76 protein-coding genes, 2 tRNA genes, 1 other RNA gene and 3 pseudogenes are annotated in these 85722 nt (G+C 52.0%); 40 read left to right on the plus strand and 42 right to left on the minus strand.

From position 1 onward, the window contains the following. Positions 1-295, minus strand: a pseudogene (locus tag OGX92_RS18910) (IS1-like element IS1A family transposase); the annotation flags it as partial. A 54-nt stretch (positions 296-349) separates the two neighbouring features. Here OGX92_RS18910 and OGX92_RS18915 point away from each other — a divergent pair. Then, a pseudogene (locus OGX92_RS18915) lies at positions 350-877 on the plus strand (EAL domain-containing protein); the annotation flags it as partial. Positions 878-938: 61 nt separating this feature from the next. Next, positions 939-2381 (plus strand): protein adenylyltransferase SelO, encoded by a 1443-nt coding sequence (gene selO / locus OGX92_RS18920; RefSeq protein WP_286586958.1) that lies wholly within the window; start codon positions 939-941, stop codon positions 2379-2381. On the opposite strand, the gene OGX92_RS18925 is transcribed toward selO, so the two are convergent. From OGX92_RS18925 to ppsR, 8 genes are all read right to left on the minus strand, one after another. Beyond that, complete coding sequence (locus OGX92_RS18925) at positions 2378-3157, minus strand: heme ABC transporter ATP-binding protein (protein ID WP_126956219.1); 780 nt, start codon at positions 3155-3157, stop codon at positions 2378-2380. The two genes, selO and OGX92_RS18925, sit on opposite strands and share 4 nt — an antisense overlap. Beyond that, positions 3150-4142, minus strand: a complete 993-nt coding sequence (locus OGX92_RS18930) for a FecCD family ABC transporter permease (protein ID WP_286586959.1) — start codon at positions 4140-4142, stop codon at positions 3150-3152. Before OGX92_RS18930 ends, OGX92_RS18925 begins: the two co-directional genes overlap by 8 nt. Beyond that, positions 4142-4963, minus strand: coding sequence for a heme/hemin ABC transporter substrate-binding protein (locus tag OGX92_RS18935; RefSeq protein WP_197385032.1), 822 nt, complete (start codon positions 4961-4963; stop codon positions 4142-4144). The genes OGX92_RS18930 and OGX92_RS18935 overlap by 1 nt, the downstream gene beginning before the upstream one ends. Further along, positions 4960-5991, minus strand: coding sequence for a hematinate-forming heme oxygenase ChuS (chuS, locus tag OGX92_RS18940; RefSeq protein ID WP_003832597.1), 1032 nt, complete (start codon positions 5989-5991; stop codon positions 4960-4962). The genes OGX92_RS18935 and chuS overlap by 4 nt, the downstream gene beginning before the upstream one ends. 47 nt (positions 5992-6038) lie before the next feature. Next, on the minus strand, positions 6039-8021 hold the full coding sequence (locus OGX92_RS18945) for a TonB-dependent hemoglobin/transferrin/lactoferrin family receptor (RefSeq protein ID WP_003832598.1): 1983 nt from the start codon (positions 8019-8021) through the stop codon (positions 6039-6041). A gap of 74 nt (positions 8022-8095) precedes the next feature. Next, positions 8096-8284, minus strand: a complete 189-nt coding sequence (gene hemP, locus OGX92_RS18950) for a hemin uptake protein HemP (protein ID WP_003832599.1) — start codon at positions 8282-8284, stop codon at positions 8096-8098. Positions 8285-8453: 169 nt separating this feature from the next. After that, the gene (aroH, locus tag OGX92_RS18955; protein WP_003832600.1) at positions 8454-9500 is read right to left on the minus strand and encodes a 3-deoxy-7-phosphoheptulonate synthase AroH; all 1047 of its coding nucleotides are present in this window, start codon (positions 9498-9500) and stop codon (positions 8454-8456) included. A gap of 126 nt (positions 9501-9626) precedes the next feature. Next, complete coding sequence (gene ppsR, locus OGX92_RS18960) at positions 9627-10460, minus strand: posphoenolpyruvate synthetase regulatory kinase/phosphorylase PpsR (RefSeq protein WP_003030553.1); 834 nt, start codon at positions 10458-10460, stop codon at positions 9627-9629. Between the two features lie 328 nt (positions 10461-10788). Between ppsR and ppsA the strand changes: the two genes are divergently transcribed. Next, positions 10789-13167 (plus strand): phosphoenolpyruvate synthase, encoded by a 2379-nt coding sequence (gene ppsA, locus OGX92_RS18965; protein WP_003832604.1) that lies wholly within the window; start codon positions 10789-10791, stop codon positions 13165-13167. Positions 13168-13234: 67 nt separating this feature from the next. Here the strand turns inward: ppsA and fadK are convergent. From fadK to OGX92_RS18990, 5 genes and pseudogenes are all read right to left on the minus strand, one after another. Next, a pseudogene (fadK, locus tag OGX92_RS18970) lies at positions 13235-14872 on the minus strand (medium-chain fatty-acid--CoA ligase). Between the two features lie 82 nt (positions 14873-14954). Further along, positions 14955-15248 (minus strand): ferredoxin family protein, encoded by a 294-nt coding sequence (locus tag OGX92_RS18975; RefSeq protein ID WP_003832609.1) that lies wholly within the window; start codon positions 15246-15248, stop codon positions 14955-14957. Beyond that, a complete protein-coding gene (locus OGX92_RS18980) occupies positions 15245-16534 on the minus strand; it encodes an FAD-dependent oxidoreductase (RefSeq protein ID WP_003832610.1) in 1290 nt (429 codons plus the stop codon). Before OGX92_RS18980 ends, OGX92_RS18975 begins: the two co-directional genes overlap by 4 nt. A gap of 56 nt (positions 16535-16590) precedes the next feature. Further along, entirely contained in the window at positions 16591-17526 is a 936-nt protein-coding gene (locus OGX92_RS18985) for an electron transfer flavoprotein subunit alpha (RefSeq protein ID WP_063941506.1), read from the minus strand. 21 nt (positions 17527-17547) lie between these two features. After that, the gene (locus OGX92_RS18990; RefSeq protein WP_003832614.1) at positions 17548-18312 is read right to left on the minus strand and encodes an electron transfer flavoprotein; all 765 of its coding nucleotides are present in this window, start codon (positions 18310-18312) and stop codon (positions 17548-17550) included. A 506-nt stretch (positions 18313-18818) separates the two neighbouring features. Between OGX92_RS18990 and OGX92_RS18995 the strand changes: the two genes are divergently transcribed. Continuing rightward, positions 18819-19709, plus strand: a complete 891-nt coding sequence (locus OGX92_RS18995) for an AraC family transcriptional regulator (RefSeq protein ID WP_286586960.1) — start codon at positions 18819-18821, stop codon at positions 19707-19709. Between the two features lie 54 nt (positions 19710-19763). Here OGX92_RS18995 and OGX92_RS19000 read toward each other — a convergent pair whose 3' ends face one another. From OGX92_RS19000 to ydiK, 9 genes are all read right to left on the minus strand, one after another. Then, positions 19764-20915, minus strand: a complete 1152-nt coding sequence (locus OGX92_RS19000; RefSeq protein ID WP_003832619.1) for an acyl-CoA dehydrogenase — start codon at positions 20913-20915, stop codon at positions 19764-19766. Between the two features lie 13 nt (positions 20916-20928). Next, complete coding sequence (locus OGX92_RS19005) at positions 20929-22524, minus strand: acyl CoA:acetate/3-ketoacid CoA transferase (RefSeq protein WP_126318305.1); 1596 nt, start codon at positions 22522-22524, stop codon at positions 20929-20931. Between the two features lie 155 nt (positions 22525-22679). Then, entirely contained in the window at positions 22680-23438 is a 759-nt protein-coding gene (gene aroD, locus OGX92_RS19010) for a type I 3-dehydroquinate dehydratase (protein WP_286586961.1), read from the minus strand. A 36-nt stretch (positions 23439-23474) separates the two neighbouring features. Then, positions 23475-24341, minus strand: coding sequence for a quinate/shikimate dehydrogenase (gene ydiB / locus OGX92_RS19015; RefSeq protein ID WP_063941508.1), 867 nt, complete (start codon positions 24339-24341; stop codon positions 23475-23477). Between the two features lie 21 nt (positions 24342-24362). Continuing rightward, positions 24363-25598, minus strand: a complete 1236-nt coding sequence (locus OGX92_RS19020) for an MFS transporter (protein ID WP_003832627.1) — start codon at positions 25596-25598, stop codon at positions 24363-24365. A 240-nt stretch (positions 25599-25838) separates the two neighbouring features. After that, complete coding sequence (locus OGX92_RS19025) at positions 25839-27059, minus strand: MFS transporter (RefSeq protein ID WP_286586962.1); 1221 nt, start codon at positions 27057-27059, stop codon at positions 25839-25841. Between the two features lie 48 nt (positions 27060-27107). Continuing rightward, positions 27108-27464 carry a YdiL family protein gene (locus tag OGX92_RS19030; protein WP_126956230.1) on the minus strand — a complete coding sequence of 119 codons (357 nt, stop codon included), beginning with the start codon at positions 27462-27464 and terminating at the stop codon, positions 27108-27110. A 157-nt stretch (positions 27465-27621) separates the two neighbouring features. Further along, positions 27622-27729: antisense sRNA RprA (rprA, locus tag OGX92_RS19035), an RNA gene on the minus strand. 183 nt (positions 27730-27912) lie between these two features. Beyond that, positions 27913-29022, minus strand: a complete 1110-nt coding sequence (ydiK, locus tag OGX92_RS19040; RefSeq protein WP_003832632.1) for an AI-2E family transporter YdiK — start codon at positions 29020-29022, stop codon at positions 27913-27915. A 213-nt stretch (positions 29023-29235) separates the two neighbouring features. On the opposite strand from ydiK, the gene ydiJ reads away from it, so the two are divergent. The 3 genes from ydiJ to OGX92_RS19055 all read left to right on the plus strand — a co-directional run bounded on the left by ydiJ (position 29236) and on the right by OGX92_RS19055 (position 32965). Continuing rightward, positions 29236-32292, plus strand: a complete 3057-nt coding sequence (gene ydiJ / locus OGX92_RS19045) for a D-2-hydroxyglutarate dehydrogenase YdiJ (protein ID WP_063941510.1) — start codon at positions 29236-29238, stop codon at positions 32290-32292. Then, entirely contained in the window at positions 32289-32699 is a 411-nt protein-coding gene (gene menI / locus OGX92_RS19050) for a 1,4-dihydroxy-2-naphthoyl-CoA hydrolase (protein WP_003030541.1), read from the plus strand. Before ydiJ ends, menI begins: the two co-directional genes overlap by 4 nt. A gap of 77 nt (positions 32700-32776) precedes the next feature. Then, a complete protein-coding gene (locus OGX92_RS19055; protein WP_003030540.1) occupies positions 32777-32965 on the plus strand; it encodes a YdiH family protein in 189 nt (62 codons plus the stop codon). Between the two features lie 67 nt (positions 32966-33032). Here the strand turns inward: OGX92_RS19055 and OGX92_RS19060 are convergent, their stop codons facing one another. Further along, positions 33033-33884 (minus strand): Vmh family MBL fold metallo-hydrolase, encoded by an 852-nt coding sequence (locus OGX92_RS19060; protein WP_149335772.1) that lies wholly within the window; start codon positions 33882-33884, stop codon positions 33033-33035. Positions 33885-34006: 122 nt separating this feature from the next. On the opposite strand from OGX92_RS19060, the gene OGX92_RS19065 reads away from it, so the two are divergent. The 8 genes from OGX92_RS19065 to ldtE all read left to right on the plus strand — a co-directional run bounded on the left by OGX92_RS19065 (position 34007) and on the right by ldtE (position 42018). Beyond that, positions 34007-34882 (plus strand): LysR family transcriptional regulator, encoded by an 876-nt coding sequence (locus OGX92_RS19065; protein ID WP_149335771.1) that lies wholly within the window; start codon positions 34007-34009, stop codon positions 34880-34882. Positions 34883-35370: 488 nt separating this feature from the next. Beyond that, a complete protein-coding gene (sufA, locus tag OGX92_RS19070; protein WP_003832645.1) occupies positions 35371-35739 on the plus strand; it encodes a Fe-S cluster assembly scaffold SufA in 369 nt (122 codons plus the stop codon). Between the two features lie 8 nt (positions 35740-35747). Continuing rightward, positions 35748-37235 (plus strand): Fe-S cluster assembly protein SufB, encoded by a 1488-nt coding sequence (gene sufB, locus OGX92_RS19075; RefSeq protein WP_003832647.1) that lies wholly within the window; start codon positions 35748-35750, stop codon positions 37233-37235. A gap of 16 nt (positions 37236-37251) precedes the next feature. After that, positions 37252-37998, plus strand: a complete 747-nt coding sequence (sufC, locus tag OGX92_RS19080) for a Fe-S cluster assembly ATPase SufC (RefSeq protein WP_003832649.1) — start codon at positions 37252-37254, stop codon at positions 37996-37998. Continuing rightward, the gene (gene sufD, locus OGX92_RS19085; protein WP_286586963.1) at positions 37973-39244 is read left to right on the plus strand and encodes a Fe-S cluster assembly protein SufD; all 1272 of its coding nucleotides are present in this window, start codon (positions 37973-37975) and stop codon (positions 39242-39244) included. The genes sufC and sufD overlap by 26 nt, the downstream gene beginning before the upstream one ends. Further along, on the plus strand, positions 39241-40461 hold the full coding sequence (sufS, locus tag OGX92_RS19090) for a cysteine desulfurase SufS (RefSeq protein ID WP_008784609.1): 1221 nt from the start codon (positions 39241-39243) through the stop codon (positions 40459-40461). Before sufD ends, sufS begins: the two co-directional genes overlap by 4 nt. A gap of 12 nt (positions 40462-40473) precedes the next feature. Beyond that, complete coding sequence (sufE, locus tag OGX92_RS19095) at positions 40474-40890, plus strand: cysteine desulfuration protein SufE (RefSeq protein ID WP_191221551.1); 417 nt, start codon at positions 40474-40476, stop codon at positions 40888-40890. A gap of 123 nt (positions 40891-41013) precedes the next feature. Continuing rightward, complete coding sequence (gene ldtE, locus OGX92_RS19100) at positions 41014-42018, plus strand: L,D-transpeptidase LdtE (RefSeq protein WP_003832656.1); 1005 nt, start codon at positions 41014-41016, stop codon at positions 42016-42018. A 68-nt stretch (positions 42019-42086) separates the two neighbouring features. Here ldtE and lpp read toward each other — a convergent pair whose 3' ends face one another. The 3 genes from lpp to ynhH form a co-directional block, all read right to left on the minus strand. Further along, complete coding sequence (gene lpp, locus OGX92_RS19105; RefSeq protein ID WP_003029373.1) at positions 42087-42323, minus strand: murein lipoprotein Lpp; 237 nt, start codon at positions 42321-42323, stop codon at positions 42087-42089. 309 nt (positions 42324-42632) lie between these two features. Further along, the gene (gene pykF / locus OGX92_RS19110; RefSeq protein WP_003029366.1) at positions 42633-44045 is read right to left on the minus strand and encodes a pyruvate kinase PykF; all 1413 of its coding nucleotides are present in this window, start codon (positions 44043-44045) and stop codon (positions 42633-42635) included. Positions 44046-44052: 7 nt separating this feature from the next. After that, a complete protein-coding gene (gene ynhH, locus OGX92_RS19115) occupies positions 44053-44247 on the minus strand; it encodes a protein YnhH (RefSeq protein WP_242637968.1) in 195 nt (64 codons plus the stop codon). A 372-nt stretch (positions 44248-44619) separates the two neighbouring features. On the opposite strand from ynhH, the gene OGX92_RS19120 reads away from it, so the two are divergent. The 3 genes from OGX92_RS19120 to OGX92_RS19130 are packed head-to-tail and all read left to right on the plus strand — an operon-like array spanning position 44620 to position 47137. Next, positions 44620-45642, plus strand: a complete 1023-nt coding sequence (locus tag OGX92_RS19120; protein WP_286586964.1) for a methionine ABC transporter ATP-binding protein — start codon at positions 44620-44622, stop codon at positions 45640-45642. Next, a complete protein-coding gene (locus tag OGX92_RS19125; protein WP_048214308.1) occupies positions 45635-46303 on the plus strand; it encodes a methionine ABC transporter permease in 669 nt (222 codons plus the stop codon). Before OGX92_RS19120 ends, OGX92_RS19125 begins: the two co-directional genes overlap by 8 nt. A gap of 21 nt (positions 46304-46324) precedes the next feature. Beyond that, on the plus strand, positions 46325-47137 hold the full coding sequence (locus OGX92_RS19130; RefSeq protein ID WP_003029358.1) for a MetQ/NlpA family ABC transporter substrate-binding protein: 813 nt from the start codon (positions 46325-46327) through the stop codon (positions 47135-47137). A gap of 94 nt (positions 47138-47231) precedes the next feature. On the opposite strand, the gene ttrA is transcribed toward OGX92_RS19130, so the two are convergent. From ttrA to ttrB, 3 genes are read right to left on the minus strand one after another with little or no spacing between them, the layout of a single operon-like run. Further along, positions 47232-50297, minus strand: coding sequence for a tetrathionate reductase subunit TtrA (ttrA, locus tag OGX92_RS19135; RefSeq protein ID WP_286586965.1), 3066 nt, complete (start codon positions 50295-50297; stop codon positions 47232-47234). Then, positions 50290-51312, minus strand: coding sequence for a tetrathionate reductase subunit TtrC (gene ttrC / locus OGX92_RS19140; RefSeq protein ID WP_001016644.1), 1023 nt, complete (start codon positions 51310-51312; stop codon positions 50290-50292). The genes ttrA and ttrC overlap by 8 nt, the downstream gene beginning before the upstream one ends. Next, on the minus strand, positions 51313-52047 hold the full coding sequence (gene ttrB, locus OGX92_RS19145) for a tetrathionate reductase subunit TtrB (RefSeq protein ID WP_226804182.1): 735 nt from the start codon (positions 52045-52047) through the stop codon (positions 51313-51315). Positions 52048-52226: 179 nt separating this feature from the next. Between ttrB and ttrS the strand changes: the two genes are divergently transcribed. From ttrS to ydhT, 9 genes are all read left to right on the plus strand, one after another. After that, positions 52227-54008, plus strand: a complete 1782-nt coding sequence (ttrS, locus tag OGX92_RS19150; protein WP_286586966.1) for a tetrathionate respiration histidine kinase TtrS — start codon at positions 52227-52229, stop codon at positions 54006-54008. Beyond that, positions 53983-54567, plus strand: a complete 585-nt coding sequence (gene ttrR / locus OGX92_RS19155) for a tetrathionate respiration response regulator TtrR (RefSeq protein WP_003832672.1) — start codon at positions 53983-53985, stop codon at positions 54565-54567. The genes ttrS and ttrR overlap by 26 nt, the downstream gene beginning before the upstream one ends. 92 nt (positions 54568-54659) lie before the next feature. Next, positions 54660-54869: a fumarate hydratase FumD gene (gene fumD, locus OGX92_RS19160; protein ID WP_003029345.1), complete on the plus strand. Its 210-nt coding sequence runs from the start codon at positions 54660-54662 to the stop codon at positions 54867-54869. 494 nt (positions 54870-55363) lie between these two features. Next, positions 55364-55990, plus strand: a complete 627-nt coding sequence (locus OGX92_RS19165) for a ferredoxin-like protein (RefSeq protein ID WP_003029338.1) — start codon at positions 55364-55366, stop codon at positions 55988-55990. Between the two features lie 120 nt (positions 55991-56110). Then, on the plus strand, positions 56111-58213 hold the full coding sequence (locus tag OGX92_RS19170; protein ID WP_003832676.1) for an aldehyde ferredoxin oxidoreductase: 2103 nt from the start codon (positions 56111-56113) through the stop codon (positions 58211-58213). A 10-nt stretch (positions 58214-58223) separates the two neighbouring features. Beyond that, entirely contained in the window at positions 58224-58889 is a 666-nt protein-coding gene (locus tag OGX92_RS19175; protein ID WP_286586967.1) for a YdhW family putative oxidoreductase system protein, read from the plus strand. Positions 58890-58953: 64 nt separating this feature from the next. Beyond that, positions 58954-59622 (plus strand): 4Fe-4S dicluster domain-containing protein, encoded by a 669-nt coding sequence (locus OGX92_RS19180; RefSeq protein WP_063941522.1) that lies wholly within the window; start codon positions 58954-58956, stop codon positions 59620-59622. Continuing rightward, a complete protein-coding gene (gene phsC / locus OGX92_RS19185; protein ID WP_003832682.1) occupies positions 59619-60404 on the plus strand; it encodes a thiosulfate reductase cytochrome B subunit in 786 nt (261 codons plus the stop codon). Before OGX92_RS19180 ends, phsC begins: the two co-directional genes overlap by 4 nt. Positions 60405-60455: 51 nt before the next feature. Continuing rightward, entirely contained in the window at positions 60456-61220 is a 765-nt protein-coding gene (gene ydhT / locus OGX92_RS19190) for a protein YdhT (protein WP_482889749.1), read from the plus strand. A gap of 9 nt (positions 61221-61229) precedes the next feature. Here ydhT and OGX92_RS19195 read toward each other — a convergent pair whose 3' ends face one another. Genes OGX92_RS19195 through OGX92_RS19210 form a run of 4 tightly spaced genes read right to left on the minus strand, consistent with a single transcriptional unit; the run spans position 61230 to position 64335 of the window. Beyond that, positions 61230-61907 (minus strand): amino acid ABC transporter permease, encoded by a 678-nt coding sequence (locus tag OGX92_RS19195; protein ID WP_003832686.1) that lies wholly within the window; start codon positions 61905-61907, stop codon positions 61230-61232. Next, on the minus strand, positions 61897-62682 hold the full coding sequence (locus OGX92_RS19200; RefSeq protein WP_286586969.1) for an amino acid ABC transporter permease: 786 nt from the start codon (positions 62680-62682) through the stop codon (positions 61897-61899). The genes OGX92_RS19195 and OGX92_RS19200 overlap by 11 nt, the downstream gene beginning before the upstream one ends. Continuing rightward, positions 62682-63500 (minus strand): amino acid ABC transporter ATP-binding protein, encoded by an 819-nt coding sequence (locus OGX92_RS19205; RefSeq protein ID WP_003832690.1) that lies wholly within the window; start codon positions 63498-63500, stop codon positions 62682-62684. Before OGX92_RS19205 ends, OGX92_RS19200 begins: the two co-directional genes overlap by 1 nt. Position 63501: 1 nt before the next feature. Next, positions 63502-64335 (minus strand): ABC transporter substrate-binding protein, encoded by an 834-nt coding sequence (locus OGX92_RS19210; RefSeq protein ID WP_126956253.1) that lies wholly within the window; start codon positions 64333-64335, stop codon positions 63502-63504. 305 nt (positions 64336-64640) lie between these two features. Here OGX92_RS19210 and OGX92_RS19215 point away from each other — a divergent pair, with 305 nt between their 5' ends. After that, positions 64641-65534 (plus strand): LysR family transcriptional regulator, encoded by an 894-nt coding sequence (locus tag OGX92_RS19215; protein ID WP_003832693.1) that lies wholly within the window; start codon positions 64641-64643, stop codon positions 65532-65534. A gap of 51 nt (positions 65535-65585) precedes the next feature. On the opposite strand, the gene OGX92_RS19220 is transcribed toward OGX92_RS19215, so the two are convergent. After that, positions 65586-65726: a hypothetical protein gene (locus OGX92_RS19220; protein WP_003832695.1), complete on the minus strand. Its 141-nt coding sequence runs from the start codon at positions 65724-65726 to the stop codon at positions 65586-65588. A gap of 332 nt (positions 65727-66058) precedes the next feature. On the opposite strand from OGX92_RS19220, the gene OGX92_RS19225 reads away from it, so the two are divergent. Continuing rightward, positions 66059-67540 (plus strand): APC family permease, encoded by a 1482-nt coding sequence (locus OGX92_RS19225; RefSeq protein ID WP_003832697.1) that lies wholly within the window; start codon positions 66059-66061, stop codon positions 67538-67540. A gap of 21 nt (positions 67541-67561) precedes the next feature. Here OGX92_RS19225 and OGX92_RS19230 read toward each other — a convergent pair whose 3' ends face one another. Both OGX92_RS19230 and OGX92_RS19235 read right to left on the minus strand, forming a co-directional pair. After that, positions 67562-68260, minus strand: a complete 699-nt coding sequence (locus OGX92_RS19230; protein WP_003832700.1) for a cache domain-containing protein — start codon at positions 68258-68260, stop codon at positions 67562-67564. Between the two features lie 24 nt (positions 68261-68284). After that, complete coding sequence (locus tag OGX92_RS19235; protein ID WP_003832701.1) at positions 68285-69010, minus strand: FadR/GntR family transcriptional regulator; 726 nt, start codon at positions 69008-69010, stop codon at positions 68285-68287. Between the two features lie 315 nt (positions 69011-69325). On the opposite strand from OGX92_RS19235, the gene OGX92_RS19240 reads away from it, so the two are divergent. The 4 genes from OGX92_RS19240 (at position 69326) to OGX92_RS19255 (ending at position 74431) form a co-directional block, all read left to right on the plus strand. Continuing rightward, positions 69326-70753 (plus strand): gamma-aminobutyraldehyde dehydrogenase, encoded by a 1428-nt coding sequence (locus OGX92_RS19240; RefSeq protein WP_003832703.1) that lies wholly within the window; start codon positions 69326-69328, stop codon positions 70751-70753. Between the two features lie 11 nt (positions 70754-70764). Next, positions 70765-71238, plus strand: coding sequence for an ester cyclase (locus tag OGX92_RS19245; RefSeq protein WP_003832704.1), 474 nt, complete (start codon positions 70765-70767; stop codon positions 71236-71238). Between the two features lie 88 nt (positions 71239-71326). Further along, entirely contained in the window at positions 71327-73219 is a 1893-nt protein-coding gene (locus OGX92_RS19250) for an NAD(P)-binding protein (RefSeq protein ID WP_063941525.1), read from the plus strand. 3 nt (positions 73220-73222) lie between these two features. Beyond that, the gene (locus OGX92_RS19255) at positions 73223-74431 is read left to right on the plus strand and encodes a c-type cytochrome (RefSeq protein ID WP_197385025.1); all 1209 of its coding nucleotides are present in this window, start codon (positions 73223-73225) and stop codon (positions 74429-74431) included. 43 nt (positions 74432-74474) lie between these two features. Here OGX92_RS19255 and pdxR read toward each other — a convergent pair whose 3' ends face one another. Continuing rightward, positions 74475-75950: a MocR-like pyridoxine biosynthesis transcription factor PdxR gene (pdxR, locus tag OGX92_RS19260; protein ID WP_003832710.1), complete on the minus strand. Its 1476-nt coding sequence runs from the start codon at positions 75948-75950 to the stop codon at positions 74475-74477. A 106-nt stretch (positions 75951-76056) separates the two neighbouring features. Between pdxR and puuE the strand changes: the two genes are divergently transcribed. The 6 genes from puuE (at position 76057) to OGX92_RS19290 (ending at position 83638) form a co-directional block, all read left to right on the plus strand. Next, complete coding sequence (puuE, locus tag OGX92_RS19265) at positions 76057-77319, plus strand: 4-aminobutyrate transaminase (RefSeq protein ID WP_003832711.1); 1263 nt, start codon at positions 76057-76059, stop codon at positions 77317-77319. Between the two features lie 213 nt (positions 77320-77532). After that, the gene (locus tag OGX92_RS19270; protein WP_197385022.1) at positions 77533-79665 is read left to right on the plus strand and encodes a TonB-dependent receptor; all 2133 of its coding nucleotides are present in this window, start codon (positions 77533-77535) and stop codon (positions 79663-79665) included. 9 nt (positions 79666-79674) lie between these two features. Continuing rightward, entirely contained in the window at positions 79675-80685 is a 1011-nt protein-coding gene (locus OGX92_RS19275) for an ABC transporter substrate-binding protein (RefSeq protein ID WP_003832713.1), read from the plus strand. 157 nt (positions 80686-80842) lie between these two features. Continuing rightward, positions 80843-81898, plus strand: coding sequence for an ABC transporter substrate-binding protein (locus OGX92_RS19280; protein WP_148362033.1), 1056 nt, complete (start codon positions 80843-80845; stop codon positions 81896-81898). Beyond that, on the plus strand, positions 81885-82889 hold the full coding sequence (locus OGX92_RS19285) for a FecCD family ABC transporter permease (protein WP_200920465.1): 1005 nt from the start codon (positions 81885-81887) through the stop codon (positions 82887-82889). The genes OGX92_RS19280 and OGX92_RS19285 overlap by 14 nt, the downstream gene beginning before the upstream one ends. Beyond that, entirely contained in the window at positions 82886-83638 is a 753-nt protein-coding gene (locus OGX92_RS19290) for an ABC transporter ATP-binding protein (protein ID WP_267440492.1), read from the plus strand. Before OGX92_RS19285 ends, OGX92_RS19290 begins: the two co-directional genes overlap by 4 nt. On the opposite strand, the gene OGX92_RS19295 is transcribed toward OGX92_RS19290, so the two are convergent. The 4 genes from OGX92_RS19295 to OGX92_RS19310 all read right to left on the minus strand — a co-directional run bounded on the left by OGX92_RS19295 (position 83625) and on the right by OGX92_RS19310 (position 85373). Beyond that, positions 83625-84347: a substrate-binding domain-containing protein gene (locus OGX92_RS19295; protein WP_267440493.1), complete on the minus strand. Its 723-nt coding sequence runs from the start codon at positions 84345-84347 to the stop codon at positions 83625-83627. The genes OGX92_RS19290 and OGX92_RS19295 overlap by 14 nt on opposite strands. A 186-nt stretch (positions 84348-84533) precedes the next feature. Next, positions 84534-84610, minus strand: a tRNA-Val gene (locus OGX92_RS19300). Between the two features lie 4 nt (positions 84611-84614). After that, positions 84615-84691 (minus strand) — tRNA-Val (locus OGX92_RS19305). Positions 84692-84890: 199 nt separating this feature from the next. Beyond that, positions 84891-85373: a glutathione peroxidase gene (locus OGX92_RS19310; RefSeq protein ID WP_003832718.1), complete on the minus strand. Its 483-nt coding sequence runs from the start codon at positions 85371-85373 to the stop codon at positions 84891-84893. 143 nt (positions 85374-85516) lie between these two features. Here OGX92_RS19310 and OGX92_RS19315 point away from each other — a divergent pair. Next, the coding region (locus OGX92_RS19315; RefSeq protein WP_000179203.1) for an IS1 family transposase at positions 85517-85722 on the plus strand (206 nt) is incomplete at its 3' end.

Below are 85722 nucleotides of genomic sequence, written 5' to 3' on the forward strand. Positions count from 1 at the left end.
CCCGGCTGTATGCGCGAGGTTACCGACTGCGGCCTGAGTTTTTTAAGTGACGTAAAATCGTGTTGAGGCCAACGCCCATAATGCGGGCAGTTGCCCGGCATCCAACGCCATTCATGGCCATATCAATGATTTTCTGGTGCGTACCGGGTTGAGAAGCGGTGTAAGTGAACTGCAGTTGCCATGTTTTACGGCAGTGAGAGCAGAGATAGCGCTGATGTCCGGCAGTGCTTTTGCCGTTACGCACCACCCCGTCAGTAGCTGAACAGGAGGGACAGCTGATAGAAACAGAAGCCACTGGAGCACCTCAAAAACACCATCATACACTAAATCAGTAAGTTGGCAGCATCACCAAAAACTAGAATTAATCGAAACGTGCCAACATTTCTTTATTCAGCGAAAAGTATCCGCCTGGATTAATTTAACGCCAGCAGTTGCTAATACTTTATTATCAGATACTGAACTTGCTTCACAAGTTGAACGATTTTCATTTCTGGAGCTGACTATTAATGAAAGCTATCCGGAGTTAAACAAAGGTAAAGATAATCCAATATTGGCCGCACTTGCTGCGCGATTTCCATTAGTCCTGACAAACTATGGTTCTGGTGGTATATCAACCCGGGCAATTTTTGACGGCCTGTTCAAACGCGTCGTGCTGGATAAAAACTTTGTTCAACAAAGGATTGCACATATTTCGTTTGAACCGTTTATGCGGGCTATTCTGGCGCAACTATCGCCCAGCTGTGAGTCAATAATCATTAGCGGAATTGATACACAAGAGATGCTGGAGCGCGTCTTGCCTGTGGGATTCAGTGCCATGCAGGGAGGATTGTGGCCTGCGGTGCCTCCTGCGCAGATAATTTCGCTCGCTAAGATATAACCCTTTTATTTGCTGGTGTTTAACAGGCTATTAACAGTCTACACTAGAGGCAGGAGGCCCTATGACCCTGTCTTTTACCACTCGCTGGCGTGATGAACTACCAGCAACCTATACCGCGCTTTCACCCACCCCTCTGAAAAACGCGCGCCTTATCTGGCATAACGATGCGCTGGCGGAGCAATTAGCAATTCCTGCGGCGCTATTTGATATTCCGACTGGTGCAGGCGTTTGGGGAGGCGAATCGTTGCTTCCCGGGATGTCGCCTTTAGCCCAGGTTTATAGTGGGCATCAGTTCGGCGTCTGGGCTGGTCAGCTTGGCGACGGACGTGGGATCCTGCTGGGCGAACAACAGCTCGCGGATGGTTCAACGTTTGACTGGCACCTGAAAGGCGCCGGACTTACGCCGTATTCCCGCATGGGTGATGGGCGTGCCGTGCTGCGCTCGACCATTCGTGAAAGCCTGGTCAGTGAAGCGATGCATTACCTGGGAATACCGACCACGCGGGCATTGTCGATTGTCACCAGCGACACGCCGGTTTATCGCGAAACGGTCGAAGCGGGGGCAATGCTCATTCGCGTGGCGCAAAGCCATATGCGGTTTGGCCATTTTGAGCATTTTTACTATCGCCGAGAGCCGGAAAAAGTGCGCCAGTTGGCTGACTTTGCGATTCGCCATTACTGGCCGCAATGGCAGGAAGAAGCCGATAAGTATCAGCTGTGGTTTAACGATGTTGTCACGCGTACTGCGACGTTAATCGCTGACTGGCAGGCGGTAGGTTTTGCACATGGTGTTATGAACACGGACAACATGTCGATTCTGGGTCTGACGATGGATTACGGTCCATTCGGTTTTCTTGATGATTACGTGCCCGATTATATCTGCAACCACTCTGACAACCAGGGGCGATACAGTTTCGATAATCAACCGGCCGCCGCGTTGTGGAACCTGCAACGTCTGGCGCAAACCCTGTCGCCATTTATCCCGGTCGAGGCGCTCAATGATGCGCTGGACAGTTACCAGCTGGCGCTGTTAACTCGCTACGGTCAGCGGATGCGGCAAAAGCTCGGCTTCTTTAGCGAGCAGAAAGACGATAACGAACTGCTTAGCGAACTGTTTAGCCTGATGGCGCGAGAAAGAAGCGACTATACGCGAACGTTTCGCATGCTCAGCGAAACGGAGCAGCACAGTGCGCAATCTCCGTTGCGCGATGAGTTTATCGACCGCGCAGCATTTGACGACTGGTTCACGCGGTATCGCTCGCGCCTTCAGCAAGACAATATTGCCGATGCAGTCAGACAAACACAGATGAAGGCGGCAAATCCGGCGATGGTATTACGTAACTGGCTGGCGCAACGGGCGATTAGTCAGGCAGAGCAGGGGAATTCCGCCGAACTGCATCGGTTGCACCAGGCGTTGCGTACCCCGTTTGCCGATCGTGATGATGACTATGCCAGCCGTCCACCTGACTGGGGCAAACGGCTGGAAGTGAGTTGTTCAAGCTAAGGGGCCAGAAATACCTGCGGGGAGGCGTTGGCCGGATGCTGGCCAACGTGTACCTGAGCACCGTACCAGCGCTTCAGATCATCGGCCTGTAACACAGTTTCCGGTGTTCCCTGCGACACCAGCCTGCCGTTGTGCAGCAGCACTATTCTGTCTGCCCACAGTGCGGCGAGGTTCAGATCGTGAAGCACAATGCACACATGCAGCCCACCCGAAGCGGTTAGCGTTTTTAGCATGCGCAACAAATGCTGCTGGTGGTAAAGATCCAGCGCGGAGGTCGGTTCATCAAGGAATAACCAACCGCGAGGCGCGCCATCGCACCAGAGTTGCGCCAGTGCACGGGCTAACTGCACTCGCTGTTGCTCGCCGCCGGAAAGCGCGGCGTATTGCCGGCCTGCCAGAGGCGTACATCCGGTCATCTCCATTACCTGTGCAATAAGCCCAGGTTCCGGTCGTTGGCTCCAGGGCGCGCGCCCCATCGCGATGACGGCCTCTACCGGCCAGTCAAACCCCAACTGTGTTTGCTGACGCATCACCGCCCGGTGTCGTGACAGCTTCTGGGTAGGCCACTCCTCCAGCGGTTTGCCCGACAGCACGCAGCGCCCGGTAGCCGGTTTCAGAAAACCGGTCAGCAGTCGCAGTAGAGTGGATTTCCCCGCACCGTTCGGACCGATGAGCGCCACCAGTTCACCTTTTGTAAGGGCGAGCGATACGTCGTCAATCACTGGTCTGCCAGCTACGTGATAGTGAAGCCCTTCAGCGATGAAATGTTCAGCCATGCGCTCCTCGCTGACGAAAAATAAGCCATAAAAACCACGGTGCGCCGAGAAGACTGGTCAACAGACCGACCGGCATCTCCGCAGGCGCAACCGCCGTACGGGCCAGTGTGTCGGCAATCAGCAATAAAAACGCGCCCGCCAGCACGGAACCCGGAATAACGGCCCGATGGTCTGAGCCGAGCCACATACGTATTAAATGTGGGATGACCAACCCGATAAAGCCAATCACGCCGCTTACCGCCACGGCTGAGGCAACCAGTAGTGCGCTACAAAGCAGCAAAATACGCTGGATTGTACGCACATCAACGCCGAGATAATGCGCCTCTTCCTCACCCAGTTGCAGAAGATTCAGCGCCGGAGCAATTCGCCAGATGATCAGCACTGTCGGGATTGTCAGTGAAGTGACAGCCAACAGTGTGGACCACTGCGCGGCCCCCAGACTTCCCATTCCCCATAGCGACAGCTGGCGCAGTTGCGCATCATTACTGACCCACGACAAAACGCCAACCGCCGCCCCACAGAGCGCGTTAATGGCAATGCCGACCAGCAGCAGGCGTGAGAGTGAACCGTCGCGCTGTTGGCTAAGGATAAAAATCACTACGGTTGCCGCCAGCGCGCCGAAAAAAGCGGCCAGCATTGGAGCATACAACATCAGCAGCGCGGGCAAGGAGACAGGCAGCACCACCCACAGGGCCACAGCGCAGGCGGCACCACTGCTTATTCCCAGTAATCCAGGGTCTGCAAGTGGATTGCGAAACAGCCCCTGCATCACGCAGCCAGCGAGCGCCAGAGAGCCGCCAATCACCAGCGCAAGCAGGACGCGGGGCAGACGAATCGTGAGCCAGATTTGACGCAGTGCCTCATCGCCATCACGCCAGAGCAGACTTACCGGCAGGCGCAACGCGCCAAAACCGGTAGCCAGAACCGTCATTACAACCAGCATCAATGCCAACATCCACAACGAACAGGTGATCCGCCGGGACATCAGGGCAATTGCTCCGCTTTAGCTCGAAGCTGCAAAATAGCCTGTGGCGTGCGAACGCTGAAGCCCAACAGCGCCATATCGTCAACCTCCAATACCTGTTTATTCCTGCCGGCAGGTGTTTGCGCAAGTCCCGGTAGCGCCCACAGGTTTGCCTCGCCACCCATCGCCTTAACACCTTCTTGTGAAATCACTACCAGATCGGGCTGGCTGGCAATGACGCCTTCTTGTGACAGCTGCTGATAGCGATTAACGCCCTGCATCGCGTTGCGTAGACCTGCGGCACGAATCGCCGCATCGGCTCCGGTTTGCTGGCCCGCCGCCATCGCTGTCATCCCGCCATGATTGAGAATAAACAGCACACGTTTATTAAGTTCAGATGACGGGAGCGTCGCCAGTTCCTGACGTAACGTTGCGCGCAGCGTTTCGCCGTCGGCCTCCCGATGAGTAGCCTCGGCGATAACCCGAACTTTTTCATCAATCGCGTTAAGATCGTTGCTTGCCGGGATCGTGACAACCCTGACATTGCTCTGCTCGATCTGTTTTAACACCAGAGAAGGCTGCGCCTGCGCGCTGGCAAGGACCAGCGTAGGGCGTGTGGCAAGGATCCCTTCGGCGTTGAGCTGGCGCAAATAACCAACATCAGGTAACGCGGTTGCCGCAGCAGGCCACTGGCTGGTGCTGTCTCTCGCCACAAGGGAGGGTTGTGCTCCCAGTGCGTATACGATCTCGGTGACATCGCCACCGAGGGCAACAACTCGCTCCTCAGGTGCAGCAAGTGCGGCGAAGGGCAGCAGCGCGATCAGGGCCAGCAGTTTTTTCATGCGGCCAGTCCTTTTGGCGTTAGCGCGTCAATCTGTGTGCGCCATTGCGTCTGTTCCGGCTCGCCTTCCGTACGTTGACCATACAGTTGTGCGATTTGCGTACCGTCGGCAGCAAACAGTTCCAGACTGGTGACGTGACCATCGGCGGTCGGTTTGCGCGTCACCCACGTTTCGGCCACGCTCTCTTCCAGCAGATGCAGGGTAAAGGTTGGGTTGAAGATGTTCAGCCAGCCTTTCATCGGTACCAGTTTTTCAATCACACCGGTAAAAATCTGTACACAGCCGCGATTACCCACAAAAACCATAATTTCGTTGCCATCCTGACGCGCGGTGTCGAGTAACTGCGCCAGTGCACTATTAGAAACCTTACAGGCCAGATCGTCGCCCACCAGATTAAATGCCTGTTGGCGGGTGAGTTCATGGCGTTTCAGCAGACCGAAGAACTGGTGGACATCGGTCATCGCTCGCCACTCTTGATCAACGGTCTGTGCATCGACCGTGACGGCGGCAGGCGCAGAATTGTTGGCGGGTTGCAGCACCAGCGGCGGATTTTCTGCAAAGATGAAACGGGTCAGCAACGCCGCCCATTCCTCAACGAGGGTATTTTGCGTGGTATAGACCTTCAGCAGCGCATCTCCCTGATGGTCGAAGAACTGAATGCTCTGACGCTCACCATGGGCGGTTGTTTCGCTGATATGAAAGGTGCTGGCCCACTGATTCAGGAACAGACGCAGATCGAGGGCGCGCGGATTGAGAACCAGCCCAGCATGGCCGTTGAGGTGCTGATTGGTAAAAGCACCTACCTGCTCATGTACTGCGTATTCATTGCGGCAAATACATTTGGTTTCGCCCACTGTTTCCAGTGCGCTGAGAATTTCACGCACTTCGCCACGTAAGCGCCAGGCGTCGTGACCGACACGTGCAAAGGTCAGTTCGGCTTCGCTAATATTCATCAACCCCGCAATATCACGTGCGTATTTGCCAGGATTTTCTTTCTTCAGTTCCAGCCAGCGTGTGTAATGATTCATTGTCTCTTCCTTCCAGATTGCGGCCCCGGCGAACCGGGGAAAAGTGATTACCACTGATAACTCACGAAAATTTTGCCATTACGACCATCCTGCGGAATGCCTTGCGGCGACCAGTACTCTTTGTCGAAGGCGTTGCCCAGTACCAGCGTGGTGGTCATGCCTTTCAGCGCTTGTTGGCCCTGATAGCTCACGTAGAAATCGTTTACCGCATAGCCAGGCTGTTTAGTGTAGCTGTTGCTGATATGCGTGGAACGGTCAGCAAATGTCCCTATCCAGCCGACAGAGAAACCGCTGTGCGCAACCGGCACATTCAGTTTGCTGGTGACGGTATCCGGGTTAATGCTGGAAATGTATTCACCTGTGTCAGTATCTTTTCCGCGTGTGCGGTTATAGGCCATGTCGAGGCTGAACAGGTCGGTGGAATATTTCGCCATCACGTCCCACCCCCAGATTTTGGCGTTGGGTACGTTATAGGACGTGGTTGTCGCAGCGGCGAAATCGACGCTGGTGGAGATGTAATCTTTCGCTTTGGTGTCGAAATAGCTGGCTTTAAATTCGAGCGCGTCGCTCGCCATCAGCAGATCGTCAAAGCGCAGGCCAAATCCGTATTCCTGTGTTTCGTTGGTTTCCGGGCGCAGGTTAGGGTTAGGTACCCAGTAGTTGGTGTAAAAACGACCAATCGAGAAGTGTTTCGCATCGTTATACATCTCGCCCATAGTCGGGGCACGGAAAGCCTGAGCGTATGAACCGAACAGCATCAGCCAGTCAGTTGGCGCAACTGTTAATCCGGCGCGGGATGACCATTTGTCGGCATCGACATCTTCATAGCCGTCGCTGCTGCCGCGATAAGAGTCATAACGGGTACCGCCCAGCAGCGTAATCGGCAGGTCGCGCAGGGTGATTTCATCCTGTAGCCAGCCGGAGCTGAAATCGATCTTTGCCTCCGGGAAGCCAGTTGTTGCTCCTCCAGGCTGTTGTTCCTGACGATAGTATTCACCGCCGTAGGTCAACAGGTGAGATGCAAAAGAGTCGGTAAACAGGCGGCTGCGGTTGTCGATCTTCCCGCCTTTGGTGGTTTGCTTGCGAAATTCGCTAGTGTTATCTGCATTCTGAGCATTAATGCGCGCTTCGGACCAGTAGATACGGGCGTCAGCGTTCAGCCAGTCATTGTCCGCCGGAGCGAGCGAGTAGGTCAGTTGCGCATCACGCTGGATCGTTGAACGGTTGGTCATCGGGTTGCTGGCATCCGCCGTGCTGGTCTGCGGGTTTTTAGGTTCCCGGGCGTCATTGTTGTAGTAACGCAGCGAACCGGCCAGCGTCTGGGCGCTGTTAATTTTCCAGCTACCTTTCGCCAGCATATTGTTAATTGCTTCGTCATTCGGCGCAGTAGTACCGTCACTCTGGCGTAAATCACCGCGATCGCGGCTGGACCAGGCAAGCAGTCCGTCCAGCGTATCGGTACGGCCATACGTGCTGGCGCCCATGCCGAGACTGTGATCGCCGGTCGCCGCGGTACCGAACACGCGATAACCGCTGTTTTGCCCGACTTCCAGTAGATCTTTGGCATCTGCAGTGTCATAGGCGATCACGCCGCCTAACGCGCCGCTACCGTACAGTAGTGCGGAAGGACCACGCACGACTTCGATGCGTTTGATAAGCGCCGGGTCGAGGAAGGTACTGTTCAGGTGTCCGGTGTCGGTTCCCTGGCGAACGCCGTCAACCAGCACCAGAACGCCGCGTCGATCGTACCCGCGCAGATTCACGTCCTGGCCGTTGGTACGGCCCGTACCGTCAAGGGTCAGGCCTGGAACCCTACGTAACAGGTCGGCAGCTGAGCTGGCGGTTTGGTTTTCTGGGGCGGTGGCGTCAATGACACTGACCATCATCGGTGCTTCAAAGGCGCTACGGGCATTGCCGGTGGCGGTAACGGTCATATCCTCGGCCGCCGCATAGGCGACGGCGGGCAGGTTACTGACAATCGCCAGCGCCAACAGCGATGGGCGCAGGGAAGCGGTGTGCAGGTAAGGCATAGCAACTCTCCATTAGGAAATCGAAAAGCGCTGGCTGCCTGGGTATGACCTGGGTGGCTGGCGAAATGTGTTGTTTATTTAGTCAGAATGAGTTTTCCGGCTTGGGTCTGGCGCAGCAGGTAGTGCTGACCATCATGTTCTATGATCACGCGTCCTTCGTTACCCAGCAGGGTTTTACTGTCAATTCGTCGGTCGTTTGGCGCGACGGAAGGCGGTGTTTTGTCTTTTGCAGGCGTTGCCGTTGTGTTATCCATACGTGACATAGTGTTTAAAAATAACAATCAATGTAACAATGATAATCATTATCATCAAACTGCAAATTTGCGGCAAGCGTTTTTGTGAAATAATTGTGACGAGAACGTTTTTTGCACAACAATCAAGGGAAAACAAGGGATTAGCGCCGGGCAAAGTGATATTGCCCGGCGAACAGCATTAAAAACGGCTATCAACTGCAGAGGCGAGTTTTTCAACCAACAGTTCAGTATCTTCCCAGTTCAGGCATGGGTCGGTAATGGACTGACCGTAAACCAGCGGCTGGCCGCTAACGATTTTTTGCGTACCTTCACGCAGGAAACTCTCCGCCATGATCCCGGCTATTGCCGTTGAACCGTTACGAATTTGCTGGCACACGTCATCACAAACCTCCAACTGACGGCGATGCTGCTTCTGGCAATTACCGTGGCTAAAATCGACCACCAGATGCTCAGGCAGAGAAAATTCGTGCAGGGTATCGCAGGCGGCAGCAATATCTTCAGCATAATAATTCGGCTTTTTACCGCCACGCATGATGATATGCCCGTAAGGGTTACCGCTGGTCTGATAAATGGTCATCTGACCGGTTTTATCCGGCGAGAGGAACATGTGACTGGCGCGGGAGGCGCGAATCGCATCGACGGCGATGCGCGTGTTGCCATCCGTTCCGTTCTTAAAGCCGACCGGACAGGAGAGCGCGGAGGCCATTTCACGATGGATCTGACTTTCGGTGGTGCGCGCGCCAATAGCTCCCCAACTGATTAAATCGGCAATAAACTGGCCGGTCACCATGTCGAGGAATTCAGTCGCCGTGGGGACGCCCAGTTCGTTGACCTGCAACAGCAGTTTTCGCGCCAGTTCAATACCGTGGTTTACACGATAACTGCCGTTCAAATCCGGGTCGGAAATCAGGCCTTTCCAGCCTACGACGGTGCGTGGTTTTTCAAAATAGGTACGCATCACGATTTCCAGACGCGCCTGGTGCTTAGTGCGCAGCGCCTGTAATCGTGTCGCGTATTCCATCGCAGCATCAAGATCGTGAATCGAGCAGGGACCTACGATCACCAGTAAACGGGGGTCTTCACCATTTAAAATTTTTTCTATCCGACGTCGGGAGTCCGTAACATGACGGGCGACGGAGGACGAAACAGGATGCCGTTGCGCAAGCTCTGCTGGAGTGACCAGGTTGTCAATACGCGCAGTACGGAGTTCATCGGTTCTGTTCATTACTTGTCTCAGAAATTTGTTGCTTCAACGGCAGGACTACCGGGAAGTGATGTACATCACAATATCACACTCATCCTGCCTGGTGGCGAGCATAATAACAAAAAATCGAACCAATGCACTAGCATTCTAGTACATGCGGCGATTCAGTCCCATGATATCGAGGATCTTGGTAGCAATCTCTTCTACCGAATAATTGGTACTGTTCAGCCAGGGGATCTGGTTTTTCCGATAAAGCGCTTCCACCTCAGCAACTTCCATACGGCACTGACGCAGCGAGGCATAACGGCTGTTCTCACGACGCTCTTCGCGGATGGCTGCCAGGCGCTCAGGGTCGATGGTCAGGCCGAATAATTTATGCTGCAACGGCTTAAGGGATGCTGGCAGCACCAGATTATCCATATCATCGGCAATAAAGGGGTAGTTGGCGGCACGAATACCAAACTGCATAGCCAGATACAAACTGGTCGGCGTTTTGCCGCAACGGGAAACGCCAAGCAGGATCACCTGCGCCTGATCGAGGTTGCGCAACGAAATACCGTCGTCGTGGGCGAGGGTGTAGTCAATGGCAGCAATGCGCGCGTCGTACTTGTTGAGGTTACCGGGATTCAGACCGTGCGTGCGATGGGCGATAGGCGTAGGGTCGAGTTTCATCTCGTGTTGCAGTGGGGCAACCAGCGCCTGCACGATATCCTGACAAAATCCTTCGCTTTGCAGAATGATCGAGCGAATTTCCGGCAGGACGATGGAGTAAAACACCAAAGGGCGCACACCAGTTTGTTGATAGATCGCGTCAATCTGGTCTTTAACCGCGCGCGCACGACTCTCATTTTCCACAAACGGCAGCGTAATACTGCTGATCGTGACAGGAAATTGCGACATCACCGCGTGACCCAATACCTCGGCGGTGATGGCCGTACCATCAGAAATATAAAATACGTGACGATCAACAGCATTATCCATTTTGCTCATCCTGGGGCAGATATAATTCTCTGAAAGCATAAATTAAAATTTGCCAGAAGCGAATATTGCTGCATCTATTTTATAAAATGAAACGGTATTTTTATATTTACTGAAAAGTACATTTCATTTTTCGGAACAAATGTTTATACCGGTCGTTTTTGTGGTGATCCCGTGTGGTTCGCGGGTTTGCGCAAATGCGGAAACAATCTGAAAAAATAAAAAATAAAGTTGCTTGAACGATTCACCGTTTTTTTCGACGGAGTAAATATGCCAAGATAATTACGCAAAATTGAGTTTCCTAACCTCGTTCATATATAAGGATTGTTCGATGTCCAACAATGGCTCGTCACCGCTGGTGCTTTGGTATAACCAACTCGGCATGAATGATGTAGACAGAGTTGGAGGCAAAAATGCCTCCCTGGGTGAAATGATTACTAACCTTTCAGGTATGGGTGTTTCCGTACCGAATGGTTTTGCAACGACCGCCGATGCGTTTAACCAGTTTCTGGACCAGAGCGGTGTAAACCAGCGCATTTATGAGCTGCTGGATAAAACGGATATCGACGATGTCACCGAGCTTGCGAAAGCCGGGGCGCAGATCCGCCAGTGGATTATCGACACTCCTTTCCAGCCAGAGCTGGAAAATGCCGTCCGCGATGCCTACGCGCAGCTGTCAGCGGACGATGCCAATGCCTCTTTTGCCGTGCGTTCTTCCGCTACCGCAGAAGATATGCCAGATGCGTCATTTGCCGGTCAGCAGGAAACCTTCCTCAACGTCCAGGGATTTGATGCCGTACTGGTTGCCATCAAACACGTATTTGCCTCGCTGTTTAACGACCGCGCGATCTCTTATCGTGTTCACCAGGGCTATGACCACCGTGGCGTAGCGCTCTCTGCTGGCGTTCAGCGGATGGTGCGTTCTGACCTCGCATCCTCAGGCGTAATGTTCTCCATCGATACCGAATCCGGTTTCGACCAGGTCGTCTTTATTACGTCTGCCTGGGGTCTGGGCGAAATGGTCGTGCAGGGCGCCGTTAACCCGGATGAATTCTACGTGCACAAACCGACCCTGGCGGCTAACCGTCCGGCGATCGTCCGTCGCACAATGGGTTCGAAAAAAATCCGCATGATTTACGCGCCGACCCAGGAACACGGTAAGCAGGTGACCATTGAAGATGTCCCGCAGGAACAACGTGACATTTTCTCCCTGACTAACGAAGAAGTGCAGGAACTGGCGAAGCAGGCGGTACAAATCGAGAAGCACTACGGTCGTCCAATGGACATCGAATGGGCGAAAGACGGTCATACCGGCAAGCTGTTCATTGTTCAGGCGCGTCCAGAAACCGTGCGTTCTCGCGGCCAGGTGATGGAGCGTTATACGCTGCATGCTCAGGGTAAAATTATTGCTGAAGGTCGCGCCATCGGCCACCGCATTGGCGCGGGTCCGGTCAAAGTCATTCATGACATCAGCGAAATGAACCGTATCGAACCAGGTGACGTACTGGTTACCGACATGACCGACCCGGACTGGGAACCGATCATGAAGAAAGCAGCAGCAATTGTCACTAACCGTGGCGGCCGTACCTGTCACGCGGCGATTATTGCCCGTGAACTGGGGATCCCGGCCGTGGTGGGCTGTGGTGATGCGACCGAGCGCATGAAAGACGGTGAGAAGGTAACCGTCTCCTGTGCCGAAGGTGACACCGGTTATGTCTACGCTGACATGCTCGACTTTAGCGTGAAGAGTTCCAGCGTGGAGACCATGCCGGATCTGCCGTTGAAGGTGATGATGAACGTCGGTAACCCGGATCGGGCTTTCGACTTCGCCTGTCTGCCAAACGAAGGCGTCGGCCTGGCGCGTCTGGAATTTATCATCAACCGTATGATTGGCGTGCACCCGCGTGCGTTGCTGGAGTTTGATGACCAAACGCCTGAGCTGCAAAATGAAATCCGCGCCATGATGAAAGGTTTCGATTCTCCGCGTGAATTCTACGTAGGTCGTCTGACGGAAGGGATCGCGACGCTGGGTGCGGCGTTTTATCCAAAACGCGTCATCGTGCGTATGTCGGACTTTAAGTCCAACGAATATGCCAACCTGGTCGGCGGTGAGCGTTATGAACCGCATGAAGAGAACCCGATGCTGGGCTTCCGTGGGGCGGGCCGTTATGTTGCCGATAGCTTCCGCGACTGCTTTGCGCTGGAATGCGACGCAGTAAAACGTGTCCGTAACGACATGGGCCTGACTAACGTTGAAGTGATGGTACCGTTTGTACGTACCGTTGCTCAGGCGAAAGCGGTGGTGGAAGAGCTGGCACGCCAGGGGCTGAAACGCGGCGAGAACGGACTGAAGATCATCATGATGTGTGAGATCCCGTCTAACGCCTTGCTGGCCGAGCAGTTCCTCGAGTACTTCGACGGCTTCTCCATCGGCTCAAACGACATGACGCAGTTGGCGCTGGGTCTGGATCGTGACTCTGGTGTGGTTTCTGAACTGTTTGATGAGCGTAACGACGCGGTGAAAGCACTGCTGTCGATGGCGATTCGTGCAGCCAAGAAACAGGGCAAATACGTGGGTATTTGCGGCCAGGGTCCATCTGACCATGAAGACTTCGCGGCCTGGCTGATGGAAGAGGGGATCGACAGCCTGTCGCTGAACCCGGACACCGTCGTACAAACCTGGCTGAGTCTGGCTGAACTGAACAAGTAATATCATGCCTTATCCGGCCTATTCAACGTAGGCCGGATAAGATGCGTTAGCATCGCCATCCGGCGCTTTATACTGTAATACTCTCCACGCTCAAACGCTGAATAATATCCTGACGAAGCTGGTATTTTTGTACTTTACCGGACGCCGTGCGCGGTAATTTATCCACGATCACAATGTGCTCAGGGTATTTGTACTTTGCCACCCGCTTGCGGCTAAAAAAGGCCACCACTGATTCCAGCGACAACGAATGATGCGGAGGTTTTAGGACCACGTAAGCACACGACCTTTCACCTAAGCGTTCGTCCGGCATCGCGACAACACAAGCATCGTGAATGCGAGGATGCTGCAATAAAATATCCTCAACTTCGCGGCTGCTGATGTTTTCTCCACCACGGACAATGATATCTTTTTTCCGCCCGGTGATTTTGATGTACCCCGCATCGTCCATTCGGCATAAGTCGCCGCTGTAATACCAGCCGTCTTGATCCAGCGCGCGGGCGGTGAGTTCGGGTTCATCGAGGTAGCCCATAAACACATTGGGACCACGCGAAGCTTCTTCACCTTCTACCCCCGCGGGCAACGTATTGCGCGCTTCATCGACGACTTTAATTTCAACGCCTGCAGCGGCATATCCGTCCGTATTCATCATGCGAGAAAGCGAATCGTCGAGATTGACCAGCGCATGTGGTGAACTCTCAGTCGAGCCATAAATGCTTAATAATTTTATGCCGAGCTGCTGGCAGTCATGGGCAATCTTCTGGGGAATGGTTGTGCCCCCACATAAGAAAAAGCGTAGTGATGAGATATCGCTTGACCGCTTTTCCATGCTACACAACATGTCGTAGACGAAGGGTGTTGCGCCGAGCACACAGGTACAGCGCTGTTGCTCCAGCAGATCAAGACAGGCGGTTGGGGTGAAAATATCTAACAATACGCTGCGTGCGCCGATTAAAAACGGTGCGGTAACGCCATGCAGAAAACCGGTAGCATGTCCCAGTGGTGCGGGCATCAAAAACACATCCTGCTAGGTGAGATTGAGGCGGGCACAGTAGGCACGCTCGCTGGCAAGGATGTTGTTGTGGGTCAGCATTACGCCTTTTGGCATTCCCTCGGTACCGGAGGTAAACAACACCGCCGCCAATTCATCGGCGTGAACATTAATCGTCTGGGTTAAAGGCGGAGCTAAAAGCAGTTGACTGAGCGCCAGCGAGGTAGTTGCCGGAGCCAGTTTATCCACGGCAACGATCTGTTGCAGATGCGGCAACTGGTTTTGTAAGGGGAGGATCAGATCGACCGGTCGGGTCTGTTTAAACAGTGTCGGTGCGAAAAAAATCTTCGCTTTACACTTATTCAGCACCCATACCAGCTCTGCTTCACGCCACGCTGGCAGCAGCGGTACGGAAACGGCCCCGGTTTTCAGGCAGGCCAGGTAGATAATCGTAAACTCGCACCAGCCCGGTAACTGGAAGGCAATGCGATCGCCGGGTTGAATACCGCAGGCTAAAAACCAGGTTGCCAGACTGCTGGCCGCGCTGTCGAGTGCAGCATAGGTGTATGAAGCGCCATGGTTATCAACCACGGCGATTTTATCTGGCATGGCTCTGGCAGTTTGGTTCCAGTAATCGCCAAGCGAAGCATCTCCCCATAAACCCTGTTGCCGCCAGACTTCGCGACGTTCGGCGTTAAACGTTAGTGTGATACTCATGAAGTTATTCCCAGGATGATTTCGGCATACATCTGACCGGATGGCCGGCGTGGCCGATCCGGTGTACTACAGGCAAAATCCATTAGCCGTAGCGAAAATCAACGCCAAATGTTCCGACCGGATATTCCCATTGGTCGAGGATCGTGTCGCCGCACAGTACTCGACACGTTCCGCACTCCAGGCAACCAGCAGAATCAAAATGAATGTTTCCACTCTCATCCTGCTTATACAGCCCGGCGGGGCAGGCTTTCAGCAGCTTGCGAAATTCATTAAGGTCTGGATGTTCGGCCAGGATAATGTGCGGGTGGCCTTCATCGACATTGAATTTATTGACGCCCAGTTTGACGTCAACGTTAACGGTATTGTCCTGATTCATAGTGCAGTTGCCCCCTTGATACCGTCTTTCAGTAAGTTCATCAGCCCGATTTGTTTTGCGTGGGACATAATCATCTTGCGAACCGGTTGATTTGGACGTCCGTCAACGGTGAACATATCGCTCATGATGTCGGCCACCATACGCGGATACTGGGTGAACAGCCGTGGGTTTTCCATTAGCGCCGGGATCTTGCGAAAATGCTGTAAATCACGCATTACACAGCCCTGTTCGAGCGCGCGCTTGTAGTCCATCAGGCTGTTGGCAGAGAAATCCTGGCGTTCTTTTGCTGCAATGGCTGTTTGGGCCGCGGCTTCTGCGGAAGCGATGGCCAAATCCATACCTCGCACCGTGAAACCCAGGTTCAAACAGAAACCGGCGGCATCGCCCACGATCATCACACCGTCATCGACCAGCTTTGGAACCATTGCCAGACCGCCTTCCGGAACCATATGCGCGGAATATTCCAGTAGTTCTCCACCGGCAATCAATGGCCGAATAGTTGGATGTTGCTTAAAGTCTTCCAGCATTTGTGGAATACTTTTTGTGGCATGAGCAATATCCCCCAGACCACACACCAGACCCAGAGAGATGGAGTCCTGGTTAGTATACAAAAATCCGCCTCCCATCAACCCATCAGACGGTGAGCCTGCAAACAGCCAGGCCGCGCCTTCATTACCTGAAAGATTGAAGCGATCTGCAATGACCGCTGGAGGTAAGCCGATCAGCTCTTTTACGCCAACGGCATAGTGATGTGCAGAAGAGGGCGGAACCATCCCCAGGGAACGCCCCAGCATAGAGTTGACACCATCGGCAAGGATGACAATATTGGCTTCCAGGATATCGTCGCCGGCCTGAACTCCGGTAACCTTATTTCCTTCGCGGATCAGGGCATCGACGCGCACGCCGGGAATGAACTGCACGCCAGCTTGTTCCGCTTTTTCCATTAGCCATGGGTCAAGTCTGTTGCGCAAAACGGTATACGAATCCTGCGTTGGTGCGTCAGCCTTTTCACGATGAAAGTCGAGAGTGACGGCGCTTTCTTCGGTCAGAAAGGAGATTTTTTCGCGGGTGACTTTACGCTCGAGCGGCGCTTCCTGCGCGAACCCCGGCATGATGCGCTCAAGACTATGTGCATAGAGTCTTCCGCCGGTCATATTTTTACTACCTGCACTGTTTCCGCGCTCGATGACCAGCACGTCCAGTCCGGCCTGAGCCATCACGTAGCCTGCAACCGTACCCGCCACGCCAGCACCGACCACAATGGCATCAAATTTTTCATCTGACATGCTTTATGCTCCCTTCCCGCTGCGAGGGCAGCGGGATATGTGCGTTAAAAGTGGGGTTAGCGGCTGAGATGCTCGATAAGAGCCGGAACGACTTTGTAGATGTCGCCGACCAGTCCGTAATCGGCGTAATTGAAAATAGGGGCTTTCTTATCTTTGTTGATGGCGACAATGACTTTCGCGCCGTTACCGCCGACCATATGCTGAATTTGTCCTGAAATGCCGAGGGTGAGGTAAAGGTCCGATTTCAGTAACACGCCAGAAACGCCGATGTAGCGTTCGCGTTCCATCCAGTTTTCGCCTTCGGCAATCGGTCGTGAACAACCCACTTCTGCACCCAGTACAGATGCCAACTGGTGCACCATCTCCAGATCGTTTTGCGCAACCAGGCCGCGGCCCACACCCACCACACGTTTGGCTTTGCTGAGATCCACACTGCTCACGGATTTGGCGCGACGTTCCTGGCACATAATTTCATGGTGCGGTGCGATGTAAGGTGCAGAGACAACAGGACAGGTATGTGAAGCATTAGCCTCTACCGGTTCAAGTACGCCTGGGGCAAGAGTGATAATTGCCTGAGTTGTTTTGATTTTTTCTTTGCCGAATGCCAGGCCACCGTACATACGGTGTTCTGCGAACAGTGAGCCATCATCAAGCGTTACCGACGTGGCGTCATTTACCATCGCTGCATTGAGTTGAATACTTAACCGTGCACCAAGGGATTTAGCGCGTTTAGTAGCTGGCATCAGCAATAGCCCGGTATGTTCTTGTATCAGGGCGGCGATGGTCTCGGCAAAATTTTCAACACGCTGTAAACCAGACGTTGTTTCAAGCACGACAATCTCATCGGCACCCAGAGGTTTAACCTGATTGGCCTGTTCGTTGCCTTGTACAATAAGGTGTACCTGTTCACCCCACAGGCGTGCGCCGGACATTAATTCTGCATAGCGTTCTACGTTATCGCTGAACACCCATACGTTAGCTAATTTACTCATGATAATTTCTCTCCGTTGGGCTTAGTTCAGGGCTTTTTTCAGATGTTCAGCCAGCTCGGCGATGGCTTCTGCTGAGTCATTTTCCAGAATGATGTGCTTACGTTCTGTTTGTGGCGGAACGGTGAGGCTCACCAGTTCTGCTAACGGTGAGGCAGGTGTCCAGCCAATATCGCTGGCTTGCCACGGTGTGACCGGTTTTTTACCTGCGCCCAGAATGGCTTTCATCGAGGGAATACGTGGCGTGTTGATATCCGAGGTTACGCACAGCACGGCGGGGAGCGACAGTTCAATCACTTCAACTTCGTCTTCCAGCGTACGTTCAACCACAATGCGATCGCCGTTACGTTGGATGTTGCTGACGGCGTTAATCACCGGAAGTTGTAAGAGTTCGCCAACCAGTAAGCCAACCTGCTGGGCGTAGATGTCTCCAGACCCTTCGCCGAACAGCATCAGGTCGAATTCAATGTTTTTGGCCGCGCAGGCCAGCGCCTGAGCCGTGTCTCGCGGTAATGAATGCTCCAGTTGGGGATCCTGCACCATAAACAAACTGTCCGGCCCGCGGGACAGTACGTCTTTACGCACTTTGGAGTTTTGCAGTAGCGAGCCGCCAACCGTTAAGGCGACAATTTCATCACCTTCCGCACTAAGTTGCGTCGCGGCCTCTATTGCATTCAAATCAAACTGACTGATTTTGGCATCGGCCCGGTCAAAGTTAAGCGAACGTTGTGGGGTAACAACAATGTCCTGTTCTTCAGGCACCAACTTAAAGCAGGTTATTAGTTTCATGGCATCTCCAGTGATTCTCGTGTGGATGATGACGGGGAGTGCCATCATCAACAGTAGGGAAAATTGACTGAAAATAGTGTGCGGCAGAGGGAGACTGTTTTCGACGGGGCAATCTGTTTTCATTCCCAACAATCTTGCAAAAAAAAGGACTTTAGGAATGCTGAGTTTATGAACGTAAAGAAGACGTCGGGTGTTAAAGTGATAAACATGGAAATAAAATCGAGGCGCTTTTTTGAGAAATGGATCATATTTTTATGCGATTCTGCACGCACTATGTTTCTGGTGTGTAAATTATTATTGCTGACTTAATAACATTTATACTTTCCTATTATTTTAAAATAAAAACAATTTGCACGAGCAGCGTGCTGGAGTTGGAGGTGTCATCTTGCAGACGACGCAAATAATTTTGTTTCGCCTGGACAGAATAACGTTGTATAACGTCATCATCGTTTTTACTTTTCGATATTAATTATCCGCAAAATAACTGCCTTTCGGTGGAGGTTGTCATGTATCAACGCTGTTTTGATAATGCCATGGAGACCCTTTTTGAACAGGGGAAAACCCCGAGATTTTCGCGATTCGTCATCAGTGATGATCCTAACTGGGAGTCGGGCCATCATGTTCATGACAATGAAACAGAGCTTATCTATGTAAAAAAGGGTGTCGCAAGACTAATTATCGACTCTTCGCTGTATGTCGCGCATGCGGGTGATATCGTGGTGATAGAACAAGGGCGGTTACATGCGGTTGCTTCAGATAGCAGCGCACCTGCAACCACTTACACCTGTGCGCTCTACGGCTTTCGTTTCAACGACTGGCAGGAGAACCAACTCTTGCAGATGCACTCGTGTCCGGTTATTAGCGTCAGCCAGGGCAAAGAGGTTATTAAAAGTATCTTTAATGAACTGAGTGTTATGCTCCCGCAGAGCAAGAATAACCTGACGTCTTCCGCTTATGGCGCCTTCGCTTATGCATTAACCGTTTTATATTACGAAAACTTTAAAAATGCTTATCGTTCTGAGCAGGGATATATTAAAAAAGATATTTTAATTAAAGATGTGTTGGTTTATTTAAATAACAATTTCCGAGAGAAAATTACGCTGGAACAGTTGTCTAAGAAATTTCGTGCCAGCGTGAGCTATATCTGTCACGAGTTTACTAAGGAGTATCGTATTTCGCCGATTAATTATGTGATTCAGCGGCGAATGACAGAGGCAAAATTTTCCCTGACGAATACGGAGTCCTCGTTGGCAGAAATTTCCTGGCGGGTAGGGTATGAAAACGTCGATCACTTTGCCAAACTCTTTCAGCGGCATGTGGGTTGTACCCCCAGCGATTATCGTAAGCAGTTTAAAAATAACCTTGTAGAACAAGAATGTTTGATGCCAGAAATATGATTCACCTGGCACGTGCCGGATAACGCATTTGCGCTATCCGGCAAGCATTACTGCTTACTTATTCTGATAATCTTTCAGGATTTGGCGACCCGCGACGTAAATCATGATTTCATCTGTACCACCGCCAATGCGTTCACAGCGGACATCACGCCAGAAGCGGGAAACGCGTGCTTCGTCGGTGTAACCCAGCCCACCCATAATCTGAATGGCGTCATCAATCACTTCCATTGCAGTACGTGCACAATACAGTTTTGCCAGCGCTGCACTGGTGCGCAGAGACTGTTCCTGATCGGCCTGCCAGGCGACTTTTAACACCATATTGCGCATGTTATCGATTTTAATCGCCATCAGCGCCAGTTTTTCCTGGATCATCTGATTGTGACCAATTGGCTTACCGAATGCGATGCGCTGGTTGGCGTAACGGGCGGCATCTTCGAAGGCGCATTCAGCAAAACCGGTACTGCGCGCAGCGTTGATCAAACGTTCCATCTCGAAGTTGTACATGACGTTGAGGAAACCCATGCCTTCCTCTCCGACCATATCACTTTCATCCACTTCAACGTCATCAAGATAGACTTCGCATGTGCTGAGCATATGCCAACCGATTTTGTGCAGCGGATTAACCTTAATGCCGGGTTTCTTCGAATCGACCCACCACAGCGTAAAGGCTTTTTTCGGATCTTTTGGTTCTGGATCGCGGGCCAGTACCAGCATATATGGATACTCTTTCGCGCCGGTGATAAAGGTTTTCTGCCCGTTGAGATAGACCTTACCGTTTTTGCGAGTGTAACTGGTGGTCGCGCTGTTGTTGTCGGAACCCGCTCCCGGTTCGGTTAATGCCAGCGCATACGCTGGATCGCCAGTTTCCATGGTGCTTTCTGCGGTCTTACGCAGCTGTTCGGCGGATCCAAAACGACGCATACTGTGAATGCACTGACCGTTAGTGATCAAAAAAGCGGGTGCGCCGCATTTTGAAACTTCCATCAGCGCCAGCATCTGTGTGACGTAATCCGCCGGGATGCCACCAAACTCTTCCGGAACGCCCAGCATCGAAATACCGTTGTCCGCCAGGGCACGCATAAACTCTTTCGGGTAGGTCGCCGTCTGATCACAGGTACGGAAATATTCTTCCGGGAAATTGCTGGTAATCAGTTCTCGAATACTGGCAAGTAGCAGTTCTTGTTCTTCAGTTAAAGAAAAGTCCATCATGGTACTCCTTTTAATTGGCGGCGTCGGGTAATACAAAACCCATCGAGGCATCGATAAATAATCTTTCGTCCATCAACTTCAGATTTGGCGAAATAATTGGCGTGAAATCCATCTTGTCCAGGATGTCTTCCTGTAAAGAGACTCCCGGTGCAATTTCGATTAAATGAAGACCATCTGCTTTTAACGTAAATACAGCGCGCTCAGTGATGTAACGCACATCAAGTCCACGTTCGAGAGCAATTTTTCCGCTGAAAGTCACTTCAGGTAATTCGTTGACGAACTTTTTCACCCGACCTTCCTGCACAATATTTAACTTGCCATCGGCAACTTCCGTTTTCAGACTTCCGGCAGTTAACGTGCCGCAGAAAATAATTTTTTTGGAGGTGGCGCTAATATCGATAAAACCGCCGGTACCCATGATTTTGCCATTGAATTTATGTACGCCGACGTTGCCGTGGCGATCCACTTCGGCAAAACTTAAATAGCACACATCCAGCCCGCCACCGTGATAGAAGTCAAACTGGGAGGTCATATCCAGAATGGCGCGGGTGTTGACGTTGGCACCGAAAGCAATACCTTGAGAGGTGATGCCGCCAATCGGACCCGTTTCGACTGTCAGAATAAAATCGTCAGCACAGCCTTCTTCGCGCGCGACGAGACCAATGCCATCCGCAATGCCTACACCAACGTTGCCGACCGCACCTTTGCGCATTTCAAACAGGGCGCGTCGGGCCACCAGTTTACGCTGATTGAGCGGCAGGGAAGTTTGCTGGCTGTCATCAAGAACAAAATCGCCAGAGATAAAGCGGTTAACCGGCGCGCCACCGTACAGTTGCGTTTGGTCGGGGTCGATGACCACAATATCGACCAGATAGCCTGGAATACGTACCGACTTCGGATGCAACGTGGCTTTCTTCACCATTTTTTGCACCTGCATCATAACAATGCCGCCGTTATTGTGTACGGCCTGGGCAATCACCAGCGCATCGAGATACATAACTTCATCTTCAAAGGTGGCGTAACCTTCACTGTCACAGGTGGTGGCGCGAATAAAGGCGATGTTTGGCGCAATGGCTTTGTAATACAGGTACTCTTTGTTATCAATTTCCACCAATTTGATCAGATCTTCGGTGGTCACTTCATTCAGCTTACCGCCCTGTTGGCGAGGATCAACAAATGTACCGATGCCGATATCACTGAGGATACCTGGCTGGTGAGCCGCCGATGCACGCAGGGTTTGGGTTAATACACCCTGAGGATAGTTATAGGCAGCAATTTTATTTTGTTCCGCCAGGTCGGAGATTCGTGGTGATTGTCCCCAGTGTCCGCATAATGCCCATTTGACTAAGCCTTCCTGTGCCAGCGGGCTAATTCCCCGGTCGGCACGGTCACCCAGACCTGTAGGACTAATCAACGCTAAATTTCGTGGTGACTGAGAGTTTTTATATTTTTCAGCCAGTGCATTAATTAATGTTGTTGCTTCGAGAATACCCCCGCCTGCACCTAATACACAAAGAGTTGCTTCATCAGGAATATAATTGACTGCATCTGCAGCGGATAATACGGGTACCCGACCATCTATACGATTTGGCCTTGAAAATTTCATGTGAACTCCAGATTATATGCGTGCGTCTACCTGTCGCAATATTCGACAATAATATTGTGAGTTATATAATAACGCTTAATTACCGGCCAGATATCCGTGGTTAGACGAATATCTGGGGTAGGGCATTACTGATATTTATATGGATATATCTGTAATTAAGCCTGATGCAATATTGTCAATACAGTACGCAGGTCGGTGACCGAAATTTGTCCTGGTGCGGAGGCTTTTTTTACTGCCCCAAAGGTTGCCGCTGAACCGAAAATCTCACCAGACAGACGTGAAATCACCCCTGTTTTAGCCATCGACATGGTGATTATCGGGCGATCGGCATAGCGTTCTTGCATTTCCAGCGTGGCACTAAGCAGCGTCAGAACATCCGCTTTATTTTGCGGCATCAAGGCAATTTTCGGGATATCTGCGCCCAGTTCCTGCATTTTACGCAAGCGCTGAACAATCTCTTCCGCGGCTGGTGTCTTATGAAAATCGTGATTGGACATAATCACAGAGACATTTTTCGCGTGCGCATGCTCGACGGTCGCTTTGACCAGTTCGTCTCCGGTAAACAGTTCCAGATCGATCATATCCACCAGACCGCTGTCTACTGCCGCGCGGTTAAGTGCAATATAGTGCTCAACAGACAGAGCCTGTTCACCGCCTTCTTTGGCGCTACGGAAGGTGAAAAGCAGTGGTTTGTCAGCCATCACATCGCGGATGGTGCGCGCAGCTTCCAACACCGCCTCAATGGAAGAGACATCGGTGAAATGGTCTACGCGCCATTCCAGAATGTCGAAATCCGCTTCGCGATAGGCCAGCGCTTCGCTTTTTACCGTTGCGATGTCTTTACCCATCAGCGAGACAATGATTTTCGGCGCACCCTCGCCAATAACGAGGTTTCTTACGGTTACGGTTTTCATTGATTACCCTTTAACTATTGTACAAATGCTTGCCCGTCAGGCGGCAAAACCCATAACCTGTTTCACATAATCCAGTGGGAAATCTTTCCCGGTCCAGAGCTTGAACTGTTCAGCCCCTTGCCACAACAACATGCCGTAACCATCAATTGTTTTGCAACCAGCATTTTGTGCCTGCTGCAATAATTTGGTCATATGCGGGTTGTAGACGCATTCGGTTACCAGCAGTTCCGGACGCAGCAGGGAAGCGTCGGTCACGAGAGATTCATTTTCCAGCGGCTTCATGCCGACTTTAGTGCCGTTGGTCAAAATATCTGCGCTGGCAAGTGCGTCAGCAAAAGCCTGGCGATCGGCGAGATCGATAACGGTGACCACGCAGTCGGTGTTTTCATTGACGCGTTTGGCAAACTCCTGCGCTTTGGTAAAAAATTCATCCTGGCGGTTAAAGAGTTTAATTTCTTTGATGCCTTCAATCGCTGCCTGTGCACCAATCGCCGTCGACGCACCGCCTGCGCCCAACAGTACCATGGTTTTACCTTTGATATCGAAACCACTTTCCTTAATTGCACGAATATGGCCCGTGCCATCGGTATTGTAACCACGCAGGTAACCATCATCATTGACGATAGTGTTAATTGCGCCGACCAGCTTGGCTGCAGGTGTTAATTCATCAACATATTCACATGCCAGCTGCTTGTTGGGCATTGAGACCCCGGTACCCCGCATCTTTAAGGCCTTCAGCCCGGCAATGGCATTAGCAAACGTTGAGTTATCGACTTCAAACGCCATGTAAGTGAATGGCAATCCCGCTTTTTCTAATGCCTTATTTTGCATTTCAGGCGACAGACTGTGTCTGATAGGGTAGGCCATCAAACCAATCAGTTCATATTTTGCAGTTACGTCCATTTGATACTCCTTCTAAACAATTTATTGAAAATAACGCTCGCCCAACCGCACATCATTTTTGGGGATATCAAATACGCGGTAGTAACGAATAAAGACGATGATGGCGGTGACAAAAGCCAACAGAGCAAATGCAAGGTCCAGCAAAATAATGTATTGCAGACCAATGTTAGAGAGGTATCCGGTGATTAATGGGATAATAAAGTTAGCTACGCCACCCATCATCATATAAATGCTGGTGACTTTGGCTTTGCTCCTGGGAAAGAACTCCGACATCACCGAGACACCGAGCTGTAAAATACCGCCAGCGGCAGAGAATCCAATGAGAAATGAACCTGCGTTACATACCAACGGAGATGGGTATAAATAGATGACGGCTGCGGTGATGGTTGCCAGTCCGGCGTTAAATACATTCGCCCAAATAGGCCGTACCCATTTTTTCAACAGTGCGGCAAAGATAAATACGCAGACCAACGAACCCATACTGTAGTAAGAGATTGTTTTCAGGGCGTCGGATTCTGCCATACCGGCAAAGGCCATCGCATATTTCGGCATCCAGACTACGATGACGTAAAAAGTCGAAAAGGCAGCAACACCAAACATGACGGATGCCACACCTTCCAGCCAGACCAACGGTTTACTGTTCATCTGTGGCAGATCTTTCGCGATGCCAGCATCCACCATCTGGCTGGGGAAACGACTTTTTAGCAGCATCAGGGTAATGACTACAAACAACGCACCCGGGATAATGACCGCATAACCGTACCAGATATGGTTGAGCAGCATGGTGCTGACGACGATGGGATAGATCATCTGCCCAAACGAGACCATAGCTTTTACCAGGATAACGGCTGAGCCAGAGGCTTTAGGGAAGCATTCCATTAACGCCGGGTACCCACCGGTATCCAGTGCCGAGTTTGCCACGCCAACGCAAACGGCCAGAATAAAGGCAATCATCAGATTAGGGCTGGCGGGAATACCGAAGAAGAACAGTATATAAAGAATCGCCCCTAACAGAATGATAGCCCGACGACCAAATTTATCTGAGAGCACGCCAAAGAATAAGATACTCACCAGTCGCCCCAGACCAATGCCTGAAATCAAATAGGCAATTCCTGCATTGTCGGTGGAAAACTTTTCTGCAAGAGAGGTCATATTTTGCGCCAGTGTTATGACGCTAATACCGTGTAGGAAATAACTTAAATAAATACAGGTTATCGCCAAAAGAAATGGCGTATTAAAGGTCTTGCTTTGAGACATTTTCACAACTCCTTGCGGATTTTAAAATTGTTCTGTGCTCGTCGATATTGTTTAAATTGCGGCGACCTTGTAATTAATATACCGGGCGGCAGCCACAGAACCTACATAGCATGGCGTTTAAGTTACCAGGTATATTGCATAACACACTGTGAAATTGAACTCTGCCAGCCAGTGTTTTGCTGATGTTTTAAAATATATGCCAATTATTTTGCAGAAGGGGGGAACAATATTGCATCCACGCTATTCTACGGCTTGTATCATTTTTAGCTGATGCTTTGACGCGATGTGGCTGCGATAACCAATAAACAACGCCAACAGGAACCCGACAGCAGCTATGCCAGTATCAAACCACATGATGTGAGCAATACTGGTTTCTGAGAGTTTTGCTGTTATCAATGGAATGGTGAAGGTCGCAATGCTGCCCGCGCTATAGTAAATCCCGGTCGCTTTACCCTTCGCATGCGGAAAGCGTGCGGCCATAAGCGTTAAACCGATTTGCACAACGCCCCCGGCGGAAGAAAAACCGATGAGAAACGCAAAGATAATGACCACGTAGGGTGTCGGATGCAGACAAACCATCAGCAGTGCGACAAATGAGATAAACGTATACAGCATCAGCATCGATGTCGCGCGTTCTGCTTTTCGCGCCAGCGGGGCGGTGATCAGCACACACAGTAGAGAGCCGCAGGTATAAATGCTTAACAGTTTGATAGATAACGTATAGGACATTCCGGCGACAAACTGTCCGTATTGCGCCAGCCACTGGCTTACCAGGTAAAATGTTGCCATTGCGATGTAGCCGTACAGGGTGTAACTGGCAAGGTCGAGCAGGGAGCAACGATGTTCAGGTTGTGCGGTTTCCCGTTCTGCAGGTTGAGCCCGGATGATGGTATGAGGCCCGGGGTGTGGCGGAAACCGACAGCGAAACAAAAATACGCCGTTGAGTACCATAACGGCTGCAGCCAGCAGGAAGGACCAGCCAAACCAAAGTTCGGCCCACACCAGCAGACTGATAATCATTGGCAGCAGGAATTGACCGCTGGAGACGAAGGCTTTTATCAAAATATTGGCCGTGCTGGGTGAGCGGGGGAACGCCTCCATCAGGCTGGGATAGGTTCCGGCATCGAGAAAACTGTTTGCCATTCCTGCTAAAAAACCAAAAGCATAGGCAAGAACAATACTGTGAGTATTTATGATGCCAATAAAGAAAATCAGGTAGCAGGTCATACCAAGGATAATAAATGGTCTGCGACCGTAGCGATCGGAAAGCATCCCTGCCACTAATAAAACGCTTAAGCGGCCGATACCGAGTGAGGAAATAACAATCGAGACACCCGCAGCATTGGTTTGCCACTGTTGTTCCAGCGAAGACATATTGAGGCTCATCAGAATGACCCCCATGCCGTGAACCAGGTAATTTAGGTACAGCCCTATCGCAGTGGAGAAATAGGTGTTTTTCATAATGTGTTACTCAGCGAAGAGGCTAAATAGGTATGGCGTTGCAATCTCTTAACACATACGCTCGAGATCGTGAGCATAGAGTTCAACAGCAGCCGACTGATAGATTTTCCAGTCGAGAAAACCATCGTGGTGATAAACCGCCTGAAAAGCGTTCAGATCGGGGAAAAAACGCATGGTGTTATTACCGATACGGTTATTTATTTTGTCGATAATTGCATTAATTCTTAACTTCCTCCTGGCTTTCATTTCTGAACAAATGCGGATGATGTCGTCTGGAATTTCTCTTTCACCCTTTTCCCATTGTTGCCAGGCGGAAACATTGTCATCGCGCGCGATATACCTCGCGCTTTCTTCCACCGTCATAGCAAAAATATGGCGGATCGCCTGTAGCTCTAATGCGTTCATTATTTGGTCACTTCATAAAAGACGTTAGAATAGTAATAACATTGCTGTGGATATTTCGGCTTGAAGAGAGTCACAGTATTTTGTGCAATATTATTTGTTCCTTGACGGGGAAGATAATGTGTTGGTGCGTTAAGGTTGGTGGAGTGGCGCGTGAAGGATAAAAAAAAGCCCATCGTGGGAGATGGGCAAAGACTACACACAGCAATTCGTTGTTTCACTCAGGGGATTTCCATGCTTATAAATCAATGTGTTGATCTAAAGCCATGGGCTAATAGTAGGCATAGTGATTTTTTACGTCGATCAGATTCATCTCAATAGTTTAAAAACTGTAAAGGATTTGCGACACAAATGATTATTTTAAGAAAGACAAGGTTAGGTCTAATCCCGCAAGAGGGAGGATTGATTAGTATTGTTAAACAATCAGGCGGCGCTGCCGCCTGATGTTGGATTACTTATTGCGTTCGATTTCAGCAATTTCTTCGAGGATTTCATCCGGATTGGTACCTGGCGCAGGGGCTTCGTTTACCCAGGCGGAGAACAGACGCCAGGAAACGGCCAGTACCACTGGGCCGATAAACAGACCAATCATGCCGAAGGCAATCAGTCCACCGATGACCCCGGAGAGAATCAGGATCAGTGGCAAATCGGCACCCATACGAATCAGCATCGGTCGAATCACGTTATCCAGTGTTCCGACCACGCCGCTCCACACCAACAGCACGGTGCCCCAGGTGGAATCCCCCGTCCAGTATAGCCAGATAATGGCCGGAATCAGCACCGGCAACGGCCCCAGTTGCACCAGACAAGACAGGATCATCAATACCGCCAGCAGCGTGGCGTAAGGCACGCCGGTTACCGCCAGACCAATTCCCCCGAGCACTGCCTGCACCAGAGCGGTGACCACAACGCCCAATGCGACGGCGCGAATGGCTTGCGCGGCCAGCAAAATGGCAGCATCGCCACGTTTAGAGGCAAGACGGCAAGCGAAGTGACGAATACCTAATGCGACCTGTTCACCGCGCCAGTACAACAGGGCACTGAACAGCAGCATCAGACCACAGTGCATCATAAAGCGGCCGATATGCGCGGCCTGACCGACGAACCAGGTGGTGGTGGTACCGATATAAGGACGAACCTTGGCCATAATGGCCGAGCCGCCCATATCCAGTAAGCTGTGCCATGCGCCATACATTTTGGCACCCACCAGTGGAATGCTGTTCAACCATGCCAGATCCGGTAGCGTCATATCACCTGCGGTTACGGCATGGATTAGCGGCCCGCTGCCATCGACGATACTGTTAACCAGCAGCGCGATGGGGATGATGAACAACAGCACTAACAACAGCGTCATCACCAGTACGGCAAGTGAACGGCGTCCCCAGAGCAATTTTTGTAAGCGTAGCAGGATAGGCCAGGTCGCAATGACAATCGTGCCTGCCCAGGCAAAACCAAGGATAAAGGGCTGAACAATCCAGAGACAGGCCACAATCAGGATGGCTAAAAACAGCACCGATAGCAGCACTTGTGCAATATCCCTGGGCTGACGGAAATTTACCATAAATACTTTTCACCTTTGTCTTTGCGCCAGAACGTTGACGCGACGTGAATACTTAAATGACACCCTGTAATGATGAGCAATTTCAGCGGTTTTGAACAGGCGGATTCTGCCTGTAAATCTGCTGAGCGTATTAGAAAAAAATGTGATACAACAAACAAAGCAACACGCAAACGATTAAATTCACAACACAGACCGCAGGAAAGGGTCACTATAATGATTCCACAAATTTCTCAGGCGCCAGGTGTCGTTCAACTGGTGCTCAATTTTTTGCAGGCGCTGGAGCAGCAAGGATTCACGGGTGATACGGCAACGAGCTATGCCGATCGTCTGACAATGTCGACGGATAACAGTATTTATCAGCTGCTTCCTGATGCTGTCGTTTTCCCTCGTTCAACCGCAGATGTGGCGCTAATCGCCCGTCTGGCGGCAGAACCGCTTTTCTCGTCGTTGATTTTTACCCCACGCGGCGGCGGTACCGGGACCAACGGTCAGGCGCTGAATCAGGGCATTATTGTTGATATGTCCCGCTATATGAGCCGCATTATTGAAATCAACCCGCAAGAAGGTTGGGTGCGGGTAGAAGCCGGGGTGATAAAAGACCAGCTCAACCAGTTTCTGAAGCCATACGGCTATTTCTTTGCCCCCGAATTATCCACCAGTAACCGGGCAACGCTCGGCGGGATGATCAACACCGATGCGTCCGGGCAAGGATCGTTGGTTTACGGTAAAACTTCCGATCATGTGTTGGGCATCCGTGCGGTGCTGATGGGCGGTGATATTCTGGATACCCAGCCCATGCCGGTCGAGCTTGCCGAAATGCTGGGTAAAAGCAATACCACGATTGGCCGTATCTATAAGACCGTTTATGAGCGTTGTCGTGATAACCGACAGCTGATCATGGATAAATTCCCGAAACTTAATCGCTTCCTGACGGGTTACGATCTGCGGCACGTCTTTAACGATGAGATGACCGAATTTGATTTAACCCGCATTCTTACCGGCTCTGAAGGTACGCTGGCGTTTATCACCGAAGCCCGCCTTGATATCACGCCACTGCCCAAAGTCAGACAGTTGGTTAACGTTAAGTACGATTCGTTTGATTCGGCGTTGCGTAACGCGCCGGTGATGGTGGAAGCGCGCGCACTGTCGGTAGAAACCGTCGACTCCAAAGTACTCAATCTGGCGCGTGAAGACATCGTCTGGCACTCGGTAAGCGAACTGATTACCGATGTAGCGGATAAAGAGATGCTGGGCCTGAATATTGTCGAGTTTGCCGGTGACGACGAAACCTTGATTAATTCGCAAGTCAGCGCACTCTGCGAACGCCTGGATGGGTTAATCGCTCGTCAGGAAGCGGGCGTTATTGGCTGGCAGCTGTGTACCGAGCTGGCGGGTGTCGAACGTATTTACGCCATGCGTAAAAAGGCCGTCGGTCTGCTGGGCAATGCAAAAGGTTCAGCGAAGCCAATTCCATTTGCCGAGGATACCTGCGTTCCACCGGAGCATCTGGCTGACTATATTGCCGAGTTTCGCGCGCTGCTCGACAGCCATGGTCTGAGTTACGGCATGTTCGGCCACGTGGATGCTGGCGTGCTGCACGTCAGACCGGCGTTGGATATGTGCGACCCGCAGCAGGAAGTGCTGATGAAACGCATTTCTGATGATGTCGTCGCGCTGACGGCAAAATATGGCGGTCTGTTGTGGGGTGAGCACGGGAAAGGTTTCCGTGCGGAATACAGTCCAGCATTTTTCGGTGATGAACTGTATCGTGAACTGCGCAAAGTGAAATCGGTGTTTGATCCGCAAAACCGGCTCAATCCCGGCAAAATCTGTCCACCGGAAGACGTTGATGCGCCGATGATGAAAGTGGACGCGGTGAAACGCGGAACGTATGACCGTCAAATCCCGCTGGCCGTACGCCAGGAGTGGCGTGGGGCAATGGAGTGTAATGGCAACGGGTTATGCTTTAACTTCGATGCGAAAAGCCCCATGTGTCCGTCGATGAAAATCAGCCTTAACCGTATCCATTCTCCGAAAGGGCGAGCTACGCTGGTACGTGAATGGCTGCGTCTGTTGGCCGATCGCGGGATCGATCCTGTGCAACTGGAAAAAGAGCTACCGGAGAAACGCGCCAGTTTACGCACGCTGATTACCCGTACCCGCAACAGCTGGCATGCACGCAAGGGCGAATACGATTTCTCGCACGAAGTAAAAGAGGCGATGTCAGGGTGCCTGGCGTGTAAAGCCTGTTCCACACAGTGTCCGATTAAAATTGATGTGCCGGAGTTTCGCTCACGCTTCCTGCAGCTGTACCACACGCGTTATCTGCGCCCGTTGCGCGATCATATGGTGGCGACCGTTGAGAGCTATGCACCGCTAATGGCGCGGGCGCCTAAAACGTTTAACTTCTTCATCAATCAGCCGCTGGTGCGAAATCTGGCTAAAAAGCACATTGGAATGGTTGATTTACCGCTGTTGTCTGCGCCGTCGCTGCAACGCCAACTGGTGGGACATCGTTCCGCCAATATGACGCTGGAACAGCTCGAATTACTCAGCCTCGAGCAAAAAGCCCGTACGGTGCTGGTGGTGCAGGACCCTTTCACCAGCTATTACGATGCGCAGGTGGTCGCTGATTTTATACGTCTGGTAGAAAAACTGGGTATGCAGCCGGTACTGCTGCCGTTTTCGCCAAATGGCAAGGCGCAGCACATTAAAGGCTTTTTAAACCGTTTTGCCAAAACGGCGAAAAAGACATCCGAGTTTCTTAACCGTGTAGCGAAGCTGAATATTCCGATGGTGGGAGTTGATCCGGCGCTGGTGCTTTGTTATCGCGATGAATACAAGCTGGTGCTGGGAGAACTGCGGGGTGATTTCCATGTGCTGCTGGCCAACGAATGGTTATCGAAAGCTGTGGAAACACAGCAGTCAGTCGCTGTTGGCGGTGAACCGTGGTACTTCTTTGGCCACTGTACCGAAGTGACGGCTTTGCCGGGCGCGCCTGCACAGTGGGCGACTATTTTTGCTCGCTTTGGCGCAAAGCTGGAGAACGTCAGCGTGGGGTGCTGTGGTATGGCTGGCACCTACGGGCACGAAGTGAAAAATCACCAAAACTCATTGGGGATCTATGAGTTATCATGGCACCAGGCAATGCAACGATTGCCGCGTAACCGTTGTCTGGCTACAGGGTACTCCTGTCGCAGCCAGGTTAAACGCGTTGAAGGTACGGGCGTTCGCCACCCATTACAGGCACTGCTGGAGATTATAGGATGATCTGGAAACGTGAAGTCACACTCGAGGCGCTCAATGCCATGGGTGAAGGAAATATGGTTGGGTTGCTCGATATTCGTTTTGTGCACATTGGCGACGATACGCTGGAAGCGACGATGCCGGTGGACCATCGTACCAAACAACCCTTTGGGTTGTTGCACGGCGGCGCATCCGTGGTGCTGGCGGAAAGCATTGGTTCGGTAGCGGGATACCTTTGTACTCAGGGTGAGCAGAAAGTGGTGGGCCTGGAGATCAACGCCAACCATATCCGTTCTGCACGGGAAGGGCACGTCAGGGGCGTATGTCGTGCGTTACATACAGGTTCTCGTCACCAGGTGTGGCAAATAGAAATCTTCGATGAGCAGGGACGATTGTGCTGCACGTCGCGTCTGACGACCGCAATTTTGTGATGCATATTGCTTTTGGTCATTATCTGCACAGGGAATGGTGTTATACTGTGCAGGTTTTGAACACAAGCGAGGATGATATGTCTACCCAATTAGACCCGGCCCAACTGGCAATAGAGTTTTTACGTCGTGATAAAACCGATCTTTCACCGGCTCAGTACCTGAAAAGGCTGAAACAGCTTGAGCTGGAGTTTGCAGATCTGTTAGCACTCTCTTCAACTGAACTGAAAGAAGAGATCTATTTTGCCTGGCGCATGGGCGTTCATTGATTCCGGTATGCTTATCGTAACGAAACCCCGACATGCGTTCGGGGTTATTTTTTGCCTTAAATCTTCATTACCACTTCATCTCGCCACTGTTAACCTTCGCACTTAGTTCCAGCGAGCTTACGTCTGCAAGGCCTGGCCATGCTGCCGTCATGGTTTTAATCACATAGTCCGATCCTTTCTTCGCCCCTAGCGCCAGCTCAAACGACTGCAAATAGTCCTGAGTGAAGCGGATCGCTTTATCGCCGGTTGGGCGTTCACCAATGTAATGACCCGGGACCACCTGAGTGGGCTGTAAGCTCTGCATTTCGCTCAGCACGCTACGCCATGCACTACGTTGTTGTTCAGACTGTGTATCCGCCGTCCAGACATGAATACCTGAAGCCACGCCTGTGCCGCCAATAATGGCCCGATTCGCCGGGATCCAGATATACGCTGCATAATCGTTGGCGTGACGCAGTTCCAGCGTTTCGCCATCAACCGTGAACTGCGTTTGCGTAGTCGCCTGCGGAACGGTGAGCGATGTTGGCGCGCCGTCCTTCATTTGCGGGCCCCAGAACTGCAGCTTGGCCTCTTTGGTGGCGCGGATATGGTCTACCACCTGCGGCGTTGCCAGGACTTTTACCTGTGGGAAGGCTTTGACGATGGGTTGCAGACCAAAATAGAAATCCGGATCGCCGGAAGTGATCACGATAGCCTTCAGCGTTTTACCGCTGGCGCGAATCATCTGTACCAACTGTTCGCCATCTTTGGTGCTGAACTGGGCGTCAAACAAAATCGCCTCTTTTGGGCCAGAAACCAGCGTCGAAGAGACCGGAAAAATAGCTTTGTCCTGCGGATTATAGACGTCCAACTGTAGCGGCGCGGCGAAAGCTGAAGACGCAAACAGAGGTAACAGCAGAGCCAGAGTTTTAATTTTCATACCAGGTAACCTTGTGCAGGAAATTGTCTTTTGATAGTTCCCGTATTTTAAGGCAATTCGGATCTGTTAGAATTCCCTCATTAGGACATGCTGAGTTTCATAAAACGATCGGATGGGATGCAATGGACAGAGTGATGGCGGCAACGGTATTCAACCATATCTGTGATTTGGGCAGTCTGAGCGCTGCCGCGCGTGCGCTGGGGCTTTCCCGTCCGATGGTCAGTCGTTACCTTGACGAGATGGAAAAATGGGCAGGTGCAAGGCTTATCCATCGCTCATCGCGTCGCTTGACGATCACGCCAGCGGGTGAAGAGGCATTACTGAAGACGCGTTCTCTGGCGCAACTTTCGCTGGACATAGGTGCCGCCAGTGGCGCGCAAATTCCCTCCGGCACGCTACGTGTGGCCTGCGCCCATTTTACTGCCATGCATATTCTTGCTCCGGTTCTGCCGTCGTTTATGGAGCAATATCCGCAATTACGTATTGAGGTGGAGATCAATAATCAACCGGTAAGCCTTGTGGGGGAACGCATCGATGTGGCGATCCGCATAACGGAAAATCCCGAGCCAGGAACCATCGCCCGTCGGTTGGGCGACTGTAAATCGGTACTTTGCGCGTCCGCAGATTATTTGCATCAACATGGCACGCCTGAGACAATCGACGATCTCGCACGGCACAATTGCCTTTACTACAGCGGTTTTGCCGGACAATCCTGGCACTTTTTGGATGCTCAGGGGCAGTCTGTCTCCGTTGCAATCAAAGGGAATTTGAGTGCAGGGATCTCCTCGCTGCTCTGCGAGTCGGCGGTGGCAGGAATGGGGATCGCGTTGGTGCCAGAGCTGGAGGCGCAGGAAGGGCTGGCGCAGGGAAAGCTAATTCGATTACTGCCAGAACTTCAGCCTAAATGCCTGCCGATTTATGGTTTATACCTTTCACGTGAACATCAACCCGCAGGGCTACGCCTGCTGCTGGACACGCTCAGTGAGGCACAGTGTTAAATATGTGATTGAACGCGTTTATAAAAGAGTCAAACCGCAATTAGTGTTAAAAAAAACTAATCAGTGTATGAGATTATTCTTATCGCCCCTTCAAGAGCTAAGCCAATATGAGTGCCGGAGATAAGCGCCGGATGGGGCCGGAACCCTTAAGCCTGCCAACAAGCAGACTTAAGGGTTTTTTGTTGCTTGTTTATTATTTGAATTGTTTTTCCCTACCTTCATCCCCACCTATCCCTTAAATAGATATTTTCTATACATCTTTTGTCATTTGACCTGACTGAACGATTGGATTTTCATAATCCATTATTAATCAATGCATTGAACAAAATAATCCATCCCTGTAAACCCTCGTTGCAGGGTCTATGCTTAGTAAAAGTAGCCAAAAAGGGCGATTAACCCGAATGCCCCTGCTGTTGAGGGGTTGAAGTGATAATCATTATCACTAACATGATGTTATAGCTTTAAAGCTAGTGACTCGAGGTAACCCTATGGAATTGCATTCAGGAACATTTAACCCGGACGATTTTGCCTGGCGTGGACTGACGTTAACGCCAGCGGCTGCGGCGCATATCCGTGAGCTGGTGGCAAAGCAACCTGACATGTTGGGCGTACGGTTAGGCGTGAAGCAAACAGGGTGCGCGGGATTCGGCTACGTGCTGGATACCGTCCGCCAACCTGAAAAAGACGATCTGCTGTTTGAAACGGAGGGCGCCAGACTTTATGTGCCGTTGCAGGCGATGCCGTTCATTGACGGCACAGAAGTCGATTTCGTTCGCGAAGGATTAAACCAGTTATTTAAATTTCATAACCCGAAAGCCCAGAACGAATGCGGCTGTGGCGAAAGTTTTGGGGTATAGGCGGTACTATGTCTCGTAATACTGAAGCAACTGACGATGTCAACACCTGGGCTGGCGGGCACCTTAATTACAAAGAGGGCTTCTTCACCCAACTGCAAACCGATGAGCTGGCAAAAGGGATCAATGAAGATGTCGTGCGCGCGATTTCGGCAAAACGAAATGAACCCGACTGGATGCTGGAATTTCGCCTGAATGCCTTTAAAGCGTGGCTGACCATGGAAGAACCACACTGGCTTAAAGCGCATTACGACAAACTGAATTATCAGGAGTACAGCTATTACTCCGCACCTTCCTGCGGTAACTGCGATGAAACCTGTGCGTCTGAACCGGGAGCGGTACAGCAAACGGGCGCGAATGCATTTTTAAGCAAAGAGGTTGAGGACGCATTCGAACAGCTTGGCGTGCCGGTACGTGAAGGCAAAGAAGTGGCGGTTGATGCTATTTTCGACTCGGTATCGGTAGCGACCACCTATCGCGACAAACTGGCGGAGCAGGGCATTATTTTCTGTTCGTTCGGTGAGGCCATTCACGATCATCCTGAGCTGGTAAAACAGTACCTGGGCACGGTTGTCCCCGGCAATGACAATTTCTTTGCCGCGCTGAATGCGGCGGTGGCATCTGACGGCACGTTTATTTATGTACCGAAAGGCGTGCGTTGCCCAATGGAGCTGTCGACCTATTTCCGTATCAATGCGGAAAAAACCGGGCAGTTTGAACGCACCATTCTGGTTGCGGATGAGGGCAGCTACGTCAGCTATATCGAAGGTTGTTCAGCCCCGGTGCGCGACAGTTACCAACTACACGCGGCGGTGGTGGAAGTCATCATCCACAAAGATGCCGAAGTGAAATACTCCACGGTGCAAAACTGGTTTCCCGGCGATGGCAATACGGGCGGTATTTTGAATTTCGTCACCAAGCGCGCACTCTGCGAAGGCGAAAACAGCAAAATGTCGTGGACGCAGTCGGAGACCGGCTCGGCCATTACCTGGAAATACCCAAGCTGCATTTTGCGTGGCGACAACTCGATCGGCGAATTCTACTCAGTCGCGCTGACCAGTGGACATCAGCAGGCCGATACCGGCACCAAAATGATCCACATTGGCAAAAACACCAAATCGACCATTATCTCGAAAGGGATCTCCGCCGGACACAGTCAGAACAGTTATCGCGGCTTAGTGAAAATCATGCCGACCGCTACTAACGCCCGCAACTTTACCCAATGCGACTCGATGTTGATCGGTGCGGATTGCGGGGCACACACCTTCCCGTATGTGGAGTGTCGTAACAATAGCGCCCAGCTTGAACATGAAGCCACCACGTCGCGTATTGGTGAAGACCAGTTGTTTTACTGCCTGCAGCGCGGCATCAGTGAAGAGGATGCCATTTCTATGATCGTGAATGGTTTCTGTAAAGACGTGTTCTCTGAACTGCCGCTGGAGTTTGCCGTGGAAGCGCAAAAACTTCTCGCCATAAGTCTTGAGCACAGCGTCGGTTAAATTTTAAGGAAAGCACATGTTAAGCATCAAAGATTTACAGGTCAGTGTGGAAGATAAGGCGATCCTGCGTGGGTTGAGCCTTGAGGTTCGCCCCGGAGAAGTTCACGCCATTATGGGACCAAACGGTTCAGGGAAAAGTACGCTTTCTGCAACTCTCGCTGGACGGGAAGACTACGACGTCACTGGCGGAACGGTAGAGTTCAATGGCAAAGATTTACTGGAACTGTCGCCGGAAGACCGGGCCGGTGAAGGGATCTTCATGGCATTCCAGTATCCGGTGGAAATCCCTGGCGTCAGTAACCAGTTTTTCCTGCAAACGGCGCTGAATGCGGTGCGAAGTTACCGTGGCGAAGAGTCGCTGGACAGGTTCGACTTCCAGGACCTGATGGAAGAGAAAATTGCGCTGCTGAAGATGCCGGAAGATTTGCTCACGCGCTCGGTAAACGTCGGTTTCTCCGGCGGTGAGAAAAAACGTAATGACATTCTGCAAATGGCCGTACTGGAGCCTCAGTTGTGCATTCTTGATGAGTCAGATTCCGGCCTGGATATTGATGCGCTGAAAATCGTTGCGGATGGCGTGAACTCGCTGCGTGACGGGAAACGCTCATTCATTATCGTCACTCACTATCAGCGCATCCTGGACTATATCAAACCCGATTTTGTTCACGTTCTCTACCAGGGGCGAATTGTGAAGTCCGGCGATTTTACGCTGGTCAAACAACTGGAGGAGCAAGGTTATGGCTGGCTTAGCGAACAGCAGTAACGTGCTGCAACAGTGGCACCATCTGTTTGAGACGCAAGGGGAGACACGCTCACACCATGCGCAGCAGCACTTGCAACAGATGCTGCGTCTGGGGCTGCCAACGCGTAAACATGAGGACTGGAAATACACGCCGCTGGAGGGATTAACCAACAGCCAGTTTGTCAGTCATGTCGCTGAGATAACGTCAGCCCAATGTGCAGCGTTGTCGCCGACAATTGATGCTGTACGACTGGTGTTTGTTGACGGGCAATTCTTTCCAATGCTCAGCGACAGCACAGACGGTAGCGGTTTTGACATTACCATTGACGATGCGCGCCAGGCGCTGCCAGCGGCTATCCAACCGGAAGTGTTTTTGCACCTTACCGAAAGCCTGTCCCGTAGCGTAACGCACATTCAGGTGAAGCGTAACCAGCGCCCCGCGAAACCGCTGCTGCTGCTGCATATAACCCAGGGGCTGGCGGGCGACGAGGTGAATACGGCGCACTATCGCCACCATCTGGAGCTAGCGGAAGGCGCAGAAGCCACCGTCATTGAACACTATGCCAGCCTCAGCGAGCGTCGCCATTTCACTGGCGCACGCTTAACGATGAACGTCGCGGCAAACGCCCATTTGCGCCATATAAAACTGGCGTTCGAAAATCCGCTCAGCCACCACTTCGCGCATAATGACATTCAATTGGGCGCGGATGCTACTGCCGTTAGCCACAGTTTCTTGCTTGGTGATGCGGTATTGCGCCATAACACCAGTACGCAGCTTAACGGCGAAAACACCACGCTTCGGCTGAACAGTCTGGCGATGCCGGTGAAAAATGAAGTCTGTGATACACGGACCTGGCTTGAGCACAATAAAGGGTATTGCAACAGTCGCCAGCTGCATAAAACGATTGTCAGCGATAAGGGGCGGGCGGTATTCAATGGTCTGATCAACGTCGCCCAGCACGCTATCAAAACCGACGGTCAGATGACCAACAATAATCTGTTGCTCGGAAAGCTGGCGGAGGTGGATACCAAGCCACAGCTCGAAATCTACGCCGACGACGTGAAATGCAGCCACGGGGCGACGGTAGGACGGATCGACGACGAGCAGATGTTCTATCTGCGTTCACGCGGAATCGGTCAGCAGGATGCTCAACACATGATTCTCTATGCGTTTGCCGCTGAGCTGACGGAAGCCCTGGGCGATGAAACGCTGAAACAACAGGTACTGGCGCGGATCGCCCAACGCTTGCCGGGAGGCGCAGCATGACATTTCCCATTGAAAAAGTACGGGCAGACTTTCCGGTCCTGACGCGTGAAGTGAACGGTTTACCGTTGGCGTATCTGGACAGCGCTGCCAGCGCGCAAAAACCCAATCAGGTGATTGATGCCGAGGCCGAGTTTTATCGTCACGGCTATGCGGCGGTCCACCGCGGTATTCATACGCTGAGCGCCCAGGCCACGGAAAAAATGGAAAATGTGCGCAAGCTTGCCTCGTTGTTTATTAACGCCCGCTCAGCGGAAGAGCTGGTGTTTGTTCGTGGTACGACGGAAGGCATCAATCTGGTGGCGAACAGCTGGGGCAGCAGCAATGTGCGAGCGGGCGATAACATTATCATCAGCGAAATGGAGCACCACGCCAATATTGTGCCCTGGCAGATGCTGTGTGCCCGCGTAGGGGCAGAGCTGCGTGTTATTCCGCTCAATGCCGATGGTACGTTGCAGCTGGAGACGCTGCCGACGCTGTTTGACGATCGTACGCAACTTCTGGCGATTACCCACGTTTCTAACGTGTTGGGTACCGAGAACCCGTTATCGGAAATGATTGAGCTAGCGCATCAATACGGCGCAAAAGTGTTGGTGGATGGCGCGCAGGCGGTGATGCATCATCAGGTGGATGTCCAGGCACTGGATTGCGATTTTTATGTTTTCTCCGGGCATAAACTTTATGGACCAACCGGTATTGGCGTTCTGTATGCCAGAGAGTCGCTGTTGCAGGAGATGCCACCCTGGGAAGGCGGTGGTTCAATGATTGCGACGGTGAGTTTGAGTCAGGGAACAACGTGGGCCAAAGCCCCCTGGCGTTTTGAAGCCGGAACGCCAAACACCGGAGGTATTATCGGACTCGGCGCGGCTATTGAGTATGTTTCAGCACTGGGGCTTACTGAAATCAGCGAATATGAACAGTTCATGATGCGCTATGCATTGGAGCAGCTGGCAGATGTACCTGATTTGACGCTCTACGGGCCGGATAACCGCCTGGGTGTGATTGCATTTAACCTTGGTAAACATCACGCCTTTGACGTCGGCAGTTTTCTTGATAACTATGGAATAGCCGTGCGGACGGGACATCACTGCGCTATGCCGCTGATGGCCTACTATAACGTTCCTGCTATGTGCCGGGCGTCGATTGCAATGTACAACACCCATGAAGAAGTGGATCGCCTGGTAACGGGCCTCAAGCGTATTCATCATTTACTGGGCTAACAGGGAGGCGTTATGGCTGCGCTACCGGATAAAGAAAAGTTGTTGCGTAATTTTCTGCGTTGCGCTAATTGGGAAGAGAAATACCTGTACATTATTGAGCTGGGTCAGCGTTTGCCGGAATTAAACGACGACCTACGCTGCCCGGAAAATAGCATCCAGGGATGTCAAAGTCAGGTATGGATTGTTATGAACCAGAATGGCGAAGGGATTATTGAATTACAGGGCGACAGTGATGCGGCAATTGTTAAAGGACTTATTGCCGTGGTATTCATTTTGTATGATCGCATGACGGCCCAGGATATTGTGAATTTTGATGTGCGTCCGTGGTTTGAAAAAATGGCGCTCGCACAGCACCTCACACCGTCTCGTTCACAAGGGCTGGAGGCGATGATTCGGGCTATTCGCGCCAAAGCCGCAAGTCTTAGCTAAACTGATAAAACACGTTAACTTTCAGACCGACTTGAAAGCGTTCGTGTAAGGCAACGCAGTGACTCGTAAGCCGGATTGGGCGCTCGCCGCGGTCCGGCAAGAACGCCAGGGGGGTGAGTGAGTATGAAACGCGCGTCTGTTATTACGTTAATGCTAATCGGCGCTTACAGCGCTATTCAGGCCGCATGGGCGGTCGATTATCCTTTGCCCCAGGCGAATAGCCGCCTTGTTGGGCAAAACCAAACCTACACCGTGCAGGAAGGCGATAAAAACCTACAGGCGATAGCCCGTAAGTTTGATACCGCTGCCATGCTGATCCTTGAAGCCAACAATACTATTGCCCCCGTACCTAAACCCGGAACCCTGATTACTATTCCCTCACAATTACTGCTGCCGGATGCACCACGCGAAGGCATTATTGTGAATCTGGCGGAACTGCGTCTGTATTACTTCCCGCCGGGAGAGAATATTGTTCAGGTATTCCCAATTGGTATCGGTTTGCAGGGGCTGGAAACGCCGGTAATGGAAACCCGGGTTGGGCAGAAAATCCCGAATCCTACCTGGACCCCTACACCAGGCATCCGTAAACGCTCTCTGGAGCGCGGCATCACATTACCGCCTGTTGTACCTGCCGGGCCAAATAACCCGTTAGGACGCTTTGCACTGCGTCTGGCGCATGGAAACGGTGAGTATCTGATCCATGGCACCAGCGCGCCGGACAGCGTGGGCCTGCGTGTGAGTTCTGGTTGTATTCGCATGAACGCGCCGGACATTAAAGCACTGTTTGCTCAGGTCCGCACAGGCACGCCGGTCAGGGTGATTAATGAGCCGATAAAATATTCGATTGAGCCAAACGGCATGAGGTATGTCGAAGTGCATCGACCGCTGTCGCCGGAAGAGGAACAAAACGTCCAGACCATGCCGTATGTGCTGCCAGCCGGATTTACCCAGTTTAAAGACAATAAAGCGGTGGATAACAATCTGGTGGAAAGGGCGTTGTATCGTCGCGCAGGTTATCCAGTCACCGTCACTGCCGGGCAAGCATCGGTCGCGAGCAATGGGCCAGAAGTGAAGTCTGCGCAAAATGGCGTGCCGGGAGGAGATGCTGAGGTACGCGCTACGCAATAACAGGGAAGGGGAATTCAGAGCAAAAAAAATGGCGCACAAAGTGCGCCATTTTTATTACACAGATACTATTACTTGCGGTATTTAGTAGCTGCGTTGTCCAGACGCTGGTTAGCGCGAGCTGCGTCATCTTTAGCAGCCTGAACGTCGGAACGCATTGCGTTCACGTCGTTGCTCAGCTGGTCAACTTTAGCGTTCAGAGTCTGAACGTCAGAAGACAGCTGATCGATTTTAGCGTTGCTGGAGCAACCTGCCAGCAGAGTAGAACCCAGGATTACCGCGCCCAGTACCAGTTTAGTACGATTCATTATTAATACCCTCTAGATTGAGTTAATCTCCATGTAGCGTTACAAGTATTACACAAACTTTTTTATGTTGAGAATATTTTTTTGATGGGAATGCACTTATTTTTGATCGTTCGCTCAAAGAAGCATCGAATTGTGCAAAAACGGCTAAAAACCCGAGTGAAAACAGAAAGCTTCCATCGGATTCATCTTAGATAATCACGGATTAGATAGTGAAATCCGATTTGATTTTTTATTAATTGTGGCTATCGATAAAATAAAAAAAGCGCCACCAGGGCGCTTTTTTAAGCAAATTAATTCGCGATGGAATTATTACAGCACGTGAACGGATGCGGTGTTGGTGGTGCCGCTCGGAACCAGTGCACCAGAAACCATAACCACAACGTCACCTTTTTGAGCCAGACCGCTTTCCAGAGCGACTTCTTTACCCAGACGATAGAAATCATCGGTAGAGCTGATTTCTTTAACCACCTGTGCAACAACGCCTTTGCTCAGCACCAGCTGACGCGCGGTAGTTTCGTTGGTGGTCAGCGCCAGGATGGTGGCATCCGGGAAGTATTTACGTACTGCGCGAGCAGATTTACCACCCTGGGTTGCGACGACGATCAGCGGCGCGTCCAGTTTTTCAGCAGTTTCAACCGCGCCACGGCAAACGGCTTCGGTGATGCGCAGTTTGCGGCTGTCGTTGTTGAAGTCCAGACGGCTGGTCATCACACGGTCAGTACGCTCACAGATGGTCGCCATGATGGTAACGGCTTCCAGAGGGTATTTACCTTTTGCAGACTCGCCAGACAGCATTACTGCGTCGGTACCGTCGAGGATGGCGTTCGCTACGTCACCGGCTTCAGCGCGGGTCGGACGCGGGTTTTTGATCATGGAGTCCAGCATCTGGGTCGCAGTGATAACGACTTTACGTGCACGGATACATTTTTCGATGATCATCTTCTGCGCGAAGATAACTTCTTCAACCGGGATCTCAACGCCCATATCGCCACGCGCAACCATGATGCCGTCAGACGCTTCGAGGATTTCGTCGAAGTTGTTCAGGCCTTCCTGGTTTTCGATTTTGGAGATGATCTGGATGTTTTCGCCGCCGTGCGCTTTCAGGTGCTCACGGATTTCAACGACGTCAGAACGTTTACGGATAAAGGACGCTGCAACGAAGTCAACGCCTTGCTCGCAACCGAAGATCAGGTCTTGTTTGTCTTTTTCAGCCAGTGCTGGCAGCGCGATGGAAACGCCCGGCAGGTTAACGCCTTTGTTTTCGCCCAGGTCGCCGTTGTTCAGCACTTTACAGATAACTTTGTTACCTTCGATAGCGGTAACTTCCATGCCGATCAGACCATCGTCAACCAGAACGGTGTTGCCGACGGACAGATCTTTAGTGAAGCCTTCATAAGTAACAGCAACGATTTCGTTGTTGCCTACGACAGATTTGTCGGTGGTGAAGGTGAAGGTCTGGCCCGCTTTCAGGGAAACGTCGTTACCGCCTTCCAGTTTGATGGTACGGATTTCCGGACCTTTGGTGTCGAGCAGGATTGCGGCTTTCTTGCCGGTTTTGCTCATGACGTTGCGCAAGTTCTTGATGCGCTGACCGTGTTCTGCGTAGTCGCCGTGGGAGAAGTTCAGACGCATGACGTTCATGCCCGCGTCCAGCATTTTGGTTAACATCTCTTCGGATTCGGTTTTCGGACCGATGGTGCAAACAATTTTCGTCTTTTTCATGACAGTCTTAGTCTTTAAGTTGAGAAGGATATGGAAATCTGGCTCCCGCCGCGCACGGACGGGAAGCTAAACCTGAGTTACGAAAGTTGTGATGCCTCGCTCTAAGGATAGGTGACATCGAAAGAGCGTGCAGAGGAATGTGTGCTTGTGTTTCAGCCCAACGGGATGGTGAGTTTTGTAGTCGTTGAGTTTTACAGGTCAATGTGCTGAAACCATTCAAGAGACAATTGGCGCGCATTATACGCTGAAAATTATCAAAAAGGAAAATGGAAACAGCGTTTCAAAACACTTCTGTGCAGTTTTACAATAAATATTCATTAATTTATTCATCGGTATGGATAAAGAGGTTATCGGGCGTTGCGTTCTATTGCGCAACAAACTGCATTTAACATCCTGATGACTATGTTTTATACGGTTGACGTTGATCTTGTACTATATTTCTAAAAGTTATATCAAATTCGTTTTAATTCATTCTAAAAGCCAATTCCACTGATTACACTCGTTTGGACATCCATACTGCTAAACAGCTAAAAGCGATAGCAGAAGAACAATAAGCAGCGGATACCCAAACGACATGATTGTCCTGAAAAATATTTCGAAAGTGTTTACGCCAGGCAGGCTTGCCATCACCGCTGTCGATAACGTCAATCTGACGGTTGAACAGGGGCGGATTTATGGAATTATTGGTTACAGCGGGGCAGGTAAAAGCACCTTAATTCGTTTGCTCAATGGTCTCGAAAAACCGACCTCCGGCAGCGTGACGATTAACGGCCACGATATCTCTGCCGCCAGTGGGGAATCGTTACGCCAGGCGCGACTGAAAATCAGCATGGTGTTTCAACACTTCAATTTGCTGTGGTCGCGGACCGTTAGCGAAAATATTGCTTTCTCTATGCAAATCGCCGGTGCGTCCAAAGCGTCCATCAAAGCGCGGGTTGCTGAACTAATTACGCTGGTTGGGCTGAGCGGTCGTGAAAATGCGTATCCTTCCCAGCTCAGCGGTGGGCAAAAGCAGCGTGTAGGAATTGCCCGCGCGCTGGCGAACAATCCGGATGTCCTGCTGTGTGACGAAGCCACCTCGGCGCTGGATCCGCAAACTACCGATCAGATCCTCGATTTACTCCTCGATATTAACCGTCGATTCAAATTGACCATTGTGCTGATCACTCATGAAATGCACGTAGTACGCAAAATCTGCGACCGCGTCGCGGTAATGGAAAACGGCAAGGTCGTTGAGGAAGGTGATGTGCTCAGCGTCTTTACCCATCCTCAGCAGCCTATTACCCGACAGTTTGTTCGTCAAGTGAGCCAGTACACCGAAGAAGACGAGTTTAATCCGCAACTGGCAAGCGAGTTGGGTGGGGTGGTTATCAAATTAACCTTTACCGGGCAACGTACCCATCGGCCTGTGGTTGGGGAATTGACCCTGCGCTATGGCCTGCCGTTCAACATCTTGCACGGCAAGATGACGCAAACCGCACACGGCGTGTTTGGTCAACTTTGGGTGCACGTGGTGGCCTCTGAGGAACAATTGAACAATATTTTGGCCGACCTGCGCCAGAGCGACATTGAAGGCGAGGTGATTCAACATGGCTGAAGAACTGTTTCCCCATCTGAAGTGGGATCAACTGTTAGCGGCAACCCAGGAAACGCTGTATATGACAGCTCTTTCGGGGGCGGCGACCTTTATCCTGGGCATCGCGCTTGGCCTGGCGTTGTTCCTGACAGCGCGCGGCGGATTATTCCCTAATCGCGCGGTATATAGCGCTATTTCACTGGTGGTGAATATCTTTCGTTCGATCCCATTCATCATTTTGATCGTGCTGCTTATCCCGTTTACCAAAGCGATGGTAGGCACCATTCTCGGCGCCAATGCCGCGTTGCCTGCGCTGATCGTGGGGGCCGCGCCGTTTTATGCGCGTCTGGTCGAAATCGCTCTGCGTGAAGTGGATAAAGGCGTTATTGAAGCGACGCGTTCGATGGGCGCACGGCTGAGCACGCTTATTTTTCGAGTTTTACTGCCGGAATCCTCTCCTGCTCTGGTGTCCGGGATCACCGTGACGCTAATTGCGCTGGTGAGCTACAGCGCGATGGCAGGGGTAATTGGTGCCGGTGGTTTAGGGAATTTGGCCTATCTGGAAGGATTCCAGCGCAACCACAGCGACGTCACGCTGGTGGCGACGGTGACGATTTTGCTCATTGTCTTCATCATCCAGCTTTGCGGCGATGTGATCACCTCTCTGTTAGATAAACGCTAATAAAATACGGAAACCATTATCATGAAAAAATCACTGACGTTACTCGCTGCAGCAACCTTAAGCGCCCTGAGCTTTGCCTCCTGGGCTGATACTCTGACCGTTGGCGCGTCTAATGTGCCGCATGCGGAGATCCTTGAACAGGCCAAACCGATTCTGGCGAAGCAGGGGATCGATCTGGAGATTAAACCGTTCCAGGATTACATTCTGCCGAACACTGCGCTGGCTGGCCGTGAGATTGACGCCAACTACTTCCAGCATATTCCGTACCTGAACAGCGTGATTAAAGATCATGCAGGCGATAAAACGTATGACTTCGTCAGCGCCGGAGCGATTCACATTGAGCCGATTGGTATCTATTCGAAAAAAGTGAAATCGCTTAAAGATCTACCGGAAGGCGGCAAAGTCATTATGCGTGATGCGGTATCTGAGGAGGGCCGAATTCTGTCGATTTTCGAAAAAGAGGGAGTGATCAAGCTGAAGCCGGGCGTGGATAAAGTAACCGCGCGCATTAGCGATATCGTCGAAAACCCGAAAAAGCTGAAGTTCCTGCCAAACGTGGAAGCCGCGCTGTTACCGCAGATGTATAACAACGACGAAGGTGATGCGGTGGTGATTAACGCCAACTACGCAATCGACGCCGGGCTGGATCCAGTGAAAGATCCTATTGCCGTTGAAAGTGGTGAAAACAACCCGTATGCCAACATCATTACCGTGCATCGTGGCGACGAGAAGAAAAAGGATATCGTAGCGCTGGTTGATGTCCTGCATTCAAAAGAGATCCAGGACTGGATCCGTACTAAATATAAAGGTGCGGTGATCCCGGTAAACAACTAATCCGCTTTTTGCCGGGTGGCGGCAGTGCTTTACCCGGCCTACGATGTCCTGTAGGCCGGGTAAAACGCGTTCGCAATGCCATGCGGCACCAGAGCTACACTCGCTCAATTCTCGCGGGCAACCCCTGACGCACCGACGCACCCGACACCCAGTCAAGCCAGGTATTGGCTACCTGTCGGGTTGGGTCCGCAAAACCCAACTCGTTGAGATTAATCCCCGACTTAATCTGCTCATCAAACGCCATCGGCTCACCGTCGAGGGTATGCCGTGCCGCGCCCATTTCTTTATGTCCGTAACCATGTTCAATGGCGATGACACCCGGCATGACGCCATGCAGCAGGCTTATCTGCGCTTGCGCCTGACCGCCTGGGGTAGTGATACGCACGATATCGCCGTGTGCTAAGCCATACCGCTGACCATCCTGTGGATTGAGCGCCACCAGATTAACCGGCTTCAGATGATGAAGGCGTGGGATCACCGCCGTGGCGCTGGACATGGTATTGGATTTGAAGGAAATCAGTTTCAACGGCCACTCTTGTTCCGGGAACAACTCCTCGACCGCACGTCCATCTGACAGACGTGATGGATACCAGGCCGGGCAGCCGCTGTAGCGCTCGCCGGTAATCGCATGGCGGTGCGCGGCGACGTTCGCATTCCAGATTTGGAGCGGTTTTTCCCAAGCATTGCCGACGCGGTTATCAACTCGCCCGCTGTTGTCCGGCGCAAAGCGCCCGCCGCGGGAGTAGATAAACGCCACTCGGCTGATTTCATCGGTTTTCAACGTTTGGGTCATCACAGGCATGATCCGCTGGACCCCGGTCAGCGCTATGTCTTCCGGCTGTGCCTCAGCAACCGGAGCTTTGCCCATAAACGCAATATTGGCCGCGAGACGCAGGTAGTAATCTTCCGCACGGTTCAACGGATAGTGATTACCTTGCGGATCGGTAATTGCATTGTCGCCGAATCCAGGTAGCCCGATGCGCTTTGCCACTGCGATACAGAAAGACTCCATCGAGGCCGGTTGACCGTCAACCGTGAGGCTGGTCGCCGATCTGACAACTGGCCAACGCGCGGTGGTGGCTTTGCTGGCCACGCCCGCCCACGGAGCGCTGAATCCCCAGCTTTCGAAGTTGTGGGTATCCGGCACGATGTAATCTGCCAGCGCCGTGGTTTCGTTCATAAAGGCGTCAATGGCAATAAACAGCGGCAAGCGAGCAGGATCCTTGAGCTTTTCTTCCGCCACGCCGCGTAATCCCGCAATGCCGTAAAACGGGTTGGTCATGTTGGAGATCCAGGCTTTCAGCGGATAAGGGTAACCTTCAAGCGCCGAGACGAGGAGTTCGGTAAGCTGACCGGCGACAAACGGATACCAGGGGGCTTTAGCCGGGAAGGGGGATTGTCCGGCTGCGACCTTATTGCGGTACTCTTCGGAAGACTCATAAGCGGTTTTACTGCGCGCGATGCTTAATCCTTTCGGTTTTACCTTCCCGGCGAAGCTGTCCATGTTGTAGCGCGGACCGTCGGTGGCACCATTGAATTTTCCGCCACCAACAAACACGCCGCCTTCAAGGCTGAGGTTGCCAATCAACGCATTGAGCATCATCACCGACCAGGCGTTATAAAATCCATTACCTGCCATCATACCGCCGTGCGTGATCACCGCCGCTTTACGCCCGTGGCGGGTGAATGCGTCGGCCAGAGCGCCAATGTCTGCTTCTGACACCCCACACTGCTGGCTGTACTGCGTTAGCGACAGTTTCTCTGCGGACTCACGCAGACACTGGAAGCTGCTTTTTACCGTTACCGTCTGCCCGTCAGCCAGCTTCACCTTGCGGGTAACAAACAGCTGCGCACGCGGGCAACTGCTGGCGGCGGCAATCTCACCTGCCTCGTTGACGACCACCGGCTCCTGGGCGGCGTTTGCACTCAGATGGGCGAGGGTCAGGTGCTGTCCGGCAAGCGTTGGAATTTCATCGGTAATCACCAGATGTGTGGCGTTAGTCCAGCTTTTTTCTCCCGCCTGCTGCATGGCCTGCACGCCGGGAATAGCGAGATAATCAGCGTTATAGCGTTGTTTATCGATAATCCAGCTTATCATCCCCATAGCCAGCGCGGAATCGCTTCCCGGTCGTACGGGCTGCCAGTGGCCGCGATCGTCAGCCAGCACCGTGGTTAATGGCAGGGCTGGCGCCACCACAACATAGCGGAAGTCGTCACGTAAACGGGCGCTGGCCAGCTGACGGGCCTGGCGCTTAAACGGGTTGCCGGATTGCGCCGGAGAGGTACCCATAAACAGCGCGAATTCGACGTTATCCCAGTCGGGTTTCACGTGGGTATTTTTATCCAGATCGCCCATTAACGCGCCGGAACCGGCCCGATAGGCCAGGCCGCAGTAAGCGCCATGAGCACCGAAATTTTTACTGCCGAAACTGTTCAGCGCGAAGCGACGTAAAAAGGTATCACGTCCTTCATCGCTGGTATTGGTGACCAGCAGTTGATTGGATTTTGGGCCAAAGCCGGGATGTTTCGCATCAAGCGGTGTAGTGGGATCGTGGATGGCTCTCAGACCATCAACGTGGCCTTCACCAAACAAATCGCCACCTTCCACCACCTCTTTGATCAGCTGTTCGAAGCTGATGCGCTGCCATTTTCCTTCACCGCGTTTACCGACGCGCTTCATGGGCTCCAGTATACGTAGCGGGCTGTACAGACCTTCGAGTAAGGTTGCGCCACGGGCGCAGGCGGTAGAACGTGCGTCAAGACCTGACTCCCCGGCCAGCTGTTCCAATGCAGTGGCAAAGGGGACAGAGGCGTCTATATGGTGCTCGTGCGACAACGGATGATAAGGGTTGCCCGCAATGCGCAGCACTTTGCCTTGCTCAGTGTCAACGCGAACCCGTACACCACACTGCGTCCAGCAACCAAAGCACTGCGTCATCGAGATCACCTGCTGCGGGTTTTGCTGCCAGTGAGGCCGGGCGTTGGCTTCGGGGATGAGCGCGTTGGCAAAAATGCGGTCACGGGTAATTTTGCCCGAGGTTCCGTCCAACAAACCGTCTATTGCGCGCTTTGCCACATCCCGATAACTCAGGCCAAAAGTCACCATGCCACCTACGGCAAGGCCCACTTTAAGCCACTGACGACGGGTTAAATTAGCCATGTTGCATTCTCCTTGCGATCGCGTTCAGGGCTTCACGAACAATAATAATCAGTGCTATCCACAGGCCGAAGGTACCCACAATAGCCAGCCAGCCATCGGTGCCGCCGGGCAGGGTATAGGGATTAAACTGCGCGTTAAATTTCGGTACGGTCTGCACCTGGATGAGTAACGTCCAGCGCATTAGCCAGCACAGCGCCATAGCGCTAAAAGCGAGTAATATGCGCAGCGGTAGCGACAAGGGGTAACGTACAACCAACCCGCAAAGAGCAAGCGAAACAAGCCATAGCGCAACCCAACCGATAGCGTAGTGTTGTGCTGAAGAGGCAACATCCAGCCACTGACGGATAGCCGAACCGGAAAGCGTATTACCACTCGCCCAGATCGCCACCACGATAGCCAGCGCGATCAACGTGACCATTTGCCCCCACGCTAGCTTACGCGGTAGTGCGTCCTTGCTATTTGTCGTGGCAATAAGCAGGGCAAGAAATGTTTGCAGCGCGCTGAGGAACATCGCAACCGGAAAGGCGTAACTGAACCAAATGGGACGTGCCTGTACCACCGACACTTCACGGCCGGTGTAAACCAGCAATCCGATGGCGGACAGCGCGCTACCAAGTGCTAACCATTTTGTGACACTGTAACTTTTTAGCGTTAGCCGTTTCACATGCTGCGCCAGAAACCACAGACCTAAAAAACCGGTAAACAGCGGTAAAAACAGCGCGCCCCACGGCATCCAGGACCATGGCGTCGGATACGCATAGAAATGCCAGACGCGGGCGGTTTGGTGTAGATCAGCGGTCAGCGCCAGCGGCGCGGTAATCGCGCAGGTCAGGGCAATCAACAGCGTCAGATTCTCCAGGTCTGCCGTTTCTTTTTTGCGCCAGTGGAGAACGCATGCGAACAGCGCGGCGCAGGCGGCAATGCCGATGAAAAAGAAGTACTGTACGGCCCAGGGTAACCAGCTTACGTCCTGGGGATGGGCCAGAACCTCGTCGATAATCAGTGAATGGTTCATTTAAACCTCCTGCCAGAGAGCGGGTTGAGCTCGTCCCATCAATGGGGTGACAAACGCCTCATCCAGTCCCAGATAGAACACGTGAGGAGACGTACCGCTTTCCGGCTTCAGGACTTTGATGGCGTCATGGTGTTCATGCAGCATTTGTGAAATGCGGCTGTGCGGATCTTTAATATCGCCAATGATGCGCGCGCCGCCGACGCAGGATTCCACACAGGCCGGGAGCAGCCCTGCTTCGAGGCGGTGAACGCAAAAGGTACATTTATCGGCGGTTTGCGTTTCATGATTGATGAATCGCGCATCATAAGGGCAGGCCTGCACGCAATAGGCGCAGCCCACGCAGCGTGTGTTGTCGACCACCACAATGCCGTCTTCGCGTTGGAAAGTGGCCTGCACCGGGCAAACGGGCACGCAAGGGGGATTATCACAATGGTTGCACAGTCGCGGCAGCAGGACGTTGGTGACGCTTTGCTGACCTTCAATCTGTACTTGATACTGGTTGACGAGGGTACGAAATTCGCCCTGTGGCGTTTGGTTTTCAATGGCGCAACTGACGGTACAGGCCTGGCAGCCGATACAGCGTCGCAGGTCAACCAGCATGGCGTAGCGATGCTGTTGTGAGCCTTCCCGGCGTTCAGGCGAATAGGGAAATTGCGCCTGAGCCAGCGGAACCAGTGATGCCCCAGCGGTCAGGACGCCCAGTTGCTGGAGAAACTGCCGTTTACTGCTGTCCATATTTTCTCCCGTCACGATGCAACAACGAAACATTGGTCACGCCGTTGATTTGCGTGTGATGAATAAAGAATCTCAATGATTTACAGTGTAAAAATCGTGACGGGGTATACTCTATTGTGGTTAACCACATACCCGGCTTGTTGTTGATCTAAAACAACATAATTGACAGGGATAATTGAGTGGGACGTAACGTAGTAAGATGTCTGACGGTGCTGGTGTCGCTGTGGGTGCTAAGCGGCGCGGTCAGGGCGCAGACATGGAACATTGGCGTTTTGGCGATGCGCGGGGAGGTTTCTACACGTAATCACTGGCAGCCGCTGGAAACCTTGTTGAATCAGCAAATCCCCGGTGAGCAGTTTCATATTCAACCGCTGGACCTGCACCAGATGCAGGAGGCGGTGAATCGTGGCACGGTACACTTTGTGGTCACCAATCCGGCGCAGTTTGTCCAGCTTAACAGCCGCTCAGCGCTACGCTGGCTGGCGTCGTTACGCTCCACCCGTGGTGGGAAAGCCACCAGTAACGTGATTGGCAGCGCCATTCTCGTCAGGCGCGACAGCGGTATAACCTCCGCACACGATCTGATCGGCAAAACGGTTGGTGCCATTGATGCACAGGCGTTTGGCGGCTATTTGCTGGGATATAAAGCGCTCAGCGATGCCGGTCTGCGCCCGGAGCGCGATTTGCGTCTGACGTTCACCGGATTTCCCGCCGATGCCTTACTCTATTTATTACGTGAAAAAGCCGTGCAGGCGGTGATCGTGCCGGTGTGCCTGCTGGAAAAAATGGATGAAGAAGGCCTCATCCGTAAAACCGATTTTATGACCGTGTTGAATCATCCGACTTCAATTCCCTGTTTAACCAGTACGCCGCTCTATCCGGACTGGTCATTTGCCGCACTACCAGCAGTGAGTGACGAGCTGGCCGATCGCGTCACGCGGGTACTGTTCAATGCACCGCAAAACGCGGCGTTTCGCTGGGGCGCGCCCGCCTCGACCCGTGAAGTAGAAGCGTTGCTGCGCGACGTCCGCCAGCATCCGCAGCAGCGTCAGCTGTGGCTGGATGTCAAAAGCTGGTTTATTCAACACCGACTGGCGATGGGGGGCGTGGCCATCGTGTTGCTGTTGCTTACGCTCAATTACATCTGGGTGATGCTGTTGGTTCGCCGACGTGGCAGGCAGCTGGAGCGGAACAACGTGTTGTTGCACAAACAGGAACAGGCGCTGGAGACTGCCCGCCAAATGAGTGTGCTGGGGGAGATGACCTCCGGTTTTGCCCATGAGCTCAATCAGCCGTTGTCTGCTATCCGCCATTATGCCCAAGGCTGTCTGATTCGCCTGCGTGGTCAGGATGAGCAGCATCCGTTGTTGCCCGCGCTTGAGCACATAGACACCCAGGCACAACGGGGAGCCGATACGCTGCGCAATCTCCGGCAGTGGGTCAGCCAGGCACAGGGCAATCCGGTACTCACCGATGACTGGCAAGCCATCAACGTTCACGATGCTATCCATCACGTCTGGCAATTACTGCGCATGCCCCAGCAATTCCCGGCGATAACGCTGCACACGCAGGTTAGTAAGGCGTTAACGTTGATGCTGCCAAGCGTTCTTCTTGAGCAGGTGCTGGCTAATCTGGTACTCAATGCCGCCCAGGCAGGCGCTACGACAGTATGGTATAGCGCCCTGCACAAGGATGGTGGCGTGCGTATTCAGGTGCAGGATAATGCCGGAGGCATTGACGAGGCTCAGTTGTATCAGGCGTTTCAGCCGTTTATGACCACCCGCAAAGAAGGTATGGGACTAGGACTGGCCATTTGTCAGCGATTGGTGCGCTACGCAAACGGGGATATTGAGATCAAAAATCAGCAGGCTCCGGACGGCAAAGCGGGGGCGAGAGTGACATTGTATTTTAAACCAAATCAGGAAGGAGGCCGTAGTGGCGATAATTCATCTGCTGGATGACGACATTGCCGTCACCCAGGCCTGTGCGTTTTTATTGGAAAGTCTGGGATATGAGGTGTCTTGCTGGGAGCAAGGCGAGAAATTCCTCGCCGAGGCAAATCTGCACCAGGTGGGCGTACTACTGCTGGATATGCGTATGCCGGTACTGGATGGGCACGCTGTGCATGAAATCATGCGTCAGAAAGCAAGCACGCTGGCGGTGGTCTTTCTCACCGGGCACGGCGACGTGCCGATGGCGGTTGAGCAAATGAAACGTGGCGCGGTCGATTTTTTGCAAAAACCCGTGTCAGCCGTGCCGCTGCAGGCGGCATTAGAACATGCATTGCAGGTCTCGGCAGCGGCGTTCTCGCGACAAGAGATCATCTGCTGCTATCAACAACTTACGCCAAAAGAACGGGAACTGGCGCATCTGGTAGCAAAAGGGTTAATGAATCGGGAAATTGCTGATGCCATGAATATTGCCGTGCGTACAGTTGAAGTGCACCGGGCGCGGGTGATGGAAAAAATGCAGGCAGGAAGTCTTGCTGAGCTCGTTAATCGACTTCAGAGAATTCAGTAGAATGATGACATTTATTTGATTTTCATTGAATTTTGTCTAAATCGTCAGAGTGATATATGCTGTTGGTTTGAGTTAATGACGAGCGGGCAAAAATGGGAAATCAGACGAAAGACGACGAGTTGTACCGTGAAATGTGCAGAGTAGTCGGTAAAGTAGTGCTGGAAATGCGCGATCTGGGACAAGAACCTAAGCATATCGTCATTGCGGGAGTACTGAGAACCACCCTTGCTAACCAGCGCGTGAAGCGCAGTGAGTTAGAAAAACAGGCTATTGAGACCGTAATTAAAGCATTGGCCGGTTAATTCATAAAAAGAGGACCGCAGAAATTTTTTGCCGTCCTCTTATTCTCGATACGTTAATCTATCAATCTATATAATTTATCTTGGTTAATAAATTCTTGTAGAGAATTATAAATCGATATATATTTATTTATATACCGATGATCGTGCAGTATTATATTTGTGAGAGGCTTCACAAATATTTGTAATTTAAATGGGCTGCTATTACACTCCATTTCTTAATGATAATAAATCTCACTCCGCATTAATTATATCCCTTCCGTTTTTTAATTGATGACGATCAAGACTATGCATGCTGAATAACCACATTATTTCTACGCCTAACCCTAAAGGATTAGATTTATTCAGTTTAACCACCGTCATTTACGCGATCAGGTTAGGGCAAAAATTTACGTGTTGTTGGCAACATTAACCGCCCGATATGGCTTGAGCTGCGCTGGTTTAAATTAGCCTGGATGTGTTGCTACCACAGCATTTGCGAAGAGGATGCGAAATAAATGAACCAGGTTGATCGTCCATTTTTAGATTGTGGTTTAACGCGACTAGAATTCCTGCGGATATCAGGGAAAGGACTGGCGGGATTAACGATTGCCCCCGCGCTGTTATCCCTATTTGGTTGTAAGCAGGAAGATGTCGATAGTGGGACCGTGGGGCTTATCAATACGCCGAAAGGGGTTCTGGTGACCCAGCGAGCCCGCTGTACGGGCTGTCACCGCTGTGAAATATCCTGTACCAATTATAACGATGGTGCCGTAGGGACCTTCTTTTCCCGGATAAAAATCCATCGCAATTTCTTCTTTGGCGATGATGGCGTCGGGTCCGGTGGTGGGCTGTATGGCGATTTAAACTATACCGCTGATACCTGCCGGCAATGCAAAGATCCGCAGTGCATGAAGGTCTGCCCAATTGGTGCAATTACCTGGAAACAGGAAGACGGTTGTATTGCGGTGGACCACAAACGCTGTATTGGCTGTAGCGCGTGTACCACAGCCTGCCCGTGGATGATGGCGACCGTAAATACCGAAACGAAAAAGTCCTCAAAATGTGTGTTATGCGGGGAATGCGCCAATGCTTGTCCGACTGGAGCATTAAAAATTATCGAGTGGAAAGATATTACTGTTTGATAGATAACAGGCATGCCTGATTCGCGCCATTAATTGCCAAAAATACTGCAGTTTTGGATAAAAAAACTGCCTGAAGAATGGCGGGTATATCTATTAAACCTTCTTGCAAAGGAAAACATGATGGCTAATGGTTGGACAGGTAATATTTTACGGGTCAATCTCACTACGGGTAATATCACCCTTGAAGATTCCAGTAAATTTAAAAAATTTGTCGGTGGGATGGGCTTTGGTTATAAAATTATGTACGACGAAGTCCCGCCAGGCACCATGCCTTTTGATGAAGGGAATAAACTGGTTTTTGCCACCGGACCATTGACGGGGTCTGGCGCTCCCTGTAGCTCCCGCGTCAATATCACCTCCTTATCGACGTTTACCAAAGGTAACTTAGTCGTAGATGCCCATATGGGCGGTTTCTTTGCTGCACAAATGAAATTCGCCGGTTACGACGCCATTATTATTGAAGGCAAGTCTGCATCACCGGTCTGGATCAACATCAAAGACGATAAAGTCAGTATCGAAAAAGCCGATTTCTTGTGGGGCAAGGGGACTCGCGCCACAACCGAAGAGATTTGCCGGATTACCAGCCCGGAAACCTGCGTTGCCGCTATTGGGCAGGCGGGTGAGAATCTGGTTCCACTGTCCTGCATGATCAACAGCCGCAACCACAGCGGCGGCGCCGGTACGGGTGCGGTGATGGGTTCGAAAAACCTGAAGGCCATTGCAGTAGAAGGGACTAAAGGCGTCAACATTGCCGATCGTAAAGAGATGAAGCGGCTCAATGACTACATGATGACCGAGCTTATCGGCGCCAACAACAACCACGTTGTGCCAAGCACCCCGCAGGCCTGGGCAGAATACTCTTCGCCAAACTCGCGCTGGACAGCCCGTAAGGGACTTTTCTGGGGCGCGGCAGAAGGGGGGCCAATCGAAACCGGTGAAATCCCGCCGGGAAACCAAAATACGGTGGGTTTCCGTACCTATAAATCGGTGTTCGATCTGGGTCCAGCCGCAGAAAAATACACGGTCAAAATGAGCGGCTGCCATTCATGCCCTATTCGTTGTATGTCGCAGCTCAATGTCCCGCGGGTGAAGGATTTTGGCGTGCCGAGTACCGGCGGCAACACCTGCGTGGCGAACTTTGTTCACACCACCATTTTCCCCAATGGCCCGAAAGATTTTGACGATAAAGACGATGGGCGAGTCGTAGGGAACCTGATCGGACTGAACCTGTTTGACGATTACGGTATCTGGTGTAACTACGGCCAGCTGCACCGTGACTTTACCTACTGTTATTCGAAAGGCGTCTTTAAACGCGTGCTGCCAGCCGAAGAGTACGCGGAGATCCGTTGGGATCAACTGGAGGCGGGCGATCCTAACTTTATCAAAGATTTTTACTATCGACTGGCGCATCGCGTGGGGGAACTCAGTCATCTTGCGGACGGTTCGTATGCCATTGCTGAACGCTGGGATTTGGGCGAAGAGTACTGGGGTTATGCCAAAAATAAACTGTGGTCGCCGTTTGGTTTTCCGGTCCATCATGCAAACGAAGCCTCGGCGCAGGTGGGGGCGATCACCAACTGTATGTTTAACCGTGACTGTATGGCGCACACCCATATCAACTTCATCGGTTCCGGTTTGCCGCTGAAATTACAGCGCGAAGTGGCGGGCGAGTTATTTGGGTCGCAGGACGCCTACGACGAGACCAAAAACTATACCCCAATCAATGCCGCCAAGATCAAATATGCCAAATGGACGCTGCTGAAAGTCTGCCTGCATAACGCGGTTACGCTGTGTAATTGGGTTTGGCCAATGACGGTTTCACCACTCAAGAGCCGCAACTATCGCGGAGATTTGGATCTGGAAGCGAAATTCTTCCAGGCAGTCACTGGTGATGAAACCACGCAGGCGAGTCTGGACCTGGCCGCTGAACGCATCTTTACCCTGCATCGTGCCTATACTGTCAAACTGATGCAAACCAAAGATATGCGTAACGAGCACGATCTCATCTGCTCCTGGGTGTTTGATAAAGATCCGAAAATTCCGGTCTTCACCGAAGGCACCGACAAGATGGACAGGGAGGATATGCGTCAGTCACTGACGATGTTCTATCAGGAAATGGGCTGGGATCCCGAGTTGGGTTGCCCAACGCGCGAAACCCTGAACCGACTCGGACTTGAAGATGTGGCAGCCGATTTGGCTGCGCAGGATCTGTTGCCAGCGTAAGGAACGCGAGATGACTAACGTGAGCAACGTTCAGGCACCCGTTGAGGCGATTCCTGACGAGGTTGATAGCCAAAAGAGACACTGGCTACAGGCGTTTCACCCGCCGGTCGAGCAGGTGACTGTGCCGCAGGTTCAGGAAGCCGCCAGCCCGGAGTCGATTGTGGCGGATTTTATCCGCCAGCATTCGGCATCGGGGCACCTGGTAGCGCGCAGCGTGTTTCTGCAGCCACCTTATACGGTCCCTGAAGCCGATCTCTCCGCGCTGCTGGATGTGCTGTGCCAGGACGCGAATAACGCGGATATCAACCGTGTGCAGGGGGCGGAAGATGTCTATTTCTACTCAACGCAAACCATGACGGCAAACTACGCCGACATGTGCGTGCAGGTGGTGGAAAACGACATCTGCCGTGCGATTGCCGAGGCGGTACGCTTCGACTGTCGAACGTATCCTCGCCCCTATAAGGTCGCCATGTTGACGCAACCGCCGTACAGCTTTGAGTCTCAACAGATTACAGCGGCGCTCACGGCCATGGAAACGCATCCCGATTACGCGGATATACGTACTGTGGAATCGTCAAATGCGGAGCCTTATCTGTTTAGCGAACGTTTTATGAGTTATGGCAAAGCGTACGGCCTGTGTGAATGGCTTGAGGTTGAGCAGTATCAGAACCCCTGAATTATTCAGGTTGATGTCATGGAACGTGTGGACGACCACTGTCACAGTATTAGAGGATAACCCGATGTCCTTCACCCGACGAAAATTTGTCATTGGCATGGGGACGGTGATTTTTTTCACCGGTCCAGGTCAAAATCTGTTAGCGAGTACCAGGAGCCCTAAAGCCGTTCGTTACGTCATGATTCACGATGAATCACTGTGTAACGGATGTAATATCTGCGCCCGGGCTTGCAGGAAAACCAACCATGTTCCTGCCCAGGGCAGCCGTTTGTCGATAGCGCATATTCCAGTCTCGGACAACGACAACGAAACGCTGTATCACTACTTCCGTCAGTCCTGCCAGCATTGTGATGATGCGCCTTGCATTGAGGTGTGTCCGACCGGTGCCTCCTGGCGAGATGAGAACGGTATTGTGCGAGTAGATACGTCTTCCTGTATTGGCTGCAGTTACTGTATTGGCGCGTGTCCTTATCAGGTGCGCTATCTCAACCCGCAAACCAAAGTGGCTGATAAATGCGACTTCTGTGCAGAATCTCGGCTGGCGAAAGGTTTCCCTCCGATCTGTGTTAACGCTTGCCCGGAACATGCGCTGATTTTCGGTCGTGAAGATAGCCCGGAAATTCAGACCTGGTTGCGAGAAAACAAGTATTACGAATATCAACTTGCAGGCGCCGGGAAACCCCATCTGTATCGTCGGTTCGGTCAACATTTGATTAAAAAGGAAAATGTATGAACGCGTCGCAGAATGCCGAACAGTTTCACGCCCAGCTTGCACAGTATGTTCCCCTGTTTTCACCGGACTACTGGCCTGTGTGGTTAGTCGTTGCCGGGTTAATGCTGGTGGGAATGTGGCTGGTGCTGGCGCTTCACGCCATGCTGCGCTTTCGGGCGGCACATAAAGCGTCGGCAGGGCACGGTGAGAAGGTCTATTTATATTCGAAGGCTGTTCGTTTGTGGCACTGGTCGAATGCGCTGCTGTTTCTGCTACTTTTGGTCAGTGGCCTGGTCAATCACTTCTCTGCCGTCAGCGCACCGGTAATGAAAAGCCTGCTTACCGTTCATGAGGTTTGTGGCTTTTTGCTACTTGCCTGCTGGATTGGTTTTGTGCTAATCAACCTGATTGGCGGCAACGGACATCACTATATTATTCAACGTCAGGGCTGGATCGCACGCGCGCAAAGACAAACTCGTTTTTACCTGTTTGGCATTATGCAGGGCGAGTCACACCCATTTCCGGCCTCACCTCGCTCTAAGTTTAATCCGTTACAGCAGGCGGCCTATGTTGGCGTGATGTATGGTTTGTTGCCACTGCTACTGATCACTGGATTGTTATCGCTTTACCCGACGGCCGTCGGCGATCTGTTCCCCGGGGTGCGTTACTGGCTACTTCAGGCGCACTTTGCGCTGGCAATAGTCAGTCTGTTTTTCATTTTTGGGCATCTTTATCTCTGCACTACGGGTCGCACACCGGGCGAAACCTTTAAGTGTATGGTGGATGGCTACCACCGGCATTAAGCGATGATGATTACGCGAAGTGACTTACGGGCCTGGCGTGTTGGGCCCGTCATGTACCGCTGGTTTCTACGCGCGTTTCCCGCAGGAGGAAGCTATGCCGATGTTCATCGCGCGCTCCAGCGGGAAGGGTATACCGATTGGGCAAATAGCCTGGTGGAATACGGCTGGTCAAAATGGCGGGAAGAGGCGAGTTTTGCTCAGCAGGATATTGACGCAATGGGGAATATTTCCTGTGAGCAAGCCGCGGGGGAAACCAGCCGTCCGTTGGCGAGTGCGGAAGATTATGCCCTGTTTAGCAGTGCGGGTGACAACGTTAAAATTGCCAGCGCCGGGTATGCTGCGCAGATCGCCTGTGCCGGTTACAGCGCACGGATTGGCAGTGTAGGCTATAACACGCATATCGGCAGTTCAGGCGATCGCGGGCGAATAGCGATTGCGGGAAACTCGGCGCGTATCAGCAGCGTGGGCGACGGAACGCGTATTGCCAGTACCGGCATGCGCGTACGTATCAGTTCGCTCGGCGACCGAAACCGGATTGCCAGTAGCGGTGATTTAACCCAGCTGGCCTGTTTTGGCGCAGAGGCGAAAATCGCTAACTGCGCGGACAATATCCACATTATTGCCAGCGGAGAGAACGCCGTTGTTGCCAGTACCGGTGCAGTCGACTCGATAATTCTTGGTCCCGGCGGATGTGCGGCGCTGGCTTATCACGATGGCGAAAGAATGCGTTTTGCGCTTGCCGTTGAAGGGGAAAATAACATTCGGGCAGGCGTGAAATATCGGCTCAACGAAGACCATCAGTTCGTGGAATGTTGAGCCGAGAGGTCATTTTAGTGCGAATCGGCGCTGGGTGATTTTTTCAAGGCTAAAGCACAGCAGGTAATAGACCAGCCCGGTAAAGATAAAAATGGCAGCGGGGTAGATCTGCACCCGGCTGTTAACCTGACCGGCAACCGTCGTGAGTTCCGGCACGTTAACAATAAACGCCAGTGACGTGTCCTTCAGTAGCCCAATAAAAATCCCTGTCAGCGACGGCAGTACGTTACGCAGCACCTGCGGCAGCAAGATAAGCCACAGGGCCTGATCCGGGCGAAAACCCTGAACAACTGCCGCTTCATATTGCCCGCCAGGCAGTGCGCTAATTCCAGCATACACCGAGTGCATCACCGAGGCGGCGGTGAACCATGCCAGCGCCAGTGTCACGGTAACGGCACCGGGCAGATCGCTTCCGGTCAGCATGGGTAGCAAATACCACATCCAGAAAATCACAAAGATGAGCGGAATGCCGCGAATAAATTCCGCCCAGATAAACAATCCGTTGCGAACCGCGCCCGGAAATCGCCAGGCACAACAGGCAAGAACGATCCCGCCAGGCAGCGCCAGCAAAGCCGCACCGATAGCCATCAGCAAAGTGAGCAGGACGCCGCCGGGTTGCCCCTCAGCTACACGTCCCCACAGGAGATAGTCAAGATTGTCGGTAATGACCGAAACATTAGCGATCATGCAGTATGCTCCTGACGCTGAAGATGCGCATTCTTATCTTTGACGATTTATCCGACGCAGACTGCGGGCCAAGACGGGTAAGCAGCATACCCAGAACGATGCCGGTAAACAGATAAAGTGCGGTGCCAACGGCAAAGGCTTCCAGCGCGTGCGCGTTGTAGCTCTCAATTTGCCGTACCTGGTAGGTGAGCTCAGCAAATCCAATACCGCTGGCAAGCGAGGAAAGCTTCATCAGGTTGAGATATTGCCCAACAAGCGGTTGCCAGGCGTTTGCCAGCCCCTGAGGCAGCAGAATATGACGAAATATCGCCCAGGATGAAAACCCCTGCGCCACGGCAGCCTCGCGTTGTCCGGCAGAAACAGCTTGTAAACCAGAGGCGATCTCTTCAACCAAAAATGCTGAGGTAAATACGCCAAGCCCCCATGCTGAACAGATAAACTCCGGTGTTAACCACCAGACATCACCCGGCAAAATTGACCATGGATGATCGGCATTGATAAAGCTAATGACGTCACGGGGTAGCCAGTTCCAGGCGGCAAAATACCAGAACATCAGTTGCACCAGTAAAGGTGTATTACGAAACACCGAGACCCACACCCCGACCATCGCTTTAGCGAGACGATTGCCCGTCAGGCGCAGGCCGAGCAGTGAGATGGCAATGAGCGTGGCGAGCACGATACCTGCCAGCGTCACCCAGAGCGTGGTGAGAAAACCGGAAATTATCCATTGCAGGGGTTGCCCGCTCAGCACTCCCTGCCAGTCCATTGCATGCATTATGATGATGACTCCTGGTGTAACGGGTCGAGCACTTTTTTCAGGAAACGCTGGGTTCTTGGGTGCTGTGGTCGGACGAAAAAATCCTCCGGCGGGGCCACTTCAAGAATATCGCCACCATCGATGAAAACCACCCGATCGGCAATCTCGCGGGCAAAATGCATTTCGTGGGTCACGACGATCATGGTGATACCGCTGTGGGCCAAATTTTTCATCACCTGCAGTACCTCGCCGATCATTTCCGGATCCAGCGCGGAAGTGGGCTCATCAAACAGAATAATTTGCGGTGATGAAGCCAGTGCGCGGGCGATGGCCACGCGCTGCTGCTGCCCTCCGGACAACTGCGCGGCATAGGCGTTGGCTTTTTCCGCCAGTCCTACCTTTTCCAGTAACTCGAGTGCCCGACGTTCCGCTTCCGTCTTGTTCCAGCCGTGAACATATTCCAGCGCCAGCGCGATGTTCTGCAGCGCAGTCAGGTGCGAATAAAGATTGAATTGCTGAAATACGAAACCGATACGGCTACGTAGCTGGCGTAACGCCGCCCCACGCAACTGGCTAATCGGTTTACCATCAATGAAGATTTCGCCACCGCTGAGCGACTCAAGCTGGTTGATAAGACGTATAAGAGTGGACTTTCCTGAGCCGGAAGGCCCCAGAATGGTCACCACTTCACCGGGTTCAACCGCCAAACTAACGCCGTTAAGGACAGAATGAGCGTCATATTGTTTAATCACATTGCGCAGTTCGACGCTCGCCTGGCGCAAATGGGTAAAATCCGCAGCCGAAGCTGCGGAGCGATGAAAAAGGGCTGAGAGCATATTACTTGGCTTCTATTTTAAAGGCGCGGGGTTGCGGATTTTTGGTTTCAGGACCAAACCAGACATCATAAATTTTGGCCGCCTGCCCGGTATATTCCAGCTTCAAAAGTTCATCGTTGACGGCTTTTAACAACGCTGGCTCACCTTTTTTCACCCCCACGCCGATCTCTTCTTTGCTCAGCAGGTCCGGCAGAATTTTGAAATCGGCTTTATCCGGCGCACCGCCTAATAAACCGGCCAGAATTGTACTGTCCTGGGTAATGGCCTGAACATTGCCGTTGCGTAGCGCGGTTAACGCCAGCGGGATGTCGTCGTAGGCCACCACGCGCGACTGCGGGAAGCGCTGATGCAGTGCCTGTTCACCAGTAGTGCCTTTTACCGCGCCGATGCGTGCCTTGCTGTATTCATCGAGCTTATCCGGAGATTTTGCTGGCACAAGGAACTGCTGGCCGGTAACAAAATAAGGGACGGAGAAATTTATTACCTGCGCCCGTTCAGGTGTAATCGTGATATCCGCGACGATTAAATCAGCTTTACCGGATTGTAATAACGGAATGCGGTTTGCCGGATTGGTCGCCACCAGTTCCAGTTTTACACCAAGGGATTTGGCCAGCGCTTCGGCAAAATCAACGTCGTAGCCGACAATCTTATGGGTTTTGGCATCGACGGAGCCAAACGGAGGATTCGCGTCAAATGTCGCGACTTTTACGACGCCTGCGGCTTTGATATCGGCCAGTTGGTCAGCCTGAACCTGCGAGACGGTAAGTCCTGAGGCCAGCAGCACGCCCAATGCCAGCAGTGTTTTTTTAGCGCGGTACGTTTTCGTTGCCATCATTGTATGAAATCCCTGTAGTTTTTGGTTTGTGCTTTTTACGCTCCCATAACTTACGGTTGGGACAAAATAAGAAAAAATTCTTATCTATATACAAAATGTTATTAGTGAAGGATGTGTTAATAGCGGGTGAAAATAATGCATGAGTGAAAGGTAAAATCGTGCATAAGCCTGGTAATAATTCGCATTTTGTTTTTGTGAGAGAGCACGCTTGAATAAGATTGAGTTGTGCTAATGTCCAGAAATGCTACTGGAATACCCTCCGGACCTGTACCATATGTCACAACAGGTCTGGAGTGGGGATAAGCATGCTGCGTGATAATTTTAACGATCTCTATTATCTCATTATCGTTGCCCGCGAGCGTAGTTTTACCCGGGCAGCGGCAAAACTTGGGGTTTCGCAATCCGCGCTAAGCCATGCGATTCGTGGGCTTGAAGAGAGGCTGGATGTACGGCTTCTGACCCGCACCACGCGCAGCGTTGCGCCGACCGAAGCCGGAGAACGGCTTATCAACAGTATCAGCCCGCGTTTTGATGACATTGAAACAGAGCTGCTGGCATTAACCGATGTCCGTCAGCGCGTGGCCGGTAACATTCGCCTGACGCTGGGCGAACATGCATTGCAATCTACCGTCTGGCCCGCGCTGGAGCCGTTTTTGCAGGCTTACCCTGATGTGAATGTGGAAATGACCATCGACAATAGTCTGACGGATATTGTGACTGGCCGCTATGACGCGGGTATTCGGCTCGGTGAGCAGGTGGCAAAAGACATGGTCGCCATAAGAATTGGCCCGGACTGGCGCATGGTAGTGGTGGGTTCACCGGCGTATTTTGCTCGTCATGGCAAACCGCAAACCCCTCACGACCTGCAAAATCACAGCTGTATTAACATGCGCATGCCGACGTTGGGCGGATTATACGCCTGGGAGTTTGCTAAAGACGGGCAAGATTTGCGCGTACGGGTGGAAGGGCAGCTTATTTTTAACAATCTACCTCCGCGAATTAGTGCAGCGATGGCGGGAATGGGGCTGGCTTTTGTGCCGGAAGACACCGTCGAACAGGCTGTTGCTGAGGGGGCATTGGAAAAAGTGTTAGAGGACTGGTGTGAACCTTTTCCTGGCTATTATATGTACTATCCCAGCCGAAAACAGCATACCGCCGCTTTTGCGCAACTGATTGAGGCGTTGCGGTATACGGGCTGAAACGGGTGGCTTAAACAGGCAATAAAAACCGGCATTACGCCGGTTTGGAAATCAGATTTTGCAGGCGTCGCCGCAGTCATTATCAGCAATAATTTCCTGCGCTTTCTTGTCTGCATCTTCCAGACGTTCAGCGTTACGCTCTTGCGCTTCTTCCAGTCCATCAAAGACCAGATTATCGAGATCAATTTCCATCATTCACCTGCTCAGGTTCAGCGTTTAACATCACGTTATTATATTGCAAAAATGTTGCTTAACAGCAGCGATTCTTGCTACTTAGCATCGAACGCAATCCGCTGTGCGTATTTATCCGCCAAAATAGCCTATGGTTCGCAATTGCTAAAGAATCGTTGGTTGTAAATACCGCAAAATTCTCGCTCTCTCTACCGTTTTATCTCCACTTTTTCATTAACGTGATGCGCGATCATTTTTAACAAATCTGCGACAAAATCACTATACATATAACTTAATATCTTTTATACATTAATCGTTCAACCCTGCGACTATTCCACAAAAGAGAAAGCTATATGGAACAGACACCTGATAAGAAAAACGATAATTTTCAAAAAGATGGCAAAGAACAGTTCAATAGATCGATAGGTCTTATTTCAAACTTTGCGTTGGGTTTTACCTACCTGTCGCCGCTTACTGCCGTCTATTCGCTGTTTGCGCTGGCCGTAACGCTGGCGGGGCCGCCCGCAGTATGGTGGATTTTAATCGTCGCATGTGGGCAACTTTTGGTGGCATTGGTGTTTGGTGAGGTTGCTTCCCAGTATCCGATAACCGGCGGGCTTTACCCCTGGGCCAGAAGGTTGTGGGGCAAGAAGTATGCGTGGATTGCCGCCTGGATCTACCTGTGGGCGCTGGTGGTCACCATTACGTCGATCGCGGAATATACATCAACGTTTGTTGAATCACTCTTTCACTATGGTCAGACGCCGGCCACGATGTTGGTGACTTCTGTCCTGCTGCTGCTGTTGATGATGGCCGTTAATATGTCCGGGACTAAAAATCTGGCCCGGGTGGCAAAAATTGGTTTCTGGTGTGAAATTGTCAGCGTGATCGCGCTGGGGATTTATCTGCTGATTTTCCACCGTTCGCAGCCGTTCTCTGTGATTTTTGACTCGATGGGCGTGCTGGCGCATGACGGCAGCTACTCCACCGCATTTATGTCCGCTGCGCTGATGGGGCTGTTTATGTTCTTTGGCTTTGAGGCCTGCGGTAACGTTGCGGAAGAGGTGCAGAATCCGAGTAAAAAGATCCCGGTGGCGATGATTTTAAGCATCGTATTCGGCGCGATTTCCGCCATTATTTCTGTTATGGGTTATTTGCTGGCTTCACCGAATCTGGTCAGCATCGTGAATGGCAAAACGTCCGATCCTATCCCTGCAATCCTTAATGAAGCTCTGGGCGAAACTGGCGCAACTGTCTTTATCGTCGTCGCAATTATCGCCATGTTGTCGTGCATTTTGTCTCTGCAGGCTGCGTTAAGCCGTCTTATCTTTTCTTTCTCCCGCGACAGAATGCTGCCGGGAAGTGAATGGATGGCCAAAATCTCTAAAAATGGTGTTCCGGATAATGCCATGGTCGTCAGTTGCCTGCTGCCAGTGATTATCTGCGTTTGGGTTTATTTCCAGCCAGATAACCTGTCGCGTATCACCGCGTTTGCTGTAATCGGGATATACATCTCGTTCCAGATGGTTGTGCTGGCCGCGCTGCGTCAGCGTCTGAAAGGCTGGAAACCGGCGGGGGAGTGGACCATTGGCGGTTGGGGCGTAATCGTGAATGTGCTGGCGTTAGCTTACGGATTGTGCGGGATCTGGTTACTGGCGCAACCGGCAGACAGCAGCGACTTCATCGACCGTTGGACGGTCCTGTTTGGCCTGGCGATTGTTGTTGGCTCGGGGCTTATTTATATGTTCCTGACCCGTCCGTTTGGTCGTTCAGCGGCGCCGGAAAACGACGCCATTGCCTACGCCAATAAGCTCAATATGGGGCAGGATAACTAAAAACTCAGGGCCTTCGGGCCCTTAGTTTTGATAGTGATAAAGGATAAAGTAGTCGCTCTGATACACCACTGTACTGTTTGCAGGTGACAGCAATTCACCCACGCGAAAACGTGGCCAACTGGAGAAAATGATCCTGTTTTCCAGATTAGTCAGAATCACATAGTCAGGATGGGCACAGGAAAGCAGTTCGGCTTCTATCTGACTGACCAGCAGATCGACCGCGGCAACACCGAGAAACTGATCGTTGTAGTAGACCGGGACGGCTGACGTCAGGGTATAGGAGATATTGCAAATATAGTCGACGTAGGGACCGTGGATATAGGCTTTGCCAGCCGGAGGAGAATGCTTAAACCACTCAAAGGTTCTGAAGTCCAGTCGTTGTTGCGTGGCCTGATCCAAATCCAGATGCGCCTGGCTCAAACCATTATCTTTCTTATACCACCACTCCAGCAACCAATACTCTTTTGTGGTTGCGGTGCTCTCAATATGGCTGGCGAATCCCGCCCCTGAGCAGTAATGGTTGTTATTGAGCGTGCGCTTGATGTGCTGTTGAACGGTGGATCTGACTGAGGGGTCGAGAACGACCTCGGCTGAGGCCTTTTGTACCCCTGAAATCGCCTCATGGATGCTCCTCGCCAGCGCAACGGTAGAATCTACGGTAGAAACAGTAATGTCATCAATTTTACGAATTAATGCGCTTAGGGATGTCGAAGAGCTCATTGTCTGTCCTGCCTTCACTGATTGTCAGTTCGAGTTATATTTCAGCTTTTTTTCAATAAGGTAGTAGGTAAACGTGTCGATGATCCGCGTGGCAAACTGTACTGACTCTGCCTCGTTGTGAGCAGCCAGCGCATCGGCCAGCGCCGAATAAAGCGCGGTAATTTCTGCATGAATACTGTCTGTGCGATAAAGTATCGCCACCAGCGATGCCCATTCAGCCTGAACCTGCAGCTCCTGATTGGCCAGTCGCGCTGAATGCGAACTGGCGGCAATCGCCAGCAGACAACGCATATCGGCCTGGGTCATCAGCTCAGGTGAGTTTGCCTTTCTGAGCACCTCGACAAACTCGCGAAATTTGGCGATATCCGCACCGGTCATCCGTCGGGAAGCCAGCCTCGCGCTATGGCTAATAATGGCGCAATGCATTTCACCCAGATCAGACAGATAATCCGTACTGATCGCCTTGAACGGATGCAGGGCGCTATTTTTGCCATCAATATTTTCGCAAACGAAACTCCCGCCATTACGACCACGAACCGTATGGATAAGATTATTAGCCCGAAGCGTGTTTAGCGCTTCTCTGATAGTGATATGTGAGACACCCATCATCTTTGCCAGATCAGTTTCGTTGGGGAGCTGTTCTTTTGGCTCCAGCAACCCCGTGATAATGGCATTTGAAAGGCGTTGGACTATCTGGTCTGAACGACTGACCTGCCCGATAGGCGCAAATATGACCGCGTGAGTAATCATAATCTTTTCTGTACTCAATTCCCTGAAACAACGACCATTTTTAACACATGCCCGTCGGGCAAGGAAGGTAAGAATGGCCGAGTTATTTTACATGCCTGGGCGCAACGTCACTGCACAAGCGGATGTGTGTCCCGATAACCTTATGATGAGCTGGGCGTAACGCGTCAGCTGGCAATAAAAAGCCTCATCCTGAAAATGTAAAAATTAAGTTAAAAATGCGAGGCTTATCATAGTGTCAATGTTGCGCATTTGAAAAAATTTTACAATATATATATTACATAAGATTCTTTATGTATTAATTGGCAGGAGACAAACATGAAAACCCTGAAGCATTTTATTAATGGGCACTATGTAGCAGGCAGTAGCGAAGATAGCTTCGAACTGGTGAGTCCGGTTGACGGTGAAACGTACGCAATATCTCCCAACGCTAACGAGGCGGAGGTAGAGCAGGCTTACTCAGCAGCGGAGGCGGCGTTTAGCATCTGGAGAAAATCGACGCCGGCACAGCGGCAAAAAGCATTGTTGCGGCTGGCCGATGAGATTGAACGCAACGTTGAGCGACTGGTAACCGCGCAGAGCCAGGAAACCGGTCAGCTTCGCCATTTTATTGAGAAAGAGGAGATCGCGGCATCTTGCGATGCCATCCGCTTTTTTGCTGGTGCGGCGCGCTGTCTTGAAGGAAAGGCGGCTGGAGAATATTCCGCAGGATTTACTTCAACCATTCGTCGTGAACCGCTGGGTATTGTTGGGCAAGTGACGCCGTGGAACTACCCGTTCATGATGGCGGTGTGGAAGATTGCACCAGCGCTGGCGGCAGGCAACACTGTGGTGTTAAAACCAAGCGACACCACGCCAGTTAGTACGCTGCTGTTGGCTGAACTGGCCGCACCGTTGTTCCCGAGAGGGGCATTTAACGTTGTGTTGGGCAAAGCCAGCACTGGTTCGCTGGTGGTTTCAAACCCGAAGGCTTCATTGGTTTCTATTACCGGTTCGGTCCGTGCGGGTTTGCAGGTTGCGGCTTCGGCGGCGGCAAACCTGACCCGAGCACACCTGGAATTGGGCGGGAAAGCGCCCGCAATCGTGTTCGCCGATGCGGATATAGACAAGGCGATTGCGACGATCACCACGGCAGGCTTTTTCAATGCCGGGCAGGATTGCACAGCGGCTACGCGGATTCTGGTAGAACAATCTATCTACGCTGAGTTTCTGGAAAAACTGATCCAGAAAACAAAAAGAATCAAATTTGGGCCGCCAGAAGATCAAAATGCACTGTACGGTGCATTGAATAGCCGGAATCAGCTGGAGCAGGTGAAAGGCTTTATTGAGCGTTTACCGGCACATGCGAAAATTGAAACCGGTGGGCGCGTCGGGCCTGGTCCAGGCTTCTATTTTGAGCCGACGATCGTCTCCGGAGTGCATCAAAATGATGAAGCTATTCAACATGAAGTATTTGGCCCAGTGATGACTATTCAGTCGTTTACTACTGACGAAGAGGTACTACACAAAGCGAATGATGTGGAGTATGGTCTTGCCGCCAGCGTCTGGACCAGTAATCATGGTCGCGCCCAACGCTTCAGCATTGACCTCGATTTTGGCACAGTGTGGATTAACAATCACATTCCTCTGTGCGCCGAAATGCCGCACGGCGGGTTCAAAAAATCGGGTTATGGCAAAGATCTCTCATCCTATTCGCTCGAGGAATACACTCGGGTGAAACATATCATGTGTGACATTTCTGAATAGAGAGGATTACGATGAAAACATTAAAACTCGCGGTGCTTTCATTAGTGATGTTCTCGGGCTATAGCCTGGCAGAAAGTACATCGCTGAATACCGTAAAAGAGTATATGGCGGCGTGGAATGCGCATGATGCTTCGCGAGCCGCTCAATTTCTTGCTGATGATGCGGTCTATTATGATGCCGCCGCGGGAGAACCGATAAACGGCAGGGAAAAAGCAGAAAAAGAGGTTATCGGCGCTTTTATTAAGGCGGTTCCAGATCTTAGCTGGAAAATGGTCGGCAAGCCCGTCTACGACGAAGACACCGTGGCCTTTCGTTGGGAATTTTCAGGTAAAAATAGTGGTGAATGGGCAGGGAGTCCGCCGACAAATAATCCGATCAAATTTGAAGGCGTCAGCTATATTCATGTTAAAGCAGGAAAAATCACCTGGCAGGGTGATTATTATGATTCTAAAAAACTGGATGAAGAGTTAAAGCCAGTGAAGTAGTCGGTTGTACCCCTTTATAAATAAGAAGGGGTATCTCTCTTATTTGTGTCGTATTAAAGGCAGTGTGTAGCAATAAGGAAAAAAGTTAATGGCAATTACCAGACGTGATTTTCTCAACGGCGTCGCGGTGACTATTGCGGCGGGACTTACCCCGCTGGAGTGGGTCAGGGCGGCAGGAAAGGGAAACGCATTTATAGATGGAAATTATTATCCTCCTGCGCTGACGGGGCTGCGGGGCAATCATCCTGGATCGTTTGAAATGGCGCATGCGCTAGGTCGCGAGCATAAACATTTTGATTTAAACGCTCTGCCCGTTGAGGAAGAGTACGATCTGGTGATTGTGGGTGGCGGTATTAGCGGGTTAGCTGCCGGTTGTTTTTGGCGTCAAGTTGCCGGGCAAAATAGCCGGATCCTGATCCTCGATAACCATGACGACTTTGGTGGACACGCCAAACGCAATGAATTTACCAGCTCGGGTAAGAAATTACTCGGTTATGGTGGCAGCGAAGCATTCCAGTCCCCTGCGCATAATTTCAGCCCTGAAGTACAAAAGTTGATGGAAACCGTGGGCGTCAGCGTCACGCGGTTGAAAGAGAGTTTTGACGTAAACTTCTACCCCGACTGGCAGCTCAGTCGCGGCGTTTTCTTCGATAAGAAGAATTTTGGCGAAACAAAAATCGTCAGCGGCGATCCGGGCCGCGCGGTATCTGATGATATTCCGCCGGACAGGCTCAATGGGCGTAAAATTGAAGACTTTATCAATGATTTTCCGCTAAGTGAGAATGACAGAAAAGCGCTGATCGACCTGCACGTCCGGCCCGGTGATTACCTGCCGGGAATGACGGTCGATGAGAAAATGGAATGGCTGGATACCCACAGCTACAGTGAATTTTTGGCAACAAAAGTCGGTTTGAGCAAAATGGCGTTGCTCTATTTCCAGCAGCGTTCCAACGACTTCTTTGCTATTGGTATTGAAGGTATTTCTTGTAGTGATGCCAGGGCGTGCGCCTTACCCGGCATGGAAGGGATGGGGTTACCGCCGCTGGACGGAGAGTCGCTGGCTGACCTCGAAGAGCCGTATGTTTACCACTTCCCGGACGGTAACGCCGGGTTAGCCCGCCTGTTAGTCAGATATATGCTGCCGGATGCGCTACCGGGCAACACGATGGAAGACTCTGTCCTCGCCAGACTACATTACGAAAAGCTGGATCTGCCGGAAAACACTACGCGCCTGCGCCTGAACAGCACGGTGATTAATGCGGCCAACGTGCAGGATGGCGTGGCGGTGACCTATCTGCGTGACGGTAAAATGCACCGTGTGCGCGGTAAGAACACCATCATGGCAGGCTATAACATGATGATCCCGTATCTGGTGCCTGAGATGCCGGAACAGCAGCAGGCGGATCTTAAACTGAACGTGAAGGCACCGCTGGTGTACACCAACGTGGTGGTCAAAAACTGGCAGGCGTTCAAACAGCTTGGCGTGCATGAGTTTTATTCTCCGGCGGCACCTTATAGCAGGGTCAAGCTCGACTATCCGGTCAGTATTGGTGGGTATCAACATCCGGCCTCCCCGGACGACCCGATGGTCATTCATATGGTCTATGTGCCGACCTATCCGGGCAGTAACCTGTCGGCCAGAGAGCAGTTCCGTCTGGGACGAGCCTATTTGCTGGGGACCACCTTTGCGGCGCATGAGGAGATGATTCGCTCCCAGTTGCAGGAGATGTTTGGCTCAACAGGCTTTGATAATCAACGCGATATTTCCGCCATTACGGTTAACCGCTGGGCGCATGGCTATGCGTACTACGCCAACTCGCTGTTCGATGATATGGATAAGATGCCAGAAATTATCGAGCGGGCGCGTCAGCCAGTCGGTCGCATTGCCATCGCTAACTCCGATTCTGACTGGAGTGCTTATGCCCACACGGCAATCGATCAGGCATGGCGTGCGGTTAATGAACTCAAGGATATGGGGTGATCTATGCGTAACGTAACCATTCTCGCCGCCTGTTTATTTACCGCTTCGGTAAGCGCTGCTGAATCTAACGGTGAATACATCGCGCGAATTTCAGACTGTGTCGCCTGTCATACCGCTGAAGGTGGTGCAGCGATGGCGGGGGGCAAAAAGTTTCCTACTCCGGTAGGGGATATTTATTCGACCAACATTACCCCGGACAAGACGCAGGGTATTGGTAACTATTCTTACGAGGATTTTGAGAAGGCCGTACGGCAGGGGATTGCCAAAGATGGTCATCCGCTCTATCCGGCGATGCCTTATCCCTCGTATGCAAAACTTTCTGACGAGGATGTTAAGGCGCTGTATAGCTATTTTATGCATGACGTCACGCCGTCAGCACAGCCCAATAAAGAGAATGCCATTCCGTGGCTACTCTCCGCCCGCTGGCCGCTGCATATCTGGAACTGGCTATTTACCGATGCGCCAGTGATGGCTGTAGAGGGCGCGAAAACGGATGATAATGCTGCCCTGGTAAAACGAGGCGCTTATCTGGTGGAAGGCCCCGGACACTGCGGTTCATGCCATACCCCGAGAGGCATGGCGATGAACGAAAAAGCGTATACTAATGCTGATGCCGAATACCTGAGCGGCGCGATGATTGACGGCTGGTATGCACCGTCGCTGCGCGGCACCGGTATGTCTGAGCAGGAGTTAAAATCGCTGTTGCTGACCGGTAAAAGCAAGCATGCCGCGGTTTCAGGTTCGATGGCTGAAGTCGTCACGCAGAGTACACAGTATCTGACCGACGAAGATGCCACGGCGATCGCCCAATATCTGTTGAGCCTGAAAAGTGCGAAGCCTGAAACGGTACGTGCTGCGGCGACTACAGCATCCTGGTCGAATTCACCTGAGGCGGGCAAAGTGACCTATAACCGCTACTGTTCAACTTGTCACGGTCTGGAAGGGAAAGGTACGGATGATAATGCGCCTTCTTTAGTGAACAATCCACTGGTGATGGTTGATGACCCGACACCGCTGTTCAGAGTGATTGCCCACGGCGCAGAAACACCGACAACGCGTGGCAGCGTCTCCTTTAAGATGCCTGCCTACGGTGGCTTGTTAAGCGACAACGAAATGCGCGACGTGATCAACTACGTGCGTAAGAGCTGGGGTGAAGGGAATAGCGAAGTAAGCCAGGAAGACCTGGCTGGCGTTAAAAAAGCGTCACATTAAATCGTATGCCGGGTAAGGTGCTTGCACCGCCATCCGGCAGTGCTTACACGGTGTTTACTCTGATAATATCCGCGAGTCGGGTAAACGCCGCCGTCATTTCATGCTCTTCAATGCTGGCAAACCCCAGCAACAGGCCGCTGCGTTTCTCTTCATTCACGTAGTAGCGTGACAGTGGGCGCACCAGCAACCCTTGCGCATTCGCCTGTTGGGCAATGACCGCGTCATCACTCCCGGCGGGTAACTGTAAGATCATATGCAGCCCGGCGTTGCTGCTGAAAGAACCAAGAAAATGTTCACCAAGTTGGCGGCTGATAAGCTCTACCAGCATCTGGCGACGACGACTGTATAGCTGACGCATTTTCCGAATGTGTGCCGCGTAATAACCCTCGCGAATAAACTCCGCCAGTGCGGCCTGAATCAACAGATGTCCACCACGATAAAGGTCGTTATGAACCTTTTTCAGCGGAGCGGCTAGCGATTTAGGTAGCACGACATACCCGAGTCGCAGTGCGGGATAGAGGGTCTTACTGAATGTCCCGATGTAAATGACCGGTGTCTCTTCTTCCAGCCCCTGCAAAGAGGGAATCGGCTGACCGGAAAAGCGGAACTCACTGTCGTAATCATCTTCCACTATCCAACTTCGCGTTTCACGTGCGCGAAAGAGAAGTTGCCGGCGGCGGCTCAGACTCATTACCGAACCGAGTGGGTATTGATGTGACGGTGTCACAAAAATAAGTTTTGGCGGTGTTTCACCTGCATCCGGCGGGACCATGCCTTGTTCATCAACCGGAATAGCAGAAAAATTAACGGCATTGATGCGAAGAATATTTTTGATTCCCCAGTAACCCGGCTCCTCAATCCAGGCGTGATCGCCGGGGTTGCATAAAGTCCGGGTCACCAGATCCAAGGCCTGGTGAATACCTTCAGTAATCAGAATTTGCTCCGGTGAGCACCGTACGCCGCGAGCGGTGCGCAGATAGTCTGCCAGAGCTTCTTTCAACTCATTCATGCCGCCTGCTGCATCGTAAGTGAGAAACTCCGGGCGCAGTCGTCTTGCCAGCCTGTCCTGAATTTTCTTGAGCACCCGGTGCGGGAAATGCTCTACATCAGGTACGCCTGGAATAAATGCCCCCCACTGACGGGGACTGGCGCTGGCATTACCTAACAGCTCAAGGCAGCGGGCGGATAAACGGGTGTGATCTTCCTGAGCGGCAGTAACAGGCTCTTTGTCAGGACGCAGGTCGAGATTGTCCAGCACGCTGTCGGTCACAAATGTGCCGCTGCTGGTACGCGCGGAAATATACCCTTCAGCTTGCAACTGTTCGTACACCCGCAGGACGGTATTGCGCGATAGCGTCAGCTCTCCTGCCAGGTCACGCGACGGAGGCATTCGGGTAGCCGGTTTCAGGCTACCTTCGAGGATGCAACTACAAATGGCGGCATACAGGCGGCGATGTAGTTTTTCGTCAGTCTGCTGATTAAATGCATGCTTGATCACATCTCCGGCAAGTGAACGCATTTGGATCCTTAAAATAAAACGATTTGGCTCTCGATTAAAGTACCAGACGGCGTCTAAATTTAAAGGGTAATTCAACCGAAATGTATTAATGGACAAGGTGTAGAGAATGAACAATAAAAACCTGCAACAACGTCGTCTGGATGCCACCCCGCGTGGCGTGGGTGTGATGTGTGATTTTTATGCCCAGTCGGCAGAAAACAGCACAATTACCGATATCGAAGGCAATCAGTACATCGATTTTGCCGCCGGGATCGCCGTGCTGAACACCGGACACCGCCATCCTCGCCTGGTGCAGGCAGTCGAAGCGCAACTTCAGGCTTTTACCCATACGGCTTATCAGATTGTCCCGTACGAAAGCTATGTGTCTTTGGCTGAGAAAATCAACGCCGTTGCGCCAATCGACGGCAAGCGTAAAACCACATTCTTCACTACCGGGGCTGAAGCGGTAGAAAACGCGGTGAAAATTGCGCGCGCGCATACCGGCCGTCCTGGCGTTATCGCATTTGGCGGTGGTTTTCATGGGCGAACTTACATGACGATGGCGTTAACCGGCAAGGTGGCACCCTATAAAAAAGGGTTCGGCCCGTTCCCAGGCTCTGTTTACCATGCGCCGTATCCTTCTGAATTGCAGGGCATTTCCACGGCGGATTCCCTAAAAGCGATTGAGCGCCTGTTTAAAGCCGATATCGATCCAACCCAGGTTGCGGCGATTATCTTCGAACCCGTCCAGGGAGAAGGGGGCTTCGTGGTGGCACCGCCAGAGTTTGTGGCTGCCATCCGCCGTATTTGCGACGAGCATGGCATCGTGATGATAGCTGATGAAGTACAAAGCGGGTTTGCCCGTACGGGTCAGCTGTTTGCGATGGATCATTACGCCGATAAAGCGGACCTGATGACCATGGCGAAAAGCCTTGCGGGCGGCATGCCGCTGTCAGGCGTCGTGGGCAAAGCCGAAATTATGGATGCGCCTGCGCCGGGTGGTCTGGGGGGAACCTACGCTGGAAACCCGCTGTCGATCGCAGCGGCCCATGCGGTGCTGGATATCATTCGTGATGAGCAGCTATGCCAGCGTGCGGCGGCTCTCGGTGAACAGCTACGCGCTGCTCTGACAGACGCACAAGCAGGGTGTCCTGAACTGGCCGAAGTTCGTGGCTTAGGCTCTATGATCGCCGCTGAATTCTGTGATGCAGCGACAGGAGAACCCAACGCCGCAGCCGCGCAACGCGTGCAGAAGAAAGCCCTTGAGCAAGGATTACTGCTGTTGACCTGCGGTCAGTATGGCAACGTTATTCGTTTCCTTTACCCGCTGACAATTCCGCAGGATCAGTTCGCCAAAGCGCTCGATATTATCAAAGCAGCAACCAAGTAATTCGTTAATTGTCATTTACTCAAAGCCGACGGTCGTCATCACCGTCGGCTTTTTTGTTGTCGTGGATTTATCAACAATACGTCGTTATATATTTACATATATATCGATTGGGTCTATCCTATTCATCATACAAATATAATAACTGTACTCTTCAAGAGAAGGCGCTTGCGTTAGCGGCCTCCAGTCTTTCTATCTAACGAATTGAATTAACGAATGTTAAATAACAAATTTACCCCAGTGGCCTCTGGGTTGTTAACCTTTGCCTGTTTTTCCACTGCCGTCACGGCTCATGCTGAAGATACCGTCATCGTTTCGGCGCCAGCCACGTCACAATCCTCGTTATCGGAACATGAACCTCCGGCGAGCGAAAAAAAAGCAACGTTAGGTAGCCTCGGCGAGCGAGAGTTGATAGACGTTCCCTGGTCGGTGCAGACGTTGTCGAAAAAAGTGCTGGATCAGCAACAAATCAAAGATGTGAAAGACGCCTATCGCTACCTACCGTCCGTTCAGGGTGACGGCGTCCGCCCACAAACCCGCGGCATGCAGGGGAGCGTGGTACAAAACCATATGATTGATGGCCTGAACGCCGTCTCCACGACGGAATATTCGACCGAACAGTTCCAGAACATTGAGGTGTTGAGCGGCATCGCTGGATCGCTGTATGGCCCTGCTAATCCAGCAGGGATGTTTAATTTGGTGTCTAAACGACCTGTCGATACACCGTTGCATCGCGTCACAGTAGGGCAAGGTACAGGGTCGGGAACGTTGGCATCGATGGATTTCAGCGGCCCAATCGATGCGGGAGACCGGGTGAAATATCGCCTCAACTTGCTGAACGATGAGGGCCATAGCTACACCACCGATAGCCATGTCCGTCGACAGTACGCTGGCATGGGGCTGGACTTTCAACTGACAGATCAAACGGTGCTGGAGAGTAATTTCAGCTATTACCATTATTACGAAAAAGGCATGCCGGGTAGCTTTGCCCTGGCGAAAGGCGTTCACTTTCCCGCGGCATTTGATCCTACGGACAGTAAATATGGTCAATCTTATGCGGGTCATGATGACGAAACGACTACCGTCGATATGCATATTAAGCATGATTTTGACGGCAACTGGATGCTGGACCTGGGGGCGCTGCACCAGGTTGCAGACCGCGAGTCGACTGCCGTGACCAACACCCTGACGGATAACCGGGGCGATTACACCACCACAACCTCTAATTCGGCGGCCAGTCGCTTTACCATCAACAGTTATTTAGCGAACCTGACCGGTAGCGTTGATACCGGCTGGCTGACGCAGGATATTGCTACCGGAATGCGTGGATTTGTGTGGAAAAACTATAATCCAAGAAACGGCGGCACTTTCACTCTGGGGCATTCTTCTCTCGATCAACATCCCGACTATCCACGACCACCGTATCCAGATTTTAACGATCGCTATCATTCAGCGACCACCACTCAGCATGCATTTTTGCTCAGCGATACGCTGCATTTTTCCCCGCAGTGGAGTTTGCTGCTTTCCGGCAGTGAGAACCTCTTTACCGTCAGTAACTACAACAAAGCTGGACATGAAAGCAGCCGTCAGCAGGACAATGGCATGAGCGGTTCTACCAGCCTTATGTATAAACCGGTGGAGAACGTCACGCTGTATACCACCTGGGCGGACAGTTTGCAGCAGGGCGATACCGCGCCCGCCGGAGCGCGCAATGCCGGGCAGGTGTTAGATCCCTACCGTAGCCATCAACTGGAGGTGGGCGCAAAATATGCGCCAGTAAAAGATCTGCTGCTTACCGCTGCGCTTTTTGAAGCCAAACGCCCCTTTGCCTATACCAACGACAATGGCGATTTTGCTCAGGATGGTACGCAGAAAAACCGTGGGCTGGAACTGATGGCTGATGGGCATATCACCCGTAATTTGCGCGTGTTAGGCGGGGGAGCCTGGCTTGATCCAACGCTTCATAATACCGCGGCCAGCAATGCGGATGGTAAGCAAGTTGTTGGTTTGCCGCGCTTCGCCTCGAATATCCTCGCAATCTATACCATCGAACGGGTTCCGGGACTGGATATCGACACGAACGTGCATTACGTCGGACGTCGGGCTACCGATAATGCCAACGACAGCTGGGTCGGGAGTTACACCACGGTGGACATCGGTACGCGTTATGCCACCAGACTGTGGAACACACCAACCACTTTCCGGTTTGATATCACCAATCTCACCGACCGTCACTATTGGACCAATATTGTTCCGGGCGCATTGACTGGTTACACGGGCGCAGGGGCTGCCAGCGCTCAACTTGGCGCACCGCGCCAGGCTCAGTTTTCTGTTCAGGTTGATTTTTAGAGGTTGCTTATGAAAACGTGCCACACATGGCTGCTTTGTGTGTGGCTGGCGTTTCCTGCCCTGGCAACACGCCAGGTTGTGGATGATGCTGGTCACACAGTTACCGTTCCCACGCATGTTGAACGTATTGCGGATGGCTGGTTTGCACATCATTCGGTGCTGATGACGCTGGGCGCAGGTCGTAACATTGTTGCGACGGTCAACCATGAGGAAAACCAGCCATGGATGTTTAAAATCAATCCTTCTCTGAGGCAAGCCTTACAGATACGGGGAACATCATTTAATAGTGAGGATTTGCTGGCCCGGCACGTCGACGTGGTGTTTGTGGCAAAAGGAAAAGGGGATGCTCAAAGCTACAGTCAGGCGGGTATTCCGGTCCTTGAAATGGCATTTACTGACTATGCTTCGATGGAAAAATCGGTCACTACGACCGCAGAGGTTCTGGGTACCGAGCAGGCTCGCGTCCGGGCAACGGCTTACAATCAGTATCTCAACCGTGTGCTCGCGGATGTGCAGGCTAAAACTGCGGAGCTGACGGAAAATCAGCGCCCTCGGGTACTTCATATTCAATCGCTAAATCCGCTTAAAGTCGACGGCAGGAACACGTTGATCGATACCTGGATTACGCTGGCGGGTGGACGGAATGCGGCAGGTGAAGTTGACGGCAACATGAAAGAGGTGTCGCCCGAGAGGGTGCTTTACTGGCAACCACAGGTCATTATTCTCGGTGCGGGGTGCGGTGATATCGCCAGTTCGCCATATGCGGCATTGTTCAAAGAACTTAACGCAGTGAAACAGGGTAACGTCTGGCGCAATCCGGCGGGCGTGTTCCCCTGGGACCGTTACGGCACTGAAAGCGCGTTGCAGCTGCAGTGGGCCGCATCAAAACTGCATCCTGCGCTGTTTAGCGGCCTGGATATGGTCAGCGTAACGCGAGATTTTTATCGCCAGTTCTTCGATTATTCGCTCACTCAGGAGCAGGCGATGCGAGTTTTAAACGCGTTACCCCCACAGGAGTAGCGCTCACGTATAAATACAGGCGTGATAAGGATTGCACGCCATTTTTTCCCCTCTGAAATGTGGGGTTTGGTGCGCTCATGATGAAAATGGTTTGCCAGGCCTCTCGTTATATAATTTAATGCATATCGTTTTTACTCCTCTATTCAGATGGTATCCCATGTTAACTTTCCGCTCTTTTGTGCTGGTTTGCGCCAGCATGTTGTTTGCGTTTTCTGCTCAGGCCGACCGCACGATCACCGATCAGCTTGGTCGACAGGTCACGATTCCTGACCACGTGGACAAAGTGGTCGTGCTGCAACACCAGACGTTGAATATTCTGGTTCAGCTCAATGCCCAGCAGGACATTGTTGGTGTGATGTCGAGCTGGAAAAAGCAGCTCGGGCCTGAATTTGCGCGCTTTATGCCGACGATTACTACATTGCCGACGCCAGGCGATCTCACCAGCGTGAACATCGAAAGCCTGTTGGCGATTCATCCGCAGGTGGTTTTTGTCGCCAACTATGCGCCCGCGGAGATGATCCAGCAGATTCAGAACGCCGGTATTCCGGTCGTGGCTATCTCGTTACGTAAGGATGCCACCGGGCAACAGAATAAAATGAACCCGACCATGGCCGATGAAGAGCAGGTCTACAACGAAGGGTTGAAGCAGGGTATTCGCCTGATCGCTGACGTGGTTGGGCGCAAACCGCAGGCCGAAACGTTAATTGACTACGTTTTTGCCGCGCGGGCAAAATTCAATGCGCCGGTTGCAACAATCCCGGATGCGCAAAAAGTCCGTATTTATATGGCTAACCCCGACCTGATGACCTACGGCTCCGGGAAGTACACGGGACTGATGATGCAGCACGCGGGGGGATTAAACGTGGCGGCTGCCAGTGTGAAAGGTGCCCATCAGGTTGCGCTGGAGCAGGTATTAGCGTGGAACCCGCAGGTGATTTTTGTCCAGGATCGCTATCCGCAGGTGGTAACTCAGATCCAAAACGATCCAAACTGGCAGGGGATTGATGCGGTGAAAAATCATCGCGTCTGGTTGATGCCTGAATATGCCAAAGCCTGGGGCTATCCGATGCCGGAAGCGTTGGCGATCGGTGAACTTTGGATGGCCAAAAAACTGTATCCGGATGCCTATAAAAACGTGGACGTTGATGCGCAGGCCCAGGACTACTATCAACGTTTTTATCGTGTGAACTGGCAGCCTGATGCAGCTAAGTAACCGTCTTTTGCCCCAGCAACCGCTCTTAATCGTTGTGGTCCTGTTGCTGGGCGTCAGTTCGCTATGCCTCGGACAGTATCCGCTGTCGTTAAGCGAAGTGTTTTATCACCTGACGCACTATAGCGACGCTGAGGGAATAGGCAGCCAGGTTATCTGGACAGTCAGGCTACCGCGTATTCTGATGGCACTGCTGGCGGGGGGCGCGCTTGGGTTATGCGGCGCGACGCTGCAAGGGGTATTTCATAACCCTCTGGTCGACCCGCATATTATTGGCGTGACGTCGGGGGCGGCCTTTGGTGGAACACTGGCCATCCTGCTCGGTCTTTCGCCCTGGCTGATGATGGGATCAACGTTTTTCTTTGGTCTGACAGCGTTGATCCTGGTGTATGCCATTGCTGCGTTACAGGGGCTGGAGAATACGCTGGTATTGATCCTGTCGGGTATCATTTTGAGCGGATTTTTTGCCGCGCTGGTGAGCCTGATCCAGTATCAGGCTGATACCGAAGAGACGTTACCTAATATTGTGTTCTGGTTGCTTGGCAGCTTTGCGACGGCCAACTGGCATAAAGTGCTGCTGTTGGCGGTTCCGGTCGGTATCGCCGCGACGGTTTTGTACCAGCTACGCTGGCGGATAAACCTGTTGTCGCTTAATGACAAAGATGCCAGAGCACTGGGTGTGGCGGTGGTTCCTCTGCGACGCAGCGTTTTGGTATGTTGCGCATTTTTAGTCGCTGCTCAGGTGGCGGTCAGCGGCAGTATTGCCTGGGTTGGATTAGTGATTCCTCATCTGGCGCGTTTGCTGGTGGGGGTTGATCATCGTCGTTTACTACCGTGCGCCTTCTGGTTGGGGGGCGGTTTTATGATTGTGGTGGATGATATTGCCCGTACCCTGATGCACGCGGAGATACCGTTGGGGATCATTACCGCATTGTTCGGTGCGCCGTTGTTTGCTTTCTTACTCATTCGTACCAGCCGTCGGGAGAAATCATGATACCTGCCGCACTGCGTGTACATCAGCTTACTTATGGGTATCGCGCGCCGTTATTTGAGCCGCTAACGTTCTGTTGCCAGAAAGGTGAGATCTGGGCCGTGCTGGGACGCAACGGCCTGGGTAAAAGCACACTGCTCGATACGTTAACCGGCACGCTGCCTTCTATAGGCGGGAGTATTGAAAATAACGGTGGGATAGGGATTGTGGCACAGCATAGCCATCTGCCGTTTCCGTACACGGTCAGCGACGTGGTGTTGATGGGGCGAGCACAGCACGTGAAGCTTTTTGCGCAACCCAGTCCGCAGGATCAAAAAAGAGCAATGCAGGCGTTAGAGCAGTTGAATATCACGCATCTCGCCTCCAGCTCATTTGGCTCACTTTCTGGCGGGCAGCAACAGTTGGTGATGATTGCCCGGGCTCTGGTGACGGAGTGTCAAACGCTGTTACTGGATGAACCGTGTTCCGCGCTGGATCTCGCCAATCAGCAGGTGGTGCTGCAGCTCATCAGCGATCTGGCCCATCAACAGGGGTGCAGTATTCTCTTTTCGACTCACGATCCGCTTCATGCGTTACAGGTTGCTTCCCATACTTTGCTGCTACTCCCTGAAGGAAAATGGCGGGCAGGGCCCACGAACAGCATTGTGACGGAGGAGAATTTATTCCTGGCCTATGGCTTAACGCTGAGAAAACTCAGCGTGGAGAACTACCAGACGCCGTTTATCGCACCGTTGTTTTCTATTCGTCGTTAAGCGTTAAGAATCCTGCGGCGCTAAGAAATTCCTGCCCGCCGCGGGAGAGTATGAAATCAACCAGCGCCATGACTTCATTGGATGCATCAATTACCGCCAGTTGGTATTCGCAGCGAATATTGTGCTCATCGGGAATAGCCACGTAATGTACGTCAGGCATCGCGCGCAGCGCGTGTGCGTAATGCGCGTAACCGATAAACAGATCGGCCAGTCCCTGGCGCACGATCCAGGCGCTCGCCAGTACTCCTTGCGGGATTTTTACCGTATCACGACCACCCACCAGCGGGATTGCGCGCGTCCGAAGCTGCTGCCCGAGCCCTGGTTCCAGTACATCCATATTGTCGAAAAATGCCCAGGTATAGTCTCCGGAAGGGTCGCAGCCGGGCGTTGATGTACCTGGTCGCAGCGTTGGGTCGCGGAGTAAATCCAGCCAGACACCGGTTCGGTTGCTGACCAGGCTCAGTTTGTTCCAGCAAAAAGTGTGCGTAGAGACGGCTATATTACGTGCTAACAGGTTTTGCGGATGGTCCCTGTTGGCCGAGGCAAAGAGCGCACACGGTTCTCCCGCTTCAATACGCTCACGCAATAAACCGGCCGGACCATATTCAACCTTGACGTCTATTCCACTCATGTGCGTGAACTGGTTTATCAGCGGGGTAAATGCCGGGCGTAAACTGCCCGCGGCGAACAGGAGGATGGAAGAGGGCATAGTATCCTGGCTCTGACGAAAGACATTATACGAAGAAGATGAATGATACGCGTTGAGCATGGAATTTAGAATGATTTAGCGCAGTGCTATTGAATCATCAAGGGAAATGACAAAACTGACGGATACAAACTGAAGATAAAAAGATAGTTTTGAAGTGAAATAGCACCAAATCAAAGAGATATGATTTGGTGCGTCCGAGTGGACTCGAACCACCGACCCCCACCATGTCAAGGTGGTGCTCTAACCAACTGAGCTACGGACGCAAGATGGTGCGTTCAATTGGACTCGAACCAACGACCCCCACCATGTCAAGGTGGTGCTCTAACCAACTGAGCTATGAACGCAACGTTGTAGGTGACAACGGGGACGAATATTAGCGGCACAGACCGAATGAGGCAAGAGGGAAATAGCATTTTTCTTCCCGATCTCACGCGATTGCAGAGTAATTAAGCAAGTTGATTATATTTTGTTGATTTTGCAGCGTGTTTTTTATTCAGACAGCGAACTGGATCATACCAGGGTCGGTTTGAATTACAGAGGCGCTCAGACTTTAAGCACTGTAAGGATGGTGGTTTCTATTTTCTCTGGGGTAGTGAAGGGTGCAAATCGCTTAAGCGGCTTGCCGTCACGCCCGATCAGGAACTTAGTAAAATTCCACTTGATCCGCCCACCCAGCACGCCGGGTAATTCGTCTTTCAGGTAACGAAATACCGGGTGCGTAGCAGCACCGTTGACTTCCACTTTCTCAAACATCGGGAAGCTCACACCGTAGTTGATGTGACAGGTTTGCGCGATTTCGTCGGCTCCACCGGGCTCCTGGTTACCGAACTGGTTGCAGGGAAAACCAAGCACCACCAGACCCTGCGCGGCGTACTTCTTGTAGAGCGCTTCGAGGCCTGCATATTGTGGAGTGAAACCACAATGGCTGGCGGTATTAACCACCAGAACCAGTTTGCCTGCGTAGTCGGCCATACAGATGGGCTGGCCATGCAAACTGGTGGCAGTCAGTTGATGAAAGGGGGCCATGCCAGAATCCTCAAATAAGATAGCATTACTCATGTTGCCCGCGAGTGACAGGCTTCGCTGCGTATCTATTTATTATGATCGCAACTGCGGTGATGCTGCCAACTTACTGATTTAGTGTATGATGGTGTTTTTGAGGTGCTCCAGTGGCTTCTGTTTCTATCAGCTGTCCCTCCTGTTCAGCTACTGACGGGGTGGTGCGTAACGGCAAAAGCACTGCCGGACATCAGCGCTATCTCTGCTCTCACTGCCGTAAAACATGGCAACTGCAGTTCACTTACACCGCTTCTCAACCCGGTACGCACCAGAAAATCATTGATATGGCCATGAATGGCGTTGGATGCCGGGCAAC

Source organism: Citrobacter sp. Cpo089 (genome assembly GCF_030332695.1).
In the GTDB taxonomy this organism is placed as follows: domain Bacteria; phylum Pseudomonadota; class Gammaproteobacteria; order Enterobacterales; family Enterobacteriaceae; genus Citrobacter; species Citrobacter portucalensis.

Excerpts from the sequence above, each read along its gene's own strand:
- selO (WP_286586958.1), top strand. The coding sequence starts at position 939 with ATGACCCTGTCTTTTACCACTCGCTGGCGTGATGAACTACCAGCAACC.
- OGX92_RS18925 (WP_126956219.1), bottom strand. The coding sequence starts at position 3,157 with ATGGCTGAACATTTCATCGCTGAAGGGCTTCACTATCACGTAGCTGGC.
- OGX92_RS18930 (WP_286586959.1), bottom strand. The coding sequence starts at position 4,142 with ATGTCCCGGCGGATCACCTGTTCGTTGTGGATGTTGGCATTGATGCTG.
- OGX92_RS18935 (WP_197385032.1), bottom strand. The coding sequence starts at position 4,963 with ATGAAAAAACTGCTGGCCCTGATCGCGCTGCTGCCCTTCGCCGCACTT.
- chuS (WP_003832597.1), bottom strand. The coding sequence starts at position 5,991 with ATGAATCATTACACACGCTGGCTGGAACTGAAGAAAGAAAATCCTGGC.
- OGX92_RS18945 (WP_003832598.1), bottom strand. The coding sequence starts at position 8,021 with ATGCCTTACCTGCACACCGCTTCCCTGCGCCCATCGCTGTTGGCGCTG.
- hemP (WP_003832599.1), bottom strand. The coding sequence starts at position 8,284 with ATGTCACGTATGGATAACACAACGGCAACGCCTGCAAAAGACAAAACA.
- aroH (WP_003832600.1), bottom strand. The coding sequence starts at position 9,500 with ATGAACAGAACCGATGAACTCCGTACTGCGCGTATTGACAACCTGGTC.
- ppsR (WP_003030553.1), bottom strand. The coding sequence starts at position 10,460 with ATGGATAATGCTGTTGATCGTCACGTATTTTATATTTCTGATGGTACG.
- ppsA (WP_003832604.1), top strand. The coding sequence starts at position 10,789 with ATGTCCAACAATGGCTCGTCACCGCTGGTGCTTTGGTATAACCAACTC.
- OGX92_RS18975 (WP_003832609.1), bottom strand. The coding sequence starts at position 15,248 with ATGAATCAGGACAATACCGTTAACGTTGACGTCAAACTGGGCGTCAAT.
- OGX92_RS18980 (WP_003832610.1), bottom strand. The coding sequence starts at position 16,534 with ATGTCAGATGAAAAATTTGATGCCATTGTGGTCGGTGCTGGCGTGGCG.
- OGX92_RS18985 (WP_063941506.1), bottom strand. The coding sequence starts at position 17,526 with ATGAGTAAATTAGCTAACGTATGGGTGTTCAGCGATAACGTAGAACGC.
- OGX92_RS18990 (WP_003832614.1), bottom strand. The coding sequence starts at position 18,312 with ATGAAACTAATAACCTGCTTTAAGTTGGTGCCTGAAGAACAGGACATT.
- OGX92_RS18995 (WP_286586960.1), top strand. The coding sequence starts at position 18,819 with ATGTATCAACGCTGTTTTGATAATGCCATGGAGACCCTTTTTGAACAG.
- OGX92_RS19000 (WP_003832619.1), bottom strand. The coding sequence starts at position 20,915 with ATGGACTTTTCTTTAACTGAAGAACAAGAACTGCTACTTGCCAGTATT.
- OGX92_RS19005 (WP_126318305.1), bottom strand. The coding sequence starts at position 22,524 with ATGAAATTTTCAAGGCCAAATCGTATAGATGGTCGGGTACCCGTATTA.
- aroD (WP_286586961.1), bottom strand. The coding sequence starts at position 23,438 with ATGAAAACCGTAACCGTAAGAAACCTCGTTATTGGCGAGGGTGCGCCG.
- ydiB (WP_063941508.1), bottom strand. The coding sequence starts at position 24,341 with ATGGACGTAACTGCAAAATATGAACTGATTGGTTTGATGGCCTACCCT.
- OGX92_RS19020 (WP_003832627.1), bottom strand. The coding sequence starts at position 25,598 with ATGTCTCAAAGCAAGACCTTTAATACGCCATTTCTTTTGGCGATAACC.
- OGX92_RS19025 (WP_286586962.1), bottom strand. The coding sequence starts at position 27,059 with ATGAAAAACACCTATTTCTCCACTGCGATAGGGCTGTACCTAAATTAC.
- OGX92_RS19030 (WP_126956230.1), bottom strand. The coding sequence starts at position 27,464 with ATGAACGCATTAGAGCTACAGGCGATCCGCCATATTTTTGCTATGACG.
- ydiK (WP_003832632.1), bottom strand. The coding sequence starts at position 29,022 with ATGGTAAATTTCCGTCAGCCCAGGGATATTGCACAAGTGCTGCTATCG.
- ydiJ (WP_063941510.1), top strand. The coding sequence starts at position 29,236 with ATGATTCCACAAATTTCTCAGGCGCCAGGTGTCGTTCAACTGGTGCTC.
- menI (WP_003030541.1), top strand. The coding sequence starts at position 32,289 with ATGATCTGGAAACGTGAAGTCACACTCGAGGCGCTCAATGCCATGGGT.
- OGX92_RS19055 (WP_003030540.1), top strand. The coding sequence starts at position 32,777 with ATGTCTACCCAATTAGACCCGGCCCAACTGGCAATAGAGTTTTTACGT.
- OGX92_RS19060 (WP_149335772.1), bottom strand. The coding sequence starts at position 33,884 with ATGAAAATTAAAACTCTGGCTCTGCTGTTACCTCTGTTTGCGTCTTCA.
- OGX92_RS19065 (WP_149335771.1), top strand. The coding sequence starts at position 34,007 with ATGGACAGAGTGATGGCGGCAACGGTATTCAACCATATCTGTGATTTG.
- sufA (WP_003832645.1), top strand. The coding sequence starts at position 35,371 with ATGGAATTGCATTCAGGAACATTTAACCCGGACGATTTTGCCTGGCGT.
- sufB (WP_003832647.1), top strand. The coding sequence starts at position 35,748 with ATGTCTCGTAATACTGAAGCAACTGACGATGTCAACACCTGGGCTGGC.
- sufC (WP_003832649.1), top strand. The coding sequence starts at position 37,252 with ATGTTAAGCATCAAAGATTTACAGGTCAGTGTGGAAGATAAGGCGATC.
- sufD (WP_286586963.1), top strand. The coding sequence starts at position 37,973 with ATGGCTGGCTTAGCGAACAGCAGTAACGTGCTGCAACAGTGGCACCAT.
- sufS (WP_008784609.1), top strand. The coding sequence starts at position 39,241 with ATGACATTTCCCATTGAAAAAGTACGGGCAGACTTTCCGGTCCTGACG.
- sufE (WP_191221551.1), top strand. The coding sequence starts at position 40,474 with ATGGCTGCGCTACCGGATAAAGAAAAGTTGTTGCGTAATTTTCTGCGT.
- ldtE (WP_003832656.1), top strand. The coding sequence starts at position 41,014 with ATGAAACGCGCGTCTGTTATTACGTTAATGCTAATCGGCGCTTACAGC.
- lpp (WP_003029373.1), bottom strand. The coding sequence starts at position 42,323 with ATGAATCGTACTAAACTGGTACTGGGCGCGGTAATCCTGGGTTCTACT.
- pykF (WP_003029366.1), bottom strand. The coding sequence starts at position 44,045 with ATGAAAAAGACGAAAATTGTTTGCACCATCGGTCCGAAAACCGAATCC.
- OGX92_RS19120 (WP_286586964.1), top strand. The coding sequence starts at position 44,620 with ATGATTGTCCTGAAAAATATTTCGAAAGTGTTTACGCCAGGCAGGCTT.
- OGX92_RS19125 (WP_048214308.1), top strand. The coding sequence starts at position 45,635 with ATGGCTGAAGAACTGTTTCCCCATCTGAAGTGGGATCAACTGTTAGCG.
- OGX92_RS19130 (WP_003029358.1), top strand. The coding sequence starts at position 46,325 with ATGAAAAAATCACTGACGTTACTCGCTGCAGCAACCTTAAGCGCCCTG.
- ttrA (WP_286586965.1), bottom strand. The coding sequence starts at position 50,297 with ATGGCTAATTTAACCCGTCGTCAGTGGCTTAAAGTGGGCCTTGCCGTA.
- ttrC (WP_001016644.1), bottom strand. The coding sequence starts at position 51,312 with ATGAACCATTCACTGATTATCGACGAGGTTCTGGCCCATCCCCAGGAC.
- ttrB (WP_226804182.1), bottom strand. The coding sequence starts at position 52,047 with ATGGACAGCAGTAAACGGCAGTTTCTCCAGCAACTGGGCGTCCTGACC.
- fumD (WP_003029345.1), top strand. The coding sequence starts at position 54,660 with ATGGGAAATCAGACGAAAGACGACGAGTTGTACCGTGAAATGTGCAGA.
- OGX92_RS19165 (WP_003029338.1), top strand. The coding sequence starts at position 55,364 with ATGAACCAGGTTGATCGTCCATTTTTAGATTGTGGTTTAACGCGACTA.
- OGX92_RS19170 (WP_003832676.1), top strand. The coding sequence starts at position 56,111 with ATGGCTAATGGTTGGACAGGTAATATTTTACGGGTCAATCTCACTACG.
- OGX92_RS19175 (WP_286586967.1), top strand. The coding sequence starts at position 58,224 with ATGACTAACGTGAGCAACGTTCAGGCACCCGTTGAGGCGATTCCTGAC.
- OGX92_RS19180 (WP_063941522.1), top strand. The coding sequence starts at position 58,954 with ATGTCCTTCACCCGACGAAAATTTGTCATTGGCATGGGGACGGTGATT.
- phsC (WP_003832682.1), top strand. The coding sequence starts at position 59,619 with ATGAACGCGTCGCAGAATGCCGAACAGTTTCACGCCCAGCTTGCACAG.
- ydhT (WP_482889749.1), top strand. The coding sequence starts at position 60,456 with ATGTACCGCTGGTTTCTACGCGCGTTTCCCGCAGGAGGAAGCTATGCC.
- OGX92_RS19195 (WP_003832686.1), bottom strand. The coding sequence starts at position 61,907 with ATGATCGCTAATGTTTCGGTCATTACCGACAATCTTGACTATCTCCTG.
- OGX92_RS19200 (WP_286586969.1), bottom strand. The coding sequence starts at position 62,682 with ATGCATGCAATGGACTGGCAGGGAGTGCTGAGCGGGCAACCCCTGCAA.
- OGX92_RS19205 (WP_003832690.1), bottom strand. The coding sequence starts at position 63,500 with ATGCTCTCAGCCCTTTTTCATCGCTCCGCAGCTTCGGCTGCGGATTTT.
- OGX92_RS19210 (WP_126956253.1), bottom strand. The coding sequence starts at position 64,335 with ATGATGGCAACGAAAACGTACCGCGCTAAAAAAACACTGCTGGCATTG.
- OGX92_RS19215 (WP_003832693.1), top strand. The coding sequence starts at position 64,641 with ATGCTGCGTGATAATTTTAACGATCTCTATTATCTCATTATCGTTGCC.
- OGX92_RS19220 (WP_003832695.1), bottom strand. The coding sequence starts at position 65,726 with ATGGAAATTGATCTCGATAATCTGGTCTTTGATGGACTGGAAGAAGCG.
- OGX92_RS19225 (WP_003832697.1), top strand. The coding sequence starts at position 66,059 with ATGGAACAGACACCTGATAAGAAAAACGATAATTTTCAAAAAGATGGC.
- OGX92_RS19230 (WP_003832700.1), bottom strand. The coding sequence starts at position 68,260 with ATGAGCTCTTCGACATCCCTAAGCGCATTAATTCGTAAAATTGATGAC.
- OGX92_RS19235 (WP_003832701.1), bottom strand. The coding sequence starts at position 69,010 with ATGATTACTCACGCGGTCATATTTGCGCCTATCGGGCAGGTCAGTCGT.
- OGX92_RS19240 (WP_003832703.1), top strand. The coding sequence starts at position 69,326 with ATGAAAACCCTGAAGCATTTTATTAATGGGCACTATGTAGCAGGCAGT.
- OGX92_RS19245 (WP_003832704.1), top strand. The coding sequence starts at position 70,765 with ATGAAAACATTAAAACTCGCGGTGCTTTCATTAGTGATGTTCTCGGGC.
- OGX92_RS19250 (WP_063941525.1), top strand. The coding sequence starts at position 71,327 with ATGGCAATTACCAGACGTGATTTTCTCAACGGCGTCGCGGTGACTATT.
- OGX92_RS19255 (WP_197385025.1), top strand. The coding sequence starts at position 73,223 with ATGCGTAACGTAACCATTCTCGCCGCCTGTTTATTTACCGCTTCGGTA.
- pdxR (WP_003832710.1), bottom strand. The coding sequence starts at position 75,950 with ATGCGTTCACTTGCCGGAGATGTGATCAAGCATGCATTTAATCAGCAG.
- puuE (WP_003832711.1), top strand. The coding sequence starts at position 76,057 with ATGAACAATAAAAACCTGCAACAACGTCGTCTGGATGCCACCCCGCGT.
- OGX92_RS19270 (WP_197385022.1), top strand. The coding sequence starts at position 77,533 with ATGTTAAATAACAAATTTACCCCAGTGGCCTCTGGGTTGTTAACCTTT.
- OGX92_RS19275 (WP_003832713.1), top strand. The coding sequence starts at position 79,675 with ATGAAAACGTGCCACACATGGCTGCTTTGTGTGTGGCTGGCGTTTCCT.
- OGX92_RS19280 (WP_148362033.1), top strand. The coding sequence starts at position 80,843 with ATGTTAACTTTCCGCTCTTTTGTGCTGGTTTGCGCCAGCATGTTGTTT.
- OGX92_RS19285 (WP_200920465.1), top strand. The coding sequence starts at position 81,885 with ATGCAGCTAAGTAACCGTCTTTTGCCCCAGCAACCGCTCTTAATCGTT.
- OGX92_RS19290 (WP_267440492.1), top strand. The coding sequence starts at position 82,886 with ATGATACCTGCCGCACTGCGTGTACATCAGCTTACTTATGGGTATCGC.
- OGX92_RS19295 (WP_267440493.1), bottom strand. The coding sequence starts at position 84,347 with ATGCCCTCTTCCATCCTCCTGTTCGCCGCGGGCAGTTTACGCCCGGCA.
- OGX92_RS19310 (WP_003832718.1), bottom strand. The coding sequence starts at position 85,373 with ATGGCCCCCTTTCATCAACTGACTGCCACCAGTTTGCATGGCCAGCCC.